Genomic DNA, 115343 nt, shown 5'->3' with positions numbered 1-115343 from the left:
GGTGTGGTGACTGAGAAGGGTGAAATCCGCTGCAAGCAGGTGTTGTTGGCGGGTGGTGCCTGGTCCCGTCGCTTTTTGGGCAACCATGGCGTCAAGCTGCCCACCTTGCCGCTTATTTGCAATGTGTTGCGCACCAAGCCGATGGATGGCCCTACGGATATTGCCACGGGTGGCCCGGATTTCTCGTTCCGCAAGCATCAGGACGGCGGTTATGTGATCACCCAGCGCGGTGGTCTCGACTGCCCGATCGTGCCGGACCACTTGTTGATTGGCATGAAGTACATGGATCAGCTGGGGCCAAACCGTCAGCTGTTGCGCATCAAGTTGGGCAAGCCGTTCTTCCATGATTTGAGTTTGGGGCGTTCATGGAAAGCCACCGATGTATCACCGTTCGAGAAAGAACGTGTGCGTGATCCGGAAGTGAACCACGGCTTGAATCAGGAAGCGCTGGCGAACTTGCGAAATGCCTGGCCAGTGTTTGAAAAGGCTGAAATTGCTGAAGCCTGGTCTGGCTGGATGGACATTACGCCGGATTCGATTCCGGTCATCGACCACATCAAGGACATTCCCGGCCTTACCGTTGCTACCGGATTTTCCGGTCATGGCTTTGGCACCGGCCCGGCCGCGGGGCAGCTGGCGGCTGATTTGGTGTGCGGCGGATCAACAATCATCGACCCGGCACCGTATCGGTTTAACCGATTCTGATACCGGCTTTCAGAGGCAATAATAATGAATAATTCAAGCAGTACGATGAAGGCAGCCTCCAGTCCGACCTTGCAGCGGGCAGTAATTCATGGCGACAAATCGTCCATGAAGATGGGCTTGCTGACCATGATGGCCATCGCTATTGGTATGGTGATTGTGCAAGGGGCAATGATTTCAGCTACCCAGGGTATTGGCATTGGCGGTATGAGTTTTATTGCTGCCATGGTGGTGGCTTTGGTGCTGGCGCAGTTCAATGCCATGAGCTTTGCCGAATTATCCTTGATGTTCCCGCAAGAAGGCACGCTGGCCACATACACCCAAAAAGCCATTGGCCACTTTCCGGCCATTCTGGTGGTGTTTGCTGGTTATGTGGTGGTTGCCTTGCTGGCGATTCCGGTTGAAATGTTCCTGGTTGAGGTGATGTTGCAACAACTCGCTCCCGGCGTACTGCCCGACAAGGTGGTGCCGTTGCTGATTTTAGCGGTACTGGCCATTGCCAACCTGGTGGGGGCGGATATTTTTGCCCGCGTTCAAAACCTGCTGGCGTTTATTCTGGTCAGTGCTCTGGTGCTGATGGGTCTGGTGGCTATAACGGGTGTTAGTGAGCCGCATCCGGTACTGGATGCTCCGGTGGATTGGGGTTTTGATGGCGTTCTGGATGGCAGCTTCTTCGGGCTGGTGGCGCTGGCCATGTGGTTGATGGTCGGGGTGGAGTTTGTGTGCCCCATGATTAACGACGTCAAAGACCCGCAGCGCAACATTCCCAAAGCGATGCATTTGTCGTTGTTCGCTATTTTCTTTATTTTCCTCGCCTTTGTGGTTGGTGCCACTTTCTATCTGGACGCCGAGCGATTGGCATCATCGCCAATCCCGTATCTGGATTACGCCAATGCGGTATTTGGCAAGGCCGGGCTGTTTATTGCCACCGTTATGGCGCTGGCGGCTACTTGCAGTTCGATGAATACGCTGTTGGCGGCCATCCCGCGCATGCTGCATGGCATGGCCATGAACAAGCAGGCGTTCCCGCAATTGAAGGCACAAAACCGCTTTGGTGTGCCGTGGGTTGCCACTGTGATGATCGCTGCCCTCACCACCATTCCATTTTTGTTTGTCGAAATTGATAGCCTGATTACGCTGGTGATTGGTGCAACCACAAGCTATTTGATTGCTTACATCGTTGCTCATATCAACGTGATGGTGCTGCGCAAGCGCATACCTGAACACGCGCGTCCGTACCGCTCCCCCTGGTTCCCGATTCCGCAGGTGTTGGGTATTGCTGCCATGGTATACATCGCGTTTAACAATTCGCCGTCGCCAGAAATGACCGTGATGGTCTACAGCGCCACCGGAGTGATGCTGTTGGTGTTGGGGGTGATCTCGGCGCTGTGGGTGAAGTTGTATATGAAACGTGGTTTGTTCGAGCCGGATATGGATGCTTGATGGTTGGTCTTGATATGAACCGTCGTTAGAGTTTTGTAGGAGTAAAAACCGGATTCCATGGAATCCGGTTTTTTTATGGCTGTTTATCGCTCTTTATCGGGATAGCTGGCCGGCTCGGATTGATGTGATGGCCTGTGCGGTGCGCAGTGCACACCCTACAGCGAAAATGTCGGGCACATAGTAGAGAGGCAATAAACGTAGGATGCGCACTGCGCATTGGGGGGTGTTGTTTTGAATTGGACTGCGGTGCAGATATCTCTACACCGCAATAAACACCATCAATGGCTATGACACAGGCCGTAGTGTTTTTTGCCTTTGCGAATCAGCCAGTAGTTCTGATGCAAGGCTGTCGTATGCTCCAGCAAGGCGTGTTCATCTATGATGGTTTGGCCGTTGATGCTGACCGCGCCGCTGTTGATCATGTCACGGGCCTGACGACGGCTTTTCACCAAACCTAATTCAACCAGACTGTCGACCACGGTGTGTTGATCTATGGTCTGTAAAGCAGGGATCACGTCCAGCTTCAGTTGTGCCAGCATGTCGTCTGGCAGCTGTTGTACATCACCACCAAACAACAATTCGTTGGCTGCTTTGATGCGCTGTAGTTCTTCTTTGCCGTGTACCAATTCCGTCAGGTTATCGGCCAATACACCTTGGGCGCGTGGTTTGCCGCCATTGGCTTTGTCTTCGGCTTCCAGGGCGTCGATGTCTGCCACATCAATAAAGCTGTAGAACTTCAGGAAGCGGTACACATCGGCATCGGCGGTGTTGAGCCAGAACTGGTGAAAGCGGTAAGGCGAGGTCTTGCTGGCGTCCAGCCAGATGGCGCCGGATTCGGTTTTGCCGAACTTGGTGCCGTCAGATTTGGTGATCAGCGGCAAGGTCATGCCGTGCACCTGACGGCTGTTCAGCCGACGGGTCAGGTCGATACCGGCAGTGATGTTGCCCCACTGGTCATTACCACCAATTTGCAGCTCGCAATCGTGCTGGCGGTTCAGTTCTGAAAAGTCGTAGGACTGCAGCAGGCTGTAGGAAAACTCGGTGAAGGAAATGCCTTGTTCCGGTCGCTCGATGCGCTGACGTACCGATTCCTTGTTGATCATGCTGTTGACGCTGAAATGCTTGCCGATGTCGCGCAGGAAGGTCATCACGTCCATGCGGCCCATCCAGTCGTGATTATTAACGTAGTGTGCAGGCAGGCCGTCGTTGGTATTCAGCAAGCGGGTAATTTGCTGGCCCAAACATTCCACCCACTGTTGTACCGTATCGCCGGTATTGAGGCTGCGTTCTGCGGCTTTAAAGCTTGGGTCGCCAATCATGCCGGTGGCACCACCAATCAGGGCGATGGGCTGGTGGCCTGCTTGTTGGAAGCGTTTCAGCATCAGCAGCGGCACCAGATGGCCTATGTGGAGGCTGTCGGCGGTGGGGTCAAAGCCGCAGTAAAGGCTTCTTGGCTGGCTCAGCCATTCGGCCAGTTGTTCGGTGTCGAGGCTGCTTTGGGCAATCAGGCCTCGGTCGATCAGTTCGCGAACCAGGTTTGTGTCTGTCGTTGTGTTCATGTACGTATTACCGGGGTGTCGTGCGGCCACCTTTGCGCCGGAATATAAGCGCAGGTGGCCTTGAAACGGCAGCCCCCGCCGACGCGGGGACAAAAGAAAGCGGCTATTGAGGCTGTTTACAGGGGCGGCTGTATAGAAAAAAGGCGTCAGAAGAAGGACGTCAGAAGAATGATGTCATAGGCACGGAGCACCAGCTCCGGCCACTGCAAATGGCACTGACCCACAGTCGATGTTTGATTCTGGTGGCTTGCTTGTCTTGCGGTATCAGTGCTTCCAGCTGGGTCAGTTGCAACTGCGGCGGGTAAATCGCGGGATTCTCGGTAATGTGTTTGTCGATCATGGGTTCAGCGCTGGCCATGGCCGTCGGGTAGGCCATTAAATTGGTGTTGGCAGCGGCGTTCTCGGGGCGCATCAGGAAGTCGATAAACTGGTACGCCAGTGTTTTATTTTGGCTGCTGGCGGCGACGGCCATTACGTCGATCCACATGGCCGCGCCTTCACGGGGAATGTAGTAGGCGTAGTCCGGGTGTTGTGCAATGTCTTGCAGGATGTTGCCTGAATATCCAACCGCCACGCAGATACGCCCGGCTGTCAGGTCCTGGCGGTACTGGTTGGGGTGCAGGTACTGGGCGTCCTGAATGGCTTCTTTCAGCAGGTTACCGGCTTGCATCAATTCCGATTTGTCGGTGGTGTTGGCCGAGTAGCCCAGATACACCAACGCGGCGGCAAACAGCTCGTCCCGCTCGTTCAGTAGGCCAATGCCGCACTGGCTGGCTTTGGCGCGCACATTGGCATCAAACAGCAGCGCCCAGGAGTTTTTGTAGTCACCAATGCCCAACTGTTCGAGTTGATGGGTGTTTACGCCGAGCCCGGTGGTGCCCCACATGTAGGGAATGGCGTGCAAATCGCCGTTTTCCTGCTGTTGGTATTGCTGCAATACATCGGGGCGAAGTTGTGCAAAGCGGGGGAGTTGGCGGGTGTTAATGCCTTCCAGCAAGCCCAGTTCGGTCAATCTTGGAATAACCCGCGACGCCGGAAAAACCACGTCAAAGTTGGCATCAGGCTCAAAAAAGTAGCCACTGAATTCTTCCACGCTGTAGTAACCGGTGTACTCAATGGTGACGCCATACGCCCGTTCGAACTTTGCCAGCACATCCGGAGCGATATATTCCCCCCAGTTGATGATTTTTAGCACCCTGTTGCTGTTGGTCTTGGTATCAGCATGGCTGGTTGTTGCGGTGACAGTAAGCGCTAACGTAACAAGTAATGTCAGTGCCTGTTTGAACAGTCGAACAGGCGTTCGGCATAAGCGGTGAAAGAGCATAGCGGCGTCCTTGGTCGCTCTGTGCCGTACGGTGAGACAGGGCGACGTTATTGTTATCGATACATGAGTGGTCGATACCAATGCTCTACTGCATGGACGGTGGGAAATTGCATATCGCTGCCGGGTTGTTGGCTGAGAGTGTCATCGCAGCAAACCGGGCGAATTCAGCAGCGATTCCTTTCGCTGCGATGTGATGGCTCAGCCAAAGATTTCGCTGGCGCGGTATTCCTTGGGTGACACTCCGTACTGCTTTTTGAAGCTGCGACTGAAATGGGCGGAGTCGCTGAAACCCCACTGGTAGGCAATGCTGGTGATCGACGTTTTGGTCATCGACGGCGATTTCAGGTCGTTGGCACAGCGTTGCAGTCGGGCGCGCAAGATAAAGCGGCAAACGCTGTCGTTATGATCTTCAAAAATCCGGTGCAGCTGGCGCACCGAAATATTCAGCTGACTGGCCAGCAGGGCGGGAGACAGTTCCCCTTGTTGCAAGTTGCGGTTAATCAGTAGCTGTGCGGCTTGCCAGATGTCCCGGCTCATATGGCCAAGGGCTTCCATGGAAGCATCGGCATACTGTAGCGATGGCTTTAGCAGGGTCAGAATGGCGTCTTCGATCACGCCCTTTTCCCGGTTTTCATGCTCCGAGTTTCCGGTAACGGTCGTTAGCTTGTCGAGCATGGTGCGGATCATCAATCCCGCTGTACCGCGTTGATTCACCTTGCCAAACACCGGCGAACTGCCTTCCAGGCTTTTCTCTACCCGTCGGCGCTCCAACGGAAAAGACACGTGTTCGATCAAGCCAAACGGGGTGAGCTCGCAAGGGTTGATGCCGTTCATCAGAAAGATGTCTCCCGGCGCCAGCTGCAGCTGATTGTCAGCGTCACGGAAGTTGGCAAAGCCGCTGTTGTGCATCACCAGAAAGCAGTGATCAACGTCTTCCTGGTCGGCGTTGGTGCCTTCTCGAAAGATCCGCCCAGCGTTGGTGCGAATACTGGCTGAGTCCATGTCCTGATGCTGGTGGGTTGCCAGCTCGCCAATGAAGGTGTCGTTGGTGTGCGGCAGCTGGGTGACAAAGTTTCCGCAGACAGCGCGCATCTGCGTTTGCCATTGGTCGAGCGCGTGAATTTGGGCGTCGCGTTGAGTCATATTGAATTACCTGGAGAGCTTCGCTCATTTAGTTAATGTGTTAACTAAAGCAGGTTTCATGCCACTGACTTGAGAGATCCGGGCGTAAAAACCATGAGCACTATTGTTATTGTTTTGGTTGGCTGGAGCGGGATTTCACAGCCATAGCAGCACTATATGCCCGCTTTGTCAGGCTGGCTTGACTCTGCGTGCCAGTCGTCTTCCTCGTACAAAAACCTGTCACTGATGTTCAAGAATGGCGTCGTCCTGCTGGCGAATACTGAAATGGCGTTGACGGAGCCTCTCTTGGTGCCGGTTACGGCTCCCGGTTCTCCGTTTATCCGTCAACGCACTCACATTTAATTCGTTTTTCGACACAGGAATCTGACTATGCAGCCTTTGAAATTGAGCACGGATACCACGGCAATGCAGAGCGTTGGCAGCGTCGCCAACCTGGGCTCTGAAGTGGTTGAGGGTAACCCGGAAGCCTCTGTGCAATTTCTGGTGGGCAATCCGGAAAGCAACATTGCGGTTGGTCTGTTCGGTTGCACCCAAGGTGTTTTCCGCATGGTGTACCCATTCACTGAGCACGCTACGGTACTGACTGGCCGGGTGACGCTGAAAAACGAATCGACCGGCGAAGAAGCCCAGTATGGCCCCGGCGACAGCTGGTATTTCGAAAAGGGCACTGCCGTTTTGTGGACCGTGGAAACGGACGATTTCGTCAAGAACTACATGAGTATCGTAGAAGGTTAACACCGGCTACCTGCTTCCGACCCGGCGCAGGTGCGTCGGGCTGATGAGCGCAAAAACCATAACCAAACAAGGACTCCATCAGTGAAAGCATTATTCAAATACACCGCGTTGGCGGCCTCCATTGCTGCGGCACATGCCTCTGCTTTGCCGGTATACAACACCGACAGCAGCAATCTCGACCTGGCGATTGAAGGCGGATTGGGCTACTTCAGCAGCCAGGAAAACTACGCCACAGGCTTTGCCGAGGAAGACGGCGGCTCGAACTGGCAAGAAGGCTATTTCAAGGTTGGCCTGAACGGTGACCATTCTCTGGGTAATTCCAGTGTTTATGGCGGCCTGAGCGTATCTGCCACGGCCACCACTGGCGATGGGGATGCGGCGGGTTTCACCAATGGCGAAGAGCGTCGGATCGCGCTGGAAAACGCGTTTGTTGGTTGGAAGTCCGGTAGCACCATTGAAGCGCTGGGCGAAAATGGTCTGGATATTTCCTTTGGTCGTCAGTCGTTGGTGATTGGTGATGGCTTTCTGGTTAATGGCGATGGCCTGAACTTTGGCGATTCGGCTGAGGACGTGATCGACGTTGATCTGGGACGTGGCGGTGCCTACTGGATGGGCGGCTCTGCTCGTAGCGCATTTGCCAAAACCCTGGTTGTTCGCGTTGGCGGTGACAACGGTCTGCGTGCTGACCTGTTCAAGGTTGGTTCCAACAACCGTCCTCAAGGGGAAACCGAACTGACCGGTGTGAATCTCGAATACGTGGGTGAACAAGGCACCGTTGGTTTGCTGCGAATGAAGAGCGAGTCGGACGGTAGCTATGCTATTGCCAGCCGTGACGGCATGAACACGACCTCGTTGCGTTACCAGGGCTCTGCGGGCGTTGAAAACCTGTTTCTGAGCGCCGAATTTGCCCATCAGAAAAACGACGATGTGGTTGGCCGTGCGGGCTATGTAGAAGCTGGCTGGACGTTTGCAGACGCGGCCTGGACACCAAGCGTTAACTACCGTTACAGCTCTTTTGATGAAAACTTCGACCCGCTGTTCTTCGGTTTTAACCGTGGATACGGCACCTGGTTCCAGGGTGAAGTGGCGGCCAACTATGCGGGTCCATTCAACAGCAACACCGATGTTCATCACCTGGCGCTGAAGGCCAGCGTAAACGAAAGCCTGCACCTGGGTGCGCTGTTCTTTGACTTCTCGGACCATGAGAAAACCGCTGGCGTCGACAACGGTGGCCGTGAAATCGACTTGTACGCGGAGTATTTCCTCAACGAAAACATGTTGGTGTCGCCGCTGGTGGGTATTTACACACCGAACGAATCGGCTGAAAACGGCGGTACCCAGATGGGCTCTGACGATACCAATCTGTACGCACAAGTTGGTTTCTACTTCTTTTACTGAGGCCAGGGTCCCTGACGGTTTTGTGAGCAGGTAAGGCGTAGTGATGCTGGTGGACTGGCTGGCTATCTCCTTCTCGTCAGTTCCTTCATCTGACTGAGTTCAAATATGCCTCTGTTTGATTGTGCTGGTGGTCTACCGAACGTGTAGCGCGGCGCTTTCCTGCTCACTTTTTTATACCGGCATCAGCCCAGGCTGGTGCCACACTGAATACCAAACAGGAGTGACATGTCGTCATTCCCATGTTGCTACCGGAGCAAATGCCAACACGGCGGGTGAATGCAGCTTATGAATACCTTCGATAACACCGAGTCTCTCAGTTACTACCGCGCAACCCAGAAGTACGATTTGCGTTTTGCGCCGCTGCAAGAAGACATCGAGGCCGATGTGGTGGTGATTGGTGGAGGTTTCTCTGGCATTAACACCGCGCTGGAGCTGGCCGAGCAGGGCGTCACCAACATTGTGGTGTTGGAGGCTCGGGTATTGGGTCATGGCGGTACCGGTCGTAACGGTGGTCAGATCATGGCGGGCATTGGCCATGATCTGGACAAAATTGAAAAGCACGTTGGCTCGGAAGGGCTGAAAAACATCATTGCCATCAGCAACGATGGCCAGAAGATCATCAAGGAACGGATCGCCAAATACGATATTGATGCGGATTTCTGCCACGGTTACGCCTACATGGCGTTTAACAAGCGTCAGGAGAAAACCCTGGTGCAGTGGGAGAAAGACTTCCGCGAAATGAGCCCGGACGACGAAATTGAATTGCTGACAGGCTCTGCGGTGAAATCCGTGATTGGCTCCGATGCCTACGGCAGTTGCCTGAAATACATGGGCGGCGGCCATGTGCATTCCCTCAACCTGTTGCTGGGTGAAGCCAAGGCATTAACCAGCTACGGCGCTCGTATTTTCGAAAACAGTCAGGTGACTTCGGTGGAATACGGCGAGCGGGTGACCGTTCGGACCGGCACCGGGTCGGTCAAGGCCAGCAAGATGCTGTGGGCCTGTGATTCCTGGCTGCAGGGCATGGAACCTCATCTGCACAAAAAGACCATCAACACCCAGGCGTTTCAGATGGCTACGGAAGTGCTGCCGGATGACCTGATCGAACAGATTTCTCCGATTCGTGGGGCCTACAGCGATATACGCCCGGTGATCGATTATTACCGCGTGACCAACGAAAACCGCTTGTTGTTCGGCGCTGCTACCGACTTTATTGAACATACACCGGCGGATTTATTCGAGTGGAACCGTCAGCGTATGTTGAAAATTTTCCCGTACCTCAAGGATGTGAATATCGAAATGGCCTGGGGTGGTTGGATGGCGGTAGGCGAAAACCTGTTCCCTCAAATTGGCAAAATTCCCGGCCAGGATAACGTTTTTTATGTGCAGGGATATGCCGGTTTTGGCGTTACGCCAAGTCATATTATTTGCAAGGTATTGGCCGAAGGTATGTTGGGCGGCTCCGATCGTTATGACCTGATGAGCTCCGTCAAACACGCCGATATCTGGGGTAAGGACTACTTCCGTCAGGCCATTGTGAGCGCCGGTAAAACCTGGCACCAGTTATCGGGCTACTGGACCGGACGTCGCTGATTCGAGACGACTTGCTCTGTTAGCAGGCGGTGAATATCCGCCCTTATTGAAATAACCATTTTTATTTCGTGGTTTATACCAGGGGATCAGTGTGCTTCCAGAAATCAAAACCATTGTATATGCCTCAGATATTCGCCAGGGCAGTCGCGTAGTATTTCGTATGGCGATTAAACAGGCGTTGGCCAATAACGCCCAAATTGTATTCCTGCATGCCTGTGAGCCATTTGATTCTGAAATGCAGGACATGGTGCGCGACTACCTGCCGCAACGAATCAGTAATTTGCACGCCGCCCGCATTCTGGAAGGGCATCACCAGCGTGTTCATGAACGTATTGAACGGTTTCTGCGTGAAGAACTGGAAGCCGATATTCACCCGATGCCAGAGCCGAAAATCGTGGTTCGCTCGGGCAAGCCGGACCAGGTCATTTTGGCTGTTGCCGAAGAATTTAACGCAGAGTTGATCGTTATGGGCGATCGGGCTGCCCCCGCACTTTCTCGTATGTTTCTGGGCTCAACCGCGCAGAACGTCATTCATCAGAGCTCCGTCCCGGTACTCATCGTACCGCTGGCAAAACCACAATAATGTAAAGAGAGACTAGTTATGAAGAAGATGGCAAAAATCATGGCGTTGGCAGCATTGGTTGCCGCTCCTCTAGCCGCTCCATTTGCAACCGCAGCGGACTATCCCAACCGCCCGGTGAAGTTCGTTGTGCCTTGGCCTCCGGGGGATCTGGAAGATGTGCTGACCCGTGTTATCGCCGAGGAGATGGCGTCTGAAACCGGCAAGCCGGCCACCGTGGTTAACAAACCCGGCGCAGGCGGTGTGGTGGGGGCATCGGATGTTGCCCGTTCACGTCCGGATGGCCTGACCATCGGCTCGTTTGTGGCTGACCTGGTGACCACGGCGCTGATGTCGGGCAATGCGCCGTACCAGCAAGACACTTTCGAGCCTGTGGGCATTTTCCTCGACTATCCGTTCGTACTGGCCACCAAAGCCGATTCCCCATACAGCAACGTTGCTGAACTGGCCAAGTACAGCCAGAGCAACAAGGTATCTCTGGGTCACTTTGGCTATCAGGCGTTACCGACTGCGATCACTTACAAGGCCGCTGACGTCGCTGGCATCACGTTCAGCTCTGACGCCGCGTTCGATATGAATGACTGCGCCACTCTGGCGAATGGCGATGCCGATGTGATCAACACCACCACGCAGTTGATCCTGTCTTGTCTGTCTTCTGGTGAAGTCAAAATCATTGCCGCCCTGACCCGCGACCGTCTGACCATTGCCCCGGACGTACCGACGCTGGCGGAGCAAACCGGTGTGACTCAAACCACCTGGAATGGCCTCTTCGTGAAGAAAGGCACGCCGGAAAAAATCAAACAGAAGATTGCTGAAATCGCCCAGGCTGCGCTCAAGCGCGAAGAAGCCGTCAACCTCAGCAACAACACCGGCGCTGGCATTTACTGGATTGGCGGCAAAGACGCCGAGAAGGTCATCGCCGACGACTACGCCAACGCCGAATCCCTGATGCAATACATCAATCGCTAACCGACTCACCATTTCCATCAGCCGGTCCTGTTTCCCGGCTGGTGGCTTTTTTGATTGCCTGTGCAGGCGGATTGGTTATTCACAACCGCCGGGGGCAATCCAAAAAGAGGCCACAAAAAGAAGATTGTTATGACACAACACGACTCATCCTCGACGGAGCCGTTGGCCAATATGCCGGTGGTCAAAGTATCTGGGGCCAACCAGCCTCACGGCGGTATTTACCTGCTGCTGTTGCTGCTAAGCGGCGCTTTGCTACTGCTGTTGCCGTGGCAGGCAAGCTGGGTGGAAACCCATAAGGGCTGGTACATCCAGCCGATGATCGGCAGCGCACTGGGACTCGGGCTGATGGCTGTTTTTGCAGCGGTGCGAACGTTTCAGGCGCTGCAACAGGGACGTCTGACGCTGTCATTTGAACGCCTGTCCAACACCTTGTTGGGCTATCGAACGGCACTGATTTGCGGTGGCTTGTTCATGCTCTACATCGAAAGCATCGAGGTGATTGGCTTTGCCTTATCGACCTTGTTGTTTATTTGCACCTTGCTGTTTCTTAGCCGCCTGTTCAATCCCTTCTGGTTGCTGATGGCTGTCTTGGCCACCGTGGTGCTGGTATTGATTTTCCGGGTTGGCGTCAGTGTCTGGATGCCTGACGTTTGGCTTTATGGGCTGTTGCCCGATGACCTCGCCGATTTCGCCAACCAGTATCTGTAGGAACCCACCATGCTTGATACCTTGATGATGGGGCTGAATGAAATTTCAGCCATGAATGTGCTGCTGGCCATTGTGATTGGTGCTCTGGTTGGCGTAACCATTGGCTCAATTCCGGGCCTGGAACCGGCCGGTGTGATGGCCATTTTGCTACCACTGACGTTTTCAATGGAGCCGCTTGCGGGCGTCTCACTGCTGTTAGGCGTGTATGGCGGAGCCTGGTACGGCGGTGCTATTCCGGCCATCCTGATGAATACTCCGGGGACGCCAGTGGCGGTGTTAACCACCTACGATGGCTATCCGATGGCCAAACGTGGCGAGGGCAAGAAGGCGTTATCTATTGCCTATACCGCGTCCTTCGTAGGTGGCCTGATCAGCATTCTGTCGCTGGTAACTCTGGCACCGACGCTGTCGCAAATCGCCTTGCTGTTTGGTTCCGCCGAGTTCGCCATGCTGGCGGCGTTGGGCATGATCTTTGTGGTGCTGGCGCATCGCAAGCACGTGGTGGAAGCGGCGATGATGCTGGGGCTGGGGATTTTTCTTGGCACAGTGGGCATCGATCGCTCGTTCAGTACCCAGGTGTATACCTTTGGTGAAGTTTGGCTGCTGAACGGCATTCCGCTGGTACCGGCGGTGATTGGTTTGTTCGCCATGTCGCAGGCGTTTGTGCTGTTGTCCCAGCGCGGTCAGGATTCTTCCAAAACCACGCTGGAAGGCGAGGGTATGTTTGCCGGTTTCTGGGTCTTGTTAAAACACAAGGTGACCGTCGCTCGTTCAGCGGCGCTGGGTGTGGTGATGGGCCTGTTGCCGGGTGTGGGTGAGTTTGGTTCGCAGTTCTTCTCGTACACGTTGGCGCAGAAGTTTTCCAAAACCCCTGAGAAATTCGGTGATGGTGCCGAAGAGGGCATCATTGCCTCCGAGACCTCCAATAACGCGGTGACGGCGTCGGTGATGATTCCACTGCTGGCGTTTGGCATTCCCGCCGATGCCCTGATGGCCATGCTGTTGGCGGTGTTTATGGTGCATAACTACATCCCGGGGCCAACCTTGTTCGCCGAACGGCCGGAGTTTATTTCCGGTTTGTACCTGTCGTTGTTGCTGATGAATGTGGTGGTGTTTATGTACCTGACCTTCGCCAGCCGCTGGATTGTGAATCTGACCCGTATTTGTGGTCGGTTTATTGGTGCCTGCATTCTGGTGCTCGGTTTTGTTGGTGCCTACAGCCAGAACTACCAGTTCTCGGATGCTCTGATTGCGCTGGGATTTGCGGTATTCGGCTATGTGTTACGCCGCAATGATATCCCGGCGGTGCCGATTATTCTGGGTCTGGTATTGGGGCCGGTGTTCCTTAACCGCTTCCGTCAGGCCATGGGTGTGGCGGATGGTGACATGAGTATTTTTGTCTCTCGTCCAATCAGCTTGACGCTGCTGGCATTGATCGTGATCGCCATCACTGTGTTTGTGGTCGCAAACCTGCGTGGTAAATCCTCACAGCAAACACCGGCCGAGCACGCTCATGGGTGATTGCCGTATCCCCGGGGGCGATGGAAATCTGACCCCCTTGATAGAATTTCAGCGCCAGTGTCTGAACATGACATCGGCGCTGGTGAACGCCGAAGCCAACCTGTTTGCCATGCTGGATGATCAGGGACAGCCGCTGGACATTGTTCGTCGTTGCACGGTGCAAGGCATTGAACCGGTGTTCTGGCGCTGCCTGAAAGACCTGGCCATGTTCAACCCACTGTTGTGCACCGACACGGTTGTTGCAACGGATATTCGCCGGCATTCCGGTGTGCTGCGTGGCAGTGGGTCCTTGAACGAATTCGGACGCTGGGTGGAATACCCGCATCTGGCCTGCATGTATTTTCGTCGTCAACAACGTGTCGTCGCCATCATTGGCATGCAGCGACACAGCACCATGGGCAGTTTCAGCCGTGAAGAACAGCAGCGCCTGGAAGTGGTTCAGCCGGTGATCGAACACGCGCTGAATCAGGCGTTTTTGGTGCCTGCGGGTGGCAGGATTCACTGACTCGAACCTATTCGTTAATAGCGGGCCAGCGGCCAGCGCTCCCGGATGACCTGGTGCGTGAAGAACTACGTTCGTAGAGGCTGGCTTGCCTGCGAAACGCACCGACTACCGATCGTTACCCCAGCTTATTCCCCGTGACGTATCGGTGATCTTTCTTTATACTGAAATTAATTAATATATTAAGTATAAATTCGTTATGACCCTGAAGATTTCCATCGTTGACCAAAGTCCGGTCCACGGTTCTCACCCTAAAATTGATGCCCCATCACTGACACTGGAACTTGCCCAGCTGGCCGATCGTTCTGGTTATCATCGATACTGGGTGGCAGAACATCACGACAGCGTGCATTTCGCCAACCCTTGCCCGGAAATTCTGGTGGCGACCATTGCCGCGCAAACCAAGAACCTGCGGGTTGGTAGTGGTGGGGTGATGCTGTCGCATTACAGCCCATTAAAAGTGGCCGAAACCTTCTCCATGCTGGCTAACCTGCACCCCGGCCGAATCGACCTGGGCGTTGGGCGTGCGCCGGGTGGCTCACATCAAACCACCACTGCTCTGGCGTTTCCGTATCGCCCCAATAACGGCGAGTTGTACGCCAGTCAGGCCACCCAGTTAGTCGACTTTATCCATTCAGAAAGCCACACACAGGGCGGTGGTAAATGGAATCCGTTTGCGGCCATTCGTGTGCTGCCGGACGCCTCTCGCAAGCCGCAGTTGTGGATGCTGGGCTCCAGCGGCGGCAGTGCCGAGTTAGCGGGGCGGTTGGGGTACGATTTGGCGTTGGCACGTTTTATCGACCCGGACGGCTGTAGCCCCGAGGTGTTCCAGCGCTATGACCAGGCCCGCCGTGATGCCGGGCATTCGCCATCGGCTGGCAAAATGCTGGCGGTTGCCTGTATCTGCGCCGACACCGATGAAGAAGCCCGCTTGCGTGCCGGAACCGCGGTGTACCGCAAACTGGCAGCGCAACTTGGGCAGCGGGAGGATTTCCTCACACCGTCTGAGGTGCAAAACCGCTACAAGGCGCTGTCGTTATCGCAGCAGTCAGTGTATGACCACATTCTGACGGGGTATACGGTGGGATCGCCAAGCCGTTGTTACGACGAGCTGCATCGTCTGGCAGATCAGTACCAGTGCGAAGAAATCACGACGGTCACCGTGACTCACAGCCAGGCAGAGCGTTTGCACAGTTACGAATTGCTGGCGACCAACTGGTAACAAAAGGGAAAAGGGAGCGTTGTAGCCGCTTAGAGCAAGCGGCTACGGGTATCGCTGGGGCTCTCACCAAAGGCTTGCTTGTAGGCACGGGAAAAGTGCGCCGGGTGGTTAAAACCACAGCGGAACGCGACCTGGCTGACGGTCATTTGCTTGCAGGACGGGTCCAGCAGCGTGTCGCGGCAGCGCTGCAGACGTTCATCCCAGATAAAGCGGGCAACGGTGGTGTTGTCGAGCTGAAACGCTCTGGCCAACTGGCGTTTTGAGGTGTGCAGTTCATGGCTTAAACGCTCCAGGCTGAGGTCTTCCTCATGCAGGTGCGTTCGAATCCAGTACTTGCCGCGCAACAGAATATCCGCCAGCGCACGGCTGCCTTGAGGTCGAATGCGCTGATTCAATAAACCGTTCAGCTCATCCAACATCAGGTTGGCTACCTTATCAGCGGCGGTGGCGCCGGAGTCTGCCTGGCGCAGCAGATTAAACAGTTCTTTGGTGGCGTAGCCACCGTATTCCAGCTGCCGGTCCAGTCGAATAATGTCTTTTTGATCCCACTGGCCAAAACAGCCTTTCAGTACCTGGTGGGGGATATCGATCACCACCATATCCATATTTTGACCAAACCCCTGAGCGTAAGGGCGCACGGTGTTGTAAATCACCACATCGCCAGGGCTGCTGCGGGTGCATTGCGTGCCCTGATAGGCAAAACCATCGCCTTCCAGCATCAGGCACATAAAGGCCGATTCTCGGTCATCCTTGCGAATATTGGCGTTGCTGCGTTGGATGGAATGCTCCGAAGCCTTGACCCGATTGAGCGTCAGGGCACCCAGTTGGCGGCTGGTCAGCTCGGCATCGATACCGCATTCCGGCTCGTCCGGGCAGTCCAGTTCAATCATATTGCGGTTGATGCAATCGACCCAGAAATCGGCTTTTTGTCGGCTTGGTAAGCGCTGGGTGGAATAGTCCGGTCGGTTGCTTGCCAGCAGTTGCAACGGCGTGTGCAGGCTGCGGTTGGATGATGGACGCGTAGCGGTGTTGCCATTAAAGCAGGAAGACAAATTCATAATGTTATCCCGACTCTCGGGCGGCCTCGGGCTGCCGAGTCTGATTATTATTCTGACGATGAGCGACTGCGTAGCCAGTGTACGCTTAATCCTGTTAAATAGTAAATATGTTAACTAAATTGCATTCCAAGCGTCTTACACCATGGCCTGGCACACTGGATAAACGTTTTGTCAGTCTCAATCAAGCATTGCCCGCATTGCACAGCGATACTGGCCGGATAGGTTCCACTGATAAAACAACAACCGGGGACGCACTATGTACTCATTTGGCAACGTTGCTGGTGGCCAGCAACTGGACATCAGCAGCAGTTTCGACGTATCCAACCCTTCCACTGGCGCTCTGGCAGGCAAAGCGCCCGCTGGCAGCGTCGCCGATCTGGAAACCGCCATTGCAGCCGCAGAAGCCGCTTTCCCGGCGTGGTCCGCGCTCAGCGATGCCGAACGCCAGCAATACTGCATGAAAGTGGCCGACAAGCTGGAAGCCCATCTCGAAGAACTGGCGCAAATCCTCACCACCGAACAAGGCAAGCCAATGGGCGGTGCCGGTTCCATGTTCGAGATTGGTGGTGCCATTGCCTGGACCCGTTACAACGCTTCACTGGAAGTACCGGTTGAAGTGATTCAGGACGACGAAAACGGCCGCATTGAACTGCACCGCAAGCCGATTGGCGTAGTGGGTTCGATCACTCCATGGAACTGGCCAGTGATGATTGCCATCTGGCACATCATTCCGGCAATCCGTACCGGGAACACCGTGGTTAACAAGCCTTCGCCGTTCACACCGCTGTCGACCCTGCGCATGATTGAGCTGATGAATGAAGTACTGCCTGCCGGTGTCGTCAACAGCATCACCGGCGATAACGAGATCGGTGCGGTAATGTCTTCCCACGACAAGATCGGCAAGATCGTTTTCACCGGCTCGACGCCGACTGGCCAGAAGATCATGGGCTCTGCGGCTAACACCCTAAAGCGCCTGACGCTGGAGTTGGGTGGCAACGATGCCGGTATCGTGCTGGAAGACGCCGATCCACAAGCCATTGCTGCAGATATTTTCTGGGGCGCCTTTGTGAACAACGGTCAGACCTGTGCCTGTTTGAAACGCCTGTACGTGCCGGATGCCCTGTACGATCAGGTGTGTGATGCACTGGTTGAGTTTGCGGCCAACGTCAAGGTGGGTGATGGTTTTGCCGAAGGCATGGAGCTGGGTCCGGTGCAGAACCGCATGCAATTTGACAAGGTGAACGAACTGGTGCGCGCCTCGATTGAACACGGCGGCAAGGTTCTGTGTGGTGGCCCGGTAGACGATGCCAGCACCTTGTTTTTCCCGATCACCCTGATCGCTGCTGCCAGCAACGATGATCCACTGGTGCAGCAGGAACAATTCGGCCCAGCGCTGCCTATCATCCGTTATAGCGACCTCGACGAAGTGATTCGTCAGGCCAACGACAACCCGAATGGTCTGGGTGGTTCTGTATGGACCAACGACAAAGCCCGTTTTGCAGACGTTGCCAATCGTATGGAATGTGGTTCGGTATGGCGCAACAAGCACGGTGCCATTCAGCCTAACGCCCCATTTGGTGGGGTGAAATGCTCCGGCGTTGGCGTTGAATTTGGTCAGGAAGGTTTGCTGGCCAACACTAATATTCAGGTGGTTTACCTGTAAAACGGCTTTACTGTTTAAACCTGACGCTCTTTTCTCTGAATTGTCTGCCCGGCGATGCCTGCGTGCTGAGACGTAGGCGTCTTCGGGCAAACACTACCACCGCATCTGAAGTGATGCTCAGACCGGTGTTCTCTGTTCCGGCTCTTTCCTTGCTGAAACCCGGAGCCTTCAGTCGTACGTATGATAACTCCCTGTTTCATACTGCCTCTTTTAGCCCCGCTTCGTGCGGGGTCTTTTTTATTTTTTATCTTCGCAGCTTGGTTGTCCGGAATTCTGTCTGGGGGTCTTTATGACAAGCCGTTACGTGTTTGCGATGGTGTGATGCCAAACCGTTGTTTGTAGCTGCGGCTGAAATGGGCGCTGTGGTTAAAGCCCCAGCGGAAGGCGATTTGGCTGATGCTTTCGCTGGTGTTGGCCATTAAATCTTCGCGGCAGCGCTCGAGTCTTTGGTTCCAGATATAGCGACTGATCGTTTTGCCCTGCATTTCAAAAATGCGTGACAGATGGCGTGGCGAAATTCGCATAGCCTGGCTGACTTGTTCGGTATCCAGCGTGTCATCCTGAAGGTGTTCATCAATGTACGTCAGAGCTCGTTGCAGCAGAGCATGCTGGACCCGGTCGTGACTGTTCAGTCGGTTGGCGCCGAGCAAGGTGCCGAGTTGTTCCAAAATGTGTTCGGTGATCACCGCGCGGTAGCAATGGTTGCGATTGTGGCTGGCGAGCAGGCTATGGATGGATTCGCAACTGGCATTGCCGACCCTTAGTGAGCGATCCAGTTTGATCAGATCAGATTCTTGCCATTGCCCAATGTGGGGCTCCAGCACGGCTTTGGGGATGTTCACCACAAACATCGACATGTCTGCCGGAAAACCATGGCCGTATGGATGTGACGTGTCGTATAGCACCACATCGCCGGGGCTGTGGTTAGCACAGCGCGTGCCTTGCCAAGAATAGCCCTGGCCTTCGAGCATGGCACACAGAAATACCGACTGACGTTCGTCCTGATGGATGTTGTTGGCGCTGCGCTGTACGGAGTGGGCGCCGGCGTCGATGCGATTGATGCTGATCGGACCACATTCTGTGTGCTCCAGCCGGGCATTGATACCCGCTTCAGGATTGGCCACGGGGCAGTCAATGTCGATCACGTATTTCTGCACCTGACTGATCCAGGTGCGGGTTCGTTCTTCTGCAGGAAGGTCGTTGGTAGATATGACCAATGAGTCTGAATGAGCCATAAAAAGTGCCTCATGTTTCTTTTTATTCTTGTTGTGTTTTGGCTGCAGCACAGAGCCATACCCTGCGCATTGAATGATAGTAAATATATTAACTATTCCTGTGCAAGGCTACTTCGTCAGGTCTTCTTGGCCGATTGAATCAATTCGGCCGACTGTACGGATTAAGAGTCTTGTTGGTGGCTTGCTCAGAATGACTACCATGGCGACGTGGCTCAGCGCGTCGTAGCTGACAAAACAACAAGAGTTAATCCGATGAATACTCCTGACTACATTGTGGTTGGCGGTGGCTCCGCCGGCTGTGCCATTACCCATCGTCTGATCAAGGCTGGCAAAAAGGTCGTTTTGCTGGAGGATGGCCCGGAAGACGACAGCCTGTTTATTCATATGCCTGCAACGTTTGTACGAGTGATTGGATCGAAGCGTTCAGTGGTGTACGAGAGCGAGCCGCAGCCAGAAGCTAACGGCCGTAAGACCTATGTTCCGCAAGGCCGCACTCTGGGCGGTGGCAGCTCATTGAACGCCATGCTCTATGTGCGTGGCCAGCCGCAGGACTACAACAACTGGGAACAGCAGGGCTGTACCGGTTGGGGCTGGGATAATGTTCTGGCGGCGTTCAAGCGTTCCGAAAGCCATATGCGTTTGAGTAACGAATATCACGGTACGGAAGGGCCATTGAAGGTCAGTGATCCACGTCATCGTCATCCGCTCAGTCTGGCGTTTATCAAGGCGGCGCAGGAAACCGGCATTCCGCATAACGACGACTTCAACGGTGAAAAGCAGGAAGGTGTTGGCTTCTATCACACTACCACCTTTGATGGCCGTCGTGGCAGCACAGCAGCGACGTACCTGGCTGCCGTCAAAGACTCTCCAAATCTCACTATCAAAACCGGCAGCTATGTGTCGCGGGTACTGTTTGATACCAGCAACAAGGCCACCGGGGTTGAGCTGATTGACAAGAAAACCGGTGCCCTCAGCCAGATTTCCGTGAAGGAAGAAGTGATTCTGTCCGCGGGTGCCCTGTCGACGCCAAAAATCCTGATGTTGTCGGGCATTGGTCCACAGCAGCATTTGCAGGAGCACGGCATCAAGGTCATCAAGGACGCGCCTCAGGTTGGCCAGAATTATCAGGATCATCTGGAAGTGTCGATTTACGGCCGTGTGAACGATCCGATCAGTCTGCTGGGCAATGATCAGGGCCTTAAGGCAATTGCCAACGGTGCCCAGTGGTTACTGACCAAAACCGGCTTGCTGACTTCCAACGTGGTGGAGTCGGGCTTGTTCGTGGACACCTCGGGCTGTGGCCGCCCGGACATCCAGTTCCATGTCATTCCAACCCTGATGGGTGATGTCGATCGCGAACCCATCGAGGGTCACGGCATCTCGCTGAACCCATGCTTCCTGCGGCCGAAGTCCCGTGGCTTTGCCAAATTGCGCAGCGCTAATCCGCTGGATTCCATGATCTTCGAAAGCGGCGCTCTGAAAGAACAGGACGACGTCGACACGCTGGTGCGCGGCCTCAAGCTGGCTCGCAAGATCCTGCGGGCACCATCGCTGGCAGCCATGGTTGATCACGAACTGCTGCCCTCCCGCCAAGCCGAAATATCAGATGCCGAACTTGAACAGCACGTGCGCCAGTTTGCCAAGACTGTCTATCACCCGGTCGGCACTTGTCGGATGGGTAGCGATGACGCGGCTGTGGTTGATCCGACCTTGAAGGTAAACGGCGTCAGCGGCCTGCGCGTATGTGATGCCTCGGTAATGCCAGCCCTGGTTTCCGGTAACACCAATGCGCCAACCATCATGATTGGTGAGCGTTGCGCTGAATTTATTCTGGGCCTGGACGCCTGTTCGAACCAACCCTCGGCAGCTCGCGGAGCGGCCTGATTCCCATTTCAGAATCTGACCTTCGGGTCTGGCCGTGAGTACCGGAAGTGGTGCTGCGGCCACCGTTAAAACAACAACAAAAAATGGTGCTCGTATGAAAATAAACAGCTATGAAAACCGCCTGACACTGATCCTGTTTCTGTGTTTTGGCTTCGTGTTCTTCGATCGACTGGCGTTGTCGTTCCTGTTCCCGTTTGTGGCAGAAGACCTCAACCTGAATAACTCTCACCTGGGCATGTTGTCGTCCGTACTGGCGTTGGCCTGGGCTCTTTCCGGTATGACGCTGGGCCATATTGCCGATAAGAAGGACTCCAAAAAATACATTCTGGTGATCTCGGTGATCGCCTTTACCCTCTGTTCGGCGTTGTCGGGCATGGTAACGACTTTTATCAGCCTACTGATTTTCCGTGGTCTGATGGGCGTTGCTGAAGGTCCGGTATTGCCGATTGCACAATCGCTGATCGCCGATGCCTCTACGCCAAAACGTCGTGGCTTGAATATGGGTCTGGTGAACGCCTCTGCGCCGGGACTGATTGGTGCCATCATTGCGCCGCCAGTATTGATCTGGCTGGCAACCGACTACGGCTGGCGCACCGCTTTCTACGCCACCATGATTCCGGGTCTGATCATTGCCGCACTGATTATGATGTTTGTGCGCAATAAGCATCGTCATGATTCCATTGCCTCCGAACATCACCACGTCAGCAAGGGCGACATCAAGTCGCTGCTGAAAAACCGCAATATCGTTTTGTGTGTGCTGATCTCCTGCTTCTACATTTCCTGGTTCATTACGCTGATTTCCTTCACACCAACCTTTCTGATGCAGGCTCGCGGTTTCACGCCAGAGACCATGGGCGGAATCATGGGCTCGCTGGGCTTTGCCTGGATGATCTGGGGCTTTGTTATCTCGGCGCTGTCCGACCGTTTTGGCCGCAAGCCCATGATGATCCTGTTCACCCTGATCGCCACTGCCTGTCCGATGGTGCTGCTGTACGCCGATGCCGATTCCATGCTGCCGCTGGTGTTCCTGACCTACACCGGCCTGGGCTGCTTCACCCTGTTTATGGCGACTATTCCGGCCGAAACCGTATCACCGGGCCAGGTAGCAACGGCACTGGGTCTGATCATGGGTGTTGGTGAGTTGTTCGGCGGCTTCGTAACCCCAACCGTAGCCGGCTTTATGGCGGATGTGTACGGACTTGAAATCGTGATGTGGATTGCCTCAGCGGGCTCTGCTGTGGCGGTGGTACTGTCACTGTTCCTGCAAGAAACCGCGCCCGCCAAGGTTGGCCACCAACAGGAAATGGCCGTCAGTGCCTGATTGATTTAGCAAGAAAACCGCAGGTCGCCCGGCCTGCGGTACTCCCAAAACACAATAAAAGAGAAAAGGGATCATTATGTTGACCAATAAATTCACGTGGGTGCAAAAAGGGTTGCTGGGTGCGGGTTTGCTGCTAAGCGGCCTGACCCAGGCGTTGGAAATCAGCGTTGGAGACTACGAACCACTGCCAGACCAGCTCAATCTGGCGATTGTCTATCTGAACACCACTTCCAGCTCTTCGTTGTATGCCGATGGCAAGGAAGTGGACGGTGATTTTCAGCTGGATACCAATGTGGCGCTGCTGCGTGTGCTGCACAACATCGAGCTGCCTAACGGCGTGATGATGGAACCTCAGGTAGTAATTCCTTATGGTTCCGTTTCGACTTCTGGCGATCAGGGCCAAGCGCTGGGTGACTCCGATGGCCTGGGCGATATCGTGCTGGGTCTGCCGTTCAAGTGGACGCTGGACAATGGACAGAAAGACGTCTTTGCGCTGGCGCCGTTTGTTTATGTGCCGACCGGTGATTATGACAAGGACCGGGCAGTGAACTTCGGCGAAAACCGCTGGCGCTTCCTGCTGCAGTCGACTTACATCAAACACTTCAACGAGAAGTGGGCACTCGATAGTGCGGTTGATGTGACTTATCACACCACCAACGACAGTTATATGGGCAACAGCGAAGAGAAAAAATCACTGCGCTACGAGTTGCAAAGCTATCTGCGTTACGCGCCATCCGGCAAAACCATGTTCGGTTTGGGTCTTGGCCACATTAACGGTGCAGAAACCGAAGTGGACGACGTGAAACAGGATAATGCCTTGGCGACCACCTATTTTCGCGCGACCGCCAGCCACTTTGTTGCCCCGGACTGGCAGCTGCAGGGCCTGCTGGGCAAAGACCTGAAAGTGGAGCAAGGCTTCAAGCAGGGCACCCAATTCCAGCTGCGCATTGTCAAAGTGTTCTGATCTTATCTGTCTGTTCGGGTTCAGGGACAGAGCGCGCGGCATGGTGAGTAATCGCTATGCCGCGTTTTTTATGGGCGTTAGTCAGAGCGAAGTATTTGAACGAGAAAGAAAAAAGCCCGACGGCAAAGCCAGTCGGGCAAAGGATGAGATGAGCGTTCGAGTAGCGCCGGTATCTGGAGAATTCCGGCGCTAAAAGGGGAGGTAGTGTATGGATGTCAGATTTACTTAACGGCGTTCAGCACCTTGTGGAAGGTGGCCAGTTCCTCTTCGCTGAATTGGCCAAACACTTCTTGCTGACGGTCGTTAGCGACTTTCCAGAGAGTTTCCGCCTGGTCTTTACCGGCATCGGTGAGAGACAGGGTTTCTTCGCCGTCAGAGGCTCCTTCAGTGGTTTCTATCGCGATCCACTGCTTGCGCTGCAAGGTTTCCAGTGCAGCGTGCAGGTCCTGATCGGCCATGCCAATACGCTGTTCCAGCTCGGTTGCGCCCAGTGAACCAAAGTCATTCAGGGTCAGGATCATGCGGGCTTCGATGGTACGCAGACCAGTGGCCAGCTGCAGTGGCTGGTAGCTGGCCTGGTAGCGTTTAACCGCCTGGATCATCTGGTAATACAGGTTGTTGTTCAGGCGCTGTTCGTTCTTTTGTTGGCCGCTTTCACTGGCTTCTGATTGCTTGGGTTTGACGCCAGCGTGCGGAATAACCGCAGAGTAGGCGCCACCGTGGTACAGCAGTGGCGCGCGCCCTACATCGTCAAAGGCAACGACTTTACCGATCAGAATCCAGTGGTCACCACCGTCGATGCGCTGGTAGTTCTCGCACTGGAAGCGGGCGGCGCATTCTGGCAGCAGTGGCGCGTCACCAAAGCCTTTTTCGTAGTCGATGTTGGCAAACTTGTCGTCAGACGGACGGGCAAAGTGGTTCGACAGGTTGATCTGGTCGGCAGCCAGCACGTTCACTGCAAAGTGGCTGGCTTTTTCGAAGATCTCAACGCTGCCGGAGGTCTTCATGATGCTCCACAGCACCAGTGCCGGGTCCAGCGATACCGAGTTGAAGCTGTTGGCAGTCACGCCGGTTTGTTGGCCGTCCGGGGTGGTGGCGGTGATCACGGTAACGCCGGTGGCGAAGTTGCCCAGTGCGCGGCGAAACGCTTTTGGATCGAATTCAGTAGCAGACATGGTGAGTATCCTTAAAGGTAGGGCGTTAGAAAGATCGCGCTGGTCAGTGCCGGAGCCTGAAAGTTCTGGTGTTGAGCGACAGTGGCTCGACGGCGTTGAAACAGTTGCAGTAGTAATTTCATAACGGACCCGGGTAATTATTTTTGGAAGTTGGGTAGTTGGTGCGGTGCGCTTATATGTGGCTATGTAGGGGGCATACTGCGAACCCTACATAGCATCAGATGTCTGGCTTCAGACGTCCGACCTTCAAATCACAGCAGGCTTGGATCAGGGTCCATGCCCAGCAGCTCGCGACCAATGATCTGGGCGCAAACGTCGTAGTCGGTATAGGCGTGAGCCGCGGTCATGTTGGATTCGCGCCACAGACGCTGGCCTTCACGATCGTTGTACCAGTTGGAACCACCCATCACCGCCCACAGACGGTTAACGGCTTCTACACACATCTTGATGGCGTAGGCCTGGTTGGTACGCCAGTGAGCCAGGGTGTAGCGGTCCGGGTATTCGTGACGCTCGCCGTATTCCTTGTGCTCGTTCCAGGTTTTTTCCAGATAGGCACGGGCAGCACAGACTTGCTGATAGGACTCGGCAATACGCAACACTGGCGCCACGGAACCTGCCACTTTGGCACCGGTATAAGCTCGCACGCGGTTTTTGGTGATGTCCTGATACACGTCGATCATGCGTTCGGCAACGCCAAGGCTCATGGCGGCGAAACCACAGGCGAAGTATGGGCGGTAAGGGGTGTGGTAGATCTTGCTGTCCGGGTACAACTCACGGCCAACGTGACGACCTTCCATCATGTCCTTGGCGGCCTGAATGCGACGCTCGGGAACAAACACTCCTTCGATACGAGCAGTCTTGGTACCAGAGCCGCACATACCGGCGGCGTGCCAGTCGTCGATGATGGTGAATTCGGTCTTTGGAATGATGGCGAAGCTGTAGATTTTCTCGTCGTTCACCATGCGGTTCAGGCCAACGATGATCCAGTCGGCGTGGTCAACTCCAGAGCTCCACTTCATGTCGCCGGTGAAAATGATGCCGCCTTCGGTTTCTTCGTACTTGCCAAATGGGGCGATGGAAGAAGAGGCAACCACGTCCGGGTTCTCACCCCAGATTTCGTTCTGGGTTTCTTTCGAGAACATGGAAATCTGGTGGTTGTGGGTGCACAGCAAGCTGTAACCCCAGGCAGTAGAGCAGCAGGCACCGGCCAATGCGGCGATGCAGTCGGTGAATTCCGGCAGTGACATTTCCAGACCGCCGAAGGCTTTTGGCAGGAACGCGCGGTTCAGGCCAATGCCGTGCAGCATGTCGATGTTTTCTTGGGGGATCATGCGCAGCTCTTCGGCTTTGGAAGCGTTGGCACGAATGGCTGGCAGGATTTCCTGCAGCCTGGAAAGCATTGGGTTTGAAGTGGTCATGGTCTACGCCTTTTAACTATTTTTTTGATTAAGGCGTTGCTGGGCCCTTGCAACGTTAGCCATGCAGAACTCCGCGTCCGGAGTGTGTTCTGCATCGATGACGGCATTATTGCCAGTGCGGGTGGGCGAGAACATGACGTTTTCTCGTTAAAAATGGCACTTTTCTCCAGTGCTTGGTAGCAATGAATTTTGGGTGGCTGGAGTTTGGGCAGACGGATTTGGGGTGGAGGGAGTTTGGGCAGATGGGAAAGCAACAAGCGTTTCCTGCGGACACAAAAAAGGGCTAGTGATAAGCCCTTGGTTAAGCGATGCATTCTCGCCATGTTGTACTGCCGATGCTGGCTTGGTTTTTCATTCCCATGTCCAAAGTGGCAAAGCCAACGATGTTGGCTCCCACGCAGAGCGTGGGAGCCAGGAGGGATCTCAGGTGCCCGTTTTTGTATTAGAGGTCTGACTTCAAGCACCAGACGCCCAGCTCCCGTCGCCAGACTTTAAAATCACAACCGGCTTTCGCCGTAAGCCAGCTCTTTCTGCTGTGATGCCTGGGCCTTCGGTACGGCCACACCGGTAACGTCGGTTACCGGCATGATGGCGTTGATCTGGCCAGTACCGGAGCTGCCAAACAGTGGTGTGATGACTTCGGTCTTGCCGGTGTATTCCGACCAGCCCAGTGCGCCCAGCAGCATGGCGGTGTCGTGCATAAAGCCTTCACCGTGACCTTTGGCGGCGTATTCCGGCAGCATGTCGCAGAAGGTTTTCCAGTCGCCGTTTTCCCACATACGTACCACTTCGTTGTCCATGGTTTCCAGCATCGGGCTCCAGATCTTGTCGGAGAAACCTGGTGCCTGGCCGTTTTGGGCAAAGCGGTGTGATAGTGAGCCGGATGCGAGAATGGCGACGGTGCCGTCGTAGTGTTTTTCAATGGCTTCGCGGAATGCCCAGCCCAGACGTGCACTGTCGTTGAGGTAGTGCACCTGGCACAGCGCAGACACACAAATCACCTTGTAGTGATTGTCTGCGTTCATGTAGCGCATGGGTACCAGAGTGCCGTATTCCGGTGCCAGGGTGGTGGCATCGTGAGCCAGTGCTTCAACGCCATGCTCGGCGGCGACCTTGGCCATCAGGTTGCCCAGCTCAGGATTACCGTACAGGTCGTATTCCATGTTGCTGATGAAATGCGGCAGCTCGTTACTGGTGTAGGTACCGGCCCAGTGTGGGGCGCAGTTGATGTGGTAGCCAGCGTTCACCAGCCAGTGGGTATCGAACACAACGATGGTGTCGACGCCCAGTTCACGGCAACGGCGGTCGATTTCCTTATGGCCATCAATGGCGGCCTGACGACAGCCTTTGCGTGGGCCGTCCAATTCCGACAGGTACATGGATGGTACGTGGGTGATCTTGGCAGCAAGTGCGAGTTTGCCCATTGTTATTATCCTCTTGTCAGGCAGGGAGCTGAGCTCCGCTGCAAGTATAGCCAGACTCTGTCAGAGAATTCTGTCGCGGTCTTGAGCCTGGCTGCCAAATGATTGACTGCAGCGGACGCTGCAGTCGTTGCCCATCAAGCTGGGTTATCAGATTGGGTGTCAGGCGTTAGGGTCGCGCAGTACCATCATGCGCAGTTCGGTCATGTCTTCGATGGCGTAGCGCACGCCTTCACGACCAACACCGGAATCCTTCACGCCGCCGTATGGCATGTGGTCAACGCGCCAGCTGGGTACATCGCCGATGATCACGCCGCCAACATCCAGCTCGTCCCAGGCTTTCTGGGCCTTGTAAATGTCACGGGTGAAAATGCCCGCCTGCAGGCCGAAGTCGGAGTTGTTAACTTCTTTCAGTGCGGCGTCGAAATCCGAGAACTTGCTCAGAATGGCGACCGGGCCAAAAGCTTCCTGAGTGTTGACGTTCATATCGGAGGTGCAATCGGCCAGCAGTGTGGCTTGCAACATGGCGCCGTCACGTTCGCCACCACACAGTACCGTGGCACCGGCTTCACGAGCTTCGACGACCCAGTTGTGCAGACGGGTGGCTTCTTTCTCGGAGATCATCGGGCCAATGAAGGTGTTTTCGTCGGCCGGGTCGCCATGCACCAGTGCGCCAACCGCAGCGGTCAGACGCTGTTTGGCATCGTCGTACAGGCTTTCGTGAACCATGATGCGCTGCACCGAAATGCAGCTCTGGCCAGACTGGTAGTAAGCGCCAAAGACGATGCGTTGCACGGCGTCGTCGAGGTCGGTGCCTTCGTCAACCACACACGCGGCGTTGCCACCCAGTTCCAGTACCACAGGCTTCTTGCCCGCTTTGGCTTTCAGTGCCCAGCCCACCTCAGGGGAGCCGGTGAAGCTCAGCAGCTTGAGGCGGTCGTCGGTGGTGAACAGGTCAGCGCCATCGCGGTGACACGGCAGAATCGAGAACGCACCTTTTGGCAGGTCGGTTTCGGCCAGAATTTCACCAATGATCAGTGCACCAACGGGCGTCAGTGACGCAGGCTTCAGAATGAACGGACAGCCAGCCGCCAGCGCCGGAGCCACCTTGTGGGCGGCCAGGTTGAGCGGGAAGTTGAACGGTGAAATAAATGAGCAAGGGCCAATCGGCACGCGCTTCCACTGGCCGGTGTAACCCTTGGCGCGTGGGCTGATGTCCATTGGCACCACTTCGCCGTAGATACGGGTGGCTTCTTCAGCGGCGATCTTGAAGGTGTCGATCAGACGGGTGACTTCGCCACGGGCGTCTTTGATCGGCTTGCCCGCTTCCATACACAGGGCCTGGGCAATTTCTTCAAAGCGTTCTTCGAAGCGACGCACGCAGTGGTAGATTATTTCCTGACGCTTATAGGCTGGCATCTTGCGGCACGCTTCGGTGGCTTCCACAGCCGCCTGAATCGCCTGGTCAATGGCGTCAACGTCGGCCATGGCCACGCGGGTAGCGACCTCGCCCGTGTATTTGTTTTTGACTTCCAGTTCCTGATTTGGGCTTACCGCCTCGTTGGCGAGGTAGTAAGGGTAAGAGGCCTGCAACATGAGTGATCTCCGGGAGGTGTATTCGTTGATTGTTGTTAGGTATTTGGCGCCAGTGCTCTCAGGGCGGCGATGGCGGCTTCTGCACATTGAATGTCTTGTTCGACCGACGCGCCGGACACGCCAATGGCACCCAGCAATACGTCGTTGGTTATCCCGGTTTCCGCAGGATCGGTTATCGGCATCAATACCGGTACGCCACCGCCCAGCATCAACATGCGGGGGTGGCCTGCGAGGGCTTGCTGTACCTTGGGATGAGCTTCCAGTCGTTCGTCCCATTGGTGAGTGGGGCGTTTGAAGCTGGCGGCGGTGTAGGCTTTGTCGTCGGCGTATTCGGCCGAGTGCAGCGGTGCCCCCTGCATGCGAAAACGCAGGATTGGCAGCCCCTGCGGGCCAACAATGGCTATACACACAGCCACGCCGAGTTGCTGTGCATGTGCCCGGACGGCACTGAGCATCGTTAGTGCGGCGTCTTCGCTGAGTTCGTGCAACAGATGGCTGGTGGTCATTGGGTTACCGATTATTGTTATTGGGTGCTTTAAAACAAAGTTAACATGTTAATTAAAAATATATTTAACATGTTATCTAGTGCCAGCGCAACGATTAGCCGAACAATCACCGGGATTGAGTTAGGTCAGAAGAGGGGTTGAGACAGGTCAGTTTTGAGTGGCGGGGGAAGTGATGAGCAGGGTGATCTGGCAGAGACAAATCACCCGTGTTTCAGGTGGCGAGCCGCTTCATGGCTCCATTTTGATGATGTCGTCGAGCAGTTCGTGCAGCAGCGCGACTTTTTCCGGAGTCATTTGATCGGTAATGGAGGCGTAACGTTGTTCCAGTCGTGGGCTGACTTCTTCAAACATCTTTTTGGTGCCATCCGTCAGGCTGATCAGCATACGGCGCTGATCTTCAGTGGATTTTCGACGTTTGATAAAGCCGCTGGTTTCCAGTCGATTGAGAATGCCGGTAAGGCTGGGGCTGAGGATGCAGCAAATTTCTGCCAGCTGTTTGGACTCCAGTTCTTCGTATTCATTCAGTGCCCGGATCACCCGCCATTGCTGTTCGGTCAGACCGATTTCCTGCAGGATCGGCCGAAAGAATGCCATGGTGGATTCTCTCGCACGCAGTAGCTTGAGCGGGATGGAGTCGTGGAACGTACGCATGTTGATGGCTTCCTTGGGGCAACTTTTTTTGACGATTGGCTCTGCGGTATTGGGTGCGTTCTTTGATGGAGCGTTTGACCCGGCACCGGGCTGCTCAGACAGATTATTGAACACCATTGGCCTCCATCACAAATAACAGCAGGGTGCTGAAGGCCAACACTACAATGGAGTAGGGCATATTATCGCGGTACACATCGCGGTTTCGGATGCCGTATTGACCCTGAAGAATGAAGTTGGAGCCACTGAATACCGAACTCGACATCGACAGCGACACACCGACCATATACGCCACAGCCATCAGTGTTGGGGTTGTTGTGGCTTGTGCCAGCAAGCCACCGAAGATGGCAACCACGGCAAACTGATGAATCCCGAGACTGGCAACCAGCGCATTGGTGTGTTCGACCGGTGACGGGATCAGCCCGGCGCTGATGGTGCTTTTGACCGCAGCCGCCAGAAAACCGGCGGCCAGAAACAGGGATATTTCCGGACGAGCGTTAGGCAAAACATTCGTCACCAGATTGCCAACCCGCTTGCTGCTTTCCTGCAACGGCTGGGTTGCAATCATTAATAACAGCGGCACGGTGACGGCAATGATGGATACCAGCACCAGCATGGCGGTATTCGGGAACAGCTGGTGGGCAACCAATAAGGTGCCGATCAATACCGCAGGCAGCATCAGGGTGGTGGGCTTCATTGGGTAGCCCTGATATTCGGCCAGTTCCTTGCCGTAGCGCAGACGGCTTTCGAGCAGCGTAAACAACAATGCAAATACGACGATGCCAATGGCCCAGGGATAGACGGCAGCCATGTTCACATCGGGTAACTGATGTAACACCAGCGGAATCATACTGAGGAACGGCGACCAGAAAATCGCCAGTGCAAAACCGCGGCTCAGCAATATGTACGACAACGAACTTTGGCTGGGTGTGGTCGGTTCGGCCTGACCAGCGACAGCCGGACGACGAATCTGATCGCCGACCAACAACAGCGACGAGAAATTGGCCACCGAGGAAAACAGGTGCATACCAGTCAGCGTGGCGATAAAACTCTTCGCGCCTTTGTTACGTTCACCGGCGTACAGGCGGGTGGCCAGCCGAATGAAGTTCACCGAGGTAAGCAGCATCACCAGCATCAGGTGCTCGGAACCGAGCGCCAGCAGGTCGATGTCGCCGGTATGCCAAAGGCTCAGCGCACTAAAGCCGATACCGCCAATCAAGAGGGCGGATATCGGTTTGCGTTGTTTGGGCTTCAGGTTACGAAATTCCAGCAGCACATAGAGCCATGCGAATACCGTGGCCTCAAGGCGAGCGTCGAGCAGGCCAAGTGCAAAGATCAGAGTCAGCAGCCAGGTGGTTAATAGTAGCCCGCCAGAGAGTGTCGGCAACGGGAATGTCTTCGTTGAAAGGGTTTCGGTAGAGGACACGGGGTTATCTTAACATGTTAATTAAATATTTGCTGAAGTTTACAACAATTCTGCTGGCGCTGCCCCAGGGTTACTTGACCGGTAAGGCTGTTTGAGCCGTTTAAAGCCGGGATAAATGCGCACAGCGGGCAATTCCGTCTGCTTTACTGTCGTTCAGCAAGATCCCGGAACCCTTTGGGTGTCAGGCCGGTTTGTTTGCGGAAGAAGCGTGAGAAATACGACGGGTCGGTAAAGCCCAGTTCAAAACCAACGTCGTTGATCGACAGCTTGGAGTGCTGCAACAGGCGTTTGCTTTCCTGCAACATGCGTTCGTTGATCAGCCGCTTCGGTGGCAGGTTGGTCACCCGCTGGCATATCTGGTTCAAGCGGCTTTCGCACATACCCAGCTCAGAGCTGTAGCGGCCTAATGCCCAGCGATCTCGGAAGTGCTCTTCCAGCAGCTCGGAAAAACGGCGGAACTGGCGCAGTTCTTCACTGGCCACCAGGCTGCTGCTGGAGGACTGTGGTGCTAGTCGGGCCAGCTGCACCATCAACATTCGTACATGGCTTTCGAGCACAAATTGCTTGTCTGGCTGCTCGTGGTTCCATTCGTCCTGAATCGCTTCAAACGTGTCCAGCATACGCTGCCAATTGATCTGGTTGGCTTCGGGTAAGGCCCGCTGCTCGATGCCCATTGGCTGCAGCTGCTGGGTGGAAAAACTGTGCAACGGATTACCCTTCATCAGCGACCACACCAGGGACTGATGCAGGGTTAACACATAGCCGCTGGCATTGGGTTCGGTCATAAACGAATGGGGAACGGCGGCTGGGGTAAGAAAACAACATGGCCCATGGCAGTGGTAGACCTGCTCGTCGATATGAAAATGGCTTTCGCCTTCCAGAATCAGATGAATCTGCACCGATTGGGCATGCAGATGCACAGGCATGTCACGACCAAAGTGATCGGCCATTTTGCCAAGCACATCAAAATGGATCGGTTCGTCCTGATAATGTTGGTCGTAGTCCTGACCAATAACGATATTGGGAATCCATTCGTTGTTTTGGTTAACGGGCATATGCGATTCTTTTTATTATTTTGTCGGGCGTCGGGCTCCAGTCACCCGACGCCAGACTTATTAATACACCGAGCCTTTTTCCTGCTTGATGGCTTTAACGCTGGCCTTGAACTTCGACGCCAGTTCGTTGGAGGCTTTCACCAGCAAACCGGTGTCGGTACCTACGCCAACAAACAAGGCACCTTGTTCAATGTACTTCTGTGCCAGTGTTTGGTCAGCAATCAGGATACCCGGCGCTTTACCCGCCGCAACGATTTTCGCGATCGACGCTTCAATCACCGCCTGCACTTCCGGGTGCCCCGGATTGCCGATATGGCCCATGGAGGCACTCAGGTCGGACGGGCCAATAAATACGCCATCAACACCTTCCACCGCCAGAATATCGTCCAGCGCGGCGACGCCTGCCGGGGTTTCGATCTGAATCAGCACGCACATCTGCTCGTTGGCCGTTTGCAGGTACTGCGGGGTGCGGTTAAACGCCGAAGCACGTGCCAGTGCCGAGCCAACACCACGAATGCCTTGCGGTGGGTAACGGGTGGCGGCGACGACTTCGGCGGCTTGCTCACCGGATTCGACCATAGGCGCCAGAATGGTTTGGGCGCCGATGTCTAGAATCTGCTTGATGCGTACGGCATCCGGCCAGGCCGGGCGAACAATTGGCGTCACCGGATAGGGAGCAACCGCTTGCAGCTGACCCAGCATGGTCTGTAGGTCGTTAGGGGCGTGCTCACCGTCGATCAGCAGCCAGTCGAAACCGGCACCGGCCAGCAGCTCGGCGGTGTAGCTGTTGGCTAGACCCAGCCAGAGACCGATCTGGGCCTGTTTGCCTTCAGGAGTCAGGCCCTGAATGGCTTGTTTGAATTGGTTGATTGGGGCGGACATAGGAAACCTTGTCTGGTGTCGAGCGTCGGGAGTCGGACGCCGAGTGGTGTATTTAAAAGCGGGAGTCTCGTTCCCACGCTCTGCGTGGGAATGTTTCGCTTAACCGGTTTGCTACCACGCAGGAGCGTGGGAGCCAGTCTGGGCGAGATACTGTTTGGCTCCAGGCACCCGACTCCAGACCAGAAAATTATTTAAAGAAACAGGTAATCGACCCCAGTTCGCCGTAGTCCACCTGGAAGGTATCGCCTTTACGTGCCGCTACCGGGCGGGTGAAGGAGCCACCCAGAATGATCTGGCCCGGTTCCAGCGTGATGCCGTATGGGTGCAGGCGGTTGGCCAGCCAGGCCACGCCGTTAGCCGGGTGGTTCAGTACACCAGCGGCGACGCCGGTTTCTTCGATCACGCCGTTGCGATACATGATGGCTCCGACGCGACGCAGGTCGACGTCCATTGGCTTGATCGGACGACCGCCCATGATGATGCCGGCGTTGGCAGCGTTATCAGAAATGGTGTCGAACACCTTACGCGGACGGCCGGATTCCGGGTCGATGGACTGCGAGCGGGCGTCAATCAGCTCCAGTGCCGGAATGACGTAATCGGTGGCGTTGTACACATCGAAGATGGTGCAGTTCGGGCCGCTTAGCGGTTCCTTCAGGATAAACGCCAGTTCCACTTCGATACGCGGCACAATGAAACGGTCGGTCGGAATTTCCGCAGCGTCGTCGAACAGCATGTCGTCCAGCAGGGTGCCGTAATCCGGCTCGTCGATCTGCGACGACATCTGCATGGCGCGCGAGGTCAAACCAATCTTGTGACCGATGATCTTGCGGCCTTCGGCCAGTTTCAGCTTCAGCCATTCGCTCTGGATTTTGTAAGCATCCGGAATGGTGATGCCCGGATACTGCAGAGAGATCTGACGGATCTGCTGGCGGTCTTTTTCGGCCTGATGCAACTGGGCCGCGCAGTCTTTGATGATGTCTTCTGAGAGCATGTTGTTTATCGAAGCCGGTTCAGGGGCTTCTACTCCTGTCAGGGGCTTTTGTAGGAGGTCGCTTGCGGCAGAACCAATCGGAGGCAAGCCTCCTCCTACACCAATTGCTGCGGGATCAGCCCTTCAGCGATTCGAGGTATTCGCTTTCGCTGATCATGTGGTTCACCAGCCGGCCGACACCTTCCACTTCGGTGACGATCTCATCGCCCGGTTTCACATCCGCCAGACCTTCAGGCGTACCGGTGAAAATCATGTCGCCCGGTTCCAGTGTCATGATGTTGCTGAGGTACTCGACCAGATAGGCAATGTTGAACACCAGATCCCTGGTGGAGCCTTCCTGCTTCAGCTCACCGTTGATGTAAGTGCGCAGGGTCAGGTTGTGAGGGTCTTTAACGTCGGCGGCATCGACCAGATACGGGCCAACTGGCGTGCAGGTATCGCGGCTCTTCACCCGCAGGTTCGGGCGATAGTAGTTTTCCAGATAGTCGCGGATGGCGTAGTCGTTACCGACGGTGTAGCTGCCGACGTAATCCATGGCGTCAGCGCGAGAGACGTTCTTGGCGGTTTTGCCAATCACAGCAACCAGCTCGCACTCGTAGTGCATGTAGTCGGTGTTGTCCGGCCGGTAGGTGTTCTTGTTATGACCCAACAGGGTGTTAGGGGCTTTCAGGAACACCAATGGTTCTTCCGGTGCCTTGAACGACAGTTCGGCGGCGTGGTCGGCGTAGTTGATCGCCAGAACAAAAATCTTGCCATCGCAAGGCGGCTGCCAGTCGGCATCGGCTTCCGCAATCACGGTACCGTCAGCCAGTACCGCATCGTTGTTGTCGTTGACTGTTACGTCGGTCAGTTCGCCATTGACCAGAATACGTGCGCGTTTCATTTCTTCTCTCCTGACCGATTAGGCTTCGCTGACAACAGAATTGGACAGCGCGCCGATGGATTCGATGTCGATGGACACGGTGTCACCGGCTTTTAATGCCAGTGCCTCGGTGCGTTCTGGGGTACCCGCGATGATCAGGTCACCGGCTTCCAGCGTCATAAAGCTGCTCAGGTAGCTCACCAATTCAGCCACGCCAGCGCGCAGTTGGTCGGTGTTGGTAGCGTGTACTTTTTCACCATTCACAGACGTAACGATCGACAGGGATTCAACATTGGCGACGTCGGCCGCATCGACCACCCATGGGCCAATCGGGCAGAAGCCATCACGACACTTGGCCTTTACAGCTGGGCGGTAGAAAGACACTTCGGCCAGAGAGACTTCGTTCACCACGGTGTAGCCGCCGACAAACTCCAGCGCTTCCGCTTCAGAAACACGAGTGGCTTGCTTGCCAATCACGATGCCGATGGAAGGGCCCGCGTAGATGGTTGTGCCGTCTGCCGGAGCAGGAATGGCCGCGCCGTTACCAATATGGGTGTTGGCGGTTTTGATGTGCAGTACCGGACGGGTCGGTGGGCTGACATGCGGCTTGTCGTTGAAAGACGGTTCCAGCTTGGCGTACAGGCTTTTGTCGTTTAGAGCGATGCCAAACACAGTGCCACTAGTGGCAGGCATCAGGGTGGTGGTTTCGAGTTCAGAAACAGAGTTGGCAGCCACAGACACTTCTGTTGCCACGCCGTCCTTGAGGATTCGGCAATGCTTCATTGCGGGATCTCCAGCTTGTGAATGAGTGGCGGCAAAGACAGCTGCCGTTTGTCGCCGTGACTCACTAACAGGTAGTCAGTCATTATTTTTGTTTAGATGTTAACTAGTTTGCCGAAGAGGTTCTTAAAGTCAATAACTTAATATATTAATTAAATGCAATTTGATGGCGACTGGGATGTTTAGAAGGCCGGGATGAATCTCTGTGAGACCAAAGTCGGTGAAGCCAAATGAAATTCGGTAACCACGCATCTGTTGACAATGATTAACATGTTAAATATCTTGCTTAACATATTAACGATGTCTGGCGTCCAGCGCCGAACAGCTGTCATACCAAACAAGAAAAAGGCATACCGTCATGATCAAGAATCTGATTAACGGCAAGTGGGTCGAGAGCAAAGAGACCTTCGAAACTGTCAACCCGGCCACCGGTGAAGTACTGGCGGAGGTGGCTCACGCTTCTCCAGAGCAGGTCGCCGCGGCGACTCAGGCAGCCAAAGATGCATTCCCTGCCTGGGCCAACATGCCGGTCGCCAAGCGCTCCAAAATCATCGAAAAGCTGGGCGATCTGATTGCTGATAACGTTGAAGAGCTGTCTGCGCTGGAAACTGCGGATACCGGTCTGCCGCTTTACCAGACCCGCAATGCACTGATTCCTCGCGCGTCCAACAACTTCTATTTCTTTGCTGAAAAAGCCAAGCAGATGAACGGTCACACCTACCCAATGGATGACCAGATGCTGAATTACACCCTGTATCAGCCAACGGGTGTGTGCGCGCTGATTTCTCCATGGAACGTGCCGTTCATGACCGGTACCTGGAAGACGGCTCCGTGTCTGGCGCTGGGTAACACCGCGGTAATGAAGCAGTCTGAACTATCGCCGCTGACCACCGATTTTCTGGCCAAACTGTCGCTGGAAGCGGGTATTCCTGCCGGTGTGTTCAACGTGGTTCACGGCTTCGGTAACACGACCGGTAACGCCCTGATCACTGACCCGAACATCAACGCTATTTCCTTCACCGGTGGTACTTCTACTGGTAAGCACATCATTGCCAACGCTGGCCTGAAGAAGTTCTCCATGGAACTGGGTGGCAAGTCACCAGTGATGATCTTCGACGACTGCGACTACGAACGTGCGTTAGACGCTGCGGTATTCGGCATTTTCTCCATCAACGGTGAACGTTGTACTGCCGGTTCCCGCATCTTTGTGCAGGAAGGCATCTACGACAAATTCTGTGAAGACTTCGCGGCCCGCGCCAACAAGGTGAAAGTCGGCGACCCAATGGACATGGGCACTCAGGTCGGTTCACTGATTTCCCAGGCGCACTGGGAGAAGGTAACCGGTTACATCCGCATCGGTATCGAAGAAGGCGCCAAGCTGATTGCCGGTGGCCCAGAGAAGCCAGTGCATGAGCTGCCAGATCACCTGAAAGGCGGTCACTTCGTGCGTCCTACTGCGTTCCGCGACGTGAACAACAGCATGCGTATCGCCCAGGAAGAAATCTTCGGCCCGGTGGCTGTGATCATCCCGTTCAAGGATGAGGCCGAGGTGATCAAGATGGCCAACGACAACGAATACGGTCTGGCCTCTTACCTGTGGACCCAGGACGTCGGCAAGGTGCATCGCATCGCTCGCGAAGTGGAAGCCGGCATGATGTTCGTGAACAGCCAGAACGTGCGTGACCTGCGTACCCCATTCGGTGGTGTGAAGGGTTCCGGTACCGGCCGTGAAGGTGGCGACTACAGCTTCGAAGTGTTCTGCGAACCGAAGAACGTGTGTGTTTCCATGGGTTCCCACCACATTCCAAAGTGGGGCGTGTAAGTCATGCCGCACTTTGTTGTTGACTACTCCGACAATTTGCACGAGCGGCTGGATTTTCAGCCGCTGTTCAAGGCGTTGCACGAGTACGTTGTTTCAACCGGGGCATTTCCGATAGGTGGCGTGCGCAGTCGCGCCATCCGTTGCTACGACTATCGCGTGGCAGACGGCCGCGAGGATTTCGCTTACCTGAATCTCAGTCTGAAGATCGGCCACGGCCGCGATATGGAGCTGAAGCAGCAAGTAGCGAAACGCGTGTTCGAGATTTTGTGTGAGTGGATGAAGCCGGTAACGGACAACCATTACGTGCAGATCTCATTCGAAATGACCGAGTTGGACCCGGTACTCAAGTTCAACAAGAACAATATTCATCCGCTGTTCAAGTAAGCGGATGCGGGCTGGTGGCTGCCAGCCCGCCCCCGGGTTTTCGGGATTCCGGATTTCCGGGTTTATCGCAGCCCTATAAAAATAAAGCCGGCGTTTCCTATCACTGATGGGTGACCGGAAAATTATCAGAGGCCAGTATGAAAATCATAAAAACACACCTGAAGTCTGTTCTGTCCGCAGTTGCTATTACCACCAGTGCGTTCGCCATGTCGGACGCCAATGCTGAAACTACCTTGCGTGTCGCGACCTGGTTGCCGCCGACCAATCCACAAAACTCAGTGGTATGGCCAACCTGGGGCAAGTGGGTAGAAGAAGCGACCGAAGGCCGCGTAAAGGTCAAAATCGAGCAGGGCTTTGGTCACCCGAAAACCATGTTCCAGCTGGTCGAAGATGGCATTGCCGATGCCTCGTTCAGCTATCACGGCTATGTGCCTGGTCGTTTCAAACTGCCTCAAGTGGTTGAGCAACCGGGCCTGAATGCTAACGCCGAAGCGTCTTCCGTTGCTTTATGGCACGTTTACAAGGATCGCCTTGAAGCCGCTGAAGAATTTGAAGGGCTGGAAGTGCTGGCCATGTTTACCCATGGTGCCGGTGGCATTCACACCAAGGAACCCATCAATTCTCTGGCCGATTTGCAGGGCCAGAAAATCCGCGTCGGCGGTGGTGTGCAGAGCGTCCTGGCAGAGCGCATGAAGGTCACGCCAGTGGGGGCGCCTGCGCCGAAAGTGTATGAAATGCTGCAGCAAGGCGTGATTGATGGTGTCTTTATGCCCATGGGCGAGCAGAAAATCCTGCGCCTGAACGAAGTAACCCAGCACGTTTATATGCTGCCGGGCGGTATGTACATGGGCAGCTTCTCGATCTTCATCAATCCGGAATTTCTTGAGGATCTGAGCGACGAAGACCGCGAAGCCATTTTGGCCGTGTCGGGTGAAAAACTGTCGGCGCTGGCCGGCCGTGCCTGGGATCAGGGCGATATGGAAGGTTATGAAGCGGCCGTTGCCAATGGTGTGACTGTGCATCAGGTGCAGCCGGGCGATGCCATGGACAAGGAATTCCAACAGCTGATCAAGGGCATGGACCGCGAGTGGCTGGAGTCCGTTGAGGATCGTGACATTGACGCCGCCGCAGCGCTGACTGAGCTGCGCAGTCAGGCACGTGAATACACCGTCGCTGCTGAGTAATTTCTTATGAGTGTCTTCTCGATGGCCGGACTGGGCCAATGGGTTGCTGCACACTACGACGAGCATGGGCCAGTCAAATGGCTGGCCTTTGCTCTGGAAGTGTTTGCGGGCCTGGTGCTGATGTTCCTGATGCTGCTTACCTGCGCCGATGTGGTCGGCCGTTACTTCTTCAACAACGCCGTCAACGGCGCGGTTGAGATGACTGAAATTGGCTTGGCGCTGCTGGTGTTTGCTGAAATGCCGTTGATTACCTGGCGCGGTTCCCATGTGGTGGTCGACTTGCTCGACAAGGTGATGAGCCATCGCATGATTCAGATGCTGGGGTTGTTCTCGGCACTGGCGATTTCCGGAGGCCTCTATTTCCTAGCCGAACGCATGATGTATCTGGCATCGCGCTCTCTGCGTCGTGAGGTGGTCACTGAATACCTCGAAATCCCGGTGGGTTACATCATTCAGTACATCGCAGTGATGAGTTACGTCACCGCGGCGCTGATGATCAGCTATGGCATCTATCGCCTGTTCGCTCAACCCCGCAACTGAGTCAATCACAGGTAAACAATCATGTTTGAAGCACTGATCGGATTCGCCATTCTGTTGGCGTTGATCGTTTTGGTACGCCTGCCGATTGCCTTTGCGATGGGCTTGGTAGGTTTTTTTGGCTTTGCCGTGCTGCAGGGCCTGACGTTTGAAAATATTATGGACTTCCGTTGGACAGCGGCGTTGTCGCTGGCGTCCAACCGGGTGATCGATACCGCCCAGGAATATGGCCTGTCGGTGATACCGCTGTTTATTCTGATGGGTAATCTGGTGACCAAATCCGGGCTGTCCCATGAACTCTATCAGGCGTCCTATGCCTTTCTGGGACACCGCAAGGGCGGTTTGTCGATGGCTACTGTGGTGGCTTGTGGTGGCTTTTCTGCGATTTGTGGTTCCTCACTGGCAACTTCCGCAACCATGGCCAAGGTAGCCATGCCGCCGATGCGCAAGTTCGGTTATTCCGACTCGCTGGCAACGGCGTCGATTGCCGCGGGCGGCACGCTGGGGATTCTGATCCCGCCGAGTGTGATTCTGGTGATCTACGGTCTGCTGACCGAATCCAGTATTCGTGAACTGTTCGCGGCCGGGTTCTTGCCGGGCATGCTGGGCATTCTGTTGTATCTGGCGGCAGTGAAATATGTGGTGTGGCGCGACCCGAAACAGGGGCCGCCGGGCGATAAGATGAGTTGGCCGGAACGGCTGGACGCCCTAAAAGGCGTATGGGGTGTACTGATCCTGTTTACTGTGGTGATGGGCGGTATTTACCTTGGGGTGTTTACACCGACTGAAGCCGCGGGCATTGGCGCCGGTGGCGCCTTTGTGATCGCGCTGGCCCGTCGTTCACTGTCGTTCGAAAACCTGTTTCATGCCCTCACGGATACCGGCCGTACCAGCGCCATGCTGTTTGCGGTGTTGATTGGTGCGCTGATCTTCAGCGACTTTATTAACAGGGCCGGTCTGCCGGACGAACTGCTTGCGTTTGTGACCGGATTGGAAATCAGCCCGATGGGCGTAATTCTGGTGATTCTGGCTATCTACATCCTGTTAGGCATGGTGTTCGAAAGCCTGTCGATGATGCTGCTGACGGTGCCGATCTTCTACCCGCTGGTGCAGAGCATGGGTTTTGATCTGGTGTGGTTCGGTATTGTGGTGGTGGTGGTGACTGAAATCAGCCTGATCACGCCGCCGGTGGGGATGAACGTATTTGTGCTCAGTGCGGTGCTGCCGAATGTGAAGCCGGGTACCATTTTCAAGGGTGTTACGCCGTTCTGGTGTGCCGACATTGTGCGGCTGGCTTTGCTGACCTTTATTCCTGCCATTTCCATGATCCTGCCGGAGTGGTTGTATCGCTGAATGGCTGTATCTATGAGCAAATCTACCGCTGAGTGACTGTCAGGCTGTTCCAATACGCCACCTGTACCAAACCTTCGGCTTGGTACAGGTAGGCGTGCCTTTGATTTCCCTCTAACCCGATTTGGGCTGAATATGTCTTGCTCTTCAAACCCTGAAACTGCCCGAAAATCAAACAAAACAGACAATGGCCAGATGCCGCTGGGCGTCGTTCTTATGCTTGCAGGGCTGGCTGCACTGGCCCCGTTGGGGACGGATATCTATCTGCCAGCCGTCCCTGCAATGGCCGCGGATTTTGATGCCGCATTGCATGACATCGAGATATCCATTTCCTGCTTTCTGATCGGTATCGCCTTTGGACAGCTGTTCGGAGGGCCGCTTTCAGATCGATACGGTCGCCGCAAAATGGTCATCTTTGGGCTAATCATGTTTGGCTTTGCCACCGCACTGCTGGCATTCAATAACTCCGTGCCGCATTTGTGGATTTTACGGGTAATACAGGCGCTGGGGGCTGGCTTTGCCGCTGTCAGCGGGATGGCGATGATTCGTGATTTGAGCCATGGCTCAGACGGCGCGATCAATATGATGCGGGTGGTGCAGATCATGATGATTGCACCCTTGATCGCGCCTCTTTTAGGCATGCTGGTTCTTGAAGTTACTGGCAGTTGGCAAGCCATTTTTCTGTTCCTGCTGCTCTATAGCATCGCCATTCTGGCTCGGTTTATTGCCACCATGCCTGAGTCTAACCCGCACAGGGACGCCGACGCGTCGCTGCTGGGGCGTTACAAAACCGTGATAACGGACCGCCGTGTCTGGCCTTATCTGGGGTTTGTCTCCGGTACCTATGCCGGGATGTTCGGTTTTATTACCAGCTCGCCAACGGTGTACATGGACTACTTTGGTGTCAGCAGCACCTGGTACCCCTTCGCCTTCGGTGCCAACGTGGTCGGCATGGTGACCATGGCAAAACTCAATATTGTGATGTTGAAGCACTTCAAACCATTGCAACTGATCCGTGCAGGCCAGGCGGTCCAGCTAACAGCAGTTAGCTTGATGGTGATTTACTTGCTGGCACTTGACCGACACTCCATCACGGTACTGTTGCCGTTAACCGTTGTTTTTATGAGCTGCCACGGCTTTGTGATGGCTAACAGCGTGGCCAGCGTCACTGGTATCCACGCCAGAAATGCCGGCACAGCCACTGCCTTGATGAACGCGACCGGATTCACTGTTGGCGCGCTATCGGGGATCACTGCGGGGGTAATGTCGGATGGAACGCCGCTGCCAATGGCCACTGTGATGCTGGCGGGTGCGGTAGTGGGAGTTCTATCTCATGTATTGCACGGGCGTCGATAGCTGCATTTCTTGAACGGTACGCTGACTTGCGGAAACTGCTGCAAGGGCATTAGGGTCGGTTACAATGAGTGCAACCGTGATCAAGAACGAGGAACCATCATGACCACCCACCAACAAGGCCTTTTCAGCCAGGGCAGCTCGCAGTTTTACTACCTTGAATACAATCTGGATTGGTCTTTGCCGTTGGACACGATTCGGTCCGCGTTGCATGCGGCTGTTTATCAGAACCTGCCGACCAATATGGTGGTGTCGTTTGGGAAGCGTGCATGGGATGCCTTGAATCCGGGGTGTTCGCCAGCAGGTTTGGTCGCTTTTGAAGGGCTTCAAGGTTCAGCTGAGGCCGGGGCAGCGCATTTGGTGGCCCCTGCGACTCAGGCGGATGTGTTTTTCTGGATTCATTCGGGCAGTGTCGCCAGCAACATTGATCGTATGCAAGGTGTTCACGAGGCAATGGCAGGGGTGGCCGATCTGGTGTTGGATCTGCCGGGTTTGTGTTATCACGACTCCCGCGATTTGAGCGGTTTTGAAGACGGGTCCGCCAACCCTAAAACTGATGATGCGCGCATACAGGCAGCGTTGATCCCGGCAGGTCAGCCTGGTGCTGGTGGTTCTTATGTGTTGAGCCAGAAATGGGTTCACAATCTCAAGGCCTTTAACCAAATGCCGGTGAAAGAGCAGGAGGGCGTGATTGGCCGTACCAAGCTGGATGCGATAGAGCTTGAAGGCGATGATATGCCAGCCAATTCGCATGTCAGTCGAACGGATGTTTCACTGGAGGGTGTGGCCCAGAAGGTGTGGCGTCGAAGTGGGGCGTATGCCAGCGCGACAGAGCGTGGTTTGTATTTCCTGTCTTTCGCCTGTGAACTTCGTCGTCACAGTATTCAGTTGGAGCGGATGTACGGTCTGACCGGTGATGGTCTATACGACCGCCTGCTGGATTTCTCAACGCCGGTGACGGGTTCATACTGGTTTGCGCCGTCAATGGAGGATCTGGCGGCCGCTCTGGCTGTCTGATACTTCTCTCTGGTTTTTATGTTTATCGGTGGCAGCTATCTGCCGCCGTTTGCATACCTTTCTTTACGGTTGTGGCGTCCGTCACAGCCTTTGTGAGTAATCACTCACATTCTGATTCTTTCCTATCTTGTCGCTTTCTTTCGTCGCACTTAGCGTCTGTTGGTCGGTTTTTGATCTACTTGGATGTTGAAAGCTGACACGCGGCGAGGACTAACTGAAGACAGTCTCAAGGAGAGATACCATGACGAATCTGGTTCAAGAACTGAACAGCCTGGATTTCAGCGTGTACATCGGTGGACCGATGCAAGCTGCCGTTCAGGCCCAGCACGCGGCATCCATGTCGCAGGTGAAATTCATTCAGGAAGTGGGCTTCCAGGATTCCAGCGGCACCGGTGGTGGCAAGGAATTACGCTATGTGGATTTTAACTATGAAAAATCCGTTCCCAAAGACGATGGTAGCGGCTTTGAAAACCAGCAGGTCAATATCAAGGTGCCGTTTTTGACCATGCTGACCATTCCATCGTTGCGCATTGAGGAGATGGTGATTGATTTCAATGCCAAGCTCACTTCGACGGAAACCTCCAATGTATCGAGCGAATTTGCGGCCAGTGCCGAGCTGGGCATCAATTACAAGATCGTTAACTTCAAGGCATCGGCGTCTTACAAACGGTCGTCCAACCGCGGTACCAGTGTCGAGAAAACCTATAACCTCGGCGTGAAGGTGACGGCGTTGAATGATGAAATCCCGGCTGGGCTTGACCGCATTCTGACCATGCTGGAAGACAGTATTGTCAGTGTTTAAGCACACTGCTTAAGCCGTAATTCAAGAAGGCGTTGGCCAGCTCTGCCTATTCTCCTTGCCGCTATTTTCAATCTGTAAGGGTGTCGATTGTGAAATGGAGGCAGGGCTGGCCGACTCTGTTTAACCATTTAAGGACGCTGTTTTTAACAGGGAATCGCAATGCCAACATTAAATGAATATCTCGGTAGCATCATCTCCAGCCTGAATACCGCCAGAGTCATGGCAGATATCCAGACCGTGAAAGTGGCTCAGGATTACGCCAAGCACGAGCTGTTGCAGCATTTCTCGGTGCCCAGAATGAAGATCGATGATGTTGAAATAACCATTCCAGTGGCGATTGAGTCTGCCGATCAGGTGCTTGAAGAGCCCGTCGATATTATCAATAACAAACAATTCAATAGTGATACCTATGCGCTGGTCGCGCGAAGCGTGGGGCGCGACAGCTTGCCCAGAGAGGTATCCAGCAAGGTACGCTCGGTCATTTCCCGCTATACCCGCCAATTGGAAACCGATGTGAACCAGTTGCGCAGTAATCAGCCCATCAAGCAGTATGCTGCCAGCCTGAATGAGGAATTGCAGGACGTGTTCGAAGCAACAAAGCTGGACTACAACCGAGAAAAGGCAGCAAATTCTAATTTGGCCAGCGAATTGGCGAACCTCGCCAATCACGAAGTCACCGCCGCTCTGGGTAAAACCCGTCTTGGTGACATGAATGTGATTGCGGAGGCACACCTGCTAAAAGAACAGGATGCCGACAAAATTCTGCAAATAAAACTGAAGGTGTCTGAGGACAGCATGGAGTGGCAAAAAATGGAGCTGGATGGAGAAATAACCAGCAAACTGCTGCCGGAATAACAGGAGGTCACATTATGATGCGCTCTCCTGTGATGTTTGAAAAACAAATGGCCGACGTGTTGTTGGCTTTTCCTGAGCTGGTGAAATTACAGCGGTCAAAGAGTCCGGCTTTTTTGCAATCGGTTATGGATTGGATTGATCAGGCTGAACAGTTGTTGCAGCAAAACCGCCATGTGAAGGTTGCTGAGCTGGCCGGTTTGAAAAGCCGCATTCTAAGTCCTGAGCGTGCGGCGGATTTTCGAGGTTCGTTGCGTAAAGCTCAGCAGGAAGCGGCAGCCGGCACGTTGTATGAGTTACAGCGCTGCCTCCAACATGTGCACGATGAGCTGGTGGTTAAATCTGGCCCTGCCAGGGAGGTTGTCGGGCAAATATTGGCAATGGTGGCAGACAGTGGCGTTATTCGTCACTCAAGCTCTGGGACCGCGCAGCAATTGGTAGAAGAGATCTGGCAGCTGGTGTCCAACCACGAACAATTAAAACCCATGGTGGTTGGCCTGAAAGGCAAATTAGCGCAGCAAGATATTCAGATGCTAATGATCGAGGAAGTACGGCTGGAAGAGTTTATGGAATAAAAACAGATTAACGGGCCAGTGACATATGTTTATATCACGGCCCGTTAATAAGAAGGATTTTAAATCAAATCTTCCAGGTGCGTACGGTTGGGAATCCGTATTCTTCAACCCATTGCTCCAGCTTTTTAGGGCTGCGCTTGATTTTTTCAATCACTTCGTTAGTGGCCGGATTGCGGTAGCTACCTGCTTTCAGCTTTGGTTTTGGCAGGGTAGATACTTTTTCTGGCTGTTGTTCCTGTTTGGCTGCTTGCTTGGCGAAGTGCTTTTGCAGTGCTGCATACAGGTTGCTTTCTGGCTCGGAAGTAATCCATTGCTCGAGGGAATCGGCTTTGGAATTAAAGTATTCGTATTCGGAAATACCGTATTTACGCAGGTTGCTGAAATATTCCTCATTCAGCTTTTTCAGATTTTCCTGCTTCTTTTTTTGCTCATCCCTGGCTTGCATCAGCTGTTCCAGCTTGGCTTTCTCAGCTTCGATTAATGCATCGATATTGGTATCAATCAATGACACGTTGTGCATGCCTCTTTGTTGGTTTTACGGGTTGCTTTTGTTGTCCATGAATAATGTTGTTGCTATCAGTTTCTACAATATTATTCGTGGAATTCTTATGGTTACACTGAAATACTCGCGCAGTACGGAGTTATTCAGAGGGTTCCTGGCTGCCGAAGCTGTATCGTTCAGTTGCACAATGGCTTTGGTCTGAAAGACGACTGGAAGCGACAAGCCAAATGAGTGTGTTCCTCGGCATTTTCTGCAACTTCCCAACGACGGTGCGTGAGATTACCTGATGAAGCATAGGTTATTATCCCTTTGCTGTGAATACTCTGTTTTCAATAGTGCTGAATGGCACAAACTATTAAGCAAGGTTGGAGCTTATTGGCCGCTTTTGATCAATTTTTGTCTTACCAAAGCGGATTTCATTGCACATATTTACGGTCACTGTTGTGCGAATTATGTTCATTAAGACGGAAGAACCTGATAAATGGTTATGGTTCGCTAACTATATAATTCATAAATAGAGCCCCAAGGAGGATATGAGTGGCAAATGAGCAGAGCATGGTTCAAACACTTGCCCAGGAATTGTTGCGTGTTTGGGACTCGGGCCAACGCTATTGGATTGGCCTTGCCGGTGCACCCGGTAGTGGCAAGTCGACGCTGGCTGAAAATATAAAACAGGCGTTCGATGCGTTGCTTGCATCCAGAGGTGACGATGGTGAGTTGCTGGTGTTGCCAATGGACGGCTATCACTTGCCCCGCAAAGCGCTGGATACTTTGCCAGCCCCTGCCACAGCACATCTGCGTCGTGGTGCACCGTTTACATTCGATGCCGAGCAATGCGTTGCCGATTTGCTGGCAGCCAAGCACACCGAACAAGCGCTGTTTCCGGGGTTTGACCACGCAGAGGGTGATCCACAGCTAGGGCAATACAGGCTGACAGCAGCCCATCAACTGGTGTTAGTGGAAGGTAATTATCTACTGTTGAATGATTCACCGTGGCGGCGGCTGAAAGGTGAGTTATTCAATGAATGCTGGTTTGTTAATACACCGCTGGAAGTCAGTAATCAGCGGGTGCTGGAGCGCCATCAGAGTTTGGGGTTGAGTCTGGAACAGGCGCAGCATCGGGTTGATGCAAATGACGGTTTGAACGCTCGTTACATACACGAGCATTCAAATTTTTATGGAGTTCGTCTTATCGACTGGTGATAACAGGTGATAACTGGCGAGCTAATCCCAATGTACCTCAAAACCAGGGTTTTTAGCCCAGATCCTGACTTTTGACTTTCAAGCGGTTGTTGTTGTCGCGGCTGTTTTTGATCCGTTCGTCATGATCAACAGGCAGAGCCTGTTTGGCACAACGGTCGTAGAGCAGGATGTTCACCGTAGCAGCCAGGTTCAAGCAGCCTTCGGTCGGTACGTACACCACGGCGTCGCAAGCGTCGACCACAGCCTGATCCAGCGATCCATCCTCCGGGCCAAATACATAAATTGCATCTGCCGGGTGTTCGAACGTTGGCAGTGGGACGGCACCTTCAACAAGCTCAACGGCCACCATTGTTTTATCGGCAGAAACCAATTGCAGCAATGAATCGACCGACTGATGAGGAATTTTTTCCCGCACATTGTTGGTTGCGGTGTGAAACCGGTTGGCAAATTCAATGCGGGTTCCTGTGTAGTACACCTGTTCTGCGCCAAAGCAGTTGGCTGCCCGTAGAATAGAGCCAAAGTTGGTTGGGTCTTTGGGGTTGCTCAGGGCAATAACAGCAGAACTCAAAACAGCATACCGGTGTAGTTTAAAAGCGCGATTATAGAGGATTTTATTCGTACTTCGCAGCAACTCACCCGCCGATTGACGATCCAAAGAAGCAGCGCAAAATCCAACCCATCGCCATATACTGGGCAACCCCCTTTGTTGATTCAGGAGCATCCCTTTTGGATACCCGGCTTTACCAGCAAAAACTGACCGATACCCTCGAACAATTTTCAGAGCTGTTAATGCAGCCGGAAACCTACACGCAGCTGCTGCTGGTTTCTGTCATATACGGATTGGCCTATATGGTCGCCAGCCGTATTCGAAAAGCGTTTCCGCTGCTGGCCGACAGCAAGGGCGACCCAACGGCTACGCCGGTGCAGAAAGTCGGTGGTCATTTTGGCAATTTGATGTTCCCTTTGCTCAGCATCACTGCGTTGAACTTTGCAGTAGAAGGCAGCGGCCATTTGCTGGGCGAATCCTGGCTGGTGCACATCGCCTTGGTCGTCGCGCTGTTACTGATGGTGCACTCGCTGATTCGTGACCATGTGCGCAATGATTTTATTGCGTCTGTATTCCGCTGGATCGGCATGCCGTTGCTGTTTTTACACCAGGTCGACCTGTTGGCACCGATTGTTGCAGTACTGGAATCGATGAAGGTGACTGTCGGGAATCTGGAAGTATCGGCCTATGGCATCGCCCGCGTGGCGCTGTTTGGTTCCTTACTGTTCTGGTTGGGGCGGGTGTCTAACAGCACGGGTCAGGAAATGATTCGCCGTCAGGAAAAGCTCGATTTTCGCACCCGTGAAGTGGCCGCCAAACTATTGGAGGTGACGATTTTCACTGTCATCGGTGTGTTGCTGCTGCAAGTTATGGGCATCAATTTAACGGCACTGGCCGTGTTTGGTGGTGCGGTGGGTGTGGGTCTGGGCTTCGGCTTGCAGGCCATCGCCTCTAACTTTATCTCTGGCATCATCATCCTGCTCGACCGTTCGGTGTCAGTGGGGGATTTCATTGAGCTGGAAGACGGTCGCCAGGGCTATGTGCTGGAGCTGACGCTGCGTTCCACCGCACTGGAAACCTTTGACGGCAAGATCATCATGGTGCCGAACGAGAAATTTGTATCGGGCACCTTCACCAACTGGACCCACAAGAACAAGAAGCAGCGTTACCGTGTCGATTTTTCTGTGGCTTACGGCTCTGATATTCGCCAGCTGGTGGAGATCATCAAGGAAACCGTGGCTTCCCATGAACAGGTGATCAGCGGGGATGAAATCCCTATTGAAGAGCGCCCGGATTGCGAAATCGACAGCTTCGGCGACTCCGGCGTCAATATGTTTGTGGAATTCTGGATGGACGGCATCGACGACGGCCGCAACCGTGTGGGCGGTGATTTGCTGCTGATGATTTATGAAGCCATGCGCGATAACGGCTTCGAGATTCCGTTCCCGCAACGAGAAGTGCGGATATTGAACGAGTTGCAGAACAAGCTGTAACGCCTGACGACAGCGTTAGAAAAACAAAAAGCCGCTGAAACGTACTTACAAGCGTGTTTCAGCGGCTTTTCTGTTTGGGGCGAAACAGTTTGGGGCGAAGCAATTTGGGTCGGAAGTAGTTTGGAATTAGAGCCGCTACGGCTTGCCCTTGCCACCCGGCGCTTTGCCAATAGCTCCTCGTTCCGGGTTGAACACCAGCACCGCCAGTGTCGTGAACAACACCAGACAGCCGCTCACCACCGCCAGTGCTTCGCCGTTAAGCTTGCCGTAGAGTGCGAAACGAATCAGCTCGACACCGAAGGTGAACGGATTGACCGAACACAGCCAGTACAGCCATTCGCTGGATTCCTGCATTTTCCACAGCGGATACAGCGCCGATGACATAAAGAACATCGGGAAAATCACGAAGTTCATCACCCCCGCGAAGTTCTCAAGCTGGCGAATAAAGCTCGAAATAAACAGGCCGATAGCACCCAGCATAACGCCCGTCAGAATAACTGCTGGCAGCGCCCACAGAAAACCAACCCATGGCGGCTGCACGTCGAACCACCAGGCAATTGCCAGAAATGCGTACACCTGTGGAATTGCCACAATGGTGCTGGCGGCCAGTTTGCTGAGCAGCAGATACCAGCGTGGCAGTGGGCTCATCAACAGGATGCGCATGCTGCCCATTTCGCGGTCGTAAACCATCGACAGCGAGCTTTGCATGGCGTTGAACAGCAAGATCATCGAGATCAGGCCCGGTGCGATATACACCTCGTAGGTAATGTAGGTGTCGTAGGGCTCAATGATGGATATTCCCAGCGCTGCCCGAAAACCGGCAGCGAAGACGACCAGCCACAGCAATGGGCGAACCATGGAGCTGAAGAAACGGGTGCGCTGGTGCACAAACCGCAAGGCTTCACGCTTGAGGACGCCGTTGAAGGCAATCAGGTAGTTGGCTGGCGTCATGGTTTGGCTCCCTGGCCAGATTTGCTGGCAGTCAGTAAGGCAAACGCGTCGACCAGTGTGTCGGTGCCTGCTTGTTGGCATACCTGTTCGGCGCTGGCGTTGGCCTGGACGCAGCCCTGATGCATCAGGGTAACCGGGTCGTGAGGGTGAATTTCTTCGATCAGATGTGTGGACCACAACACGGTGACTCCTTGTTCTTCACACAAGCTGCGTACGTGCTGGTTCAAGCCCGCGCGGGTTTGCGGGTCGAGGCCAACGGTGGCTTCGTCCAGCAGCAACAGGCTGGGTTGGTGCACCAGAGCCCTGGCAATTTCTACCCGCCGACGGTGGCCGCCGTTCAAAGCGCGGACTTTCTGTTTGCGGGCATCGAGCATGTCGACGCGACGCAGCTCTTCTTCAATGCGCTGCTTGCGGAGCTTGCCGCTCATGCCATGCAGACAGCCGTGATAGTCGAGGTTTTGCTCGACCGATAGGTCCATGTCCAGCGTGCTTTGCTGGAACACCATACCGATCTCGGCCAGCAGGGCTGACGGTGCGTTTTTTAAACTGTGACCGTTCACCCGAATGTCGCCCTGTTGCACCTTGAAGAGGCGGCTGATGAGCGAGAACAGGGTGGTTTTACCGGCCCCGTTAGGGCCTAGCAGTGCGTGGAATCGGCCCTGCTCAATGCGGAAGCTCACCTCATTGAGGGCTTGCTTGCCGGGGTAAAAATGACTGAGTTGGTCAACTTCAACCAGCGACATAGGGATTCCTGTTGAATCTGGAATGAATGCATCGTCGTTTTGCGAATGAGCGTCGAATCGAATTATGGAACGATCCAGCATCATTTGCCTTCAGGACGAGCCAGCCTGCGCCCGGGCCGGACAAAAACACGCTGGGCGTGGCCCAACCTACCAATGTACTGAAGCGCCCGGGGAGGAAAGCAAACACTATGGCTTGATGGCCAGGCCCCATGGGTAGCGACCCACCTTGATGGATTTGATCACTTTCAGTTTGTCGACATCCACCACGGAAACATCGCCACTGATGCCATTGGTGGTCAGCAGGTATTTTTCATCCGGTGAAAAGGCCATGTGCCACACACGGCGACCGACCAGCAAGTAGTCGAGCACTTCGTAGGTTTTGGCGTCGACTACGGCAACGTGGTTGGCTGGGCCAAGGGCAACAAACGCATAACGGCCGTCAGAGGATAGCTTGACGCCTACCGGTTGTACCTTGTCCCGGTGTACGCCACGAATCTCGAACCGCAGCTTGTGCAGTTCTTCTTTGCTGTCGACATCAATAACCGAGACGGTGCCGCCAATTTCAGCGCTAGCCCACAGTTGTTTGCCGTCCTTGCTGAATTCTACATGACGTGGGCGCTGATCCACCTTGGTGTTGTGGAACAGTTCGTTGGTCTCGGTGTTAATCCAATGCAGCATGCTGGTGGTTTCCGAGGTGTTCACCACAATCTTGCCGTCCGGGCTGACGCCCATGCCTTCAGGTTCTACACCGACATCAATCTGGGCCGTCACGATGCTCTTCTGGGGATCAACCACGGTTACCAGAGAGCTGTCTTCGTTGGAAATGTACAGGCGGTGGCCGTCCGGGTGCAGGGCAAACTGCTCAGGGTCTTCGCCGGAGGGCAGGTTGGCGATGATCTGGCCCGAAGCAACGTCCATAACCTGTACGGTATCGTCGTCGCTGGCGCAAATGTACAGCTTGGTGTAGTCCTCGTTGAAGGTAATACCACGAGGACGCTGGCCAACCTCGATGGTGTTCACCACTTCGAGGCTGTCGAGATCAATGATCGACAAAGTGTCGTCTTTTTCGTTGGATACATACGCCAATGAGGCCGCGATGGCTGACTGGCTGGCACCTGCAAAGGCTGCGGGCAAAAGAATGGGAAGAAGCGCAGGCAGCAACAGGCGACGGGTGGCTCGCAGGGCTTTTTGAGCGACGTTTTCCTGTTGAGTAAAGTGTTTTGTGGCCACGAAGCGCTTGGAAGAAAGTTTCATGATCATTATCTCGTTGTTGTTATTGGGACAGATTGCATTGGCTTTCGCGTTGGTCAAAGCCCAATGTATCGAGTTCTGTGGTCGGGTGCAGATAGCCTTCTTGCGGCGACTGCGACACCAGTGCCCGAGGGTGAATCAGGGCAATGGGCTGGCGCAGCTGGCCATTCCAGTTGCGGTAGGTCAGCTTGCGGCCCTTGAAACCAGCCAGCTCGAATTTTGGACCGAGCAAGTGACTTTTTAATGCTGCCGCCTGATAGTCGATGTTGTGTGACACCGATTCGCCAATCGAGCGCATGGCGGCCCAGGCAGCGTAGTCCTTGTCGGTCATCCAGCGGTCGGCCTGACGGTCAAAACGGCTTTGCAGTTGCGCCGCTCCCCACTGTTCAATCACCCGGTGCCAGCCGGTTGGGGTGAGTCCTTGAGTCCCCACCACCGGGCGTGGGTACCAGGTGTTGTAGAGAATGAACTCGCCAAAATCGCCGGGTTCGTCGGCAACCACAACGGCATCGTATTCTTTGGTTTGTGTGAACAGCGGTACTTCGGTTTGGGCGCTGCGACGCAAGTCGCTGTCGAAGGTCCATTCTTTTTCTGCCTCCAGTTTGGCTCCAAAGCGTTTGGCACTGCGACGCACGGCATCGGCATAACGCTGGTCGCCCTCGCGACTACCGCTGATCAGCAACCATTTTTTCAGGCGTTTTTTCATCAGCCACTGGGCCAGTGCATCAGTCAGCATGGCGCGACTGGGCAGGGTGTGCAGCACGTTGGTCAAACAGCTTTCGGTACGCAGCTGGTCGCTGTTACTGCCAACGTTGAAGAACAGGATGTCCGGTGCCTGGCTCGACAATGCCTGCAGGGTGGCTGCGGGCGCGTTCACCAGCACCGATTGAATGCCGTCGGCCTGCCATTGCGTCAGTGCTGCTTGCAGGTCGGGAAGTTCATAGCTTCTTGCTTCTTTTAACTGGTAGTCCAGCCCCAGGAATTTGCCCCCGGCGTTGTTGTCTGCCATGCCCAGTCGAGCGCCTTGCAGGCCGTTATCTTCTGGTGGTGGCAGTACATTGGACAACAGAGGAGGCTGTTCTTGTTGCAGTTCCAGGTAGCCAATAACGATGGCTTGTTTGCCGTTGTCTTGTGCTTGGGAGCTGGCCACGGAGAACAGCGACGGTAGCAGGCAACAGGCGATGCCAGCGGTACCTAACAGGCGACGCCAGCCCGAGCGGGCGGTGCGCAAGCGTTCAACAGGTGCTTGCAGAGTGCTGAGTGTCATAGCGAGTCCTGAGTAATTGTTATTGCTGTTGGCGTAGACCTTCCAAAAGCAAAGCTTTTGTAAATGTAGGCCATCGTTCGCCAACTTCGACCCTGACGACAGAGTACGAAACCACAGCAGGCCCAGATATAGGCTTTAAGTCGACGATGTTTAGGCCTGTCGTACTATGGAGCTGCGTTGTTTGCTGCTGCACAGTTTTAATCGCGACCCCGTGAGTCGGCCAGGGCTCGTCCCCTTCCTGCCAGTAAACGTCAGTCTTTCTTTGTTTGGACTAAGCTGCTTTTAACATGAGTATTAGTCACAAAACGCAGTTACAACGAGACACAAAACCTACTACCAAGGTACAGAACTTCGACTACCAAAGTGTTCTGTGGCCTGTTTTATCTCATACCTAGAATGCAGCCATGACAATAACAAAACGATAGGTGCTCAATAATGAAAACAATCGGTTCTGTGATCCAAGGCTTGATGCTTGCTGGTCTGATGGCGATTTCCGGCGCTGTTTGGGCGCATGGCGATGTTACCCCTCAAGCTGTAGACGTATCCGCTCTGGAGCCGCTGGGTGAAGAGTGGCTGGAAGAAAACCCATACGTTGGTAACGAAGACGCGATCAAGATCGGTGAATCTGCTTACGCGCAAAACTGTGCTCGCTGCCACGGTCTGGACGCCATCTCTGGTGGCATCGCCCCTGACCTGCGCTACCTGGAGCCTGGTCTGGACGGTGATGAGTGGTTCGCTTACCGCGTAGTTAACGGTGCAGTTCGTAACGGTGTTCCTTACATGCCGAAGATGGCTGACTTCCTGAGCCAGGAATCCCTGTGGGCCATCCGCGCCTGGCTGGTAACCAAGTACGTCGAAGAGTGATTTTCACTCGCCGGTAACAGCGTTTGACGCTGACTGTGCACCCGAATTCGTCCCCTTATGCGGCGAGTTCGGGTTTTCGCGTTTGGGGCATCGTCTAAACTGGTGCTGCCACTGGGGAAGGAGTTCACTATGACTTTTATGTTTTGCCGGACATGGCCAGGCCGTTTTCATCGCTCTATGAAAGTATCGATAAACGCCTTGCTGACTGTACTGTTGTTAGGAATTCAACTGCCAGTGCAGGCGTTGTCGTTGGAAGATATTCAGGACAACGGCGAAATCAGTGTTGCTGTCTATCGGGATTTCCCGCCGTATTCCTGGCTTGATGGCGATGAGGCCAAAGGCTTTGATGTCGATATCGCGCGGGAACTGGCCAGTGGATTGGGGGTGAAGTTGCACCTGCACTGGATGATCCCGGACGAGAATCTCGACGACGATCTGCGTAACCACGTCTGGAAGGGCCATTACCTGGCGCGTATTGAAGACGAGGCCATGCTGCGGCGGGAAGTGGCCGACGTTATGCTGCGTGTGCCTTACGACCGTGAGTTTGCTTTCAAGGTCGACCCGGATGGGTTGGTGATCAACGACCTGGTGCACTTTTTCGCGCCTTACCAGCGTGAGCGTTGGGAGCTGTTGATCGACACGGATAAGGTCGAAGATATTCAGAATCTGGCTTACTTCAACTACGAAAAAGTCGGCGTTGAAATTGATACCTTGCCCGACTTTTACCTGGTTGGTGCGTTCCGCGGCATGCTGCGCAAAAACGTGGTTCATTACACCACTACGGTGGATGCCCTGAACGGTATGGGTGCTGGCGAGGTTGGTGCCGTGATGGGCATGAAGTCGCAGCTGGAGTGGGGCATGCAAGCCCTCAATGAAAAGGCCGGTCGGGAGCGCTTTGTGCTGGCTGACATCCCCATGCCCAATTTGACCAAACGGTTCTGGGAAGTGGGCATGGCGGTCAAAGACGACCATCGTGGTCTGGCCTATGCGCTGGAAGACGTGATCACTCAGCTGGTGACCAGTGGCGAGATGGCACGCATTGCCGAACGCTATCATTTTGAATTTTTGAAAACCGATTTTTACCGGGTGATGGAATCGCAGTAGCGCCTGCGTCTTGATGTGTGCCCGCCCCTAGGGGCCCCTCTGAATAACTCGGTGCCCGCTCTGGATGACAGGGCGACGCTGAATCACGAAGCTGATTTGCAGGCCTGACGGGTCAAGTCAAAAATCAGCGACACAGAGTCAGCAATGCCCTGTCATCCCCTTTGGGCGCGGCCTGCAGCCCGCCAGAACGGTGTTGGCGAATTTGGAAAGGACTGGTCATTCCGCTGCATTCGCCGCCTTGTTCTGACAACCTGCAGGATTCGCGCAGAGCTGTGCAGAGTTATTCAGAGGGTCCCTAGACTGACAGTCGTTGCTGTAACGCCTGTCAGTCCTACCCAATATCGCTATTTCTCATCGTTTTTTCGTTATCTCCCAGCCCTCCAGACTACGCGCGTCTAGTCTATCTGCAGGCACTCTTTTTCACTTGCTCCAGCGCAGACGGAATCCGGCCAGCAATCGTTTTGGGGAGGTTTTGGAAAGGTTTTGCAGTGGTGTTGGCGTGGTTTGAAACTGAGTCAAGGAATCGACAAACGGCGCGTTCCTAATACTAACCTCCTCATCTCTGGGGTAGGGGACTGCTACCAAGGTACTGGGAAATCAACCCGCAGGTCGGATTGGATGCGCAGACCACAAAACCAACAATGATCAGGTATCTGAGAAAAGATGCACCTGTGGCTGCCGACCCGGAAGGGCGGGCACAGAAGCTCCTGAACTAATAAGAAAATCCTCCCAAGGAGAAAATAATGAAGACAACTTCTATCGGCTTGAAGGGACTGGCACTGTCCACACTGTTCGCTGCCGTGTCTCTTGCAGGTCCTGCCCAGGCTGGTGTTACCGACAAAGACATTATCAATGACCAGGCGACCGTGGACGACGTGGTTTCCTACGGTATGGGTTTGCGTGGTCAGCGTTACAGCCCAATGACCAAGTTGAACGCAGACACGATTCAGGACCTGAGACCGGTATGGGGTTTCTCCTTTGGTGGTGAAAAGCAGCGTGGTCAGGAATCCCAGCCTGTCGTTAAAGACGGCGTTATGTACGTTACTGCATCCTACTCCCGTGTATTCGCCATCGACGTGAAAACCGGTGAAGAACTGTGGCAGTACGATGCTCGTCTGCCAGAAAACATCATGCCTTGCTGTGACGTGATCAACCGTGGTGTTGCTATTTACGGCGACCTGGTGATTTTCGGCACGCTGGACGCCAAACTGGTGGCTTTGCATAAAGACACCGGTAAAACCGTTTGGAAGAAAAAAGTTGCTGACTACAAAGCCGGCTACTCCATCTCTGCTGCGCCAATTGTTGTGAAAGGCAAGGTAATCACCGGCGTTTCCGGTGGTGAATTCGGTATCGTGGGTAAGGTAGAAGCCTACGACGCAGAAACCGGTAAGTTGGCCTGGACCCGTCCGACCGTTGAAGGTCACATGGGCTACATCTGGAAAGACGGCAAGAAAACCGAAGCCGGCATCACTGGCGGCAAGGCTGGCAAAACCTGGCCTGGCGACTTGTGGAAGTCCGGTGGTGCGGCTACCTGGCTGGGCGGTACCTACGATCCTGACGTAGATCTGCTGTTCTTCGGTACTGGTAACCCTGCACCATGGAACTCTCACCTGCGTCCTGGTGACAACCTGTACTCATCTTCCCGTGTAGCGATTGATCCGGATACTGGCGCCATCAAATGGCACTTCCAGACCACGCCACACGATGGCTGGGACTACGATGGTGTGAACGAGCTGGTTTCCTTCGACTATAAAGAGAAGGGCAAGACCATCAAGGCCGCTGCTACTGCTGACCGTAACGGCTTCTTCTACGTACTGAACCGTGAGAACGGTGACTACATCCGTGGCTTCCCATTCGTAGACAAGATCACCTGGGCCAAGGGTCTGGACAAGAAAGGTCGTCCAATTCTGGCCGAAGACGGTCGTCCGGGTGACCCATCTGCTTCTACCGATGGCAAGAAAGGTAAAACCGTTCTGGCGGCACCTTCCTTCCTGGGTGGTAAGAACTGGATGCCTATGGCCTACAGCAAAGACACCGGTCTGTTCTACGTTCCTTCCAACGAGTGGGAAATGGACATCTGGAATGAGCCAACAGCCTATAAGAAAGGCGCGGCTTACCTGGGCGCTGGCTTCACCATCAAGCCAATTCACGACGAATACATCGGTGTTCTGCGTGCAATCGATCCAAAAACCGGCAAAGAAGTATGGCGTCATGAAAACAACGCCCCACTGTGGGGTGGTGTGATGACCACTGCTGGTGGTCTGGTATTTACCGGTAACCCGGAAGGCTACCTGATGGCGTTCGACGACAAGACTGGTGAGATGCTGTACAAGTTCAACACCGGTTCCGGCATCGTTGGTACTCCAATTACCTGGGAACAGGACGGTGAACAGTACGTTGCTGTTGTATCCGGTTGGGGTGGTGCAGTACCTCTGTGGGGTGGTGAAGTGGCCAAGCGCGTGAAAAACCTGAACCAGGGTGGCTCCGTGTGGACCTTCAAACTGCCTAAGCGTCACGAAGTTGCTGCTCGCTAAGACCAGCTTCTGAAAGACTGCTGAAAGGCCAAGGGCCGCTGCGGGAAACCGCCGCGGCCTTTTCTTTGGTTCTTATTTCTCTTTCTTTTTCACTCTTCTACTTGGTTTGGCCAATCCCGCTTAACTAACTGATGTGAGTATCTGATTTGGGCATCTTCCTTGATTGGACGGGAAATCTTCCCAGCACCTGTGACCAGCGCCCAATTTACCGATAACCGACGCCTCTGACGCATCCTTGCTGGCGTTGCCAGCGGGTAATCTGAACGCTGATAAATCCGCTGACTGTCAGGAAGGGGACGGATATGAACATTCTGGTGGTAGACGACCATGCGATCGTGCGGCAGGGCTGCGTTACTCTGCTTCAGGAGGTCCTCAAGGACGCGCTCATTACCGAGGCCTGCGAAGGCGAGCAAGCCGTTCAGCTGGCTGCCGAACAGATGTTCGACCTGGTGATTGTGGACACCCGTATGCCGGGAATCTCCGGGCTGGAAACCGCCCGTCGTTTGTTACAGCGGCGGCCGTCTACCAGGGTGTTATTCTTTTCCATGTACGAAGAAAACGGCGTAGTGCGTCAGGCGATGGAGCTGGGCGCCAGTGGCTATGTGTGCAAGCGCAGTGCGCCAGCGGTGTTAATAGAAGCCGTCAAGGCGGTGCTGGCGGGGCGTTTGTTTGTTGAACACGACCTTTCCATGCAGCTGGCGTTTGGACGCCCGAACCGGCCCGACAGCCAGGCAGATGAGCTGACCGCTCGCGAGTTTGAGGTGTTCACCCAGTTGGCCAGTGGCCTGTCGGCGGATGACGTCGCGCTGCGATTGCATCTGAGCAAAAAAACCGTGGCCAATTACGCCACGGCAATTAAAAGCAAGTTGGCCCTGCGCTCCGATGCTGAACTGGTGCACAAGGCCATTGAGATGGGCGTTATTGAAGTGGGCAAACATGCGGTGGTTTAGCGATTGCTCTGAATCACCTCATGTCACCAGTTCTCACCAATCCACCGGACAACCGGTGCAGTCCTTCATATTGATATCCAGAAAGTTGGCGAAGTGCTTGCGCGTAGCGGTCATGTCGGCGTTACCAAAGTTACTGGATGACAACTTGGCTTCCTGCAAATTGGCGCCGGTCAGGTTGGCGTCACGCATATCAGTTTTAACGGCCCAGCTCATTTCAAAGCTGGCGGCTTGCAGGTTGGCATGGCGGAAGCTGGCCTTGCTGACGCGGGCAAAATCAAAGTTGGCTGCGGTCAGGTTGGCGTTGTCGTAACGGGCAACTTGCGAGAATGCCATGTAGGCGTCGATGGCCGTCATGTTGGCGTGGCTGAAGTCGGCCATGCGCAGGTTGGCGTAGCGTAAGTCTGCACGCAGCATTTCGGCGTGTTGCAGGCTGGCTTTTTCCAGATTGGCGTCTTTCAGGCGAGTGTGGTTCAGCACCGCTCGGTCCAGGTTAGCACCCGACAGGTTGATGCCCTCCAGATCCATGTTCGACAAATCCTGACCGGAAAGGTCCGCTCCAGCGCAGTCTGACGCTGGCTGTAATACGCAGCCGTTGATGACTGGCACATCTTCGTCAATGTAATCCGTATCCGTCTCCGTAACAGCTTGTGCCTGGGCTTGCAGCGGCAGTGCCGGGATCAGAGCCAGCACAGCAGTTGCCAACGTGGTTCGTGTGTTGCTGACTATGTGAGCGGCATGCCCACAGTCAGGCTTGGAAGAACAAGTATTGAGAAAACAAGAGGCAAGAGAAGATAGCGTGAGAGAGCGCAGAATAGCCATGGAAAATCACCTGTTTGTTGTTATTGGTGTGCTTGCTGGATGTGGTTATTGCAGAGTTATTGGGTCTGGTTAACTAGTGGTAGCTAGGAAACCACCACCGTGGTCAGCGTGCAGTTCTGACCACGGTGGAGTTAAGGTCCCTGGTATTACTATTACTTGCTAGCAACCTTGTCCCAGCTAGGCAGTTTGAACACCCAGAACGAACCGCCCTGTGGTACCGGCTTGGTCAAATCGGCCATGTCGCCACCCCAAAGAGGTACCGCACCGCCGTAACCAGAGGTCACACCAATGTACTGCTCACCGTCCATTTCCCAGGTGATTGGTGGGGCGATGATGCCGGAGCCGGTCTGGAACTTCCAAAGCTCCTTACCGGTTTTGTCGTCAAAGGCTTTCAGGTAACCGTCACCGGTGCCGGTGAAAATCACGCCGCCCTTGGTGGCCAGAACGCCAGCCCACAATGGCAGCGGTTCCTTGTGTTCCCAGGCCACTTTGCCGGTTTTCGGGTCCATCGCGCGCAGAATGCCTACGTGGTCGTCGTACATTTTCTTGATGCGGAAACCCATGCCCAGGTAGGCCGCGCCTTTGTTGTACGAAACGTTTTTCTCAGTCCAGTAGTCTTCTTTCCAGTGGTTGCCCGGAATATAGAACAGGCCGGTGTCCTGGCTATATGCCATTGGATTCCAGTTTTTGCCGCCCAGGAAGGGTGGTGATACTTCCACTTTTTCGCCGTGGTCTTCACCGGCTTTTGGCTTCGGTGGACGCTGGCCTTCTACTTCGATCGGACGGCCGGTTTTCGGGTCGATGCCCTTGGCCCAGGTGATGTTGTCGACGAACGGGAAGCCGCGGATAAAGTCGCCGTTTTCACGGTTTACCACGTAGAAGAAACCGTTACGGTCGGCGTGGCCAGTGGCCTTGATGGTTTTGCCTTTTTCCTTGTATTCAAACAGCACCAGTTCGTTGTTGCCGGAGAAATCCCAGGCATCGTTTGGCGTGTGCTGGTAGAACCACTTTACTTCACCGGTGGTTGGATCAACGCCCACCTGGCCTGAAGTGTAGAGGGAGTCGTAGTCGGCCGGATCGCCGCCTTCCGAGGTACGGGCCCAGCCGTTCCATGGGGCAGGGTTGCCTGCACCAACAATGATGGTGTTGGTTTCGGCATCGTAGCTGGCACTTTGCCATGGGGCACCACCGCCGTGGCTCCAGGCTTCAACCTTACCGGTTGGTGAGTTTGGATCGTCGGGCCAGCTTGGGGCTTTCACATCGCCGGTCGGGGTGCTCTTCTTGCCGTTCAGACGACCGTAATGGCCTTCAACAAACGGGCGCATCCAGATTTCTTCGCCGCTGTCCGGGTCGCGAGCAAACAGCTTGCCGACCACGCCAAATTCGTCACCGGAAGAACCGTGAATCAGCATCACTTTGCCAGACTTCTTGTCCTTCACCACGGTCGGTGCACCGGTCATGGTGTAGCCTTCCTTGTAGTCACCGAATTTCTTCTTCCAGGCGACCTTGCCGGTGTCCTTGTACAGAGCAACGATTTTGGCATCCAGTGTGCCGAAGTAAATCTTGTCGCCGTAGATGGCAGCACCACGGTTCACTACGTCACAGCAAGGGCGAATGCCTTCTGGCAGACGAGCGGTGTAGCTCCACTTGCGTTTGCCGGTCTTGGCATCGATGGCGAACACGCGCGAGTAGGAACCGGTCACGTAGATGGTGCCTTCGTGAACGATGGCCTGGCTTTCCTGGCCACGCTGTTTTTCATCACCAAACGAGAATGACCAGGCTGGTACCAACTTATGGACGTTGTCCTTGTTGATGTCGGTCATCGGGCTGTAACGCTGGGCTTTGGGGCCAATGCCGTAAGCCAGAACGTCTTCAGTGGTTGCAGCATCGTTGGCGATGTCATCCCAGGTCACTTTACTGGCGGCGGACGCCGGACCGGTGGCGGCAAGACCTACTGACAAGATGGCAGCAGCAAGCAGTGAACGAGTCATATTAAATTTCCTGTTGTTATTGTGTGTGGGGTCTCTGGAGTCCCGGAGACCCCCTGCGCTGGGCAGTTGCCGTGCCACTACATTAATCAACAGCGAGGATTAATCTGACTACAGAGCCTTTCCCCACGTATTCGAGGAAAAACACCTGACCATCGGGACTTTTTCCCGGGTGAGCTGGGAGTATCTATTTAATCCTGTATGGCTCTCGGCTCGGGCTTCCTGCTTCGCCCTACCTCCTGCATCCATGCAGTCGTGCGCGAGTGTTGCCGGTGTTTCAGGGCAAGGCGGCGGATGCAGCGAAATGACTGGTCCTTTTCAAGTTTGCCAACACCGCCATGGACGGCGGCAACCCGCGCCCTGCGGGGGCTAAAGGAAGATTCCGACTCGGTGTCGCCGTTTTTTGACGTAACCCGTTATGCCGGCAAATCGGCTTCGGAATTCGAAATCATCCAGTAGCCCAGAGCGAGCACCGGATTAAATAGATCCCCCCTACAACACTGAAATCCGAAAAACGGGACAGAAAAACCAGTACTTAGGGCCTACACTCAGTCAGCTAAAGTAGAGTTTTTTTGGAGAGGCGGCTGTCACACACTGTCACCATCATCAGTAAAGGTTCAACACGGCGAACTCGCGGTGAGCTTGTGTTGAACCCGTGCAGGCTGGTGATGTCACAGGTATCAGAGACGGTCCAGCAGTGGATGCCCAGCATCCTGGTCTACTACCACTGATACCTCTCCATAGATCCAAGGGCCAATGGCACACGCCAGACGCCTCTGGAAAGGTGTTCAAGGGTCGGGATAAGCCCGGCTTAATAACAAATAGAGGAAACAACTATGTGGACTAAGCCAGCCTACAAAGACCTGCGTATCGGTTTTGAAGTAACCATGTACTTCAGCCACCGTTAATGGCATTGGGCGCTTCTCTGGAAGTGCCTGATCGTTAACCGTACGCATGCCCTGAGCCTTGGTTGCAGGGCAAAAGATGCCCGGGGTAGTTTCTATTCCGGGCATTTTTGTATCGATTGAGCGTTGGAAGTTAGCTCGTTGAGTAATCAACTGGATGGTTGAATAACCAAACAGTGAACTGAGCAGTCGTAATCGTCATATTGGATTCACTGTTTCACAACTTATCTAACGCGTATCAGACATAATAATTACAACAAACTCGTCGTACAGGACACATCATGAAAATTCACGTTCTCGGTTCCGCTGCTGGTGGCGGTTTTCCCCAGTGGAATTGCAACTGCAACAACTGCAAAGGGTTCCGCGACGGCACCGTGAAAGCGCAGGCCCGCACCCAGTCCTCTATTTGTGTGTCTACCGATGGCGAGCACTGGCTGTTGTTTAACGCCTCGCCGGATATTCGTAACCAACTGGCTTCGTTCGAGCCACTGCAACCGGCCCGCAAACTGCGCGATACCGGCATTGAGGCCGTGGTGGTGATGGACGCCCAGATCGACCACACCACAGGCTTGTTGATGCTGCGCGAAGGCCTGCCGCTGGATGTTTATTGCACCGACCCGGTGTTTGAAGACCTAAGTACCGGCTACCCGCTGTTCACCATGTTGAAAAAATGGAATGGCGGCCTGCAACGCAAGGCGCTGTCGCTGGATACCGAAACCGGCTTTACCGTGCCGGGCATTGAAAACCTGCGCGTGCACGCCATGCCGCTCGACAGCAACGCACCACCGTATTCACCACGTCGCGACAACCCGGTACCGGGCGATAACATCGGAGTGTTCCTGCAAGACACCAAAACCGGTGGTTCTGTGTTCTATGCCCCGGGTCTCGGCAAAATTGAACCGCACCTGATTCCGTGGATGGAAAAAGCCGACGTACTGCTGGTCGACGGCACTCTGTGGCGCGATGACGAAATGATTTTCCAGGGCGTGGGTACTTCAACGGGTCAGAAGATGGGTCATTTGGCGCAGTCTGGTGAAGGCGGCATGCTGGAGGTGTTGGCGCAATATCCGGACAAGCGCAAGGTGCTGATTCACATCAACAACACCAACCCGATCCTGAACGAAGAATCTGAAGAACGTTCTATCGTTGAGAGTCAGGGCGTAGAGATTTCTTTCGATGGGATGGAAATCGAAGTCTGATGTTCCGGAGTCTTTGTTACCTGGGTGAGGACTTAAACCGTGCCGTGCAAGGCCTGGACGTTCTTATACCCAACCCGCTTTTACGATTTAACATGGAGACAACTTCATGAGCACTGACAACACGCCGTGGTCCCGCGAAGAGTTTGAACAACGCCTGCGCGCCAAGGGCGCCATGTACCACATCCATCACCCGCTGCATCAGGCCATGCACAAGGGTGAGTGCACGCCCGACCAGATTCGTGGCTGGGTGGCAAACCGCTTTTACTATCAGGTGATGATTCCGGTTAAAGACGCCAACATCATGGCCAACTGTCGCGACCGTGACGAGCGTCGCCAGTGGGTGCAGCGCATTCTGGACCACGATGGCTACGACGGTGCCCAAGGCGGTATTGAAGCTTGGTTAATGCTCGGCGAAGCCGTTGGCATCGACCGCGATACCATGCTGTCGCAGGATCTGGTGTTGCCGGGTGTTCGCTTTGCCGTGGATGCCTATGTGAACTTTGCCCGCCGTGCCAACTGGCAGGAAGCGGCTTGTTCTTCACTGACCGAAATGTTCGCCCCCGAGATTCACCAGTCGCGGCTGGACAGCTGGCCAGAAAACTACCCGTGGATTGACGCCAAAGGGCTGCAATATTTCCGTGGTCGCCTGAGCGAAGCCCGTCGTGATGTTCAGCATGGATTGCGGGTCACGCTGGATCATTTCCAGACCCGCGCCGATCAGGAACGTGCACTGGATATCCTGCAGTTCAAGCTCGACATTCTTTGGACCATGCTGGACGCCATGACCATGGCATACTGTCTGGATCGCAAGCCGTACCACAACGTCGATGCCGATGGCATGGGCAACCCGGTGCAGTATCACAAGGGACAGTACCGTTAAGCGGTACTGATCAGGCAGATTTCACCCAAACGCACGATGGAAAAGAAACCAATGAGCAACGCCATTCAAACCAGCCAGATTCCAACCCTCAACAGCATCTATCGCATGCAGTGGGAAGACAGCCAGGAATCCTGGGTGCTGTTGTACCCGGAAGGTATGGTGCAACTGAACGGCAGTGCCGGTGAAATCATGGCGCAGGTCGACGGCCAGCGTACCGTCGCCGACATCATCGCGGTTCTGGAAAGCAAATTCCCGGAAGCCGGTGATCTGAGCGCCGATATTATTGAATTTATCGGAGTGGCCCATGAGCACGACTGGATCGAATTCAGCTGATTCGCCGATGCTGAACCCACAAAATCCGCACAACGCCGGGCGTCCGTTCTGGCTGTTGGCGGAGTTAACCTACAAGTGCCCGTTGCAGTGTACCTACTGTTCCAACCCGCTGGACCTGAAGGGCAGCGGCCGCGAACTGACCACTGAAGAATGGATTGAGGTGTTCAAACAAGGTCGCAAAATGGGCGCTACCCAGCTGGGCTTTTCCGGTGGTGAGCCATTGGTGCGCCGCGACCTGACGACCCTGATTCGTGAAGCCCGGGCGATGGGGTACTACACCAACCTGATTACCTCGGGCCTTGGCATGGACGATCGTCGTGTCGCCGATTTCAAGGAAGCCGGACTGGATCATATTCAGGTCAGCTTTCAGGCCAGCTCGGAAGAGCTGAACAACCAGCTGGCGGGCAGCCAGAAAGCGTTCCAGCAAAAGATTGCCATGGCGAAAGAAGTCAAAGCCCAGGGTTACCCCATGGTGCTTAACTTCGTGATTCACCGCGACAACATCGAAGAGATCGACAAAATCATTGAGCTCTCGATTGAGCTACAAGCGGACTTTGTCGAACTGGCCATCGCCCAGTATTACGGCTGGGCGTTTATCAACCGCGAGCATTTGTTGCCAACCAAGGCGCAGCTGGAAAAAGCCGAGCGCATTACCAACGAGTATCGCACCCGTCTGGAAGCTGAACACGAAGCTGCTACTAATGGTAGTGGTGGTTCTTGTGGTAACGGAGCTGGCCAATCCGCTGGTAAAAAAGCCAGCAAGCCGCCCAAGCTGATTTTCGTCACGCCGGATTACTACGAAGAACGCCCAAAAGCCTGCATGAACGGCTGGGGCAACATCTTCCTGACCATTGCTCCGGATGGCACCGCGTTGCCTTGCCACAGCGCCCGTGAACTGCCGATCGACTTCCCCAATGTGCGTGACGAGTCGTTGGAAGACATCTGGTATCGATCCACCGGCTTTAACCACTTCCGTGGTTACGAGTGGATGAAAGAGCCTTGTCGTTCCTGCGATGAAAAGGAAAAGGACTTCGGTGGCTGCCGTTGTCAGGCCTTCAAACTTACAGGCGATGCTGCCGCCGCAGACCCTGTGTGCAGCAAATCGGAACATCACGGCAAAATTACCACTGCCCGTGAAGAAGCCGAAGCCATCGCCGCCGGTGCTGCCGGGCATTCACCAAAGCTGGCGCGCAATACCCACAACCAACAACAGGCCATTGAACTGGTTGAACAAAACCTGATTTTCCGTGGCTAAGAGCTGATAAATTAACAGCTCAACAGAAACGGAAGATAGACCATGACCGATATTCGCCAAATCGCCGAATGTGCTGAGCGTGCGGTTCAGCAAGGCAAGCAATGGGCAGAACTGCGAACCGCCGGCCAATGGATAGGCTGGCTGGAGTTCGACCCGGCCTTGGCGAAAAATCGACTGTGCCTGGCGTCGGTGAAAGACATCAACGACTTTCATTACCCCCTTGCCGATATCAGCGCCCGCAGCCGTGTTCACGAATACGGTGGCGGTAGCTGGTGTTTATGGGAAAACGGTCTGGCCTACGTTAACGAAGCTGACCAAGGCATTTACTGGCTGGCTCTGGATGATGCCAGTGCCAAATCTGAACAGGTCTGGCAACGCACCGACTATCGCTATGCCGACCTGACCTTCGATCCTGTCAATCAGCGGCTGCTGGCGGTGGAAGAAGACCATACCGCGCAGGCGTTAGCCAGCAATCCTTCGGGTGTTCGAGAGCCAGTGAATCGGCTGGTTGCTATCGCCATAGAGCTCAGCAGTGCCTCACAGAGAACAGTGCTTGCAGAAGGCGCTGACTTCTATGCTGGCCCGGTTGCCGGTCCTCTGATCAATAACCAGCAGCAGCTGAGCTGGATCAGCTGGAATCACCCACATCAGCCATGGCTGTCGACCACGGTGTCTCTTGCGCAAGTCAACGCACAGGGTGGGGCAGACGTCATCTGGCAGTTTAATGCGGATGAGCAAGCCATATCCTGTGTTCAGCCGGGGTTTGATGCCAGCGGCAATCTGCTGTTTGTGTCGGATCATACCGGCTACTGGAATTTATACCGTTATCTATACAGGACTTCCTCTCCGGCGCCCTTATCTGTTGAAGAGTTAGCAAACGAGCTGGTGGCGTTGTATCCGTCTACCAGCGAGTTTGCAGCGGCGCCGTGGCAACTGGGTGGCCGACATTGGGCTAGCCTGGATGCTACTGGCTCGTTAGGTAATGGCTGCTTGGGTAGTCGTTGGCTGGCGACCGGGTTGAATCCGAAAAGCGGTCAGTCTGAGCTGTTTGTGGGCGCTCAGTCAGGTGTTACGCGTTTGCCGCTGCCTCAGCCAGCGGCACGCTTGCATGGCATTACGTTTAATCACGATACCCAAATGGGTTACGCCATTCAGGAATGTCAGGATCGCAGCGCGGCCATCGTCAGCTGGTCGCTGAATGACGCTGAAGCGGCGGGCACTTCTGTGGGGTCCGCTTCAGGCTCTGACGAGCAGAACGACGACCCAAAGGTTGCGGTTTGCAGCACCATTGCCCCCTGGCCAAAGCCCGACGCTGACGAGCAGCCGGCTGCGCCTGAAGCTCTTCAAATCCCGTGTGGTCAGTCTGCCTCAGAGGCGCAGGGTTCTCAGACTGGGGGTTCAAGGCAAATTCAGCATTTGCAGGCGTGGCTTTATAAAGCTCATTCTCAACCCCAATCACAAACCGGCTCCCAGCCTCTCTCAGAGTACAGCGACCATTCCGTCAACGGGCTGATCATTCAGTTGCACGGTGGGCCGACGGCCTTTGCCGACAGCAGTTTTGATGCCCAGCGGCAGTTCTGGTGCGAGCAGGGTTACCATGTGCTGGTGCTGAATTATCGCGGCAGTAGCAATCTGGGCAAGGCATACCGTAGCGCCCTGCAAGGCAGCTGGGGCATTAGCGACGTGGAGGATGTCTTTGTTGCTTGCGACTACGTCATTCAGCAAGGGCTGGCAAAAGCCGGCCAGTTGTTTGTTCGGGGTGGTAGTGCCGGCGGCTATACCGTGTTGCAGGTGCTGTCGCATCCGGATGCTCAAGCTCACGGCATTGCCGGTGGCGCCAGCCACTATGGCATCAGCGATTTGTTGTTGCTGGACCAATTCACCCACAAGTTTGAATCCCAATACCTCAACTGGCTGATCGGCGACGCTGAGCAAGACCGTCAGCGGTATCTGGACCGCTCCGCCATTCACAACCTGGATACTTTCCAGTTGCCGGTCATTTTCTTTCAAGGCGCCATTGATAAGGTGGTTCCGCCAGAGCAAACCCGAGCGATATACGACGCCTTGCAACAGCGGGGTATTCGCTCCGAATACGTGTTGTTTGAAGGGGAAGGTCACGGTTTCAGAAAGGCAGAACACCGCATCGACGTGCTGATAAAAGAACTCGCGTTTTACCAAGCCAGCTGACGGTTCGCGCTTTGGAACCTGACACTGAGCGCAGCGTCTTAGTTTTTTGTGCGTCAGGATTTTTCAGTAATACGCGTCGGCGAACGTCTGGTTGGCGAGTCTGTACGCACCACAAAAACACATAATTACCGTGATACGTTTGAATAAACAGGGCCTCCACAAAGGAAGGCGAGAGGAGAGATCATGAAAGTCTGGGACGGATTTGTTCGAGGTTACCACTGGCTGCAATTGGCGTTGCTGGTGGGTCTTTGGTGGACCGCTGAAAACGCGGAAATGGAATGGCACATGAGTGCCGCAGCCTGTCTGGCGGCGCTTTGGGTAACGCGCATTATCTGGGGCTTTATTGGCTCGGAAAACGCGCGCTTTTGCAGCTTTGTCAAAGGCCCGGGAGCGGTTATCGACTATTTTCGTACCGTACTGTCGGGCAAACCGTCACAGCCCCATACCACCCACAACCCAGCGGGTGCGCTGATGGTACTGGCCTTGCTGGCAGTGATTGGTTTGCAGTGGATCAGCGGCTTGATGACCACCGATGAAATCTTCACCGAAGGTCCGCTGGTGCAATACGTATCGGACGAAACAGCAACCCTGTTTTCGCAGCTGCACCATCTGGTGTTTAACGGCATTATTGCCTTGGCTGCAATTCATATTCTGGCAGTGATTATCTACCGCATTAAAGGCGAGCGACTGCCGGAAGCCATGGTCAGTGGCAAACGCAAAGACATCGCCGAAGGCACTGTTGCGGCACCGGTGCTTAAAAACGGCTTGATTGCCTGGGGCATCTTTCTGGTGATCTGGGCGGGCTTCTGGTACTGGATTGTTGGGATGAGCAGCGGCTTTTGATTGCTGCTATAAAACCAAAACGGGAGCCAATGGCTCCCGTTTTTCGTTTATGCGCCTGACTACCAATTAGCGGTTCTTGTAATCGCTGTGGCAGGCTTTGCAGTTTTTCGCGGCGGTTACGAAAGCGGCTTTAACAGCGCCCTGATCTCCTGATTGAGCGGCTGACGCCAGTGCCGCGGTATCGCTTTCAAACTTGGCCATTTTGGCTTTGAAGCCATCCATATCAGACCACACTGCTGGCTTGGCTTTGGTCTCGCCTTTATCAGAGCCCGGGTATTCAAAGCCTTCCAGACCCATTTTTGCCAGCGCGGCCATGCTTTCGGCACGGTAGGTGGCTTCGCCTGCGTCATAGTCCGTTTTGCCTTTGATCATGTCACCCAGAGCGCCGGTGTGTGCGGCGACCAGATGAAACACGGACTGGCGAAATTCAATGGCGTCGTCAGCATCGTCGAATGCCTGTGCCGGGGCGATGGTCGCCAACGTCAGTGCGGAAGCAGCCGCTACGGTTTTCAGGTTCAAGTTCATGGGATTCCCTTTCAATTCATCAAGTTGGTCGGTCACGGTGGTTGCTCGCACATGTCATCCGGAGCGAGCTAATTTATAGACCACCAATAACAGTGATTTACTGCAAAGGGAAGTGTGATCCGGAGTATCGATTAACAGACATTTTTATGGAGGTTATTTTTACCTTAAATAAAATTGATTCCCATTTTCTTGTGGGTTTTATTGCTGATAACTGCATGGTGATGTAACTTCGCCCGGCCAATAGGGAAATTGCGCCATGAGGAGTTCATCGTGAAAAAGGTGTTACTGGTCGTTTGTCTTGTCGCGGCTTCCAGCTATGTGGTTGTTTCTTCCGTTTTCTCCGAGGAAGAACGTTATGTTGATACCGATACATCAGCGAAGACAGCTGAATTGCATCCAGGTAGTGGACCGTTCAAAGAGAATCGTGCTGACGCTGCGGGGGTAGACCACAGTCACCCTGATGTTGAGTTCAGCAATGCAGCTGGTGAAATCTCGGTAGCCTCTCTTGAATCAGAGCGAAAGATTCCCGGTGCAACACATGAACAGCAACAATCTGATTATGAAACTGAGGCTGTACCATTCGACCCCGTTGCTGAAATGGCTAAAAAACGTCACAGGCTTGGATATGGTCGGCCGGATAGATATTCGGACTATGCCTATTACGACATCGAGACGTTAGAGGCCATCGACGATGACTCTATCGATAAATATCAGGCTCTGGCAAAAAAGTACCTTGAGGCTGGGGATTTATCCAAGACTATTTATGCATATACATCTGCTGCTTATTTGGGCAGTACGTTTGCCATGTCTATGCTAGCGGCCTTGTATGAATCCGGGCTTGAAGCTGATAGGTATAACGAAGTCGATAAAGCAGAAGTCCTGATCAGGTATTTCTGTCTTTTGGAAGTGGCCAGCTTTTTAGGCGACCCTGTGATCGATGCAAAGTACATCCAGAAGCGAGTAGCCAAGTATGGCAGTGCGGACCCCAAGGTTTTACGTGAATGGAAGCGGACGCTACTTAAAAAAATAGCGGAAAGTAATGTCAGGGGTTGATTTAAAGAAGGATTTGACTGTGGCTTACGGTTATTTAAATAGTGTTTTAAAAGGTATCCTGAGTGCTTTTTTTGTGTTGATTTCAGGGTTTGCGATGTGCTGCGAATATAAGGCAGGTTTTTATTTTTCGGATTCCGTGAGCGAATCCGAATATATGGCATTTGTGGATGAGTTGGCTTCTTGCAAGTTTGTATCGTTTCCCAAGAGGTCTTCAGGTCGCAAAACATCCCCGGGCTCGACGATTAGCTATTGGCTGGAAAAGCACGATAGAAATGGAGATATGTCTCTATCTGAAAGTGAGGCGCCTGGCCTCGATTTCCTGCGCTGGGACAAGGATCAAGATCAAAGGCTGGACTTCAATGAGCTGAGGCATGCGGAGGCGTTTTCTGTCTACAGGCGATTTTTGCTCGAAGAGGGCCAGGTTGATCGGTATTTTAAGAATCTTACAGGTCTTTCTTGGAAGTTAAGGGGCGAACTTGAGGAGCTGGGTGACATCACTAGCTCACATCTTGGTAAAGAGTCATATTTTATGGCTCTCAGAAACGCCGCCGTTTTAGATCATCTAAAAAGTGTGTTGTCTGTTGAGGAATATGACGGATTTGACGATAGCTTGGGGGTGATTTTGAATTCTTCCTATCAGTACTACCAAGGGCCGGGAGATCGCAGTCGGGCACGAATTCGATCCCGGTTTTCGAGCTTTGACGAAAATGGTGACGGGGTCATAGCAGGAAAGGAACGGTCTAAACTGATTGATTACTTTGACCATGTTGTTGACTCGTCGTTGCCATCCGATAACGCTGGGTTTATGAATTCTGTTTATTCATTCGACATGAACGACGATGGTGACGTGGCGTACCCTGAAATCAGTATGATGAATGGGAAGTACGATGCCTTATTTGAAACCCTGGATAGCAATCGGGATTTGGTAATAAGTCGACAGGAATTGGAGCTTGTAGAAAAGAGTACATATTACTTACTTCAATCCGGCTTATATCAACGGTGTTCCGGTGGGATGGGCTGCATCGAAAAAGCGCTTGAAAGAACGCATATCCTTGAAGGGAGAATGTCGGGTGTTCTGAAAGAAATAGAACGCATCAAACAAGAGTATCTGAACGCCGTTAATCAGTCCCGCAGCAGTTTCTTCGACGACCTCAATCTGTACTTTAGCCCTGAAGCAATGGATCGCATCTCTGAAGTCTACGCAGATAGTTACTATTACAACTAAGGACCCTCTGAATAATTCGGAGCCCACTCTCGAAGCCATCACCCTCAATCGGGTGATGGTTTCAGCAGGCTCAGGCTGAACCTGGGCCCCAATGGGAAAACAAATTGATGTATTCCGCGGCCTGCTCGGCGGCTTTGGATTTTACGTCCAGTGGCGTTTCCGCCAGTTCGGTTTCCAGATTGCTGAAGTAGGGCACATGGCCAAGGCATGGCACGTCGGCTTTGGCAAAGGCTTGCAGCAGGTAATCCATGTTGGCGTTTTCCACTTCCATGGCCGGGCTCAGGCTATTCGCCACCCAGCCAGCTACTTTCAGGCCGGATGCCTGAATCACCTGAAGCGACAACATGGCATGGTTGATACAGCCCAGTCGCAATCCCACCACCAGAATCACTTCCAGCTGCGGCGCGCCTTCGCTTGTGTTCAGTTGCAGAGCCAGGTCGGCGAGGGTGTGCTCATTGTTGATGGGCACCAGCCAGCCACCTGCACCTTCCACCAGTTGAACGTCGGCGTCGCTCTGCGACAGGCTGTTGTTACAGGCTTCCAGCAAGCCACTCAGAGTCAGTGGTTTGCCTTCCTGACGGGCAGCAATGTGCGGAGCAATCGCGGCTTGCAGCGCAATCGGGTTGTGCACCTCGTAATCGTGGGATGGCTGGCTGAAGCTTTGGTGCAACAGCGCGTCGGAGTTTTTCAATTGGCCATCGATGGTATCGCAGCCGGCGGCGACCGGTTTCAGGCCAAAAGCCGTCAGTCCGGCGTTTTTGGCAGCTGCCAGAATGGCGGCTGATACCAGGGTTTTTCCTGCATCGGTGTCGGTGCCGGTTACAAAGAAGCGTTTGGTCATGGTGTCTCTGTCTCCTGAACAGATGAATCCGGCTTGCGAGCAATAAACCAGCACACCTGATAGCTCAGCGGGCATTGCCCTTGTAACGGGCCTTCTGATGTTCTGGGGTAGTGCTGTTCAAACAGGCGCAGTATCTGACGACCGTTCAAACCGGGGCGTCGGCCGCTGTTGACGTTGGTGGCACCAATGGCTTTCAGGCAGCGTAATAACTCGGGCACGCTGTTGTGATGTTCCTGCAATAGCTCTGTATGCCATTCCAGCAGTTGCCATTGGCTTTCGGCTAACGCCTGTTTGATGTCTGACTCGGAATCAAACCGGTTTACGTGGCGGTAGCTGTCGATGTGTTGCCAGGTTTGGTGAATCTCGGCATGGGTGCCCGGTAGCAGGGTGGCAACTGCCAACAGCGCTCCTGGCTTGGCAACCCGGTGCCATTCACGCAGGGTGCGCTCGGTGTGCTCGGACCATTGCAGCATCAGGCTGGAAATCATGCCAGCTGCTTGCTGATCGGCCAGTGGCAGGTGATCGGCATCAGCCTGGGTCAGCTCGATATTCAGTGCGGCGTTTTGTTGCAGGTTTGGCTGGCTTTGCAGGTGCTGCTGACGTAAATGGTCGGCTTTGCGGTGCGCGACTTCGAGCATGCCGTCGGCCAGATCAAATCCGTGCAGCTGGTTTACCCCCAGCTTAGTGAGCGGTTCAAACGCATTGCCGGTGCCGCAGCCAATGTCGAGCCACAGCGCTTGTGGTGCAGGCTGTTCAATGTGTGGCGCCAAACGCAGCATCAACTGATCAAGCGCCTGTTGTTGGATGCTGGCAGCGCCATCATAGCTGCTGGCGGCGCGGCTGAACTGGCGGCCTACCTGTTGCTTGTCGCGCAGCGGCGTGGTGGCGGTTTGCAGCTGTGTGTCAGCCATGCAAGGTGCCCAGTTGCTGCAAGATGACTTGTTTGGCGTCGGCTTCGGCAATCAGAGCATGGCTGTGGCCTGCGGATATCACGTCGGTAGCCTTCAGTCCGCCGGGCTTGAGTGCATCGTCACTGGCGTAGATGGCAGTAGAGCGGAAACCTTCCGTCAGCGGGTATTGGCTGTTCAGTTTGTACTGGGTCAGCCATTGCAGACTGGTCGACAACATGGCTTCGCGGTCTGCGTCGCCAGCAATTTGATAACGCAACAAACCGGTTGCCAGCTCGCGCTGGATGTTCTCGCCGTTGGCGGTTGCCCCCTGGCAGCAAAGTGCCAAAAAACGCTTGAGGGTTTTGGCGGGCATTTTGTCGAAGCTACGGCAAAAGTTGAAAAACACATCGGCCGCCATGCCCGGCTCGTCGACGTTGTATTGCAAGAAGGTATTGCCGGTGGCCATGGTGGTCAGGCTCAGTGGCTGAGCCTTGGCTGTCTGACTTTGGCTTTGGTTCTGGCTTGGGTTTGCGCTCTGGTTTTGCAAACGGGAACACACTGCGCGAGCCAGCGCACCGCCCAGCGACCAGCCGACCCAATGGCCGGGGCGGGCGGTTTGACTGATGATTTTATCGACGGCATCGCTGAACTGCGGCGCGGTTTCATCGGCCTTCATCGGGTTGTACAGGCCGTTGTAGAGCGTCGGATAGTCCAGCCCAAGATGGGTGCCGGGCAGCTGTTTGGCCAATTCGGCATACACGGCTGGCGTGAAGCTCCAGCCCGGCAGCCAATACCAGAACAGGTCGGATTCCGGGTCTTGCTTCAGAATGTTCCAGATGCCAGGGGTCACGCGCGTTGCTCCTCGGGTACATGACGGTCGAGCGCTTGCAGCAGTCGATCCAGATGTTGCTGTGTGTGGGCGGCGGTCAGGGTAATACGTAAACGGCTGCTGCCTTCGGGCACCGTAGGCGGTCGTATGGCAGTGACCCAGATATTGTCCTGCTCCAGCGCTTTGCTGATCGCCAGTGCATCGTCTTCAGCCCCTACCATCAACGGCTGAATCGGCGAGTCAGACGGCATCAGCTGTAGCCCCAGCGCCTTGGCCTGCTGGCGGAAATAGCCAATGGCGGCTTGCAGTTGCTGGCGCAAGCGGTCGTCGTGCATCCGTTCCAGATTGGCCAGCATGGCGGCGGCTACGGCCGGTGGCAGGGCAGTGGTGTAGATATAAGGACGCGCAAACTGCACCAGATAATCGATGGTGGCTTCGTCGGCGGCGGCAAAGGCACCAAAGCCGCCCAGCGCTTTGCCCAGTGTGCCAATATACAACGGCAACTGCTGGCTGGTTAGCCCAAAGTGATTGCGAACGCCACGGCCTTGTTCGCCCAGAATACCCAAGCCGTGAGCGTCGTCGATCATCAACATGGCGTTTTGTTGCTCGCACAGGTTCGCCAGTTGGGCGACATCGGCGAGATCACCGTCCATGCTGAAAATGCTGTCAGACACCACCAGCGCCATATCGGCGTCGCGCTTTTGCAAACGACGTTGCAGCTGCGGGTAGTCCAAATGGCGGTAGCGCTGGAAATCGGCCCGGCTGAGCAGGGCGCCGTCAATCAGGGAGGCGTGGTTGAGCTTGTCTTGCACCACCAGGTCGCCGCGTTGGGCAAGGGCGTTGATACAGCCCAAATTGGCCATAAAACCGGTCGAAAACAGCAAGGCTTTGGGGTAACCGGTATACCGCGCCAGGGCGCGTTCCAGTTCGTCGTGAACGCTGGAATGGCCGCACACCAGGTGTGATGCGCCACTGCCAAGTCCCCATTCACGGGCGGCGCTGGCAAGGTCTTCACCGGCCTGATTGGCCAGCCCAAGGTAGTCGTTGCTGCAGAAGTTCAGCAGGGTCTGTTGTTCGTTGCCCTCACCCAGACGGACTTCTACGGCTTGTGCGGAAGACAGGGTTCGACGGCTGCGCCACTGCGACGCCGCATGGCGTTGCTGGTTGGCCTTGGCAACCCGCTGTTGCCAGATCGGCGCGTTAGCGGCCGGTGTGTCTGAATGTGATGGCATGGTGAACCTGCTGGTTTTGATCAGCATCGACACTAAAGCCTGTTTTGAACAGGTCAATGCTGTCGATGGGCTGAGGTTTACTGGTGCTGATGGATGCCACTTTGGTAGCCGCCAGGCGCACGCAACACACTGATGCAGCAGCGGTTCGTGTCGCTGTGATGGGGTTAAATTCCGGATTGCGGTATCGTTCTTTCAGGTTTTACCGTTTTACCTGTGTTTTCACAGATACTTTCACACATGCTTTCACGAATGTTCAGTTTGATGGTGCTCGCCCGATGACCAAAACCTCCTTTTCTTCTTCTGCGGCTGTGCCAGCCGAGTTGGCCAATATGGATACGCTGGCGTTCGACCGCCAACACATCTGGCATCCCTACAGCTCCATGACCGATCCGGCTCCGGTATGGGAAGTTGTTTCAGCCAAGGGCGTACGACTGCATATGAAGGATGGCCGCGAGCTGATTGACGGCATGGCGTCCTGGTGGTGTGCGGTGCACGGCTACAACCATCCGCGGTTGAATCAGGCCGCCCGCGAACAGCTCGACGATATGTCCCATGTGATGTTTGGTGGTCTGACCCATGAGCCAGCGGTGGAATTGGCCAAGCGGCTGGTGGCGCTGACTCCGGCTGGTCTCGACAAGGTATTTTTGGCTGATTCCGGTTCGGTGTCGGTTGAGGTTGCTATCAAGATGGCGGTGCAGTACCAGCAGGCCCGTGGCAAGCCGGAGAAGTTTCGCTTATTGGCACTGGAGCGCGGTTATCATGGCGACACTATGGGGGCCATGTCGGTGTGTGATCCGCAGCGTGGCATGCACCACCTGTTCGCTGGTATGTTGCCAAAGCAGCACTTCGCAGCCGTGCCACAAACGCCGTTTCCTCGACAAGACGTAGCGTTTGACGCTGACCAGCTGGCCGCCGACATTGCCGATTTGCGCAACCAGTTGCAGCAGTACCACAAGGAGCTGGCGGCACTGATTCTTGAGCCGATCGTGCAGGGTGCCGGTGGTATGCGTTTTTACCATCCGGACTATCTAAAAGCCGCTCGTGCCTTGTGCGACGAATTTGATGTGCTGCTGATTGCCGATGAAATTGCGACCGGCTTTGGCCGTACCGGCAAGCTGTTTGCCTGTGAGCACGCTGGCATCAGCCCGGATATTCTATGCCTTGGCAAGGCCATCACCGGTGGCTACATGACACTGGCCGCAACGCTGGCAACCACTGATGTGGCAGAGACCATCAGCCGTGGCGAGGCCGGCTGCTTTATGCATGGCCCAACTTTTATGGGCAACCCGCTGGCGTGTCGAGTGGCGGTAGAAAGCATTGATGTGTTGTTGCAATCCGACTGGCACAGCAAGGTCAGCCGCATTGAACAGGGACTGATTGAGGGGCTTGCACCATTGCAAGGCCAAGCCGGCGTCAAGGACGTACGGGTGTTAGGTGCCATTGGCGTAGTGCAGCTGGATCAGCCTGCTACGCTGGCCGAGTTGCAGCCATTGTGCGTAGCGCAAGGGATTTGGGTACGTCCGTTTGCCGACAACGTGTATGTGATGCCACCGTTTGTGATGAACGATGCGGATCTGGCCTTGTTGACTGGCGGCATGGTCACCGCCGTGAAGCAGTACCTGGCTCAGTCTTCCTGAGCCAGTAAGTAAGACATCAATACCCTCAGCTTGGCGGGCTTGACCGGTTTATTCAGCCGCGAGGCCCCCAGCTGTTTGATCTCCTGTCGAATCGGGTCGGTGCGGTCGGCGGTAATCACCACGACGGGCGTGTCTTGCGCCGCTTCGTCTTGCTGGTGCATCTCGCGTATGACGCCGGTGCCGGTTTCTCCCAGGTCCAGATGGTAGTCTGCCATTACTATGTCTGGTTTGAACGATGTCCAGGCATCGCGGGCCACCTCGCCATTGCTGGCGGTAATCACCTGACAGCCCCAGGTTTGCAGCAAGGCTTTCATGCTGACCCGGATGCTTTCTTCGTTGTCGATCACCAGCACTCGGGTTCGGTCAAAGCGGGGTTGGTTGGACTCGGAGACAGGCAGCAGCTGGGCTTCAATAGCACCATTTATTACACCATTGGCAGCGCCGCCTGGTTTGCCGTTGACGGATTGTCCTTGTGCTTTCAGAGCAATTTCTTCTGGCGTCAGCGGTAACAGCGGCACCCGGATGGAAAAGCGACTGCCAACACCAACACGGGAATCCACATACACCTGATGGCCCAGCATGCGGCTGATGCGTTCAACAATTGCCAGGCCAAGGCCGACACCTTTGCTGCGGCCGGGGTTGGCGTTATCCAGTTGGCGAAACTCGCGGAAAATTTCGTCTTTCAGGTGTTCGGCAATGCCAGGGCCTGAGTCGGCCACCATGATTTCCAGCTCGTCCCCCTTGCGACGGCAGCCAATCACCACCCGGCCTTCGGCGGTGTAGCGGATGGCGTTGCTGACGAAGTTACGCAAAATCCGCATCAGTAAGCGGGAGTCGCTGCGAATGCGACGCTGGCAGTTGACCATTTTCAGCGCCAGACCGGCCTGATCGGCGACGGGTTGGAAGTCGCTGTACAACGACTTCAGCAGCTCGGAAACCGGGAAGTCGTCTTGCCACGGCGTGACGGCGTTGGCGTCGAGGCGGGAGATATCCAGCAGGTCGCCCAGCAGTTCTTCCGCACCGCTCAAGGCGGTATGAATGCGTTCTACCAGTACGTTGTTGTCGGCAGGCAGCTGGCGCTCCTGCAAGGTAGCCACCAGCAAGCGGGCGGCATTCAGCGGCTGCAACAGGTCGTGACTGGCGGCGGCCAGGTACTTGTCCTTGCTGCGGTTGGCGTGTTCGGCTTCTTGCTTGGCGTCTTGCAATTCGCGGGTGCGTTCGGCCACCCGTTGTTCCAGTTCGTTATTGATGCGCGACATCGCGGCTTGCGCCCGTTTGCGTTCGGTAATGTCGTGCACAAACACTTCCACCAGTCCGCGTTCGCGGTCTTTCAACAACACGTTGATGGAAACCGGCACCGGCTCTTCCGAGGTACGGCGCTTGAAGCGGGTTTCAAACGAGCGGATGGTGGCGTGGTCCAGCAGGTCTTCCATTAGCCGGTCGAGGTCGTCCGGGTCGGCAAACAGGTCGTTACGAATGGTGTTGATGGCCTTCAGAAAATCGACCGAATTGCCGTAGCCACACATATGCGCAATGGCCGGGTTGGCGTTGTGAATGCCGCCATCGGCAGTCGCCTGAAAAATGCCATGCAGGGCGTTTTCAAACAGCCATTGGTAGCGTTCCTTTTCGGATTCCAGCTCCTCAATTTTTTCCAGCAGTTCCGGGTAGTAACTTTTGCGGGCCGAAAAGGCCCCCAAACCAATCAGCCCGGCCACCAGACTGTTGTCGTCTTCCTGCGGCGTGGTCTGATGGCTGGCTTCCGGGTATTCGTAGTTGGTTTGCTGTCTGCGGCGACGTTCCGGCAACTGGCTGGAAACATCGGTTGGCCATCCAGAGCCCGGATCAAAGGGCTTCTTCATAGACAACCTCAACGTCGCGTTTATTCGATTTACGGGGATTGGTCAAAATGCAGGGGTCGGTCAGGGCGTTGCCCGACAGCTCAGGGATATCGGCTTTAACGACGCCTGCTTCGCCCAGCGTTTGGGTCAGGCCAACTCGCTGTTTCAACTCACTGACGTGGCTAACCAGTGCTTTTTGCAGCTGGGGTGTCGAGAGGTTTTTGGTTTCAATGCCGAGTGTGTCGGCAATCACTCGAAAACGATCCGGTGAAGCGTTGAAATTGTAGTCGATCACCCGTTCGACAAGGATCGAGTTACACAAGCCATGAGGCAGATCGAGGAAGCCACCGAGGCTGTGCGACATGGCATGTACAGCGCCCAGAATGGCATTGGAGAACGCTAATCCGGCCTTCAGAGACGCCAGCATCAATTGTTCGCGCAGGGCCACGTCGGACGGGTTTTGTACCAGTTTCGGCAGGTTCTCCGACACCAGCTTGATGGCTTCCAGTGCGTGCATATCGGTTAATGGCCCGGAGGCCGTCGACACAAAGGCTTCGACGGCGTGCACCATGGCATCAATGCCGGTACAGGCGGTCAGGAAGGGGTCCATGGTCAGGGTGGTTTCCGGGTCGATCAGGGTTACGTCGGGTACCACGGCCTTGCTGACGATCGACACCTTCATGCGGGTGTCCTGATCCGAAATAATGGCAAACTGCGACACGTCGGCCGAGGTGCCCGCGGTGGTGGGAATAAACACCAGCGGCGGAATCGGCGAGTGAATGCGGTCGACGCCCTCAAACATCAGAATGTGCTGGTTGTTGGCCGACACAATACCAATGCCCTTGGCGCAGTCCATCGGGCTACCGCCGCCCACCGCGACGATCAGGTTGCAGCCTTCTTCGTGATACAGCGCCGCTCCTTGCATCACTTCTTCGGCACGCGGGTTAGGGCTGACGTTGGAGAAGATGCGGTATTCCAGCCCGGTTTCTTCGAGGCTGCGTTTCACGTCTTCGACCCAGCCGGTTTTGATAACACCCGGGTCGGTAACAATCAGTACCCGTTGGCCACCGAAGTTGCGGGCGAAGTTGCCAACGGTTTTGCGAGCGCCCACCCCGAAGATGATTTCCGGAGCGACGAATTTACGGAGGTTGGAAATACTGTTGGGCATGGCAGCTCTTCGATCGTCCTGTTGCTTCTATCAGGTGCATCCTGTGTATCGACTGCCCCTGGCTACAAAAGCCGCGGCAGTGGGCGGATGCACCACCTGTTTATTGTGTTGTTGTTATAAGCAGACTTATACCCCGTGATTTGTCGGGTTCATAGTCCTCTTTATTAGCCAGCAAATAGTAGCCCGCAAAGGGCTCACTACTGTCCTGCGGTGGCATCCGTCGCCAGTAATTGGCTGTCGGCCTTAAGTTTGGCAGCCTGTTTGCGAGCCCGTTTTTGCTCGGTCAGGCTGCTGACGCATTGTTGCGGATCACGCAGGATAACGACGCACTCCAGGCACTGGATGCATTCGTCGTAGTCGATCTCACCCGACTTTTTGATCGCCTTTATTTCACACTTGGTTCCGCACCGCTGGCATGGGGTGCCGCACATATCGACCCGGTCGAGCCAGCTGAACAACCGCAGTTTGCCCAGAATTGCCAATCCGGCACCCAGTGGACAGAGGTAGCGGCAATAGAATTTATGGATAAACATGCCGGCAACGAGCAGGCCCACGGCGTACAGCACAAACGGCCAGTAGCGCCAGAAGTAGAGTGTAATGCTGGTCTTGAATGGCTCGACCTCGGCCAACTGCTCTGCCAGCGTCAGTGAATAAAACGCTGTGCCGACCAACCCGACCAGAATCGGATACTTCAGAAGAATCAGTTTGCGATGCAGGGCATCGGGGACCCTGTACTGCTTGAATCCCAGCTTTTTGCCCAGCCAGGAGGCCATTTCCTGCAACGCCCCGAACGGGCACAGCCAGCCGCAAAACAGGCCGCGTCCCCAGATAAACAGACTGACAAAGGTGAAGCTCCAAAGGATAAAAATCACCGGGTCGAGCAGGAAAATACCGAGGTCAAAACCGTCCACCAGATTCAGTAGCAAGGTGTAGATGTTCACCACCGACAGCTGGCCCTGGGCATAGAAACCCAGCCAGAACACGGTAAACACCAAAAATCCCCAGCGGAAACGGTGCAGCGCTTTGGGATAGCGGGTGAGTTGGCGCTGCCAGATAAACAACGCGGTGAGCAGGGTCAGCGCGACGGTCAGAATCACAATCGACAGCCAGCGGTCTTTCCAGAGGCCAACCCACAAGGGCTCACGGTTGGCAAATGGGTCATCGACTTCGACCAGCTCAAACAGCTCGGAAGGAAAACTGACGGGGGCGATGAAGCCGGCCCGGTCGGTCACCAGATGATTACGGCGCAGCTCCAGGTTCAGCACCAGTTTGGATTCCGCACCGGGGTTAAATCCGGCGTTGCCGCCCACCGCAAACAGGTTGGCTTGCAGGAAATCGGGCATGCCATCGGCTTGCAGCTGAATATCCGGGCCAAGGGAATTGAGGTCGCGCATTTCGACCGACAGACCACCTTGTTCCAGCGACAGGCGGCTGGGTACCGAACCGGGTTTGAAGTCGTCCGGTACGTGGGTAAACAGACCGTTGGACATTACTGCCATCACTTGCTGGTCGGGTTTCAGGCTGGCCATCAGCGCCTGATAGCCGTCATCCCCTAGCAGGTTGCGACCAACTGAAGGCGCATTGATGTAGGCGAACCAGAGCTCCGAGAAGGCTTCGTCTTCTTCAGGCTCGGGCAGGCCGGGGTAACTGCTGAGCGATACCCCCAGAGATTGCTCCGCGGCTGACATATCCAGCCGCCAATGGCCCACATAGCCGCTATCGAGCAGGCCTTGCCAGTCCAGCGGCTGATACAGATCCATGATGGCGCGGGCGGCGGGTGGTTGGGCGAAACCTTCGAGTTTACGGCGGGCCACCTTGAGCGCCGACGACAGCACCACGTCGTTGATGATGATCACGGAGACCGTCGCTTTTGACACACCGTCAAAGTAGACCACGCCCTCTGTAGGCGCGCTGCCCGCTTTGCCGGAATCAATCACGATGTGGTCGGTCAGCGAGCGGGTGGGGTACTGGTTGATGAAGTCGAGCAGCGGCTGCGGCCCTAAACCATGCAGGAACACGGGTTCGTGGTGGTCGATGATCTGGATGCCAAGAAATTCGCCGGTGGCGGAAATGCCAATCAAGAGTGCAATGGGTTTGCCAGAGAAGCCGGGCAGGTCGCTGATGTCGCGGGATTCGTAGGCGTAGCCCAGCAATTCATTTAACTGGTAAACCGGGTAAACCGGAAAGTCCTGCTGCTTGGGCTCAATTCGGGTGGCCTTGGGGAACAGCTGCTGAATGCGGGCTTCCAGGGTCAGGTTGCTGTCTGACGGGTTGCCTGGGTGCTCATCGCTTGAAGAGCTGCCGTATGAATAGCTTGAAGAAGATTGCTCATATCCGGCGGCTACTTCGGCAGCCAGGACACTCTGACTGACCATGGCAGCGGGCAGGCAGATCACACATAACAGCAGATACAGCCGCGCAGCCAGCGACCGCGCGAACCCCATCAAACGGCGAGTGGCTGACGTCACGTCGAGCTGTCGACATGACCCAATGTCGGGCCATGCTCCGTGTCTGTCCATACGTGCACCTTGTTATTGTTGTTATTGATGCCAGCGACCCAGTGCATTTGCGGACACCGACATTGAGAGAGTGTGCTGCCTACGGCCAATGGCATTTATCTGTATTTCATCGTATCGGTGCCTTGTCATGTCTCAATGCTTCTTTGGCGCTGATGCGGGTGTACCAAAGCACTGGTTACGGCTGCGGTTGTGCCGTCGGGCTCCAGTTCGGGGATCTGGTTGTGGGCTCTGGCTCAGGGTGTTTTTGAAGAGCCTGGTTAGTTGTTCAGTTGTTCAGATTAGTTGCTGAACAGCCCCTCGGCCGACAGGTTGCTGAGATGTCACGATGTCGTCCAATAAAGAAGGTCGATGGTTTTTTGTACTACTGAGGAGTAAGGGACGAAGACTTTTGGCTTAGGAATCCCGTGCACCAAAGGTGGGCAACCAAAGAGCGCAGCTTTCACATTGGTTGGAGTATGTTGGCGGCCGCTTTACATCGGGATAGTGGAGAGGTTGTTCAGGGCAAACGTCCTGCACCGCTTCAGAGTGTTCCTGTTTACGGTGGGCATTAGCCCACCGCTTTTTCCGAGCGCACGAGCACGCGACCGGAGTGCGGAACAACTGACCCTGTCAACAAAAACAACACAATCAGGGCTAGACAATGAAAAATAATAAGACCATCAAGTTGCTGCCGCTTGCAGCAGCAGTAGCAATCAGCTCTCACGCTTCTGCAGCCATCACCCTCTACGATCAGGACCAGACCACCTTCTCCGTAGACGGTTTGTTCAACACCTTTTACGTAAACAGCAAATCCGATGGTGACAACGTTGGCGATGCCAATCAGTCACGCATCAAGATGGGCTTTTTGCCAAACGTGATTGGTTTTAATTTCAGCAAGGAAGTCGATGGCCTGAAACTGGGCGGACGCTCTTCCTTCTGGGTAACCATCAACGACGCCAACTCCAATCTGACCGATTCCATGATCGACGTGCGTCAGTTCTACGCCACGGTAGACGGCGATTTTGGTCAGGTGCTGGTGGGTAAGGACTTCGGTCTGTTCAATCGTTCCAACATCATGGGCGATGAAATCCTGCTGGGCTTCGGCCAGACCATCACCACCGGTGACGACGGCAACAACGTGTCGTTCGGTAATATCGGTGCCGGTTACCTGTATCCGTTCCCCAACTCCCAGATTACCTACCGCAGCCCGGACATGGGCGGCCTGAAGATCGCAGCCGGTCTGATGGACCCGGCCAAAATGTCCGGCACGTCTGAAGAAAGCATGCCGCGCATCGAGGCGGAAGTAACCTACAGCCGCAGCATGGACTCTGTTGATGTGATGGCCTGGGGTGGCTTCATGAAACAGAAGTCTGAAGACGAAGTGAACGACACCGAAGTGTCTTCCAGCGGTATTTCCTATGGCGTTAACGTCAAGGTTGCCGGCTTGTCTCTGACCGCTTCCGGCTTCAAGGCTGAAGGCGTTGGTACTGCCGGTCTGGGTAACCTGTTGACCAGCGATGACGCCGAAGTTGACGGTAAGCTGTTGCAGGCTTCCTACACCATGGGCGACAACCGCTTCGTACTGTCCCGCGGTGAAAATGAAGGCGGCACGACTGACGGCGGTAGCGAGCTGGATCTGAAGAACACCACCGTTGCGGTCTTCCATGCGGTGAACAGTGGTTTGAGCCTTGTAGCCGAATACAACAAGGCAGAAACCAGCTCCGACGAGATCAAAACCGTTGCCTTGGGCGCAGTGGTGACCTTCTAAGGGAGACCTTCTAAGGGATCTTCTGAGGGATCTTCTGAGGTTGATCGTCATGGCTGTTGTGATCTGACGTCTGAACCGCTGCGTCGCTCCTCCGTTTGGTGGCGCAGGGTTCGGCCAGACAGCACGGAACAAGGGCGATGCGTCGATATGCTCTCCGGCGTATTGCCCGCGTTTCTCTGTTACAGACCGCAGGCTGTGAGCAGTACCAATGGCAAGGAAAAGGGAATACCGGTGCTCAGGTGTTCCCTTTTCTTTTTCTGCTGCCAGCAGGCCAAAGCAGGTCGGAAGTAGCATGTACTGGCTTCAGCCAAGTCCATAGTATGCTAGGGGATATCTATTTAATCCGGTGCTCACTCTGGGCTACCGGATGGTTTCGAATCACGAAGCCGATTTGCAGGCCTGACAGGTCAAGTCAAAAGTCGGCGACACCGAGTCGAGATCATCCGGCAGCCCCCGTAGGGCGCGGGTTGCCGCTGCCCAATGCGGTGTTGACGAACTTGGAAAGGACGCGTCATTCCGCTACGTTCGTCGCCTTACACTGAACAACGGCAACACTCGCGCAGAGCCGTGCAGGATTAAATAGATGTCCCCTACAGACTTACGATTTCTCCTGAGAGCCATTGGTGGCCTGGAGTGAGATCGGGAGAACACCATGCTCGCAGTAGAAAAACAACAATATGAGTCGGTATTGAGCGCCAGCTCCAGCAGCAATGATCCAAGGCAGGCAGCCCGGGAGTTGCATCAGGCCCTCAGTGGCATGACGCTCAGTCACGTGGTCTTTTTTTGCGCCAACGAATACGACTTTGAAGCCCTCGCACTGGCCCTGCGTGACACCTTTGCCGATATTCCGGTGGTAGGGTGCACCACCGCTGGTGAAATTTCCCCGTTCGGCTATTGCAGCGGCAGCATCACCGCGATTGGATTTCCGGCTTCGTCGTTTGCTGTTGAATCGGCGTTGGTCACTCACCTGAGCGAATTTTCCTTTGCCGATGCCCAGGGGCTGATCCACGACATGCTGGACGGCTGTGCTAGCCAGCAGGTTGCGCCGATTAAAGGCAACACCTTTGCCTTGACTCTGTTGGACGGCCTTTCCGTTGAAGAAGAACGCCTGTTGCGACTGCTGAATGCCCATTTAGGCAGTATTCCGCTGTTGGGTGGCTCCGCCGCTGACGACATGCGCCATACCCGTACCCATGTTTATCATCAGGGCCGGTTCCTGACCGACTCTGCCATCGTCCTGATGATCAACACCCGCTACGATTTTGAAGCCTTCACCATTCATCACCTGCAGCCCACCGACAACAAGCTGGTGGTGACCGATGCCGACCCGTTGGAGCGCCGGGTAATGGAGCTGAATGCAGAGCCTGCGGCGATTGAATATGCCCGCATGCTCAATCTCGATGTCGATACTCTGACGCCAGAAGTGTTTGCGCTGAATCCCTTGTCTGTACGCATTGGTGAGCGCTATTACCCACGCGCCATCCAGAAGGTGAACGACGACATGAGCCTGTCGTTTTATTGCGCAGTGGATACCGGCATCGTCCTCACCTGTTCGCGGCCAGAAGCCATGCTGGAACAGCTGGAGGGGTTATTTCACGACATCACCCGCCGCATTGGCACGCCACAGCTGATTTTGGGCTACGATTGCATATTGAGACGGCTGGAGCTGGAGCACAAAAATCTGCAGGATCAGGCGTCTGAACTCTTTGCCCGCCACCGGGTGATTGGTTTCAACACCTACGGTGAGCAGTTCAACGGCATGCACCTGAACCAAACCTTTACCGGCGTTGCGCTGGGAGGACCTGGCTTTTGACAAACGAGGTCGACGCTCTCAAGCGCCAACTGGCCGAGTTACAGCAACGCAACGCCCGACTGGAGAAGATCAATCAGGCGTTGATGCAACGCGTGGAGTCCGGCCCGGAATCCACCGATGGTGCTTACGACAATTTCAAGCACTCCGTTTACCTTGCCGAGCAAGTGCGCGAACGCACCGAAGCGCTCAACGAGGTGATGCACAACCTTAAAAGCACCAACTCGGAACTGGTGACCGCTAACGAAGCGGCAACCCATGCCCACGACCTGCTGCGCCAGGCTATCGAAAGCATTTCGGATGCCTTTGTGCTGTACGACGCCGACCGCAAACTGGTGCTGGCCAACAGTCGTTTTAACCAATTCTGGGAATCGTCCGGCATTGCCATTTCGCAAGGCATGGACCAGCAGCGCATTCATCGGTTGGCGCAAAAATATCGCTTGATCGACCGTTACTACGGCGACGTACCCTCCAATAGCAATCCCGCCACCAGCCCGGCGCGCGAGGCGTATCGGGCCTTGCCCGGTGATGGCAAGATTTTCCACATGCGCAGTGGTGCCTGGGTGCACGTCAGCGAGCGGCCAACCAAAGACGGCGGCTTGGTGGTGCTGTACAAGGACATCAGCGTCCTGATTGAAAATGAACGCGCCCTGCGTGAAGAGGCGTTGGCGAAAAAGTCCCGCACCCTGCAAAACACCCTCGACAACCTGTCGCAAGGGGTGGTTCTGGTCAACAAAAACCGCCAACTGGAAACCTGGAACCGTCGCTTTGCCGAACTGACCGGACTGGAGCAAACCGCGCTGGAAAGCGGCGCGACGTTTTGCAACATCATGAGCCTGACCGAGGTCAGCGACCTGAACCCATGGTCGCGGGACGAGTGGGGCAGGCAAACCCTGCAACGGGAACAGGTGCTTTCCGACGGACGGGTGTTCGAGATCAAAACCCATCCAATGCCCGGCGGCGAGTTTGTAAACACTTACACAGATATCACTGAACGCAGCCATGCGGTCAAGGCACTGGCCGAAAGCGAACAGCGGGTTCGAGTGATTACCGATACGGTGCCGGCCCTGATCGGCTACGTCGACAAGGACATGAAAATGACCTTCTCGAACCGGGCCTACGAAGAATGGTATGGCTACGACCGTAAGGTCATTTTGGGGCGCAAGCTGCACGAGTTCATTCAACCCGAGCAGCTGAAACGGCTTCAGCCCTACATTGACCGGGCGCTGAGCGGCCGCAGTGTGACGTTTGAAATTACCGACCCATCGGCGTCGGGCGAACTCCGCCATGTGGTGAAAAACTACGTGCCGGAGTTTGACGAATACGGCTCGGTGCAAGGCTTGTACGTGCTGATTCAGGACATCACTGAAATCCGGCGGACGTCGGAAGCACTGGCGCAGGCCTATCAGCATCTGGAACAACGCGTTGAAGATCGCACCAAGGAACTGCGTGAGCTGAACGACCAGTTGTTGCAGGAAATTGATGTTCGCAGCCAGATTGAAAACCGCTTGCGCGAAGCCAAACTGGAAGCCGAAAAGGCCAACCACAGCAAAACCAAATTCCTGGCGGCAGCCAGTCATGACCTGTTGCAGCCGATGAACGCTGCGCGGCTGTTTTGTGCCTCACTGCTGGAGCACTCGCTCGACGACCGCACCCGCCAGTTGGTGAATTCCCTCAGTTATTCGCTGGAAGACGTTGAAACCCTGCTGGCGGCGCTGGTGGACATTTCCAAGCTTGATGCCGGGGTCGTGAAGCCCGACATCACGGCGTTCAGTGCCGGAGACTTGCTGGGCAATCTGGCCAACGAGTACCACACGCTGGCGGCGGATTCCGGCCTGCAATTCGAGTATCTGGCCACCTCGGCAGTGATCATGTCGGATTCCCAATTGCTGGCGCGCATTCTGCGTAACTTCCTCACCAATGCCGTGCGCTACACCCGCAGCGGCAAGATTACCCTTGGCTGTCGTCGCCGCAAGGATGGCCTTGAGATTCAGGTGTGGGATACCGGTGTCGGTATTGCCGAAGACAAGCTCGAAGAGATTTTTCTGGAATTCAATCGTGGCAGCCAGAAAGACACCGCCAAGGACAAGGGCCTGGGGCTCGGTCTGGCGATTGTCGACAAGATGTCCGGCATTCTGAAAACCCGCATTCAGGTGCACTCGCAGCTGGACCGCGGTTCCTGCTTTTCGGTGTTGGTGCCGTATGGTCGCAAGCAGCAAGTGCGGCGTCCGGCTGCACCAGATTTCCTGATTACGGGTAATCAGCAGTTTTTGGGGCGGCGGGCTCTGGTGCTGGATAACGAAGCGTCTATCTGTCAGGCCATGGAAGTCTTGCTTGGCAGCTGGGGCTTTGATGTGCTGGCGGTGCAAAGCTATGAAGAGCTATTGCTGTGCCGGGAAGAACTGGAGGATGGCATCGACCTGATTCTGGCCGACTATCATCTCGATAATGGCGAAACCGGCATTGATGCCGTGGCCCTGATGCGCTCAGAGCTGGGGCTGGATGCACCGGTACTGATGATTACTGCCAACTACACCAACAGCCTGAAGCAGGAGGTGCGTGAGCAAGGCTACCGCTTGATGAATAAACCGGTACGACCAGCCAAACTCAAGGCCATGATTCACCACATGCTGCAACAGCACGTCATCGCCTGATCACCTGTCAGGCAAACCATACATCTTCGCCACGGCCTTGAATCGTGCAATGTATTGCTGCTGGTTTGCCGGTGGCAGCCACTCATCCAGCCCTTTGGCGCCTTTCTGGCGATTGAGGCTGGCCTCAACGCTCACCAGATTGCGCGGGTCGTTGGCAAAGCGCACCCGTTTCTCTTTTGGCCAACTGGATGCACCGTGCTCCCAGGCCCATTTCAATGGCACCACGTGGTCAATATCCATGGCCGAAGGGTCATGAATCACCTGACCGGAATAGGGCGAAATCCAACGGCCAGACAGCACCCGACAATGGTTGTTGTCTTTGAACCTTACGGGCGCAGTGGATTGGGCAATCAGGGCTTCCTGACGGGAGTCCTGACAGTCGCCGTCGGCATCATCCCAACCTGAGCCAAATTGGCCACGGGAGTACGCCGTTGACGATGGCTTGGTTGCAGACAATGACTGGCCAGCCGGTAGCTTGCCACCCGCAGCCAGACAGGCTTCCAGCGATTGGAAAGGGGTGAAGTTACGAGTTCGCTCGTAATAGCGGCTGGCACTGGTATGACAGGTGCCAGAACTGGACATTTTAACCAGCCCATCTTCGGCAAAAGCCGAAAGTGGGGTGAAGGACGTTGCCGCTAGCAGGACAAAACTGAACAGGGCGTTAGCGTGGTGCTGCCGAACAATCGATAAACGGATAATACGTCATTCCTTAACGGCTACCTGGCCGTCATCTACTGCATAGCTGGACGAAGCAGATCAACGCTGGATTGATCCTGAGTTACCCATCAACAATAGCAGAAATCAGGAATGTCATCTTTGCTCAATGGCACATGACTAACGCACGGATGGCGTACTGGTGAAAAGAATGATCCGGCGTCCAGAGGGCTGGAGTAATAGGTGTTAGAGGTAGGTGTTAAAAGTAGGCGTTTAGAGAGAAGCGCAAGCGAGAGTAAGCAGTTGTTCGAGGAAAGACAAAAGATAGCTGGAAACGATCAAGCGGCCACCGGGTTATTCAGAGGGGCCTTCAGAGGGGCTCTAGCCGCTTGATCACGCGCCGTTAGCGGCGCAGGTATTGGTTAAAGTCGACGTTGCTGGCGGCCAGTACGGCCTGAATACGGTTGTGAACGCTCAGCTTGCGCAAAATAGCAGACACGTGGGCTTTCACCGTGGTTTCAGCAATCGACAGGTTATAGGCGATTTGTTTGTTGGATTCACCGTTGGCCATACGTTCCAGCACCAGCAGCTGACGACGGGTCAGGCTGTTGAGCATTTCCGGAGGAATCTGGTTTTCTTCCTGTACCCGCTTCTGACGGGAGCGGCCATCGTCGCTGGCGCGAATCACGTCGGATGGCAGGTATACCTGACCGGCTAACACCTGCTCGAGTGCCTGGGTCATTTTCTCACGTGGCAAGGATTTGATGATAAAACCGACGGCACCGTAGGTCATGGCCTGCAAAACCACGCTCTTTTCTTCTTCTGCCGAAATAATCACCACTGGAATGGTCGGAGATTCATTGCGCAGCTGAATCAGACCATTGAGGCCGTTCATGCCAGGCATGTTCAGGTCCAGCAGAATCAGATCCAGATCATCATTGTCTTCGGCCAGTGCTGCAGCGTCTTCGAGGTTTTCGGCCTCTACAATATCGGCGTTCGGATAGCGATTGCGCACAACATCAGCAATGGCTTCACGAAACAGCGGATGGTCATCGGCGATAAGCAGTTTGTAAGTTGAGCCTTCGGTTTCTTCGATGGCGCTGCTGTTTTCGTTGGCTACTTCAGTCATGGTGGGCTGTTTGCTCTGGCTGGTTTGGAGTGTGTGCATGGGCGTCTACTCCTTGCTTTTATTGTTGTAGTTGTCGTTATCGACTCATTACACCCCGCGTTGGGTGTCCCATGTATCCTACCTTGGAGGTTGGGATGGGGGCCTAAAGTAGTAAAAATAGTCGATTTTCGATCAAAAGTAAGGGTTCTTTGGCAGTATCAAACGATTAAACGCAGCCTGAAGGGGGGCAGGAAAGAGATAGGGAATAATTCCCTATCCCTGTTGGCTAGCACCAATGTCATGGGAAATGCGCTTCACCGGCAGGTTCTTTCCCGGCCGCAACGATCAATACTAGGCTCATAACAATAACCACGAAGCAGGAAGATTATGATGAGTCGCAGTTCATCCCCTCTGTCTGTCACTTCACTGACGCTGGCATCGCTCAGCACGCTGGTGTCGCTGCCTTACATCGCTCACGCATCCAACCAAACCGTTGAAGAAATTCTGGTTACCGCCACGCCGGTAGAAAGCGTGGGCGTCAGTGCCGACAAAATGGTCGCGCCGGTTCAGCAATTGGATTCTGACGATCTGGAACGTACCCAGGCCCAGAACATTGCCGAGCACCTGCGTTACCAGTTGGGTTCGGTGTCTATTAACGAAGCAGTGAACAACAGCTATCAGCCAGATGTTCAGTATCGTGGTTTTACCGCCTCGCCATTGCTGGGCTTGCCTCAGGGCGTATCGGTTTACATGAACGGCGTTCGTGTGAATGAGCCATTTGGCGATACCGTGAACTGGGATTTGATTCCAACCGATGCCGTATCCAGCATGCAGCTGCACTCCGGCTCGAACCCTCTGTTTGGCCAAAACACCCTCGGCGGCTCGCTGTCGATGGCGACCAAAGACGGTTTTGACTTCGATGGCAATGAAATTGAAATCGGCATGGGCCAGTTTGGCTACCGTCAGGCGCAGTTCCAGTCCGGCGGCTCGCAGATGCGCAAAAACGGCGATGAGGTGGCGTATTACATCGTTGCCAACGGCGAAGAAGAAGACGGCTGGCGTGACCATTCCGGCAGTGAAATTCGTCAGGTCATGGCGGTATTGAGCTGGCGCCATCAGGATTCCGAGCTGGATTTCACCGCCCTGATGGCGGACAACAAAATGATCGGTAACGGCGCTGTGCCTGCCGGTCTGATGGATCTGGAAGGCCGTGAAGCGGTTTACACCCAGCCAGACCAAACCGAAAACCGTCTGAATTTCTTCGCCATCGATGGCGAACACTGGTTCTCCGACACCTTGCAACTGGCCGGTAACCTGTACGTACGCTCCAACACCACCGATACCCTCAACGGCGACGACTCCGATTACGAAGAGTGTGAGCTGAACGGCGAAGAAACCCTCTGTGAAGAAGAGGAAGGCGCCGAAGAAGAGGGCATGGAAGAAGAGGAAGAAGCCGGTGAGCCAGTAGAGTTTGTTGGCTACGATGACGACGATACCCTTGAAGGTATTGCCGCCCAACTGGGTCTGGACATCGATCCTGATGACGTCGACGGCACCCTGAACACTTCTCGCACCCAGCAAGACAGCATGGGTCTGGCCCTGCAATTGAGCTCTTCCGAGCCGCTGAATGATATGGATAACCTGCTGACTGTGGGTGTTTCCTACGATGTTTCCAACATCGAGTTCCGTTCCCGTACCCAGTTTGCCTTGCTGCGCAACGAAACGGCTTCTGACGATCGTGGCGTAGAAGGCATTGGCCTGTACGACTCCGAATCGGAAGTGCAACTGGAAACCCGCACCCGCAACTTCGGCCTGTTTGTTAGCGACACGCTGAGCGTAACGGAGGACCTGAGCGTCACCGTTGGTGCTCGCTACAACCGCACACGCATCATCATGGATGATCAGCTGGAAGAGGGCGAAGGCTCGCTGAATGGCGACCACACCTTTGTACGCGTTAATCCAATGGTCGGTGCCGCCTACGACCTGGGCGATATGAACGTTTACGCCAGCTACAGTGAAGCCTCACGTGCGCCATCTCCGGCTGAACTGAGCTGCGCCGACGAAGACGATCCATGCAAGCTGCCAAACGGTTTTGTGGCTGATCCGCCACTGGAACAGGTAGTCACCAAGTCGTTTGAAGCGGGTATTCGCTCCAACAGCAACCAGCAACTGCGTTGGACCGCTGGCGTGTTCCGCAGCACCAACCACGACGACATTATTTTCCAGCAAGCCGGTGGTCTGCCGTCCGAAGGTTACTTCTCCAACGTGGGTAAAACCCGTCGTCAGGGTGTTGAACTGGGACTGGTCAGCGAGCTCGACAGCGTCCGCTTCGGTGCCTCCTACACCTGGATGAAGGCGACTTTTGAAACCCCTTACGTGTCCTTCAGCCCGAACAACCCGCTGGGTGGCAACCGTCAGGTGGAAGCCGGTGACAGCATTCCGGGTCTGCCGGATCACAACCTGAAGCTGGCCGCCGACTGGCAGGTGATGGATCAGGTGAGCATTGGTTCCGACCTGCAATACCGCAGCAGCCAGTACTTCCGTGGCGATGAAGCCAACGAAAACGAACAGCTGCCAGGTTATGCCATCGTGAACATGCGTGCCGCCTGGACGCCTTCCGACCGCTTTGAGCTGTATGGCCGTGTGTTGAACGTATTCGATAAGGAATACGAAACCTTCGGTGTGTATGGCGAAGCCGATGAAGCACTGGCAGGCGTGTACACCGACTTTGAAGACGACAGCTTTGTGGGCCCGGGTGCTCCACGTACCTTCAAGGCGGGTTTGAAGATCAGCTTCTGATCCCGAAACACGCAGGTATACACTGTTTTTGATTGGTACTGAAAGGGGACATCTTTTTAATCCGGTGCAGGCTCTGGGCTACCGGATGATTTCGAATCACGAAGACGACTTGCAGGCCTGACGGGTCAAGTCAAAAGTCGGCGACACAGAGTCGGGATCATCCGGCAGCCCCCGCAGGCGCGGGTTGCCGCCGCCCAGTGCGGTGTTGACGAATTTGAAAAGGACTCGTCATTTCGCTGCATTCGTCGCCTTGCACTGAACAACGGCAACACTCGCGCAGAGCCGCGCAGGATTAAATAGATGTCCCCTAAAGATCTGGTTGCCCGGCGCTTCATCGAAGTCGCCGGGCTTTTTTGTTAAGAACAGCAGTCCGGTGGAGTGGCTATGAGTGTAATTGCGCGCATTTTGCTGATGGTTAACGGCGCCTTTGTGCTGGCGCTGGCGGCCAGCCTGTTTGGTTTGTTACAGCAAGGCCGGGAAGACGTTATCCGCGAACAGCAGGCCATGAAACCGGTTGTTGAAGCGTTGATTCAGTCCGGCAAGCCACAAGAGCTGCTGGATCTGGTGGGCAGTAACTTGCGCCACGTACGGCTGTTGCAGCATCCACATGAACCAGACTTTGAAGAAGGCTCGGAGACTCGGGTGCCCAACTGGTTTGAACACCTGTTCGATCACCCGGATCGCGGTTATCAGCTGGCTTTTACCGGCTCGCGTGGGGAGCGGCGGATTCTGGTGCCGGACGACAGTGACGAAATATCTGAAGTGTGGGAGTCGGCCACTGGCTTGTTCTGGCTGTTTATTGCCACTGCGGTGTTGGCCAATCTGGCGATTTACTGGGGAGTAAGGTTGGGGCTGCGGCCGTTGGCTGACTTCGTTAACGCCCTCGATCAGCTGGAGCGTGGCGAGTTGCAAACCCGCCTGGGTGGTTATGCTCTGCCGGAAGCCCGCCAGGTTGCCCAGCACTTTAACCATATGGCGATGGCGCTGGAACAAGCCCGCCATGAAAACCAGCAACTGGCCCAGCGGGTGATGGAGATTCAGGAAACCGAGCGGGCGGCGCTGGCTCGTGAACTGCATGATGACCTTGGCCAGCAAGTCACCGGAATGCGAGCGCAGGCGTTTGTGGTACCGATGATCAGCGACGATGAGGAACGGCTGCAACAAACCGCCCAACGGCTGCTGGATGGCTGCGATGCCATACAGGCGGGCTTCCGCCGCATGATTCACCAGCTGTACCCGGTGGTGTTGGAGCAATTGGGCTTTCGGGCAGCGCTGGATGAGCTGTTGCAAGGCATCGAACAGGCGTTTGATGTGCGTTGTGTTTTGCTGGGAGAATGCCAGCAAGAGCCACCGCTGGAGCAATCGGCGCATATGTATCGGTTGGTGCAGGAGGCCGTTCACAATGCCGTTCGTCATGGCAAAGCTGGCCATATCGAAGTGGTATTGACCGAAAAGTCGGATAGCCGGGCAGGGGCGTCTGACCAGACACTGTCTAACATCGCCATCATCGATGATGGCGAGGGTCAGGCCCGCATCGTTCCCGGTTTTGGTATTCGTTCCATGCAGGAACGGGCCAGGTTGCTGCATGCACAACTAACCATCGATTCTGTGGTTGGTACCGGTACACAGGTGACCCTGAGCTGGCAAAACAACAATAAGGAAACCCCATGAAAATTCTGATGGCCGATGATCACGCAGTGGTGCGGCAAGGCTATTTGTCGTTACTGGGAGCCTTGATCAAGGATGTGGAAGTGATCGAAGCCGGTTCTGGCACCGATGCCGTGCTGTTGTTTATTCAGCAGCAGCCGGACGTGGTGGTGCTGGATATCAATATGCCGGATATGTCTGGCATTGATGCTTGCCGCCAGATTCGTAATCGCGACCCGGACGCCCGGGTGTTGATGTTCAGCATGTACGAAGAACCCGGCATGATTCGCGAGGCGTTGGCTGCCGGAGCCAGTGGCTATTTGTCCAAAGCCAGCTCTCCCGACCTGATGGTTGAAGCGCTATCCCGGGTGGCTGCTGGTGAGTCGTTTATCGACCCCGCCGTATCGCGCAGCGTGGAACGCCTTGCGCCAAGAGGTGGTGCTGGGGCTGCCGGTGCAGGAATCGCCGCCGACAGTGCTGCCGTATTGCAGGGCTTGCCAGCCCGCGAACGGGAAATTGCCGACCGCTTGCTGGAAGGCAAAAGCAATCAGATCATTGCTGAAGAACTGGGTATTTCGGCCAAAACCGTAGCCAATCGAGCCACCGTTATCCGACAGAAATTCGGCGTCACCAGCACCGCGGAAATGGTGCGTAAGGTTCTTCAAAGCTGATGAGAGCTAAGCACCTGCTTTTGTCCGCATTGGCGGCAGGGTGTCGTGTGCCGCGGGCATAAATCCGTCGCTTTGCCGATTTGTGATAAAGCGATTTGCTGCACGTCATAGATTGAGGTCATTCACTGCTCTGGAGGAATGACCCATGACCGCAAGTTGCTGTGCTTCTGAAAAAGCCAATCTGATGGCCAATGCCGTGGCCGAACATCCGTTAGACCCGCTGACACTGAAAGAACTGTCGCTGGCTGCGGCCATTCTGAAAGAATCCAAGGGGCTGGCGGACAGCTGTCGTTTTCCCTATCTGCAACTGGAAGAGCCACCCAAAGCCGAGGTGCTGGCGTTCGAGCCGGGAAAAGCGTTTTCCCGACGTGCCTTTGCCACCGTGCTGGATAAAGCCACCGGCGAGATGTTCGAAGCCATGGTGGATTTGAACAGCAAGGAAGTGACCGAATGGCAGCAGCTTGATCCGGACATCACCGGTCAGGCGCCGATTATGGTGGAAGAGTTCTTCACTTGCGTCGACATTGTTCAGAACGATCCGGATTGGCGCGCTGCCGTAAAGCGCCGCGGTTTGACCGATAAAGACATCGAAAACATTCAGATAGACCCCTGGTCATTCGGCTATTTCGGCGACGACCCCAAATTCAAGGGCAAGCGCCTGATGCGGGGAGTGGCGTTCTATCGGGATGAGTTTACCGATAACGGCTACGCCCACCCGATTGAAGGGCTGGTGGCCATCATCGACCTTAACGAAGGCAAGGTGATCGAGCTACTGGGCGACGGCAACAACACGCCGGTGCCGAAAACCAAGCGCAATTACGATTCACCGTCGCTGGGGACGCCGCGTGACGACGTCAAACCGCTGCATATTGTTCAGCCGGAAGGGGTGTCTTTTCAGGTTGATGGCTGGAAAGTCAGCTGGCAAAACTGGGAATTCCGCGTTGGCTTTACGCCTCGGGAAGGCCTGACGTTGAATCAGCTCAGCTACGTCGACAAGGGCAACAAACGACCGATCATCTATCGCGCCAGCGTTACCGACATGGCGGTGCCGTATTCCGATACCGCCTTGAACCACTACTGGAAATGCGCCTTCGACGGTGGGGAATATGGCCTTGGGCGATTGGCTAATCAGCTGGAATTGGGATGCGACTGCCTGGGCGCCATTCATTATTTCGATATTCCGGCGGTGGATGACAAGGGCGAAGCCTTTGTGATGAAAAACGCCGTTTGCATGCATGAAGAAGACTACGGCACGCTGTGGAAACACTACGAATTCCGCACCGATGTGTTTGAAGTGCGTCGCTCCCGTCGTCTGGTGATCAGCTTCTTCTGTACCGTGGGTAACTACGATTACGGCTTCTACTGGTATCTGTATCAGGACGGCACCATTCAAATGGAAACCAAGCTCACCGGCATAATCCAGACCGCAGGTATGCTGCCAGGTACCACACCGCCCCATGCGGCGGGCAAGGTAACGCCGGAAATCTACGGCCCATCGCACCAGCATTTCTTCAGCGCCCGCCTGCACATGATGCTGGATGGCGAACAAAACACCGTGATGGAAACCAACTTCAGCCCTTGTGATGACCCGGAAGTGAATCCGTGGGGCAATGTGTTTAACACCTCCATCACACCGCTGAAAACCGAGCTGGAAGCAGCCCGTCATGCCAATGGTCAGAGCGGACGCTTCTGGAAAGTGATCAACCCCAATAAGAAAAACGCCGTGGGGAATCCGCCGGGATACAAGCTGGTGGCTGAACACAACCCGGTGATGCTGGCGAAGCCCGACAGCTACATTGGCAAGCGTGCCGGATTTGCAGCCAACCACGTGTGGGTGACGCCCTACGACCCCAACGAACGCTATGGCACCGGCATGTACCCAAACCAGAACACCGGCGACGGACTGCCCAATTACATTCAGCAAAACCGCAATGTTGAAAATACCGACATCGTGCTGTGGCACACCTATGGCCATACCCACATCTGCAAGCCGGAGGACTTCCCGGTGATGCCGGTGGAGTACGTTGGCTTTCACCTGAAGCCGAACAATTTCTTTGACGGCAATCCAGCGATGGATGTGCCTGCCGTGAAAGACCAGCGTTCGGTTGGTGTGGCAGATGAGTCCGATGGCTGATCCGGGCCATTGGCAGCGTAGTTAAAACCAAAACTACGCCAACCAGCCTAAATAATTCACCCAAAACCAAGCCAGACAAAAGGACCAGGGCGCTGTAACCAGCGGGCTACCCTGGTCTCCTCAGTGTCCAGCCTGTTTGGACATGGGGTGGGAGATGTTTTGGCTGAGAGTTGTTTGGGCAGGGGCTGCTTTTCAGGTGTTAGAGGAGGGAGGTCGTTATGTTGTTCTGGACTGAATGGCTGTTACTCGGCATGTGCGTGTTGTGGGGCTTGGCTGTCCTGAAACGGTCTGCTAATGGACTGGATAAAACCCAAAGAGCGTTGGGCATCAGTTGCCTGCTTCTGTTGGTTGCTTGCGCGACCCCGCAGCTGGATGCCTTGGCTCGTTTCTCTTTATGGCTACACAGTTGGCAAAGCGTCATGCTGCACCTGTTGTTGCCACTGATGTGGGCAGCAGCGCTTGCAGGGAAAGCCTGTTCAGGTGCTGCTTATTCTTCCAATTTCGCAGCTGTCTCACTTGGACAGTTCTCACCCGTAAATGCATCAGTCGCCCCATCGGGTCATCGGCTTCCATCCCATTGGCTATGGCCGTTGGCAGTGGTGTCGATTATCGCGGTACTGGTCTGGATGCTGCCGGATTTTCACCAGATAGGTATGGCGTCTGCTGGTTGGTATTCACTGGGCAAATGGTTAATGGTGGTCAGCGGCTGGCTGATGAGCGAGGTCTTGCTGCTGACGCTGACAAAGCCTGTTCAGGCAAGCATCAGCAGGGTGGTGATGACGGCGTTGATGATTGTTCCCATGGCGTTGTGGGGCAGCCTGATGCTGTTGTTCGATGATCTGTACGCCCATTCCATGGTCGCTACACATAGTTCCACTGGCGAAAGCCTGATGTCTGCCAGCTCAGGGCATCACACGATGCTGATGCCTGTGGCGATGGATCAATGGTTGGCGGCCTGGGTGGTGCTATCCGGGTGTGTTGCCTACGGAATTGGCGAACGGTTATTGATGCAGCGAAACACAGTCACTGTTTATTAGACTGCTGAAATTCCTCTGCGGCGCTGGCGGGTTTGGCGCGGCGTCTCGCCAAACATGGCCTTGTATTGTTGGCCGAAATAACCGCCGTGGTAAAAGCCCTGATTGGCAGCAACCGAGCCGATGGGCAGGTCGCTCTGTATGATTTCCCGTCGGGCGGCATTGAGTTTGGCAGCCCTTAAATACTGGTTGGGTGATACCCCGGCCGCTTTTTCAAAACTGTACCTCAGCGTGCGCTGGGGCACATTCAACCACTGGCTGAGTTCCAGCAGGGTGGCACTGCTGCCCTCGGGCGACAACGCCAGATCGTGGCAGTCTTTCACCAACTGACGATAGCGGCCGGGCAGCGGCTGCCAATGAACGTTGCCTGAATCTGTGTGATGGCCAAACAGCTCGCAGGTCAGACTGATGAGCTGATGTTCAATGTGCTTTTGCTGTTTCACCAGCTGGTCATCTATTAGGTCATCTACTAGGTCGCCAGCGCGGCCTGTATTCAACGCAATCAGGGTGTTGAGCCAGTGGGTGGTGGTTTGTCGTAACGCCGGAAGGTCGTGGCGGCTGCCAATGATGCGTTGGCTTTGCTGTTGGGATTGCAGGGTATGGTAGTCCACCGGGCACAGCTGCTGTTGCAGTTGTTGGGTGTCCAGCGCGATTACCAGATAGTCGGTATGGCGTGGCCCAACAAAAAAGAAGTCGCTCTGGTAGGGCAGCAGAGTAATGGCGTCGGCGGCAAAGCCGCGAGCATCTTCGCACTGGGGGCGCTCCATCAATGGAATCAGCAGGCTGATGGTGTTGGCCGGGGTGCAAGTGTGTTGGGCCACCGACTGATTCATGGTTTCCCGAAACAGTCGCACGCTGCCGGTGCTGACGTCCTGCAACTTGCCGTCAAACCGCCCGGGGGTGATCTGGTCGTATTGCTGGGGCCAGTTGGTCAAGGCATGGGCGAAGCGGTTGATTTCGGCATAGGCCGGAACGGTATTCATCGCTGGCACCTCCTTATGCGTCTTGCTTGTGTTTTGTGGGCTGTCTGCTGAGCTGTTCTATTGATCCAGGACGGAGGCCTCTTGATAAAGTAAAGCAAGTGGTATTCCAGCTCCGGGCGCCCGGATTTGGGCCTTATTGACGGTTTTCTGCACAACGAATGTTACCGGTTTGTGAAGCTGCCCTTTGACAGGGCACTCAGCGGTTTACAGCGCAAACACGGGTGGGTAAAGTGCTCGGCTTCGTTTTATACATGCACGTGGCCTGTCGTAGGGGCCACCACTGACAAGGACTATCCTTATGCCTGTTATTACCCTTCCTGATGGCTCTCAACGTTCTTTCGAGCAGCCAGTTACCCTGATGCAAGTTGCTGAAGACATTGGCCCCGGTTTGGCCAAGGCAACCGTTTGCGGTCGAATCAATGGCGAGCTGGTTGATGCTTGTGAATTGATCACCGAAGACGCCGACATCACCCTGATCACGGGTCGCGATCAGGAAGGTGTGGAAGTTATTCGTCACTCGTTCGCTCACCTGGTGGGTCACGCCGTCAAGCAGCTGTACCCGGAAGCCAAAATGGCCATCGGTCCTGTGATTGAAAACGGCTTCTACTACGACATCGACTACGAACGTCCTTTCACTCCGGAAGACGTTGCGGCGATTGAAAAGCGCGTTAAAGAGCTGATCAAGAAAGACTACCCGGTGATCAAGGAAATGACGCCGATTGAACAGGCACGTCAGGTGTTTGTTGACCGTGGTGAAGACTACAAGGTTGAGCTGGTGGATGGCCTGATTGAAAAAGGCGAAACCGCAGTAGGCCTGTACCATCACGAAGAATACATCGACATGTGTGTGGGTCCTCACGTACCAAACACCCGTGTTATGCGCATCTTCAAGCTGCAACGCGTATCCGGTGCTTACTGGCGCGGTGACAGCGACAACAAGATGTTGCAGCGTATTTACGGCACTGCCTGGAACGACAAGAAAGAGATGAAAGAATATCTCACTCGTCTGGAAGAAGCCGAAAAACGCGACCACCGTAAACTGGCCAAGCAGCTGAACCTGTTCCACTTGCAGGAAGAAGCGCCGGGTATGGTGTTCTGGCATCCAAATGGCTGGACAGTATGGCAGGTACTGGAACAGTACATGCGTAAGGTTCAGATCGATGCTGGCTATCAGGAGATCAAAACTCCGATGGTGGTTGACCGTACCCTGTGGGAAAAATCCGGTCACTGGGAACACTACCAGGACGCCATGTTCACCACTGAGTCCGAGAAGCGCAGCTACGCCGTCAAGCCGATGAACTGCCCTTGTCACATTCAGGTGTTTAACCAGGGCCTGAAGAGCTACCGTGACCTGCCACTGCGTCTGGCGGAATTCGGTTCCTGTCACCGTAACGAACCGTCCGGTGCCCTTCACGGCATCATGCGTGTACGTGGCTTCACCCAGGACGATGCCCACATCTTCTGTGCCGAAAACCAGATTCGTCAGGAAGCCTCCGATTTCATCAAGCTGACGCTCGATGTCTACAAGGACTTCGGTTTTGACGCGGTTGAAATGAAGCTGTCCACTCGTCCAGAAGGCCGTATCGGTTCCGAAGACCTGTGGGATCGTGCGGAATCTGCATTGGAAGATGCATTGAACGACGCCGGTCTGGATTGGGAATTGCAGCCAGGTGAAGGTGCCTTCTACGGTCCGAAGATCGAATTCTCCCTGCGTGACTGCATCGGCCGTGTATGGCAGTGCGGTACCATTCAGCTGGACTTCATGCTGCCAGAACGCCTGGGCGCCCAGTTCGTCGACGAAGACGGCGAGCGTAAAACACCGGTGATGTTGCACCGCGCCATTTTGGGTTCCTTCGAGCGCTTCATCGGTATCCTGATCGAACACTACGCCGGCGCCATGCCTCCGTGGTTGGCTCCACAGCAGGTTGCGGTACTGAACATTACCGATAACCAGGCAGAATATTGCGAAAATCTTGCAAAAAATCTGAAAGAAAAGGGTTATCGTGCAGCCGCGGACTTGAGAAACGAGAAGATCGGCTTTAAAATCCGCGAGCACACTTTGCACAAGGTACCTTACCTGTTAGTGGTAGGGGATAAAGAAGTAGAAGCCAACACCGTTGCTGTGCGCACTCGTAAGGGAGAAGATCTCGGCGTAATGACGATCGATGAATTCCAAAGCCTCCTTGATGGTGCTATTTCCCAGCGCGGTCGGTTTGGAATGGAGAGCTGAGTATCAGACGCGACAACAGAAGAGGCGGCCGCAACGACAACCGTGCCGCCATCAACGATCAAATTCGTGCAACAGAAGTTCGATTGATTGGCGCCGATGGCAATCAGGTAGGAGTTGTTAGTATCCGTGAAGCACTCGAAGCCGCTCAGGAAGCTGAGCTGGATCTGGTGCAAATCTCGGACGGTGACCCGATTGTTTGTAAGGTAATGGACTTTGGCAAGAAGCTTTACGAAGAGAAAAAGCAGAAAGCCGAAGCCAAAAAGCGTCAGCATCAGGTTCAAATCAAGGAAATGAAGTTCCGTCCTGGCACGGACATTGGGGATTACCAGATCAAACTGCGTAACCTCAAGCGTTTCCTTGAAGATGGCAACAAGGCTAAAGTCTCGTTGCGCTTCCGTGGCCGTGAAATGGCCCACCAGGATTTGGGTATGGACTTGATGAACCGTGTCGAAGCCGATCTGGAAGACATTGGTGTAGTTGAGCAACGCCCTAAAATGGAAGGTCGCCAGATGGTTATGGTGATCGCTCCTGTGAAGAAGAAGTAATCCGGTTCTTCAAACGGATGACTGAAACCTCGGCATAAGCCGGGGTTTCTGTTTTTCTACCGGTTACTGAACAGATCCCGACCAACCCCGGATCGCAAGACCTGGGGCCAGAGCGGGTGTAACGGCAAGGCGTAGTACAGGTATTGGTTTCTGTGCGCGTCACTACTTTGGAGTATCAAAATGCCTAAGATCAAAACCAAAAGCGGTGCAGCAAAACGCTTCAAAAAAACTGCAAACGGCTTCAAACACCGTAAAGCTTTCCGCAGCCACATCCTGACCAAGAAAAGCACCAAGCGTAAGCGTCACTTGCGCGGCATGACTCAGTTGAACGCCGCTGACAAGAAGCTTGTAATCCGCATGTTGCCTAACCTTTAAGTCCAGGAGATAGAATATGGCTCGCGTAAAACGTGGTGTAATCGCTCGTCGTCGTCACAAGAAAATTCTGAAGCAGGCTAAAGGTTACTACGGTGCACGTTCCCGTGTATTCCGTGTTGCCAAACAGGCAGTAATCAAAGCCGGTCAGTACGCTTACCGTGACCGTCGTCAGCGCAAGCGTCAGTTCCGTCAACTGTGGATCGCGCGTATCAACGCCGGTGCTCGTCTGAACGGTCTGTCCTACAGCAAATTCATCAACGGCCTGAAAAAAGCCGCTGTTGAAATCGACCGTAAGGTTCTTGCTGACCTGGCAGTAAACGAGAAAGCGGCATTTACCGCTTTGGTTGAAAAAGCCAAAGCCAGCCTGTAATTTCTCAGGCCTGCCATATTGGCTGCTGCTCTCTTGCAGAACGGTAGCCAATTGAAGCAACGCCGAATTCAGTCTGTTAGCTACCATGCTGTAACGGTGGTAACAGGCAAACGAAATAGGGGATGAGCTGCGGCGATTCCCCTATTTTTTTGTCCAAATTCAAGTAAACGATGGAATCAGCGATGGAAAACCTTGAGGCCCTGACTCAGCAAGCCCTCGCCGCCGTATCCGAAGCGCAAGATGTGGCTGCACTGGATCAGGTTCGAGTTCAGTTTCTGGGTAAGAAGGGCGAGATCTCTGCCCTGATGAAGAATCTCGGTAACGTGGCACCGGAAGATCGTCCAAAAGTGGGCGCGGTGATCAACGAAGCCAAAAATCAGGTTCAGGATGCCATCAACGAGCGTAAGCAAGCGTTGGAAGCCGCTGCCCTGGAAGCTCGTCTGGCGGCGGAAACCGTTGATGTAACCCTGCCTGGCCGTGCGGTTCAGGAAGGCAGTCTGCATCCGGTAACCCGTACTCTTGAGCGCATTGAAACCTTCTTCCGTAACGCTGGTTACGACGTCGCTGAAGGTCCGGAAATTGAAGACGACTTCCACAACTTCGAAGCGTTGAACATTCCATCGCATCACCCGGCTCGTGCCATGCACGACACCTTCTACTTCAATGCCAACACCTTGCTGCGTACCCACACCTCACCTGTGCAGGTTCGTACCATGGAAGCCCAGCAGCCACCGATCCGTCTGATTTGTCCGGGCCGTGTATACCGCTGCGATTACGATCAGACCCACTCTCCGATGTTCCATCAGGTAGAAGGTCTGGTGGTTGATAAAGGCATCAGCTTTGCTGACCTGAAAGGCACCTTGCAGGAACTGATGAGCGTGTTCTTCGAGCGCGATGTGGTTCTGCGCCTGCGTCCTTCCTATTTCCCGTTCACTGAGCCAAGTGCTGAGATCGACATCGAATGGGTTATCGAAACACCGGAAGGTACCAAGCGTCGTTGGTTGGAAGTGGGCGGCTGCGGCATGGTGCACCCGAACGTGTTCAAACACGTGAACATCGACCCTGAAGAATACACCGGCTTTGCCTTCGGAATGGGCGTCGAGCGTCTGGCCATGCTGCGTTATGGCGTAAACGACCTCCGCTTGTTCTTTGAAAACGATCTGCGCTTCTTGCAGCAATTCCGTTAATTCAGGCAACCATCAGAAGGTAAGACAATGAAATTCAGTGAACAGTGGTTGCGCGAATGGGTGCAGCCCGAAGCAAGTACTCAGGAACTGGTCGATCAGATCACTCTGGCGGGTCTGGAAGTAGACGACGTAGAAGCCGTTGCCGGTGAATTCTCTGGCGTGGTCGTGGGTCAGGTTGTGACCCGTGAACAACACCCGGATGCCGACAAGCTGAGCCTGTGTCAGGTGACCGACGGTACCGAAACCTTCCAGATCGTTTGTGGCGCGCCTAACGTCCGTGAAGGTCTGAAAATCCCGTTCGCCAAAATTGGCGCGGTACTGCCAGGCGACTTCAAAATCAAGAAAGCCAAGCTGCGTGGTGTCGAGTCCTTCGGTATGCTGTGTGCCGAGAAAGAGCTGGGTATTTCTGACGCCAACGACGGCCTGATGGAACTGCCGGAATCTGCGCCAGTGGGCGAAGACTTCCGCTCCTACATGGGTCTGGACGATAGCATCATCGACGTTGACCTGACGCCAAACCGTGCCGACTGTCTGAGTGTTGCCGGTCTGGCTCGTGAAACCGGCCTGTTGTTCAAGGCCGACGTACAAGGCCCTGCCATTGAAGCTGTGGCAGCCGTCATTGACGACGTACCAAGCATCGACGTTTCTGCACCAGACGCGTGTCCGCGCTACTGCGGCCGTATTGTTCGTGGCGTCAACGTAAAAGCCGAAACCCCACTGTGGATGGTTGAAAAACTGCGTCGTGGCGGCGTTCGTTCCATCGACCCAGTGGTAGACATCACCAACTTCGTACTGCTGGAATTGGGTCAACCAATGCACGCTTTCGATCTGAATCAGATCGACACAGGCATTCGCGTGCGTATGGCCGAAGCGGGCGAGAAGCTGACTTTGCTGGACGGTCAGGAAATCGAACCATCCGTCGATACGCTGGTTATCGCTGACCACGCCAAACCGCTGGCACTGGCCGGTGTTATGGGCGGTGAAGGTTCTGGCGTGTCTGAAGAGACCACCGACCTGTTGCTGGAAGCGGCCTTCTTCAATCCAATCGTGATTGCTGGTAAAGCCCGTGCCCACGGCCTGCACACCGATTCCTCCCACCGCTTCGAGCGTGGTGTGGACTACGAACTGGCCCGTACCGCCATGGAACGTGCCACACAGCTGATTCTGGATATCTGCGGTGGCCAACCAGGTCCTGTGGTAGAAGTCGCGTCTGAAGAGCACCTGCCAACGCCTGCTGAAATCACCCTGCGCAAATCCCGTATCGAACTGGTACTGGGTCTGAGCTTCGAAGACAGTGAAGTAGAAGACATCCTGACTCGTCTGGGCATGAAAGTAGAAGCGGTAGAGGGCGGCTGGAAAGCCGTAGCGCCAACGTACCGTTTTGACATGGCCATCGAATCCGATCTGATCGAAGAACTGGCGCGTATCTACGGCTACAACCGTCTGCCAGTACGTACTCCAACTGCTGCGATTCCTCTGGCCAAAGCGCCGGAAGACAAAGTATCGGTTGGCGATGTGCGCCGCACGCTGGTTGCCCGTGGTTATCACGAAGCCATCACCTACAGCTTTGTTGATCCAGCCATGCAGAAAGCCATGGACCCGGATCTGCCAGGTCTGGAGCTGCTGAACCCGATTTCCTCTGAAATGTCGGTCATGCGCACAAACCTGTGGGCTGGTCTGGTACCTGCGGCGGGTTACAACCTCAAGCGTCAGCAGCCTCGTGTACGTCTGTTTGAAACCGGTCTGCGCTTTGTGCCAACCGAAGAAGGTCTGCAACAGAAGCCAACCCTGGCCATGCTAGCGGTCGGCAATCGTTTGCCACAAGGTTGGACAGAAACCGATACCCCGGTGGATTTCTTCGACGTTAAAGGCGACGTAGAAGCCCTGCTGGCTCGTACCGGTTCACTGACAAACTTCCGTTTTGTCGCCGACAAGCACTCCGCGCTGCACCCGGGTCAAACCGCTCGCATCGACAAACTGGTTGCCGGAGAGTGGGTTGAGCTGGGTTGGATTGGTGCGTTGCACCCGGCGACACAAAAGGCCGTTGGCATCAAACAGACCCTGTATGTTGTTCAGCTGGATCAGGAACTGCTGCTGCAAACTGCCGTACCTGCCTTCAACGAACTGTCCAAGTTCCCGGAAATGCGCCGCGACCTGGCGCTGGTTGTGGACCTGGGTATTCAGGTTGACCAGGTGCTGGAGCAAATTCGTTCACAAGCTGGGGAATACCTCACAAAGCTGAACCTGTTTGACGTCTATACCGGCAAAGGCATTGATTCTGATAAGAAAAGTCTCGCCCTGGGCTTGACCTGGCAGCATCCTTCGCGCACTCTTACTGATCAGGAAGTGAACGATTCTGTAGAAGCAGTCGTTTCACAGCTTGAACAGCAACTTGGAGCTACGCTAAGGGGTTAGCATGACTGCCTTGACCAAAGCCGAACTGGCCGAAAAACTGTTCGAGGAACTTGGTCTTAACAAGCGCGAAGCTAAGGAAATGGTGGATCTCTTCTTTGATGAGATCCGCGACAGCCTTCGCCGTAATGAACAAGTGAAGTTGTCAGGTTTTGGCAACTTCGACTTGCGAGACAAACGTCAGCGCCCGGGACGTAATCCAAAAACCGGCGAAGAGATACCGATCTCTGCTCGCCGGGTTGTCACTTTCAAACCGGGCCAAAAGCTCAAGGTTCGGGTGGAAGCCTATGCTGGAACCGAGCAATAACCACGAGCTTCCCCCCATACCCGGTAAGCGCTACTTCACCATTGGTGAAGTTAGCGACCTCTGCGACGTCAAACCCCATGTCCTGCGATATTGGGAGCAGGAATTTCCCCAACTCAGTCCCGTCAAACGACGCGGCAACCGCCGCTACTACCAGCGTCAGGATGTCATCCTGGTGCGAGAAATCCGCGAACTCCTGTATGGCGAAGGCTACACCATTCAAGGTGCCCGACAGCGCCTGGAAGACGGCGAAGGCCCAAACGCAGCAGCAATGGACCAGGCCCTGATCAAAAGCATGCTGGCCGAACTGCGCGAGATCGCCCGGATACTCGACGGAAATTGAAAAACCTTCCATCTATCAAACACTTGGGTATAATGCACCACGCTTGAACCGCAAAGGTACAAGCTGTGTCGGGGCGTAGCGCAGCCTGGTAGCGCACCTGCATGGGGTGCAGGGGGTCGCGAGTTCGAATCCCGCCGTCCCGACCAACTTTTCCTTTTAAAATCAGTGGCTTATCTTTTCACTGATTTCCTGAACCACACTTCGCCTAATATTCTCGCCTAATATACAGTACTACCGTGTGGACTTGATCAGCTCTGGTTTGCGGTCGTAGATGGCTTGCATCTTCTTAGACTTATGGCCGCTGGCTTTGGTCTCGTGATCGGTCACACCTTTAGCTTTCAGGTCATGAAAGTTGAAAGGTTCGGTTAACCTGGATAGAACGCCGTTTATCATGGCACCTTCTTCTATGGCCTTTTGCCGGACTCTTCGCCAAGCTGATTTGTACGCGGTATCACTGATAAAACCGCCGGAGCGAGAAGCAAACAGAGGAGTTGAGTCGGTGAGCCTTGGAGAGTCGCAGACTTGCTCAGCGAGCGATACAGCGGCCTTCAAGCGATCAGACCAGAGTGTTATCTCACTCTTTGAACCTTTGCCGCGCTCCACCAGTACACCATCGGCGAGCAAATGCCGGCACCGATCCAGCGTTCTGACTTCGCCCGCTCGCATTCTGCAGAGATAGGCAAATTCCATCATGGGAGCTATCCACGGATAGGCGCTGTTCAGTGCTACTTGATAGACCAGGTCAAATTCCCAATCTTCCACATACCGATCCCGTGCCTGTTCACTGAACTTCTTAACGTCCCTGACAGGGTGATGACTGACCATGTTGCGTTCTTTGGCCCAGCTGAAGACGCGACCAAGATAGCCATGGTCACGGTTCGCACTGGCTTGCGCTGTTTCCCCGACCTTATCCATATATGCCCTGATATGCCCGCTGGTTACGCGGCTTGGCATCATCTGGCCAAACACCAACCGAAGGCGCTTCAGCCTGATTTCGTCGTTCGTTCGAGTTTTAACGGCCAATGCGGCACATTGGGGGCTGTTCTGATACTGATCGAACAACCAATTCATGTCTTCCCGCTTCACAAGCTTCTGATCGGCATCGAGTCTGGCTTGCATCACAGCTCGCTTTATCTCGTTAGTTTCGATGATATTGCCGGAGCAATCACGGCGGATGGGATAAAGACGGACTGAGCCACCTGTTGATGGGTGATACTCGTAGGACTGGCGACCCCGATAGACGCGGGCAGGAAGCCAAAGATCGGCTTCGTTCTTTCTTTTTCTAGGCATCAGTGGGCAGATAAAGCAGACAGGTTAAAGCCGTCGTCAGTGTGGTCCGAAGGCTGAGAATCACCACGCACAGCAAAGGCTATGGCCTCTTTGGCTACAACGGGCTTGCCGTCATAACGTTCAAAGTAGTGAATACGGTTGTTTTTGAGTACCTCAATTTGCTTGGCGCGTTGCTGGCAGCCGGTTAGGTGCATGAGGTCGTTATCGGAAAGAAACTCACTCATGCCGCGACCCCTTCGAGCCTCAGGCTTCGCATCTTGTTGTCGACAAAGTCCCTCAGAATCATCGTCAGTTCGTCACTGTTGCCGTACAGCAGCAATCCGAAATAGTCAGCCAGATCAGCATCCAGTCCGCTACTTAAGAGCTTGCGTGTAACGTAGTCCGTCGTCAGGCCTTTACGAGCGCTCAGGCGGAGGACGTTTCCCAGCCACATGGCGACGTTTCTGCGCCCGGGGCCTTCGAGGCTGCGCTTTGGGGCGCGTTTATACATATACCCCTCATTGCCATCAAGAAAGGCAAAGCGCACGTCTTCAGAGAGCTTCTGCCAGATCGGATGAATATAGGTGCTGGAATGCTGGAGCCGGTAAGCGTTCAGGCAGTATTCCCACAGCGGTTGCAGATGTTTGACCAGGTCAATCGGTTCACGAATGGTGAGCTGCTTTCCCTGTTCGTTAAAGCTGCCGTTTTCGAATTCCCGAATGATGCTGTGGTGTATGCGAAATTCCAGACGATTGACTTTATCCGGTTCATTGCCGTCCGATCCGTCGTTGTACTCAGGAGAAAAGATGTCTTCGACGGATGGAGTTCGGAGCCAGAGAGATTCGCAAAACGCGAGCTTATCGGACTTCAGTGATTCAAGAGTTTTGTCATACAGGCACATTTGGATAGAGGTTGGAGTACCAAACATATACGTTTGGTTCTGGCCGTAGGTAACGGCCATTTCGCTGATAGTGTGGCTGCTAATGTCAGCGATGCCATGGGCCTTGTATGAGCGCTTTGAATGGGTCACTAACTTGCGTTCGAAGTCTTCAGGCAGCTCCAGCCCTTTCATGTCACAGGCAAGGTGGACGGCAAGCCCATTGGCTTCGATGGTATCGCCAAAGATATTGGCTATTTCCCGCAGCCTATTGGTGAGCTTGGCAAGGCCAAGCTGGTCGATGATTTGGGGTGTTGCTTCTATCTTGATGTGTGATCCGCGCTTGTCGGCTTCGACATAGAACGACTTGACCAAGACCACGAATCCAAGCTCCAGATTTTTAAAAATGTACTTGTAACCAGATTTCTTACCAGAGCTTGAGAGCTTCCATTCATGGCCACCCATTTCGATGATGTCAGAGCTGGATATCTGGTAGTGATGTTCAATTCTGGTGAGAAGGTCTTCTTTCAGGTTGCAGATGTACAGCTGACGAATACTGTCCACGCCAGACCACAAAAACCGTAAAGCCGACAAGTCGTATTGCAGCTGATCAGTTTTGAATACGTCGGTGCCTTTGGCGTTGTCGACCAGGCGGAGCATGGTTTTATTCTGATAACGTGGCATTTCTATTCCCTCAGAAATTGACTGTGTCGGATTCCAGATTGGCGATTGGCTGTTCTTGTTCGTCGCTTTCAAGGCGCTTTTCAATTGGCCCCGTGTAGCTGGCTACAACGTCCCCACGAAAGAAACAGACCCAGTCTTTGGTAGGTCGATCAAGAAAACAGGCGCGTCTAAGCGGTACCCGATAGGTTCGCCAGACATCCGCAATCAAGGCGATGTCCTGGGGGCCTTCGATGACGCCAGCCAGCCAATACTCTTTGCTTGGTGGCAGGTCATAAACGTCAGGGTCGCTGAAGTACGGATTCTTTTTCCGGAAGGTGGCGCGTAGTTGCCCGACGCTCAGATCAGGAAGGTTCGCAGTAGCAATCGGGCCACGAGTCCCAACAGGATCATGGTGATCAGAAACATCAAGAGACGTCCCAGGAGGCGCAAGCTGTACATCAGCAGGCGCTTTAAACCGAGCGAGAGTGTCTCCAACAAGGGAGAGAAAATAGACGACAGCGAGGAAAGCAGCTGCAAGCAGAAATCTAACGCGATTATCAGAGAAGATGGATTTATTCTCGCTTGAAGCTTTTGCTTTACCCGTTGCAGTGGACTGGTAGCAGTTGAATACGTTGGGATCGGCGCTGTATTGGACTGGCTTGCCGATATAGTGACTGGTGGCTTTGCCGCTTGATTCTGCGTCATGTTTGAACTCAATCCATTTGTTTTTATACCAGGGTAAAACGCCGGACAGGTCACGATGGCGGAAGGCGTACTCAACAACGCTTCGGACTTCTTTGTGAATCTTCGAAACGTTGGTCGTCGAGATATAGATATCCCAGTTCATATGCCGGTGTTGATCGAAGGCGTTTTCAACAGAAGTCGGACGTTTGGGCTTGGCGTTTTCATCATCGGCCGAAGTATCACGGTCGAACTCGCCCAGGGAACGCAGGCGCGTCGGATAGACTCGCTGGCCTTCATCCATGACGATCAATGCACCTGGTGGTGCCCAGTGAAAGAACCGACCCATGTAGTCAAACCCTTCTTGACTATCATGAGCAACGGCCATCAGCTGTGCGCCTTCAGGGAATTGAACCCCCATGGCTTTGGCGATTCGGTCGATGTTGTCGAGCCCACGAATGTTATGGCATACGGTGCGGCCGCTCTGGAGAGCAGGGACGATCACTCGTTGAACCAGGGCAAAGGTTTTGTAGGAGCCAGGTGGCCCATGATGGATAACCGCAGTCATCAGAACAGCTCCAGAATAAAGCGGGTGAGGTACGCCGATAGGATCATGGCCATGGCATCGGGAATTTTGAGATAAAAGACTAGGGCTGACGTTTGACTGTCGAGGGTATTCAGGGAGCTTCGGATCAACTCACTGAAACCGAATGAACCAACAACGACATCGGCAATGGATGACGCCATGGATATGGCGGAAATTTTGGCTTCGAGATACCAGACAATGACCCAAACGCTGACACGCTCAAGGATGCTGTCAGCTTGCTGATAGGAGCCCTCAGCAATCCAGTCAGCAACGTACTGGAAGAAGTCGATGGTACTGACTGTGGAATCTGTATCTTCTTCTGCAAAGGCAAGGACAGGGAGGCAGACGAGAGCGACCAGTAACAGGGAATAGAGAGTACGATTCATGACTTAGACCCACCTAAGATGATGTAAGCCGATTGAGCCGAAGCAAACAGCATGATGATTGAGGGAAGGAGACCGAAGAGGCCAGAGAAGCGGCCAAGACCAAAATCTACGACTGCGCCTTTGATGGTGTGCTTGTCCGTTCCAAACGGACTGCCGGAGCTGTTGCCAAAATCGAAGTAGTCGTCAAATTGGTTCGTCAGGTTTTCCAGGGCTTCAAGGTATTCAGCCTGTACCGCTTCAACTTTTTCGGTGTTGGATTCGTATTCGGGTTGTTCGTCTGAAACCTCTACGTCGGTGCCAGAGTCATCATCACCGCCGCCGGTGCCGGAATCTTCTTCAGGGTCAGGATCGGGATCACCAGAGTTACTATCGGCATCATCTGAATCGTCAGATGGATCACTGGTTTCGTTATTGGTGCCAGAGCCGCTGCCACTGTCTGTGTCGCAGTATTGAGGAGAGGTTTCGCAGTCGAAGGATATGTCACCATCTTGAGTGACTTGGTCACCGTTTTCGTCATAGCACATATAACTGATGCTATAGCCGGTGCCGTCTTCAGAAGTTAAGTATTGGGTGTAGCAGCTATTACCACCGTCATCACGACCGACATATTCCAATTCGTCGGTGCTGTCTGGACATGCAGCACAAGGGCCTTCACTTTCGTCACCAGTGCTTTGACCGCGGTCGTAATCACTATCCTCTTCAGTACAAACATGTACTGATGATCCAGACGCATAACCGATAGATCCAGCACTATCTGCACAATAATCACCACAATTCTTAGAAGTCTCTAAATAAAAGTGCAAACCATTGTAAGTTTCACATTCTTTTAAATCATCGGTACAGAACCCACTACTAGCAGCATCTAAAGAACTGCAACCAGTTTCGCCGCTCGAATCCTGAGAAATATCAAAGCAATCCGCCTCAGCTACCAATACCGCTTTATAACCAGTCCAAGTACCAGTAGAACATGTATCGATAACAACGCCACCGTTGCTAGTGACCTTACTATTACATTTAAATTCGTCCATATATCCGCTTGAAGAAAAAAGCGTATATTCATTTTGATAGCCATATGGACACGCGCCGGTTTCCTCTGAATAAGAAAACGATGGGAGCAGGATGAAAGCGAGGAAAATAAATTTAAATACGTTGGCACTCATGATATGCGCCCGGTGTAAAACCCGAGAATAAACGAGCCGCAAAAAGCGCACGCGAGAATCACACCGAGCAACATATCGGCAGCCCTTACGATTTACGCAGCAGGGAAACGATATAGCCGAAGCCAACCATAATGGCGACGATGCCAACCAGACCGGTAACAACGGTAGTAACCGTGCTATTACCGTCAGACAGCGCGGTACTGACAGCAGTACTATCAATCGCAAATGCTGACGAAGTAGCGAGGGCACCCGCAGCAATACCGGAGGCTTTCAGAGCAGTGCTTTTGGCCATTGCTTGGCCGTTACGAATCAGTTTTTTCATGGGTCTTTCCTTTTACGTTCGGTTTAAGAGTCGGATCACCAAGCCCGCAACGTGGCCGGTGATGAATGACAACAGCAGGGAGCCGAGTACGGTCCCGAAGATTTCAGCGTCGAATGTTGTCAGGTTCAGCGCTGCTTCTACGAATTCGTAATCCACCATTGACCAGGCGGAGCAGCTGACGAAGCCTGCATCATTGATCACTGGTGAATCACAAATCAGAAGACTGGCCATTACATGGCTTTCGCTGCTGGTTTGCCGTTTGCGTCTTTCGCAATGGCAATGCAGGTTTGTTGAATGGTGTTCTTGCTTACGCGGTTTTGAACAACCAGATTCACTTGTTTGGGGAAGTCACTAACGTCACCGGTGAGTTCTTCAAATACGGTAACGTTCGCTTTCAGCTTCGCAGGACGGTAGCCCTTCAGGCTCTTGTCGCTGGGATCGGCTTCCATAACGGAAAGGGAAACGTGGTCAACACCGTCGATGTTGTAGTGGTTGGCACCGAGTACCAGGGCAGGCATTGTGAATTGCATAGTGGTTCTTCCTTTGTGACCCCTGAGAATGTTTCAGGCTGGGCATGGGGTTTAAGGCCCAGCCGGTTTGGGTTAACTGATATTCATTAGCTCTGATATTTCGCGGTCTACCTGATGCTGCAGGGTC

The 115343-nt window shown here is 54.6% G+C and carries 103 protein-coding genes and 1 tRNA gene (2 of these 104 only partly in view); 58 read left to right on the top strand and 46 right to left on the bottom strand.

What is annotated here, in order from left to right; genetic code table 11:
• A protein-coding gene (locus G516_RS0104695) for an NAD(P)/FAD-dependent oxidoreductase (protein ID WP_028292690.1) crosses the window boundary here: on the top strand, nucleotides 1–705 show its 3' portion. Its footprint begins 588 nt before the window's first position; the window shows 705 of its 1293 coding nt (coding positions 589–1293); its start codon lies beyond the left edge, outside the window; it ends in the stop codon at nucleotides 703–705.
• Nucleotides 706–729: 24 nt separating this feature from the next.
• Entirely contained in the window at nucleotides 730–2145 is a 1416-nt protein-coding gene (locus G516_RS0104690) for an APC family permease (protein WP_028292689.1), read from the top strand.
• Nucleotides 2146–2423: 278 nt separating this feature from the next.
• On the opposite strand, the gene tyrS is transcribed toward G516_RS0104690, so the two are convergent.
• From tyrS to feaR, 3 genes are all read right to left on the bottom strand, one after another.
• Nucleotides 2424–3704, bottom strand: a complete 1281-nt coding sequence (gene tyrS, locus G516_RS0104685; RefSeq protein WP_028292688.1) for a tyrosine--tRNA ligase — start codon at nucleotides 3702–3704, stop codon at nucleotides 2424–2426.
• A 160-nt stretch (nucleotides 3705–3864) separates the two neighbouring features.
• The gene (locus G516_RS0104680) at nucleotides 3865–5028 is read right to left on the bottom strand and encodes an extracellular solute-binding protein (RefSeq protein ID WP_036534430.1); all 1164 of its coding nucleotides are present in this window, start codon (nucleotides 5026–5028) and stop codon (nucleotides 3865–3867) included.
• Between the two features lie 198 nt (nucleotides 5029–5226).
• Nucleotides 5227–6171 (bottom strand): transcriptional regulator FeaR, encoded by a 945-nt coding sequence (gene feaR, locus G516_RS0104675; protein ID WP_028292686.1) that lies wholly within the window; start codon nucleotides 6169–6171, stop codon nucleotides 5227–5229.
• 369 nt (nucleotides 6172–6540) lie between these two features.
• Between feaR and G516_RS0104670 the strand changes: the two genes are divergently transcribed.
• From G516_RS0104670 to G516_RS0104630, 9 genes are all read left to right on the top strand, one after another.
• Nucleotides 6541–6906: a cupin domain-containing protein gene (locus tag G516_RS0104670; RefSeq protein WP_028292685.1), complete on the top strand. Its 366-nt coding sequence runs from the start codon at nucleotides 6541–6543 to the stop codon at nucleotides 6904–6906.
• Nucleotides 6907–6987: 81 nt separating this feature from the next.
• Nucleotides 6988–8304, top strand: coding sequence for an alginate export family protein (locus tag G516_RS0104665; RefSeq protein WP_028292684.1), 1317 nt, complete (start codon nucleotides 6988–6990; stop codon nucleotides 8302–8304).
• Nucleotides 8305–8589: 285 nt separating this feature from the next.
• A complete protein-coding gene (locus G516_RS0104660) occupies nucleotides 8590–9897 on the top strand; it encodes an NAD(P)/FAD-dependent oxidoreductase (RefSeq protein WP_028292683.1) in 1308 nt (435 codons plus the stop codon).
• A 91-nt stretch (nucleotides 9898–9988) separates the two neighbouring features.
• Complete coding sequence (locus G516_RS0104655; RefSeq protein ID WP_028292682.1) at nucleotides 9989–10480, top strand: universal stress protein; 492 nt, start codon at nucleotides 9989–9991, stop codon at nucleotides 10478–10480.
• Nucleotides 10481–10498: 18 nt separating this feature from the next.
• Nucleotides 10499–11446, top strand: a complete 948-nt coding sequence (locus G516_RS0104650; protein WP_036534424.1) for a tripartite tricarboxylate transporter substrate binding protein — start codon at nucleotides 10499–10501, stop codon at nucleotides 11444–11446.
• A gap of 129 nt (nucleotides 11447–11575) precedes the next feature.
• Nucleotides 11576–12154, top strand: coding sequence for a hypothetical protein (locus G516_RS0104645; protein ID WP_245582606.1), 579 nt, complete (start codon nucleotides 11576–11578; stop codon nucleotides 12152–12154).
• A gap of 9 nt (nucleotides 12155–12163) precedes the next feature.
• On the top strand, nucleotides 12164–13675 hold the full coding sequence (locus tag G516_RS0104640; RefSeq protein ID WP_036534420.1) for a tripartite tricarboxylate transporter permease: 1512 nt from the start codon (nucleotides 12164–12166) through the stop codon (nucleotides 13673–13675).
• 67 nt (nucleotides 13676–13742) lie between these two features.
• Entirely contained in the window at nucleotides 13743–14180 is a 438-nt protein-coding gene (locus G516_RS0104635) for a hypothetical protein (RefSeq protein ID WP_156878949.1), read from the top strand.
• Nucleotides 14181–14376: 196 nt separating this feature from the next.
• Nucleotides 14377–15399, top strand: a complete 1023-nt coding sequence (locus tag G516_RS0104630; protein ID WP_028292677.1) for an MsnO8 family LLM class oxidoreductase — start codon at nucleotides 14377–14379, stop codon at nucleotides 15397–15399.
• Between the two features lie 29 nt (nucleotides 15400–15428).
• Here the strand turns inward: G516_RS0104630 and G516_RS0104625 are convergent, their stop codons facing one another.
• On the bottom strand, nucleotides 15429–16457 hold the full coding sequence (locus G516_RS0104625; RefSeq protein WP_028292676.1) for a helix-turn-helix domain-containing protein: 1029 nt from the start codon (nucleotides 16455–16457) through the stop codon (nucleotides 15429–15431).
• Nucleotides 16458–16713: 256 nt separating this feature from the next.
• On the opposite strand from G516_RS0104625, the gene G516_RS0104620 reads away from it, so the two are divergent.
• Entirely contained in the window at nucleotides 16714–18120 is a 1407-nt protein-coding gene (locus tag G516_RS0104620; RefSeq protein ID WP_028292675.1) for an aldehyde dehydrogenase family protein, read from the top strand.
• Nucleotides 18121–18407: 287 nt separating this feature from the next.
• On the opposite strand, the gene G516_RS0104615 is transcribed toward G516_RS0104620, so the two are convergent.
• Nucleotides 18408–19355: a helix-turn-helix domain-containing protein gene (locus tag G516_RS0104615; protein WP_028292674.1), complete on the bottom strand. Its 948-nt coding sequence runs from the start codon at nucleotides 19353–19355 to the stop codon at nucleotides 18408–18410.
• 252 nt (nucleotides 19356–19607) lie between these two features.
• Between G516_RS0104615 and G516_RS21030 the strand changes: the two genes are divergently transcribed.
• The 3 genes from G516_RS21030 (at nucleotide 19608) to G516_RS0104600 (ending at nucleotide 23524) form a co-directional block, all read left to right on the top strand.
• On the top strand, nucleotides 19608–21239 hold the full coding sequence (locus tag G516_RS21030) for a GMC family oxidoreductase (protein ID WP_036534638.1): 1632 nt from the start codon (nucleotides 19608–19610) through the stop codon (nucleotides 21237–21239).
• Nucleotides 21240–21333: 94 nt separating this feature from the next.
• Nucleotides 21334–22560 carry an MFS transporter gene (locus G516_RS0104605; protein ID WP_028292673.1) on the top strand — a complete coding sequence of 409 codons (1227 nt, stop codon included), beginning with the start codon at nucleotides 21334–21336 and terminating at the stop codon, nucleotides 22558–22560.
• Nucleotides 22561–22636: 76 nt separating this feature from the next.
• Nucleotides 22637–23524, top strand: a complete 888-nt coding sequence (locus G516_RS0104600; RefSeq protein WP_051218929.1) for a transporter — start codon at nucleotides 22637–22639, stop codon at nucleotides 23522–23524.
• A gap of 221 nt (nucleotides 23525–23745) precedes the next feature.
• Here the strand turns inward: G516_RS0104600 and G516_RS0104595 are convergent, their stop codons facing one another.
• The 12 genes from G516_RS0104595 to G516_RS0104535 form a co-directional block, all read right to left on the bottom strand.
• On the bottom strand, nucleotides 23746–24699 hold the full coding sequence (locus tag G516_RS0104595) for a p-hydroxyphenylacetate 3-hydroxylase reductase component (protein WP_028292671.1): 954 nt from the start codon (nucleotides 24697–24699) through the stop codon (nucleotides 23746–23748).
• A 251-nt stretch (nucleotides 24700–24950) separates the two neighbouring features.
• Nucleotides 24951–26117, bottom strand: a complete 1167-nt coding sequence (locus G516_RS0104590) for a p-hydroxyphenylacetate 3-hydroxylase oxygenase component (RefSeq protein WP_028292670.1) — start codon at nucleotides 26115–26117, stop codon at nucleotides 24951–24953.
• 497 nt (nucleotides 26118–26614) lie between these two features.
• Nucleotides 26615–27541 (bottom strand): 3,4-dihydroxyphenylacetate 2,3-dioxygenase, encoded by a 927-nt coding sequence (hpaD, locus tag G516_RS0104580; RefSeq protein ID WP_028292669.1) that lies wholly within the window; start codon nucleotides 27539–27541, stop codon nucleotides 26615–26617.
• Nucleotides 27542–27700: 159 nt separating this feature from the next.
• Nucleotides 27701–29134, bottom strand: coding sequence for an aldehyde dehydrogenase family protein (locus G516_RS0104575; RefSeq protein ID WP_028292668.1), 1434 nt, complete (start codon nucleotides 29132–29134; stop codon nucleotides 27701–27703).
• A 35-nt stretch (nucleotides 29135–29169) separates the two neighbouring features.
• Complete coding sequence (locus G516_RS0104570) at nucleotides 29170–29640, bottom strand: GlcG/HbpS family heme-binding protein (RefSeq protein WP_036534412.1); 471 nt, start codon at nucleotides 29638–29640, stop codon at nucleotides 29170–29172.
• A gap of 228 nt (nucleotides 29641–29868) precedes the next feature.
• The gene (gene hpaR / locus G516_RS0104565; RefSeq protein WP_028292666.1) at nucleotides 29869–30291 is read right to left on the bottom strand and encodes a homoprotocatechuate degradation operon regulator HpaR; all 423 of its coding nucleotides are present in this window, start codon (nucleotides 30289–30291) and stop codon (nucleotides 29869–29871) included.
• 103 nt (nucleotides 30292–30394) lie between these two features.
• The gene (locus tag G516_RS0104560; protein ID WP_051218928.1) at nucleotides 30395–31675 is read right to left on the bottom strand and encodes a hypothetical protein; all 1281 of its coding nucleotides are present in this window, start codon (nucleotides 31673–31675) and stop codon (nucleotides 30395–30397) included.
• A 182-nt stretch (nucleotides 31676–31857) separates the two neighbouring features.
• Nucleotides 31858–32769: a 4-hydroxyphenylacetate catabolism regulatory protein HpaA gene (gene hpaA, locus G516_RS0104555; protein WP_028292664.1), complete on the bottom strand. Its 912-nt coding sequence runs from the start codon at nucleotides 32767–32769 to the stop codon at nucleotides 31858–31860.
• 60 nt (nucleotides 32770–32829) lie between these two features.
• Nucleotides 32830–33651 (bottom strand): 4-hydroxy-2-oxoheptanedioate aldolase, encoded by an 822-nt coding sequence (gene hpaI / locus G516_RS0104550; protein WP_028292663.1) that lies wholly within the window; start codon nucleotides 33649–33651, stop codon nucleotides 32830–32832.
• 187 nt (nucleotides 33652–33838) lie between these two features.
• A complete protein-coding gene (gene hpaH, locus G516_RS0104545; protein WP_028292662.1) occupies nucleotides 33839–34642 on the bottom strand; it encodes a 2-oxo-hept-4-ene-1,7-dioate hydratase in 804 nt (267 codons plus the stop codon).
• Between the two features lie 115 nt (nucleotides 34643–34757).
• Nucleotides 34758–35525 (bottom strand): fumarylacetoacetate hydrolase family protein, encoded by a 768-nt coding sequence (locus G516_RS0104540; protein WP_028292661.1) that lies wholly within the window; start codon nucleotides 35523–35525, stop codon nucleotides 34758–34760.
• 18 nt (nucleotides 35526–35543) lie between these two features.
• Nucleotides 35544–36287 (bottom strand): fumarylacetoacetate hydrolase family protein, encoded by a 744-nt coding sequence (locus tag G516_RS0104535; protein WP_051218927.1) that lies wholly within the window; start codon nucleotides 36285–36287, stop codon nucleotides 35544–35546.
• Nucleotides 36288–36642: 355 nt separating this feature from the next.
• Between G516_RS0104535 and hpaE the strand changes: the two genes are divergently transcribed.
• The 10 genes from hpaE to G516_RS21025 all read left to right on the top strand — a co-directional run bounded on the left by hpaE (nucleotide 36643) and on the right by G516_RS21025 (nucleotide 46160).
• Nucleotides 36643–38106: a 5-carboxymethyl-2-hydroxymuconate semialdehyde dehydrogenase gene (hpaE, locus tag G516_RS0104530; protein ID WP_028292659.1), complete on the top strand. Its 1464-nt coding sequence runs from the start codon at nucleotides 36643–36645 to the stop codon at nucleotides 38104–38106.
• Between the two features lie 3 nt (nucleotides 38107–38109).
• Nucleotides 38110–38490, top strand: a complete 381-nt coding sequence (locus tag G516_RS0104525) for a 5-carboxymethyl-2-hydroxymuconate Delta-isomerase (RefSeq protein ID WP_028292658.1) — start codon at nucleotides 38110–38112, stop codon at nucleotides 38488–38490.
• Nucleotides 38491–38627: 137 nt separating this feature from the next.
• Nucleotides 38628–39674: a TRAP transporter substrate-binding protein gene (locus G516_RS0104520; RefSeq protein ID WP_028292657.1), complete on the top strand. Its 1047-nt coding sequence runs from the start codon at nucleotides 38628–38630 to the stop codon at nucleotides 39672–39674.
• A gap of 6 nt (nucleotides 39675–39680) precedes the next feature.
• The gene (locus G516_RS0104515) at nucleotides 39681–40214 is read left to right on the top strand and encodes a TRAP transporter small permease (protein WP_245582605.1); all 534 of its coding nucleotides are present in this window, start codon (nucleotides 39681–39683) and stop codon (nucleotides 40212–40214) included.
• Between the two features lie 21 nt (nucleotides 40215–40235).
• On the top strand, nucleotides 40236–41564 hold the full coding sequence (locus G516_RS0104510) for a TRAP transporter large permease (protein ID WP_028292655.1): 1329 nt from the start codon (nucleotides 40236–40238) through the stop codon (nucleotides 41562–41564).
• Nucleotides 41565–41696: 132 nt separating this feature from the next.
• The gene (locus tag G516_RS0104505) at nucleotides 41697–42917 is read left to right on the top strand and encodes a multidrug effflux MFS transporter (RefSeq protein WP_084644861.1); all 1221 of its coding nucleotides are present in this window, start codon (nucleotides 41697–41699) and stop codon (nucleotides 42915–42917) included.
• A gap of 99 nt (nucleotides 42918–43016) precedes the next feature.
• Nucleotides 43017–43931 carry a Dyp-type peroxidase gene (locus G516_RS0104500; protein ID WP_028292653.1) on the top strand — a complete coding sequence of 305 codons (915 nt, stop codon included), beginning with the start codon at nucleotides 43017–43019 and terminating at the stop codon, nucleotides 43929–43931.
• A 241-nt stretch (nucleotides 43932–44172) separates the two neighbouring features.
• A complete protein-coding gene (locus G516_RS0104495; RefSeq protein WP_028292652.1) occupies nucleotides 44173–44733 on the top strand; it encodes a DUF2589 domain-containing protein in 561 nt (186 codons plus the stop codon).
• A gap of 159 nt (nucleotides 44734–44892) precedes the next feature.
• On the top strand, nucleotides 44893–45588 hold the full coding sequence (locus G516_RS0104490) for a hypothetical protein (protein WP_028292651.1): 696 nt from the start codon (nucleotides 44893–44895) through the stop codon (nucleotides 45586–45588).
• On the top strand, nucleotides 45534–46160 hold the full coding sequence (locus G516_RS21025) for a hypothetical protein (protein ID WP_156878948.1): 627 nt from the start codon (nucleotides 45534–45536) through the stop codon (nucleotides 46158–46160). The genes G516_RS0104490 and G516_RS21025 overlap by 55 nt, the downstream gene beginning before the upstream one ends.
• Before the next feature lie 64 nt (nucleotides 46161–46224).
• Here G516_RS21025 and G516_RS0104480 read toward each other — a convergent pair whose 3' ends face one another.
• Nucleotides 46225–46680, bottom strand: coding sequence for a hypothetical protein (locus G516_RS0104480; protein WP_028292650.1), 456 nt, complete (start codon nucleotides 46678–46680; stop codon nucleotides 46225–46227).
• Between the two features lie 537 nt (nucleotides 46681–47217).
• On the opposite strand from G516_RS0104480, the gene G516_RS0104475 reads away from it, so the two are divergent.
• Entirely contained in the window at nucleotides 47218–47865 is a 648-nt protein-coding gene (locus G516_RS0104475; protein ID WP_028292649.1) for a nucleoside/nucleotide kinase family protein, read from the top strand.
• A 52-nt stretch (nucleotides 47866–47917) separates the two neighbouring features.
• Here the strand turns inward: G516_RS0104475 and G516_RS0104470 are convergent, their stop codons facing one another.
• Entirely contained in the window at nucleotides 47918–48433 is a 516-nt protein-coding gene (locus tag G516_RS0104470) for an RNA methyltransferase (RefSeq protein WP_028292648.1), read from the bottom strand.
• A 158-nt stretch (nucleotides 48434–48591) separates the two neighbouring features.
• Here G516_RS0104470 and G516_RS0104465 point away from each other — a divergent pair, with 158 nt between their 5' ends.
• Nucleotides 48592–49905: a mechanosensitive ion channel family protein gene (locus tag G516_RS0104465; protein ID WP_028292647.1), complete on the top strand. Its 1314-nt coding sequence runs from the start codon at nucleotides 48592–48594 to the stop codon at nucleotides 49903–49905.
• A gap of 135 nt (nucleotides 49906–50040) precedes the next feature.
• Here G516_RS0104465 and G516_RS0104460 read toward each other — a convergent pair whose 3' ends face one another.
• The 4 genes from G516_RS0104460 to G516_RS0104445 form a co-directional block, all read right to left on the bottom strand.
• A complete protein-coding gene (locus tag G516_RS0104460) occupies nucleotides 50041–50856 on the bottom strand; it encodes an ABC transporter permease (RefSeq protein WP_028292646.1) in 816 nt (271 codons plus the stop codon).
• Entirely contained in the window at nucleotides 50853–51599 is a 747-nt protein-coding gene (locus G516_RS0104455) for an ABC transporter ATP-binding protein (RefSeq protein WP_028292645.1), read from the bottom strand. The genes G516_RS0104460 and G516_RS0104455 overlap by 4 nt, the downstream gene beginning before the upstream one ends.
• A 186-nt stretch (nucleotides 51600–51785) precedes the next feature.
• The gene (locus tag G516_RS0104450) at nucleotides 51786–52853 is read right to left on the bottom strand and encodes a YVTN family beta-propeller repeat protein (protein ID WP_156878946.1); all 1068 of its coding nucleotides are present in this window, start codon (nucleotides 52851–52853) and stop codon (nucleotides 51786–51788) included.
• 19 nt (nucleotides 52854–52872) lie between these two features.
• Nucleotides 52873–54117, bottom strand: coding sequence for an ABC transporter substrate-binding protein (locus G516_RS0104445; RefSeq protein ID WP_084644859.1), 1245 nt, complete (start codon nucleotides 54115–54117; stop codon nucleotides 52873–52875).
• A 435-nt stretch (nucleotides 54118–54552) separates the two neighbouring features.
• Here G516_RS0104445 and pedF point away from each other — a divergent pair, with 435 nt between their 5' ends.
• From pedF to G516_RS0104425, 4 genes are all read left to right on the top strand, one after another.
• Nucleotides 54553–54981 (top strand): cytochrome c-550 PedF, encoded by a 429-nt coding sequence (gene pedF, locus G516_RS0104440; RefSeq protein ID WP_051218925.1) that lies wholly within the window; start codon nucleotides 54553–54555, stop codon nucleotides 54979–54981.
• 177 nt (nucleotides 54982–55158) lie between these two features.
• Nucleotides 55159–56085 (top strand): substrate-binding periplasmic protein, encoded by a 927-nt coding sequence (locus G516_RS21020; RefSeq protein WP_036534401.1) that lies wholly within the window; start codon nucleotides 55159–55161, stop codon nucleotides 56083–56085.
• Between the two features lie 743 nt (nucleotides 56086–56828).
• Nucleotides 56829–58619, top strand: coding sequence for a PQQ-dependent methanol/ethanol family dehydrogenase (locus G516_RS0104430; protein WP_028292641.1), 1791 nt, complete (start codon nucleotides 56829–56831; stop codon nucleotides 58617–58619).
• 302 nt (nucleotides 58620–58921) lie between these two features.
• Nucleotides 58922–59569 carry a response regulator gene (locus tag G516_RS0104425; RefSeq protein ID WP_028292640.1) on the top strand — a complete coding sequence of 216 codons (648 nt, stop codon included), beginning with the start codon at nucleotides 58922–58924 and terminating at the stop codon, nucleotides 59567–59569.
• Nucleotides 59570–59602: 33 nt separating this feature from the next.
• Here the strand turns inward: G516_RS0104425 and G516_RS21015 are convergent, their stop codons facing one another.
• Together G516_RS21015 and G516_RS0104415 are read right to left on the bottom strand one after the other, a co-directional pair.
• Nucleotides 59603–60259 (bottom strand): pentapeptide repeat-containing protein, encoded by a 657-nt coding sequence (locus tag G516_RS21015; protein WP_036534398.1) that lies wholly within the window; start codon nucleotides 60257–60259, stop codon nucleotides 59603–59605.
• 281 nt (nucleotides 60260–60540) lie between these two features.
• Entirely contained in the window at nucleotides 60541–62379 is a 1839-nt protein-coding gene (locus G516_RS0104415; RefSeq protein ID WP_028292639.1) for a methanol/ethanol family PQQ-dependent dehydrogenase, read from the bottom strand.
• Between the two features lie 833 nt (nucleotides 62380–63212).
• Here G516_RS0104415 and pqqA point away from each other — a divergent pair.
• The 7 genes from pqqA to G516_RS0104380 all read left to right on the top strand — a co-directional run bounded on the left by pqqA (nucleotide 63213) and on the right by G516_RS0104380 (nucleotide 69978).
• A complete protein-coding gene (gene pqqA, locus G516_RS24270; protein WP_084644881.1) occupies nucleotides 63213–63284 on the top strand; it encodes a pyrroloquinoline quinone precursor peptide PqqA in 72 nt (23 codons plus the stop codon).
• Nucleotides 63285–63562: 278 nt separating this feature from the next.
• Nucleotides 63563–64480, top strand: a complete 918-nt coding sequence (gene pqqB / locus G516_RS0104405) for a pyrroloquinoline quinone biosynthesis protein PqqB (RefSeq protein WP_028292638.1) — start codon at nucleotides 63563–63565, stop codon at nucleotides 64478–64480.
• Between the two features lie 106 nt (nucleotides 64481–64586).
• On the top strand, nucleotides 64587–65360 hold the full coding sequence (pqqC, locus tag G516_RS0104400; RefSeq protein WP_028292637.1) for a pyrroloquinoline-quinone synthase PqqC: 774 nt from the start codon (nucleotides 64587–64589) through the stop codon (nucleotides 65358–65360).
• Nucleotides 65361–65411: 51 nt separating this feature from the next.
• Nucleotides 65412–65693 carry a pyrroloquinoline quinone biosynthesis peptide chaperone PqqD gene (gene pqqD, locus G516_RS0104395; RefSeq protein ID WP_051218924.1) on the top strand — a complete coding sequence of 94 codons (282 nt, stop codon included), beginning with the start codon at nucleotides 65412–65414 and terminating at the stop codon, nucleotides 65691–65693.
• The gene (locus tag G516_RS21010; protein WP_036534393.1) at nucleotides 65665–66948 is read left to right on the top strand and encodes a radical SAM protein; all 1284 of its coding nucleotides are present in this window, start codon (nucleotides 65665–65667) and stop codon (nucleotides 66946–66948) included. The genes pqqD and G516_RS21010 overlap by 29 nt, the downstream gene beginning before the upstream one ends.
• 42 nt (nucleotides 66949–66990) lie before the next feature.
• Nucleotides 66991–69135 carry a prolyl oligopeptidase family serine peptidase gene (locus tag G516_RS0104385; protein WP_028292635.1) on the top strand — a complete coding sequence of 715 codons (2145 nt, stop codon included), beginning with the start codon at nucleotides 66991–66993 and terminating at the stop codon, nucleotides 69133–69135.
• 183 nt (nucleotides 69136–69318) lie between these two features.
• Nucleotides 69319–69978, top strand: a complete 660-nt coding sequence (locus tag G516_RS0104380) for a cytochrome b/b6 domain-containing protein (protein ID WP_036534389.1) — start codon at nucleotides 69319–69321, stop codon at nucleotides 69976–69978.
• Between the two features lie 66 nt (nucleotides 69979–70044).
• Here G516_RS0104380 and G516_RS0104375 read toward each other — a convergent pair whose 3' ends face one another.
• On the bottom strand, nucleotides 70045–70503 hold the full coding sequence (locus tag G516_RS0104375; protein WP_036534384.1) for a c-type cytochrome: 459 nt from the start codon (nucleotides 70501–70503) through the stop codon (nucleotides 70045–70047).
• A gap of 270 nt (nucleotides 70504–70773) precedes the next feature.
• On the opposite strand from G516_RS0104375, the gene G516_RS0104370 reads away from it, so the two are divergent.
• Together G516_RS0104370 and G516_RS0104365 are read left to right on the top strand one after the other, a co-directional pair.
• The gene (locus G516_RS0104370; RefSeq protein ID WP_028292632.1) at nucleotides 70774–71556 is read left to right on the top strand and encodes a hypothetical protein; all 783 of its coding nucleotides are present in this window, start codon (nucleotides 70774–70776) and stop codon (nucleotides 71554–71556) included.
• A complete protein-coding gene (locus G516_RS0104365; protein WP_028292631.1) occupies nucleotides 71543–72781 on the top strand; it encodes an EF-hand domain-containing protein in 1239 nt (412 codons plus the stop codon). The genes G516_RS0104370 and G516_RS0104365 overlap by 14 nt, the downstream gene beginning before the upstream one ends.
• 70 nt (nucleotides 72782–72851) lie before the next feature.
• Here G516_RS0104365 and bioD read toward each other — a convergent pair whose 3' ends face one another.
• From bioD to bioF, 4 genes are read right to left on the bottom strand one after another with little or no spacing between them, the layout of a single operon-like run.
• On the bottom strand, nucleotides 72852–73622 hold the full coding sequence (bioD, locus tag G516_RS21005; protein ID WP_051218923.1) for a dethiobiotin synthase: 771 nt from the start codon (nucleotides 73620–73622) through the stop codon (nucleotides 72852–72854).
• Nucleotides 73619–74533, bottom strand: a complete 915-nt coding sequence (locus tag G516_RS0104355; RefSeq protein WP_028292630.1) for a methyltransferase domain-containing protein — start codon at nucleotides 74531–74533, stop codon at nucleotides 73619–73621. The genes bioD and G516_RS0104355 overlap by 4 nt, the downstream gene beginning before the upstream one ends.
• Nucleotides 74526–75362, bottom strand: a complete 837-nt coding sequence (locus G516_RS0104350; protein WP_028292629.1) for an alpha/beta hydrolase family protein — start codon at nucleotides 75360–75362, stop codon at nucleotides 74526–74528. The genes G516_RS0104355 and G516_RS0104350 overlap by 8 nt, the downstream gene beginning before the upstream one ends.
• A complete protein-coding gene (gene bioF / locus G516_RS0104345) occupies nucleotides 75359–76573 on the bottom strand; it encodes an 8-amino-7-oxononanoate synthase (RefSeq protein ID WP_084644880.1) in 1215 nt (404 codons plus the stop codon). Before bioF ends, G516_RS0104350 begins: the two co-directional genes overlap by 4 nt.
• A 275-nt stretch (nucleotides 76574–76848) precedes the next feature.
• Between bioF and bioA the strand changes: the two genes are divergently transcribed.
• Nucleotides 76849–78210, top strand: a complete 1362-nt coding sequence (gene bioA, locus G516_RS0104340; protein WP_051218922.1) for an adenosylmethionine--8-amino-7-oxononanoate transaminase — start codon at nucleotides 76849–76851, stop codon at nucleotides 78208–78210.
• Here the strand turns inward: bioA and G516_RS0104335 are convergent.
• The 3 genes from G516_RS0104335 to G516_RS0104325 form a co-directional block, all read right to left on the bottom strand.
• Nucleotides 78198–80069: an ATP-binding response regulator gene (locus tag G516_RS0104335; RefSeq protein ID WP_051218921.1), complete on the bottom strand. Its 1872-nt coding sequence runs from the start codon at nucleotides 80067–80069 to the stop codon at nucleotides 78198–78200. The genes bioA and G516_RS0104335 overlap by 13 nt on opposite strands.
• The gene (gene ercA / locus G516_RS0104330; protein ID WP_028292625.1) at nucleotides 80053–81216 is read right to left on the bottom strand and encodes an alcohol dehydrogenase-like regulatory protein ErcA; all 1164 of its coding nucleotides are present in this window, start codon (nucleotides 81214–81216) and stop codon (nucleotides 80053–80055) included. The genes G516_RS0104335 and ercA overlap by 17 nt, the downstream gene beginning before the upstream one ends.
• 197 nt (nucleotides 81217–81413) lie before the next feature.
• Nucleotides 81414–83735 carry a 4Fe-4S binding protein gene (locus G516_RS0104325; protein ID WP_211225058.1) on the bottom strand — a complete coding sequence of 774 codons (2322 nt, stop codon included), beginning with the start codon at nucleotides 83733–83735 and terminating at the stop codon, nucleotides 81414–81416.
• A gap of 640 nt (nucleotides 83736–84375) precedes the next feature.
• On the opposite strand from G516_RS0104325, the gene G516_RS0104320 reads away from it, so the two are divergent.
• The 3 genes from G516_RS0104320 (at nucleotide 84376) to G516_RS0104310 (ending at nucleotide 89946) form a co-directional block, all read left to right on the top strand.
• Complete coding sequence (locus G516_RS0104320) at nucleotides 84376–85482, top strand: porin (protein WP_036534380.1); 1107 nt, start codon at nucleotides 84376–84378, stop codon at nucleotides 85480–85482.
• Between the two features lie 652 nt (nucleotides 85483–86134).
• Nucleotides 86135–87295 carry a nitric oxide-sensing protein NosP gene (gene nosP / locus G516_RS0104315; RefSeq protein ID WP_036534377.1) on the top strand — a complete coding sequence of 387 codons (1161 nt, stop codon included), beginning with the start codon at nucleotides 86135–86137 and terminating at the stop codon, nucleotides 87293–87295.
• Nucleotides 87292–89946 (top strand): NahK/ErcS family hybrid sensor histidine kinase/response regulator, encoded by a 2655-nt coding sequence (locus G516_RS0104310; protein WP_028292621.1) that lies wholly within the window; start codon nucleotides 87292–87294, stop codon nucleotides 89944–89946. Before nosP ends, G516_RS0104310 begins: the two co-directional genes overlap by 4 nt.
• Here G516_RS0104310 and G516_RS21000 read toward each other — a convergent pair whose 3' ends face one another.
• Both G516_RS21000 and G516_RS0104295 read right to left on the bottom strand, forming a co-directional pair.
• Nucleotides 89947–90528, bottom strand: a complete 582-nt coding sequence (locus tag G516_RS21000) for an HNH endonuclease family protein (protein WP_084644856.1) — start codon at nucleotides 90526–90528, stop codon at nucleotides 89947–89949.
• A gap of 475 nt (nucleotides 90529–91003) precedes the next feature.
• Nucleotides 91004–91729: a response regulator gene (locus G516_RS0104295; protein WP_051218961.1), complete on the bottom strand. Its 726-nt coding sequence runs from the start codon at nucleotides 91727–91729 to the stop codon at nucleotides 91004–91006.
• A gap of 369 nt (nucleotides 91730–92098) precedes the next feature.
• Here G516_RS0104295 and G516_RS0104290 point away from each other — a divergent pair, with 369 nt between their 5' ends.
• The 5 genes from G516_RS0104290 (at nucleotide 92099) to G516_RS0104270 (ending at nucleotide 99996) form a co-directional block, all read left to right on the top strand.
• Nucleotides 92099–94507 carry a TonB-dependent receptor gene (locus G516_RS0104290; RefSeq protein ID WP_051218919.1) on the top strand — a complete coding sequence of 803 codons (2409 nt, stop codon included), beginning with the start codon at nucleotides 92099–92101 and terminating at the stop codon, nucleotides 94505–94507.
• A gap of 384 nt (nucleotides 94508–94891) precedes the next feature.
• Nucleotides 94892–96178, top strand: coding sequence for a HAMP domain-containing sensor histidine kinase (locus tag G516_RS0104285; RefSeq protein ID WP_028292618.1), 1287 nt, complete (start codon nucleotides 94892–94894; stop codon nucleotides 96176–96178).
• Nucleotides 96175–96825: a response regulator transcription factor gene (locus tag G516_RS0104280; RefSeq protein WP_028292617.1), complete on the top strand. Its 651-nt coding sequence runs from the start codon at nucleotides 96175–96177 to the stop codon at nucleotides 96823–96825. The genes G516_RS0104285 and G516_RS0104280 overlap by 4 nt, the downstream gene beginning before the upstream one ends.
• Before the next feature lie 145 nt (nucleotides 96826–96970).
• Nucleotides 96971–98959: a primary-amine oxidase gene (locus tag G516_RS0104275; protein WP_211225057.1), complete on the top strand. Its 1989-nt coding sequence runs from the start codon at nucleotides 96971–96973 to the stop codon at nucleotides 98957–98959.
• 218 nt (nucleotides 98960–99177) lie between these two features.
• The gene (locus tag G516_RS0104270) at nucleotides 99178–99996 is read left to right on the top strand and encodes a cytochrome c oxidase assembly protein (RefSeq protein WP_028292615.1); all 819 of its coding nucleotides are present in this window, start codon (nucleotides 99178–99180) and stop codon (nucleotides 99994–99996) included.
• On the opposite strand, the gene G516_RS0104265 is transcribed toward G516_RS0104270, so the two are convergent.
• Nucleotides 99993–100976 carry an AraC family transcriptional regulator gene (locus G516_RS0104265; RefSeq protein ID WP_028292614.1) on the bottom strand — a complete coding sequence of 328 codons (984 nt, stop codon included), beginning with the start codon at nucleotides 100974–100976 and terminating at the stop codon, nucleotides 99993–99995. The two genes, G516_RS0104270 and G516_RS0104265, sit on opposite strands and share 4 nt — an antisense overlap.
• A 298-nt stretch (nucleotides 100977–101274) precedes the next feature.
• Between G516_RS0104265 and thrS the strand changes: the two genes are divergently transcribed.
• The 9 genes from thrS to G516_RS0104220 all read left to right on the top strand — a co-directional run bounded on the left by thrS (nucleotide 101275) and on the right by G516_RS0104220 (nucleotide 108888).
• Entirely contained in the window at nucleotides 101275–103206 is a 1932-nt protein-coding gene (gene thrS, locus G516_RS0104260; protein ID WP_028292613.1) for a threonine--tRNA ligase, read from the top strand.
• Nucleotides 103203–103751: a translation initiation factor IF-3 gene (gene infC, locus G516_RS0104255; RefSeq protein WP_084644854.1), complete on the top strand. Its 549-nt coding sequence runs from the start codon at nucleotides 103203–103205 to the stop codon at nucleotides 103749–103751. The genes thrS and infC overlap by 4 nt, the downstream gene beginning before the upstream one ends.
• A 180-nt stretch (nucleotides 103752–103931) precedes the next feature.
• Entirely contained in the window at nucleotides 103932–104126 is a 195-nt protein-coding gene (gene rpmI, locus G516_RS0104250) for a 50S ribosomal protein L35 (protein WP_028292611.1), read from the top strand.
• Nucleotides 104127–104142: 16 nt separating this feature from the next.
• On the top strand, nucleotides 104143–104496 hold the full coding sequence (rplT, locus tag G516_RS0104245; protein ID WP_028292610.1) for a 50S ribosomal protein L20: 354 nt from the start codon (nucleotides 104143–104145) through the stop codon (nucleotides 104494–104496).
• Between the two features lie 182 nt (nucleotides 104497–104678).
• Nucleotides 104679–105683, top strand: a complete 1005-nt coding sequence (gene pheS / locus G516_RS0104240) for a phenylalanine--tRNA ligase subunit alpha (protein WP_028292609.1) — start codon at nucleotides 104679–104681, stop codon at nucleotides 105681–105683.
• A gap of 27 nt (nucleotides 105684–105710) precedes the next feature.
• Nucleotides 105711–108098 carry a phenylalanine--tRNA ligase subunit beta gene (gene pheT, locus G516_RS0104235; RefSeq protein ID WP_028292608.1) on the top strand — a complete coding sequence of 796 codons (2388 nt, stop codon included), beginning with the start codon at nucleotides 105711–105713 and terminating at the stop codon, nucleotides 108096–108098.
• A 1-nt stretch (nucleotide 108099) separates the two neighbouring features.
• The gene (gene ihfA / locus G516_RS0104230; protein WP_028292607.1) at nucleotides 108100–108402 is read left to right on the top strand and encodes an integration host factor subunit alpha; all 303 of its coding nucleotides are present in this window, start codon (nucleotides 108100–108102) and stop codon (nucleotides 108400–108402) included.
• Nucleotides 108383–108742 (top strand): MerR family transcriptional regulator, encoded by a 360-nt coding sequence (locus tag G516_RS0104225; RefSeq protein ID WP_028292606.1) that lies wholly within the window; start codon nucleotides 108383–108385, stop codon nucleotides 108740–108742. Before ihfA ends, G516_RS0104225 begins: the two co-directional genes overlap by 20 nt.
• A gap of 69 nt (nucleotides 108743–108811) precedes the next feature.
• Nucleotides 108812–108888, top strand: a tRNA-Pro gene (locus tag G516_RS0104220).
• Between the two features lie 85 nt (nucleotides 108889–108973).
• Here G516_RS0104220 and G516_RS0104215 read toward each other — a convergent pair.
• The 10 genes from G516_RS0104215 to G516_RS20990 all read right to left on the bottom strand — a co-directional run.
• Nucleotides 108974–109861, bottom strand: coding sequence for a site-specific integrase (locus G516_RS0104215; protein ID WP_028292605.1), 888 nt, complete (start codon nucleotides 109859–109861; stop codon nucleotides 108974–108976).
• Between the two features lie 170 nt (nucleotides 109862–110031).
• Complete coding sequence (locus G516_RS0104210; protein WP_028292604.1) at nucleotides 110032–110256, bottom strand: DUF4224 domain-containing protein; 225 nt, start codon at nucleotides 110254–110256, stop codon at nucleotides 110032–110034.
• Nucleotides 110253–111572, bottom strand: a complete 1320-nt coding sequence (locus tag G516_RS0104205) for a hypothetical protein (protein ID WP_028292603.1) — start codon at nucleotides 111570–111572, stop codon at nucleotides 110253–110255. The genes G516_RS0104210 and G516_RS0104205 overlap by 4 nt, the downstream gene beginning before the upstream one ends.
• 10 nt (nucleotides 111573–111582) lie before the next feature.
• On the bottom strand, nucleotides 111583–112800 hold the full coding sequence (locus tag G516_RS0104200; protein ID WP_028292602.1) for a zonular occludens toxin family protein: 1218 nt from the start codon (nucleotides 112798–112800) through the stop codon (nucleotides 111583–111585).
• Nucleotides 112800–113204 (bottom strand): DUF2523 family protein, encoded by a 405-nt coding sequence (locus tag G516_RS0104195; protein WP_028292601.1) that lies wholly within the window; start codon nucleotides 113202–113204, stop codon nucleotides 112800–112802. Before G516_RS0104195 ends, G516_RS0104200 begins: the two co-directional genes overlap by 1 nt.
• Nucleotides 113201–114364, bottom strand: coding sequence for a hypothetical protein (locus tag G516_RS24590; RefSeq protein ID WP_156878943.1), 1164 nt, complete (start codon nucleotides 114362–114364; stop codon nucleotides 113201–113203). Before G516_RS24590 ends, G516_RS0104195 begins: the two co-directional genes overlap by 4 nt.
• Nucleotides 114365–114449: 85 nt before the next feature.
• The gene (locus G516_RS20995) at nucleotides 114450–114686 is read right to left on the bottom strand and encodes a major capsid protein (RefSeq protein ID WP_036534370.1); all 237 of its coding nucleotides are present in this window, start codon (nucleotides 114684–114686) and stop codon (nucleotides 114450–114452) included.
• Nucleotides 114687–114698: 12 nt separating this feature from the next.
• Complete coding sequence (locus G516_RS0104175) at nucleotides 114699–114917, bottom strand: hypothetical protein (RefSeq protein WP_028292599.1); 219 nt, start codon at nucleotides 114915–114917, stop codon at nucleotides 114699–114701.
• On the bottom strand, nucleotides 114917–115216 hold the full coding sequence (locus G516_RS0104170) for a hypothetical protein (protein WP_028292598.1): 300 nt from the start codon (nucleotides 115214–115216) through the stop codon (nucleotides 114917–114919). The genes G516_RS0104175 and G516_RS0104170 overlap by 1 nt, the downstream gene beginning before the upstream one ends.
• Nucleotides 115217–115288: 72 nt before the next feature.
• A protein-coding gene (locus G516_RS20990; RefSeq protein ID WP_036534366.1) for a hypothetical protein crosses the window boundary here: on the bottom strand, nucleotides 115289–115343 show its final stretch. 455 nt of this gene lie beyond the right edge of the window; the window shows 55 of its 510 coding nt (coding positions 456–510); the start codon falls outside the window, past its right edge; it ends in the stop codon at nucleotides 115289–115291.

The organism is Oceanobacter kriegii DSM 6294 (assembly GCF_000422845.1).
GTDB classification, from domain to species: Bacteria; Pseudomonadota; Gammaproteobacteria; order Pseudomonadales; family Oceanobacteraceae; genus Oceanobacter; species Oceanobacter kriegii.
Note: the sequence above shows the minus strand (reverse complement) of the source record. Positions and strands in the feature narration are given on the sequence as shown.

Coding starts and splice junctions, on each gene's coding strand:
- pedF (WP_051218925.1), top strand. CDS start 54,553: ATGAAAACAATCGGTTCTGTGATCCAAGGCTTGATGCTTGCTGGTCTG.
- G516_RS0104505 (WP_084644861.1), top strand. CDS start 41,697: ATGTCTTGCTCTTCAAACCCTGAAACTGCCCGAAAATCAAACAAAACA.
- G516_RS0104170 (WP_028292598.1), bottom strand. CDS start 115,216: ATGCAATTCACAATGCCTGCCCTGGTACTCGGTGCCAACCACTACAAC.
- G516_RS0104205 (WP_028292603.1), bottom strand. CDS start 111,572: ATGCCACGTTATCAGAATAAAACCATGCTCCGCCTGGTCGACAACGCC.
- pqqB (WP_028292638.1), top strand. CDS start 63,563: ATGAAAATTCACGTTCTCGGTTCCGCTGCTGGTGGCGGTTTTCCCCAG.
- G516_RS0104615 (WP_028292674.1), bottom strand. CDS start 19,355: ATGGCTCATTCAGACTCATTGGTCATATCTACCAACGACCTTCCTGCA.
- G516_RS0104380 (WP_036534389.1), top strand. CDS start 69,319: ATGAAAGTCTGGGACGGATTTGTTCGAGGTTACCACTGGCTGCAATTG.
- G516_RS0104295 (WP_051218961.1), bottom strand. CDS start 91,729: ATGACTGAAGTAGCCAACGAAAACAGCAGCGCCATCGAAGAAACCGAA.
- G516_RS0104445 (WP_084644859.1), bottom strand. CDS start 54,117: ATGACACTCAGCACTCTGCAAGCACCTGTTGAACGCTTGCGCACCGCC.
- G516_RS0104425 (WP_028292640.1), top strand. CDS start 58,922: ATGAACATTCTGGTGGTAGACGACCATGCGATCGTGCGGCAGGGCTGC.
- G516_RS0104415 (WP_028292639.1), bottom strand. CDS start 62,379: ATGACTCGTTCACTGCTTGCTGCTGCCATCTTGTCAGTAGGTCTTGCC.
- G516_RS0104645 (WP_245582606.1), top strand. CDS start 11,576: ATGACACAACACGACTCATCCTCGACGGAGCCGTTGGCCAATATGCCG.
- G516_RS0104320 (WP_036534380.1), top strand. CDS start 84,376: ATGAAAAATAATAAGACCATCAAGTTGCTGCCGCTTGCAGCAGCAGTA.
- G516_RS0104490 (WP_028292651.1), top strand. CDS start 44,893: ATGCCAACATTAAATGAATATCTCGGTAGCATCATCTCCAGCCTGAAT.
- G516_RS0104275 (WP_211225057.1), top strand. CDS start 96,971: ATGACCGCAAGTTGCTGTGCTTCTGAAAAAGCCAATCTGATGGCCAAT.
- G516_RS21010 (WP_036534393.1), top strand. CDS start 65,665: ATGAGCACGACTGGATCGAATTCAGCTGATTCGCCGATGCTGAACCCA.
- G516_RS0104480 (WP_028292650.1), bottom strand. CDS start 46,680: ATGCACAACGTGTCATTGATTGATACCAATATCGATGCATTAATCGAA.
- G516_RS0104605 (WP_028292673.1), top strand. CDS start 21,334: ATGAAAATAAACAGCTATGAAAACCGCCTGACACTGATCCTGTTTCTG.
- G516_RS0104590 (WP_028292670.1), bottom strand. CDS start 26,117: ATGACCACTTCAAACCCAATGCTTTCCAGGCTGCAGGAAATCCTGCCA.
- G516_RS0104630 (WP_028292677.1), top strand. CDS start 14,377: ATGACCCTGAAGATTTCCATCGTTGACCAAAGTCCGGTCCACGGTTCT.
- G516_RS0104175 (WP_028292599.1), bottom strand. CDS start 114,917: ATGGCCAGTCTTCTGATTTGTGATTCACCAGTGATCAATGATGCAGGC.
- G516_RS0104460 (WP_028292646.1), bottom strand. CDS start 50,856: ATGACGCCAGCCAACTACCTGATTGCCTTCAACGGCGTCCTCAAGCGT.
- nosP (WP_036534377.1), top strand. CDS start 86,135: ATGCTCGCAGTAGAAAAACAACAATATGAGTCGGTATTGAGCGCCAGC.
- hpaA (WP_028292664.1), bottom strand. CDS start 32,769: ATGCCCGTTAACCAAAACAACGAATGGATTCCCAATATCGTTATTGGT.
- G516_RS0104520 (WP_028292657.1), top strand. CDS start 38,628: ATGAAAATCATAAAAACACACCTGAAGTCTGTTCTGTCCGCAGTTGCT.
- G516_RS0104515 (WP_245582605.1), top strand. CDS start 39,681: ATGAGTGTCTTCTCGATGGCCGGACTGGGCCAATGGGTTGCTGCACAC.
- feaR (WP_028292686.1), bottom strand. CDS start 6,171: ATGACTCAACGCGACGCCCAAATTCACGCGCTCGACCAATGGCAAACG.
- tyrS (WP_028292688.1), bottom strand. CDS start 3,704: ATGAACACAACGACAGACACAAACCTGGTTCGCGAACTGATCGACCGA.
- pqqC (WP_028292637.1), top strand. CDS start 64,587: ATGAGCACTGACAACACGCCGTGGTCCCGCGAAGAGTTTGAACAACGC.
- G516_RS0104575 (WP_028292668.1), bottom strand. CDS start 29,134: ATGTTGCAGGCCTCTTACCCTTACTACCTCGCCAACGAGGCGGTAAGC.
- G516_RS0104650 (WP_036534424.1), top strand. CDS start 10,499: ATGAAGAAGATGGCAAAAATCATGGCGTTGGCAGCATTGGTTGCCGCT.
- pheT (WP_028292608.1), top strand. CDS start 105,711: ATGAAATTCAGTGAACAGTGGTTGCGCGAATGGGTGCAGCCCGAAGCA.
- G516_RS0104385 (WP_028292635.1), top strand. CDS start 66,991: ATGACCGATATTCGCCAAATCGCCGAATGTGCTGAGCGTGCGGTTCAG.
- G516_RS0104495 (WP_028292652.1), top strand. CDS start 44,173: ATGACGAATCTGGTTCAAGAACTGAACAGCCTGGATTTCAGCGTGTAC.
- G516_RS0104500 (WP_028292653.1), top strand. CDS start 43,017: ATGACCACCCACCAACAAGGCCTTTTCAGCCAGGGCAGCTCGCAGTTT.
- G516_RS24590 (WP_156878943.1), bottom strand. CDS start 114,364: ATGAGTGCCAACGTATTTAAATTTATTTTCCTCGCTTTCATCCTGCTC.
- thrS (WP_028292613.1), top strand. CDS start 101,275: ATGCCTGTTATTACCCTTCCTGATGGCTCTCAACGTTCTTTCGAGCAG.
- hpaI (WP_028292663.1), bottom strand. CDS start 33,651: ATGTCCGCCCCAATCAACCAATTCAAACAAGCCATTCAGGGCCTGACT.
- G516_RS21020 (WP_036534401.1), top strand. CDS start 55,159: ATGAAAGTATCGATAAACGCCTTGCTGACTGTACTGTTGTTAGGAATT.
- G516_RS0104525 (WP_028292658.1), top strand. CDS start 38,110: ATGCCGCACTTTGTTGTTGACTACTCCGACAATTTGCACGAGCGGCTG.
- G516_RS0104200 (WP_028292602.1), bottom strand. CDS start 112,800: ATGACTGCGGTTATCCATCATGGGCCACCTGGCTCCTACAAAACCTTT.
- ihfA (WP_028292607.1), top strand. CDS start 108,100: ATGACTGCCTTGACCAAAGCCGAACTGGCCGAAAAACTGTTCGAGGAA.
- pheS (WP_028292609.1), top strand. CDS start 104,679: ATGGAAAACCTTGAGGCCCTGACTCAGCAAGCCCTCGCCGCCGTATCC.
- G516_RS0104280 (WP_028292617.1), top strand. CDS start 96,175: ATGAAAATTCTGATGGCCGATGATCACGCAGTGGTGCGGCAAGGCTAT.
- G516_RS0104540 (WP_028292661.1), bottom strand. CDS start 35,525: ATGAAACGCGCACGTATTCTGGTCAATGGCGAACTGACCGACGTAACA.
- G516_RS0104535 (WP_051218927.1), bottom strand. CDS start 36,287: ATGAAGCATTGCCGAATCCTCAAGGACGGCGTGGCAACAGAAGTGTCT.
- G516_RS0104690 (WP_028292689.1), top strand. CDS start 730: ATGAATAATTCAAGCAGTACGATGAAGGCAGCCTCCAGTCCGACCTTG.
- G516_RS0104640 (WP_036534420.1), top strand. CDS start 12,164: ATGCTTGATACCTTGATGATGGGGCTGAATGAAATTTCAGCCATGAAT.
- G516_RS0104680 (WP_036534430.1), bottom strand. CDS start 5,028: ATGCTCTTTCACCGCTTATGCCGAACGCCTGTTCGACTGTTCAAACAG.
- G516_RS0104210 (WP_028292604.1), bottom strand. CDS start 110,256: ATGAGTGAGTTTCTTTCCGATAACGACCTCATGCACCTAACCGGCTGC.
- G516_RS20995 (WP_036534370.1), bottom strand. CDS start 114,686: ATGAAAAAACTGATTCGTAACGGCCAAGCAATGGCCAAAAGCACTGCT.
- G516_RS0104450 (WP_156878946.1), bottom strand. CDS start 52,853: ATGAAACTTTCTTCCAAGCGCTTCGTGGCCACAAAACACTTTACTCAA.
- bioA (WP_051218922.1), top strand. CDS start 76,849: ATGACCAAAACCTCCTTTTCTTCTTCTGCGGCTGTGCCAGCCGAGTTG.
- bioF (WP_084644880.1), bottom strand. CDS start 76,573: ATGCCATCACATTCAGACACACCGGCCGCTAACGCGCCGATCTGGCAA.
- G516_RS0104195 (WP_028292601.1), bottom strand. CDS start 113,204: ATGAATCGTACTCTCTATTCCCTGTTACTGGTCGCTCTCGTCTGCCTC.
- G516_RS0104595 (WP_028292671.1), bottom strand. CDS start 24,699: ATGTCTGCTACTGAATTCGATCCAAAAGCGTTTCGCCGCGCACTGGGC.
- G516_RS0104475 (WP_028292649.1), top strand. CDS start 47,218: ATGGTTCAAACACTTGCCCAGGAATTGTTGCGTGTTTGGGACTCGGGC.
- G516_RS0104355 (WP_028292630.1), bottom strand. CDS start 74,533: ATGGCTGACACACAGCTGCAAACCGCCACCACGCCGCTGCGCGACAAG.
- G516_RS0104625 (WP_028292676.1), bottom strand. CDS start 16,457: ATGAATTTGTCTTCCTGCTTTAATGGCAACACCGCTACGCGTCCATCA.
- G516_RS0104290 (WP_051218919.1), top strand. CDS start 92,099: ATGAGTCGCAGTTCATCCCCTCTGTCTGTCACTTCACTGACGCTGGCA.
- rpmI (WP_028292611.1), top strand. CDS start 103,932: ATGCCTAAGATCAAAACCAAAAGCGGTGCAGCAAAACGCTTCAAAAAA.
- G516_RS21000 (WP_084644856.1), bottom strand. CDS start 90,528: ATGTCCAGTTCTGGCACCTGTCATACCAGTGCCAGCCGCTATTACGAG.
- hpaD (WP_028292669.1), bottom strand. CDS start 27,541: ATGGGCAAACTCGCACTTGCTGCCAAGATCACCCACGTACCATCCATG.
- G516_RS0104570 (WP_036534412.1), bottom strand. CDS start 29,640: ATGACCACCAGCCATCTGTTGCACGAACTCAGCGAAGACGCCGCACTA.
- G516_RS0104375 (WP_036534384.1), bottom strand. CDS start 70,503: ATGAACTTGAACCTGAAAACCGTAGCGGCTGCTTCCGCACTGACGTTG.
- G516_RS0104600 (WP_051218929.1), top strand. CDS start 22,637: ATGTTGACCAATAAATTCACGTGGGTGCAAAAAGGGTTGCTGGGTGCG.
- ercA (WP_028292625.1), bottom strand. CDS start 81,216: ATGCCCAACAGTATTTCCAACCTCCGTAAATTCGTCGCTCCGGAAATC.
- G516_RS0104225 (WP_028292606.1), top strand. CDS start 108,383: ATGCTGGAACCGAGCAATAACCACGAGCTTCCCCCCATACCCGGTAAG.
- G516_RS0104635 (WP_156878949.1), top strand. CDS start 13,743: ATGACATCGGCGCTGGTGAACGCCGAAGCCAACCTGTTTGCCATGCTG.
- G516_RS0104270 (WP_028292615.1), top strand. CDS start 99,178: ATGTTGTTCTGGACTGAATGGCTGTTACTCGGCATGTGCGTGTTGTGG.
- G516_RS0104335 (WP_051218921.1), bottom strand. CDS start 80,069: ATGAAGAAGCCCTTTGATCCGGGCTCTGGATGGCCAACCGATGTTTCC.
- rplT (WP_028292610.1), top strand. CDS start 104,143: ATGGCTCGCGTAAAACGTGGTGTAATCGCTCGTCGTCGTCACAAGAAA.
- hpaH (WP_028292662.1), bottom strand. CDS start 34,642: ATGCTCTCAGAAGACATCATCAAAGACTGCGCGGCCCAGTTGCATCAG.
- pqqD (WP_051218924.1), top strand. CDS start 65,412: ATGAGCAACGCCATTCAAACCAGCCAGATTCCAACCCTCAACAGCATC.
- bioD (WP_051218923.1), bottom strand. CDS start 73,622: ATGACCAAACGCTTCTTTGTAACCGGCACCGACACCGATGCAGGAAAA.
- G516_RS0104215 (WP_028292605.1), bottom strand. CDS start 109,861: ATGCAAGCCAGACTCGATGCCGATCAGAAGCTTGTGAAGCGGGAAGAC.
- G516_RS0104285 (WP_028292618.1), top strand. CDS start 94,892: ATGAGTGTAATTGCGCGCATTTTGCTGATGGTTAACGGCGCCTTTGTG.
- G516_RS0104620 (WP_028292675.1), top strand. CDS start 16,714: ATGTACTCATTTGGCAACGTTGCTGGTGGCCAGCAACTGGACATCAGC.
- G516_RS0104455 (WP_028292645.1), bottom strand. CDS start 51,599: ATGTCGCTGGTTGAAGTTGACCAACTCAGTCATTTTTACCCCGGCAAG.
- G516_RS0104265 (WP_028292614.1), bottom strand. CDS start 100,976: ATGAATACCGTTCCGGCCTATGCCGAAATCAACCGCTTCGCCCATGCC.
- hpaE (WP_028292659.1), top strand. CDS start 36,643: ATGATCAAGAATCTGATTAACGGCAAGTGGGTCGAGAGCAAAGAGACC.
- G516_RS0104325 (WP_211225058.1), bottom strand. CDS start 83,735: ATGGACAGACACGGAGCATGGCCCGACATTGGGTCATGTCGACAGCTC.
- G516_RS0104430 (WP_028292641.1), top strand. CDS start 56,829: ATGAAGACAACTTCTATCGGCTTGAAGGGACTGGCACTGTCCACACTG.
- G516_RS0104670 (WP_028292685.1), top strand. CDS start 6,541: ATGCAGCCTTTGAAATTGAGCACGGATACCACGGCAATGCAGAGCGTT.
- G516_RS21030 (WP_036534638.1), top strand. CDS start 19,608: ATGAATACTCCTGACTACATTGTGGTTGGCGGTGGCTCCGCCGGCTGT.
- G516_RS0104660 (WP_028292683.1), top strand. CDS start 8,590: ATGAATACCTTCGATAACACCGAGTCTCTCAGTTACTACCGCGCAACC.
- hpaR (WP_028292666.1), bottom strand. CDS start 30,291: ATGCGTACGTTCCACGACTCCATCCCGCTCAAGCTACTGCGTGCGAGA.
- G516_RS0104365 (WP_028292631.1), top strand. CDS start 71,543: ATGTCAGGGGTTGATTTAAAGAAGGATTTGACTGTGGCTTACGGTTAT.
- G516_RS0104510 (WP_028292655.1), top strand. CDS start 40,236: ATGTTTGAAGCACTGATCGGATTCGCCATTCTGTTGGCGTTGATCGTT.